This window comes from Janthinobacterium sp. NFX145 (genome assembly GCF_049810325.1).
Classification (GTDB): domain Bacteria; phylum Pseudomonadota; class Gammaproteobacteria; order Burkholderiales; family Burkholderiaceae_D; genus Janthinobacterium; species Janthinobacterium rivuli.
The window spans coordinates 3,875,392-3,986,637 of sequence record NZ_CP187360.1; the positions used below are offsets into that span (position 1 = coordinate 3,875,392).

Annotated in this window: 109 protein-coding genes (2 of these 109 cut by a window edge); 57 read left to right on the top strand and 52 right to left on the bottom strand. The window is 64.4% G+C overall.

What is annotated here, in order from left to right; all coding sequences use genetic code 11:
* On the bottom strand, window positions 1-1,795 hold the 5' portion of the coding sequence (gene tssF, locus ACPJXG_RS17255) for a type VI secretion system baseplate subunit TssF (RefSeq protein ID WP_425251796.1). 47 nt of this gene lie to the left of the window's left edge; only the first 1,795 of its 1,842 coding nucleotides appear in the window; its start codon is at window positions 1,793-1,795; its stop codon lies off the left edge, out of view.
* A gap of 486 nt (window positions 1,796-2,281) precedes the next feature.
* Here tssF and leuA point away from each other — a divergent pair, with 486 nt between their 5' ends.
* Together leuA and ACPJXG_RS17265 are read left to right on the top strand one after the other, a co-directional pair.
* Window positions 2,282-3,988 (top strand): 2-isopropylmalate synthase, encoded by a 1,707-nt coding sequence (leuA, locus tag ACPJXG_RS17260; RefSeq protein ID WP_035817753.1) that lies wholly within the window; start codon window positions 2,282-2,284, stop codon window positions 3,986-3,988.
* A gap of 167 nt (window positions 3,989-4,155) precedes the next feature.
* On the top strand, window positions 4,156-5,748 hold the full coding sequence (locus tag ACPJXG_RS17265; RefSeq protein WP_425251797.1) for a methyl-accepting chemotaxis protein: 1,593 nt from the start codon (window positions 4,156-4,158) through the stop codon (window positions 5,746-5,748).
* A 4-nt stretch (window positions 5,749-5,752) separates the two neighbouring features.
* Here the strand turns inward: ACPJXG_RS17265 and egtB are convergent, their stop codons facing one another.
* On the bottom strand, window positions 5,753-6,985 hold the full coding sequence (egtB, locus tag ACPJXG_RS17270; protein ID WP_425251798.1) for an ergothioneine biosynthesis protein EgtB: 1,233 nt from the start codon (window positions 6,983-6,985) through the stop codon (window positions 5,753-5,755).
* 10 nt (window positions 6,986-6,995) lie between these two features.
* Window positions 6,996-7,988, bottom strand: coding sequence for an L-histidine N(alpha)-methyltransferase (gene egtD, locus ACPJXG_RS17275; RefSeq protein ID WP_425251799.1), 993 nt, complete (start codon window positions 7,986-7,988; stop codon window positions 6,996-6,998).
* A 322-nt stretch (window positions 7,989-8,310) separates the two neighbouring features.
* Between egtD and ACPJXG_RS17280 the strand changes: the two genes are divergently transcribed.
* The 3 genes from ACPJXG_RS17280 to ACPJXG_RS17290 all read left to right on the top strand — a co-directional run bounded on the left by ACPJXG_RS17280 (window position 8,311) and on the right by ACPJXG_RS17290 (window position 15,212).
* Window positions 8,311-9,003 (top strand): ABC transporter ATP-binding protein, encoded by a 693-nt coding sequence (locus ACPJXG_RS17280; RefSeq protein ID WP_034757401.1) that lies wholly within the window; start codon window positions 8,311-8,313, stop codon window positions 9,001-9,003.
* 181 nt (window positions 9,004-9,184) lie between these two features.
* Entirely contained in the window at window positions 9,185-9,472 is a 288-nt protein-coding gene (locus ACPJXG_RS17285) for a hypothetical protein (RefSeq protein ID WP_034757399.1), read from the top strand.
* 271 nt (window positions 9,473-9,743) lie between these two features.
* On the top strand, window positions 9,744-15,212 hold the full coding sequence (locus ACPJXG_RS17290) for a DUF7379 domain-containing protein (protein ID WP_425251800.1): 5,469 nt from the start codon (window positions 9,744-9,746) through the stop codon (window positions 15,210-15,212).
* Here ACPJXG_RS17290 and ACPJXG_RS17295 read toward each other — a convergent pair.
* Entirely contained in the window at window positions 15,145-15,906 is a 762-nt protein-coding gene (locus ACPJXG_RS17295; RefSeq protein WP_034786047.1) for a GNAT family N-acetyltransferase, read from the bottom strand. The genes ACPJXG_RS17290 and ACPJXG_RS17295 overlap by 68 nt on opposite strands.
* A gap of 144 nt (window positions 15,907-16,050) precedes the next feature.
* Here ACPJXG_RS17295 and ACPJXG_RS17300 point away from each other — a divergent pair, with 144 nt between their 5' ends.
* Window positions 16,051-18,360 (top strand): FdhF/YdeP family oxidoreductase, encoded by a 2,310-nt coding sequence (locus ACPJXG_RS17300; protein WP_425251801.1) that lies wholly within the window; start codon window positions 16,051-16,053, stop codon window positions 18,358-18,360.
* On the opposite strand, the gene fdhD is transcribed toward ACPJXG_RS17300, so the two are convergent.
* The 4 genes from fdhD to ACPJXG_RS17320 all read right to left on the bottom strand — a co-directional run bounded on the left by fdhD (window position 18,350) and on the right by ACPJXG_RS17320 (window position 22,836).
* Window positions 18,350-19,168, bottom strand: coding sequence for a formate dehydrogenase accessory sulfurtransferase FdhD (gene fdhD / locus ACPJXG_RS17305; protein ID WP_425251802.1), 819 nt, complete (start codon window positions 19,166-19,168; stop codon window positions 18,350-18,352). The two genes, ACPJXG_RS17300 and fdhD, sit on opposite strands and share 11 nt — an antisense overlap.
* 77 nt (window positions 19,169-19,245) lie before the next feature.
* Window positions 19,246-19,905, bottom strand: coding sequence for a hypothetical protein (locus ACPJXG_RS17310; protein WP_425251803.1), 660 nt, complete (start codon window positions 19,903-19,905; stop codon window positions 19,246-19,248).
* A gap of 101 nt (window positions 19,906-20,006) precedes the next feature.
* Entirely contained in the window at window positions 20,007-21,464 is a 1,458-nt protein-coding gene (locus ACPJXG_RS17315; RefSeq protein WP_176388314.1) for a Ppx/GppA phosphatase family protein, read from the bottom strand.
* A 289-nt stretch (window positions 21,465-21,753) separates the two neighbouring features.
* Window positions 21,754-22,836, bottom strand: a complete 1,083-nt coding sequence (locus tag ACPJXG_RS17320; RefSeq protein ID WP_035817739.1) for a calcium:proton antiporter — start codon at window positions 22,834-22,836, stop codon at window positions 21,754-21,756.
* Between the two features lie 296 nt (window positions 22,837-23,132).
* Between ACPJXG_RS17320 and ACPJXG_RS17325 the strand changes: the two genes are divergently transcribed.
* Entirely contained in the window at window positions 23,133-23,471 is a 339-nt protein-coding gene (locus ACPJXG_RS17325; protein ID WP_152598643.1) for a hypothetical protein, read from the top strand.
* Window positions 23,472-23,492: 21 nt separating this feature from the next.
* On the opposite strand, the gene ACPJXG_RS17330 is transcribed toward ACPJXG_RS17325, so the two are convergent.
* Both ACPJXG_RS17330 and ACPJXG_RS17335 read right to left on the bottom strand, forming a co-directional pair.
* Window positions 23,493-24,644, bottom strand: coding sequence for a diguanylate cyclase (locus ACPJXG_RS17330; RefSeq protein WP_425251804.1), 1,152 nt, complete (start codon window positions 24,642-24,644; stop codon window positions 23,493-23,495).
* A 37-nt stretch (window positions 24,645-24,681) separates the two neighbouring features.
* Complete coding sequence (locus ACPJXG_RS17335) at window positions 24,682-24,957, bottom strand: hypothetical protein (RefSeq protein ID WP_035826809.1); 276 nt, start codon at window positions 24,955-24,957, stop codon at window positions 24,682-24,684.
* Between the two features lie 165 nt (window positions 24,958-25,122).
* Between ACPJXG_RS17335 and ACPJXG_RS17340 the strand changes: the two genes are divergently transcribed.
* Together ACPJXG_RS17340 and ACPJXG_RS17345 are read left to right on the top strand one after the other, a co-directional pair.
* Window positions 25,123-25,899 (top strand): transferase spermidine synthase, encoded by a 777-nt coding sequence (locus ACPJXG_RS17340; RefSeq protein WP_425251805.1) that lies wholly within the window; start codon window positions 25,123-25,125, stop codon window positions 25,897-25,899.
* A gap of 154 nt (window positions 25,900-26,053) precedes the next feature.
* On the top strand, window positions 26,054-28,933 hold the full coding sequence (locus tag ACPJXG_RS17345) for a bifunctional diguanylate cyclase/phosphodiesterase (RefSeq protein ID WP_425251806.1): 2,880 nt from the start codon (window positions 26,054-26,056) through the stop codon (window positions 28,931-28,933).
* Here ACPJXG_RS17345 and ACPJXG_RS17350 read toward each other — a convergent pair.
* From ACPJXG_RS17350 to ACPJXG_RS17370, 5 genes are all read right to left on the bottom strand, one after another.
* Entirely contained in the window at window positions 28,923-29,171 is a 249-nt protein-coding gene (locus ACPJXG_RS17350) for a hypothetical protein (protein WP_425251807.1), read from the bottom strand. The genes ACPJXG_RS17345 and ACPJXG_RS17350 overlap by 11 nt on opposite strands.
* A gap of 8 nt (window positions 29,172-29,179) precedes the next feature.
* Entirely contained in the window at window positions 29,180-30,061 is an 882-nt protein-coding gene (locus ACPJXG_RS17355) for a LysR substrate-binding domain-containing protein (protein WP_425251808.1), read from the bottom strand.
* Window positions 30,062-30,152: 91 nt separating this feature from the next.
* Window positions 30,153-30,770 (bottom strand): PAQR family membrane homeostasis protein TrhA, encoded by a 618-nt coding sequence (trhA, locus tag ACPJXG_RS17360; RefSeq protein ID WP_425251809.1) that lies wholly within the window; start codon window positions 30,768-30,770, stop codon window positions 30,153-30,155.
* A gap of 101 nt (window positions 30,771-30,871) precedes the next feature.
* A complete protein-coding gene (locus ACPJXG_RS17365; RefSeq protein WP_425251810.1) occupies window positions 30,872-32,362 on the bottom strand; it encodes an NYN domain-containing protein in 1,491 nt (496 codons plus the stop codon).
* Window positions 32,363-32,473: 111 nt separating this feature from the next.
* Window positions 32,474-33,604: a dienelactone hydrolase family protein gene (locus ACPJXG_RS17370; protein ID WP_425251811.1), complete on the bottom strand. Its 1,131-nt coding sequence runs from the start codon at window positions 33,602-33,604 to the stop codon at window positions 32,474-32,476.
* 225 nt (window positions 33,605-33,829) lie between these two features.
* Here ACPJXG_RS17370 and ACPJXG_RS17375 point away from each other — a divergent pair, with 225 nt between their 5' ends.
* Window positions 33,830-34,201 carry a flagellar basal body protein gene (locus ACPJXG_RS17375; protein ID WP_035817718.1) on the top strand — a complete coding sequence of 124 codons (372 nt, stop codon included), beginning with the start codon at window positions 33,830-33,832 and terminating at the stop codon, window positions 34,199-34,201.
* 25 nt (window positions 34,202-34,226) lie between these two features.
* Here ACPJXG_RS17375 and ACPJXG_RS17380 read toward each other — a convergent pair whose 3' ends face one another.
* Window positions 34,227-34,826 carry a TetR/AcrR family transcriptional regulator gene (locus ACPJXG_RS17380; protein ID WP_099402527.1) on the bottom strand — a complete coding sequence of 200 codons (600 nt, stop codon included), beginning with the start codon at window positions 34,824-34,826 and terminating at the stop codon, window positions 34,227-34,229.
* Between the two features lie 140 nt (window positions 34,827-34,966).
* Between ACPJXG_RS17380 and ACPJXG_RS17385 the strand changes: the two genes are divergently transcribed.
* The 3 genes from ACPJXG_RS17385 to ACPJXG_RS17395 are packed head-to-tail and all read left to right on the top strand — an operon-like array spanning window position 34,967 to window position 37,822.
* On the top strand, window positions 34,967-36,028 hold the full coding sequence (locus ACPJXG_RS17385; protein WP_425251812.1) for a sugar phosphate isomerase/epimerase family protein: 1,062 nt from the start codon (window positions 34,967-34,969) through the stop codon (window positions 36,026-36,028).
* A 13-nt stretch (window positions 36,029-36,041) separates the two neighbouring features.
* Entirely contained in the window at window positions 36,042-36,896 is an 855-nt protein-coding gene (locus ACPJXG_RS17390; protein ID WP_425251813.1) for an alpha/beta fold hydrolase, read from the top strand.
* The gene (locus tag ACPJXG_RS17395) at window positions 36,893-37,822 is read left to right on the top strand and encodes an alpha/beta hydrolase (protein WP_425251814.1); all 930 of its coding nucleotides are present in this window, start codon (window positions 36,893-36,895) and stop codon (window positions 37,820-37,822) included. The genes ACPJXG_RS17390 and ACPJXG_RS17395 overlap by 4 nt, the downstream gene beginning before the upstream one ends.
* 50 nt (window positions 37,823-37,872) lie before the next feature.
* Here the strand turns inward: ACPJXG_RS17395 and ACPJXG_RS17400 are convergent, their stop codons facing one another.
* Window positions 37,873-38,409, bottom strand: coding sequence for a molybdopterin-dependent oxidoreductase (locus ACPJXG_RS17400; RefSeq protein ID WP_425251815.1), 537 nt, complete (start codon window positions 38,407-38,409; stop codon window positions 37,873-37,875).
* A 30-nt stretch (window positions 38,410-38,439) separates the two neighbouring features.
* Entirely contained in the window at window positions 38,440-40,413 is a 1,974-nt protein-coding gene (locus ACPJXG_RS17405) for a TonB-dependent receptor plug domain-containing protein (RefSeq protein ID WP_425251816.1), read from the bottom strand.
* A gap of 297 nt (window positions 40,414-40,710) precedes the next feature.
* Between ACPJXG_RS17405 and ACPJXG_RS17410 the strand changes: the two genes are divergently transcribed.
* From ACPJXG_RS17410 to ACPJXG_RS17445, 8 genes are all read left to right on the top strand, one after another.
* Window positions 40,711-41,535, top strand: coding sequence for an IclR family transcriptional regulator (locus ACPJXG_RS17410; protein ID WP_035817702.1), 825 nt, complete (start codon window positions 40,711-40,713; stop codon window positions 41,533-41,535).
* Window positions 41,536-41,574: 39 nt separating this feature from the next.
* Window positions 41,575-42,729, top strand: coding sequence for an acyl-CoA dehydrogenase family protein (locus ACPJXG_RS17415; RefSeq protein WP_086146363.1), 1,155 nt, complete (start codon window positions 41,575-41,577; stop codon window positions 42,727-42,729).
* Between the two features lie 11 nt (window positions 42,730-42,740).
* Window positions 42,741-44,279, top strand: a complete 1,539-nt coding sequence (locus ACPJXG_RS17420; protein WP_425251817.1) for a class I adenylate-forming enzyme family protein — start codon at window positions 42,741-42,743, stop codon at window positions 44,277-44,279.
* A 60-nt stretch (window positions 44,280-44,339) separates the two neighbouring features.
* Window positions 44,340-45,506, top strand: coding sequence for an ABC transporter substrate-binding protein (locus tag ACPJXG_RS17425; RefSeq protein ID WP_425251818.1), 1,167 nt, complete (start codon window positions 44,340-44,342; stop codon window positions 45,504-45,506).
* A gap of 106 nt (window positions 45,507-45,612) precedes the next feature.
* Complete coding sequence (locus ACPJXG_RS17430) at window positions 45,613-46,485, top strand: branched-chain amino acid ABC transporter permease (protein ID WP_035817692.1); 873 nt, start codon at window positions 45,613-45,615, stop codon at window positions 46,483-46,485.
* A complete protein-coding gene (locus ACPJXG_RS17435; protein ID WP_425251819.1) occupies window positions 46,482-47,444 on the top strand; it encodes a branched-chain amino acid ABC transporter permease in 963 nt (320 codons plus the stop codon). Before ACPJXG_RS17430 ends, ACPJXG_RS17435 begins: the two co-directional genes overlap by 4 nt.
* On the top strand, window positions 47,437-48,150 hold the full coding sequence (locus tag ACPJXG_RS17440) for an ABC transporter ATP-binding protein (RefSeq protein ID WP_425251820.1): 714 nt from the start codon (window positions 47,437-47,439) through the stop codon (window positions 48,148-48,150). Before ACPJXG_RS17435 ends, ACPJXG_RS17440 begins: the two co-directional genes overlap by 8 nt.
* Window positions 48,143-48,844, top strand: a complete 702-nt coding sequence (locus ACPJXG_RS17445; RefSeq protein WP_425251821.1) for an ABC transporter ATP-binding protein — start codon at window positions 48,143-48,145, stop codon at window positions 48,842-48,844. The genes ACPJXG_RS17440 and ACPJXG_RS17445 overlap by 8 nt, the downstream gene beginning before the upstream one ends.
* A 23-nt stretch (window positions 48,845-48,867) precedes the next feature.
* Here the strand turns inward: ACPJXG_RS17445 and ACPJXG_RS17450 are convergent, their stop codons facing one another.
* Window positions 48,868-49,872, bottom strand: a complete 1,005-nt coding sequence (locus ACPJXG_RS17450) for an HDOD domain-containing protein (protein WP_425251822.1) — start codon at window positions 49,870-49,872, stop codon at window positions 48,868-48,870.
* 160 nt (window positions 49,873-50,032) lie between these two features.
* On the opposite strand from ACPJXG_RS17450, the gene ACPJXG_RS17455 reads away from it, so the two are divergent.
* Window positions 50,033-50,617, top strand: coding sequence for a DinB family protein (locus tag ACPJXG_RS17455; RefSeq protein WP_035817686.1), 585 nt, complete (start codon window positions 50,033-50,035; stop codon window positions 50,615-50,617).
* 1 nt (window position 50,618) lies between these two features.
* Here ACPJXG_RS17455 and ACPJXG_RS17460 read toward each other — a convergent pair whose 3' ends face one another.
* Window positions 50,619-51,011 carry a VOC family protein gene (locus tag ACPJXG_RS17460; protein ID WP_035817684.1) on the bottom strand — a complete coding sequence of 131 codons (393 nt, stop codon included), beginning with the start codon at window positions 51,009-51,011 and terminating at the stop codon, window positions 50,619-50,621.
* Window positions 51,012-51,094: 83 nt separating this feature from the next.
* Between ACPJXG_RS17460 and ACPJXG_RS17465 the strand changes: the two genes are divergently transcribed.
* From ACPJXG_RS17465 to fghA, 6 genes are all read left to right on the top strand, one after another.
* On the top strand, window positions 51,095-51,634 hold the full coding sequence (locus ACPJXG_RS17465; protein WP_425251823.1) for a GNAT family N-acetyltransferase: 540 nt from the start codon (window positions 51,095-51,097) through the stop codon (window positions 51,632-51,634).
* A 132-nt stretch (window positions 51,635-51,766) separates the two neighbouring features.
* Window positions 51,767-52,018: a hypothetical protein gene (locus ACPJXG_RS17470; protein ID WP_035817681.1), complete on the top strand. Its 252-nt coding sequence runs from the start codon at window positions 51,767-51,769 to the stop codon at window positions 52,016-52,018.
* The gene (locus ACPJXG_RS17475; protein ID WP_035817677.1) at window positions 52,015-52,257 is read left to right on the top strand and encodes a hypothetical protein; all 243 of its coding nucleotides are present in this window, start codon (window positions 52,015-52,017) and stop codon (window positions 52,255-52,257) included. Before ACPJXG_RS17470 ends, ACPJXG_RS17475 begins: the two co-directional genes overlap by 4 nt.
* Before the next feature lie 247 nt (window positions 52,258-52,504).
* Window positions 52,505-53,176, top strand: coding sequence for a signal peptidase I (gene lepB, locus ACPJXG_RS17480; protein ID WP_070304325.1), 672 nt, complete (start codon window positions 52,505-52,507; stop codon window positions 53,174-53,176).
* Between the two features lie 48 nt (window positions 53,177-53,224).
* A complete protein-coding gene (locus tag ACPJXG_RS17485) occupies window positions 53,225-54,088 on the top strand; it encodes an NAD-dependent protein deacetylase (RefSeq protein WP_425251824.1) in 864 nt (287 codons plus the stop codon).
* Window positions 54,089-54,144: 56 nt separating this feature from the next.
* Window positions 54,145-55,014 carry an S-formylglutathione hydrolase gene (gene fghA / locus ACPJXG_RS17490; protein ID WP_425251825.1) on the top strand — a complete coding sequence of 290 codons (870 nt, stop codon included), beginning with the start codon at window positions 54,145-54,147 and terminating at the stop codon, window positions 55,012-55,014.
* A gap of 14 nt (window positions 55,015-55,028) precedes the next feature.
* On the opposite strand, the gene ACPJXG_RS17495 is transcribed toward fghA, so the two are convergent.
* The 4 genes from ACPJXG_RS17495 to ACPJXG_RS17510 form a co-directional block, all read right to left on the bottom strand.
* Window positions 55,029-55,694, bottom strand: a complete 666-nt coding sequence (locus tag ACPJXG_RS17495) for a dienelactone hydrolase family protein (protein WP_051958330.1) — start codon at window positions 55,692-55,694, stop codon at window positions 55,029-55,031.
* A gap of 129 nt (window positions 55,695-55,823) precedes the next feature.
* Window positions 55,824-58,142: a molybdopterin cofactor-binding domain-containing protein gene (locus tag ACPJXG_RS17500; RefSeq protein WP_425251826.1), complete on the bottom strand. Its 2,319-nt coding sequence runs from the start codon at window positions 58,140-58,142 to the stop codon at window positions 55,824-55,826.
* Entirely contained in the window at window positions 58,135-58,602 is a 468-nt protein-coding gene (locus ACPJXG_RS17505) for a (2Fe-2S)-binding protein (protein ID WP_425251827.1), read from the bottom strand. Before ACPJXG_RS17505 ends, ACPJXG_RS17500 begins: the two co-directional genes overlap by 8 nt.
* A gap of 29 nt (window positions 58,603-58,631) precedes the next feature.
* Window positions 58,632-59,930: a cytochrome c gene (locus tag ACPJXG_RS17510; RefSeq protein WP_425251828.1), complete on the bottom strand. Its 1,299-nt coding sequence runs from the start codon at window positions 59,928-59,930 to the stop codon at window positions 58,632-58,634.
* A 190-nt stretch (window positions 59,931-60,120) separates the two neighbouring features.
* Here ACPJXG_RS17510 and ACPJXG_RS17515 point away from each other — a divergent pair, with 190 nt between their 5' ends.
* The 9 genes from ACPJXG_RS17515 (at window position 60,121) to ACPJXG_RS17555 (ending at window position 66,961) form a co-directional block, all read left to right on the top strand.
* On the top strand, window positions 60,121-61,773 hold the full coding sequence (locus ACPJXG_RS17515; RefSeq protein WP_425251829.1) for a Na+/H+ antiporter: 1,653 nt from the start codon (window positions 60,121-60,123) through the stop codon (window positions 61,771-61,773).
* 194 nt (window positions 61,774-61,967) lie between these two features.
* Entirely contained in the window at window positions 61,968-62,549 is a 582-nt protein-coding gene (locus tag ACPJXG_RS17520; protein ID WP_425251830.1) for a YfiR family protein, read from the top strand.
* The gene (locus ACPJXG_RS17525) at window positions 62,546-63,817 is read left to right on the top strand and encodes a diguanylate cyclase domain-containing protein (protein WP_425251831.1); all 1,272 of its coding nucleotides are present in this window, start codon (window positions 62,546-62,548) and stop codon (window positions 63,815-63,817) included. The genes ACPJXG_RS17520 and ACPJXG_RS17525 overlap by 4 nt, the downstream gene beginning before the upstream one ends.
* A gap of 16 nt (window positions 63,818-63,833) precedes the next feature.
* A complete protein-coding gene (locus ACPJXG_RS17530) occupies window positions 63,834-64,337 on the top strand; it encodes an OmpA family protein (RefSeq protein WP_035817656.1) in 504 nt (167 codons plus the stop codon).
* 32 nt (window positions 64,338-64,369) lie between these two features.
* Window positions 64,370-64,840 carry a gluconokinase gene (locus ACPJXG_RS17535; protein ID WP_425254759.1) on the top strand — a complete coding sequence of 157 codons (471 nt, stop codon included), beginning with the start codon at window positions 64,370-64,372 and terminating at the stop codon, window positions 64,838-64,840.
* A gap of 70 nt (window positions 64,841-64,910) precedes the next feature.
* Window positions 64,911-65,228, top strand: coding sequence for a DUF3144 domain-containing protein (locus tag ACPJXG_RS17540; RefSeq protein WP_034782889.1), 318 nt, complete (start codon window positions 64,911-64,913; stop codon window positions 65,226-65,228).
* On the top strand, window positions 65,228-66,142 hold the full coding sequence (locus tag ACPJXG_RS17545) for an acyl-CoA desaturase (RefSeq protein WP_425251832.1): 915 nt from the start codon (window positions 65,228-65,230) through the stop codon (window positions 66,140-66,142). Before ACPJXG_RS17540 ends, ACPJXG_RS17545 begins: the two co-directional genes overlap by 1 nt.
* Window positions 66,143-66,224: 82 nt before the next feature.
* The gene (locus ACPJXG_RS17550; RefSeq protein ID WP_099379638.1) at window positions 66,225-66,620 is read left to right on the top strand and encodes a helix-turn-helix domain-containing protein; all 396 of its coding nucleotides are present in this window, start codon (window positions 66,225-66,227) and stop codon (window positions 66,618-66,620) included.
* Entirely contained in the window at window positions 66,602-66,961 is a 360-nt protein-coding gene (locus ACPJXG_RS17555) for a hypothetical protein (protein ID WP_425251833.1), read from the top strand. Before ACPJXG_RS17550 ends, ACPJXG_RS17555 begins: the two co-directional genes overlap by 19 nt.
* A gap of 4 nt (window positions 66,962-66,965) precedes the next feature.
* On the opposite strand, the gene ACPJXG_RS17560 is transcribed toward ACPJXG_RS17555, so the two are convergent.
* The 5 genes from ACPJXG_RS17560 to ACPJXG_RS17580 form a co-directional block, all read right to left on the bottom strand.
* Window positions 66,966-67,505 (bottom strand): gamma carbonic anhydrase family protein, encoded by a 540-nt coding sequence (locus tag ACPJXG_RS17560; protein WP_425251834.1) that lies wholly within the window; start codon window positions 67,503-67,505, stop codon window positions 66,966-66,968.
* Between the two features lie 37 nt (window positions 67,506-67,542).
* Window positions 67,543-68,286, bottom strand: coding sequence for a lysostaphin resistance A-like protein (locus ACPJXG_RS17565; protein ID WP_425251835.1), 744 nt, complete (start codon window positions 68,284-68,286; stop codon window positions 67,543-67,545).
* A gap of 85 nt (window positions 68,287-68,371) precedes the next feature.
* Window positions 68,372-69,550: a benzoate/H(+) symporter BenE family transporter gene (locus ACPJXG_RS17570; RefSeq protein ID WP_425254760.1), complete on the bottom strand. Its 1,179-nt coding sequence runs from the start codon at window positions 69,548-69,550 to the stop codon at window positions 68,372-68,374.
* 124 nt (window positions 69,551-69,674) lie between these two features.
* Window positions 69,675-71,150 (bottom strand): PLP-dependent aminotransferase family protein, encoded by a 1,476-nt coding sequence (locus ACPJXG_RS17575; protein ID WP_425251836.1) that lies wholly within the window; start codon window positions 71,148-71,150, stop codon window positions 69,675-69,677.
* Window positions 71,147-72,106, bottom strand: coding sequence for a hypothetical protein (locus tag ACPJXG_RS17580; RefSeq protein ID WP_425251837.1), 960 nt, complete (start codon window positions 72,104-72,106; stop codon window positions 71,147-71,149). The genes ACPJXG_RS17575 and ACPJXG_RS17580 overlap by 4 nt, the downstream gene beginning before the upstream one ends.
* A gap of 150 nt (window positions 72,107-72,256) precedes the next feature.
* Here ACPJXG_RS17580 and ACPJXG_RS17585 point away from each other — a divergent pair, with 150 nt between their 5' ends.
* Window positions 72,257-72,712 (top strand): META domain-containing protein, encoded by a 456-nt coding sequence (locus tag ACPJXG_RS17585; RefSeq protein WP_425251838.1) that lies wholly within the window; start codon window positions 72,257-72,259, stop codon window positions 72,710-72,712.
* 55 nt (window positions 72,713-72,767) lie between these two features.
* Window positions 72,768-73,478 carry an HAD-IA family hydrolase gene (locus tag ACPJXG_RS17590; protein WP_425251839.1) on the top strand — a complete coding sequence of 237 codons (711 nt, stop codon included), beginning with the start codon at window positions 72,768-72,770 and terminating at the stop codon, window positions 73,476-73,478.
* Here ACPJXG_RS17590 and ACPJXG_RS17595 read toward each other — a convergent pair.
* The 5 genes from ACPJXG_RS17595 to ssuE are packed head-to-tail and all read right to left on the bottom strand — an operon-like array spanning window position 73,435 to window position 77,922.
* A complete protein-coding gene (locus ACPJXG_RS17595; protein ID WP_425251840.1) occupies window positions 73,435-74,265 on the bottom strand; it encodes an ATP-binding cassette domain-containing protein in 831 nt (276 codons plus the stop codon). The genes ACPJXG_RS17590 and ACPJXG_RS17595 overlap by 44 nt on opposite strands.
* Before the next feature lie 25 nt (window positions 74,266-74,290).
* A complete protein-coding gene (gene ssuC, locus ACPJXG_RS17600; RefSeq protein WP_425251841.1) occupies window positions 74,291-75,082 on the bottom strand; it encodes an aliphatic sulfonate ABC transporter permease SsuC in 792 nt (263 codons plus the stop codon).
* A 1-nt stretch (window position 75,083) separates the two neighbouring features.
* Window positions 75,084-76,244 carry an FMNH2-dependent alkanesulfonate monooxygenase gene (gene ssuD / locus ACPJXG_RS17605; protein ID WP_035817636.1) on the bottom strand — a complete coding sequence of 387 codons (1,161 nt, stop codon included), beginning with the start codon at window positions 76,242-76,244 and terminating at the stop codon, window positions 75,084-75,086.
* Between the two features lie 22 nt (window positions 76,245-76,266).
* Window positions 76,267-77,277, bottom strand: a complete 1,011-nt coding sequence (locus tag ACPJXG_RS17610) for a sulfonate ABC transporter substrate-binding protein (RefSeq protein WP_425251842.1) — start codon at window positions 77,275-77,277, stop codon at window positions 76,267-76,269.
* A gap of 24 nt (window positions 77,278-77,301) precedes the next feature.
* Window positions 77,302-77,922 (bottom strand): NADPH-dependent FMN reductase, encoded by a 621-nt coding sequence (gene ssuE / locus ACPJXG_RS17615; protein ID WP_425251843.1) that lies wholly within the window; start codon window positions 77,920-77,922, stop codon window positions 77,302-77,304.
* Window positions 77,923-78,175: 253 nt separating this feature from the next.
* Between ssuE and ACPJXG_RS17620 the strand changes: the two genes are divergently transcribed.
* From ACPJXG_RS17620 to ACPJXG_RS17640, 5 genes are all read left to right on the top strand, one after another.
* Window positions 78,176-79,390: an acyl-CoA dehydrogenase family protein gene (locus ACPJXG_RS17620; RefSeq protein ID WP_425251844.1), complete on the top strand. Its 1,215-nt coding sequence runs from the start codon at window positions 78,176-78,178 to the stop codon at window positions 79,388-79,390.
* Between the two features lie 21 nt (window positions 79,391-79,411).
* Window positions 79,412-80,239 carry a MetQ/NlpA family ABC transporter substrate-binding protein gene (locus tag ACPJXG_RS17625; RefSeq protein WP_425251845.1) on the top strand — a complete coding sequence of 276 codons (828 nt, stop codon included), beginning with the start codon at window positions 79,412-79,414 and terminating at the stop codon, window positions 80,237-80,239.
* 3 nt (window positions 80,240-80,242) lie between these two features.
* Window positions 80,243-81,634: an LLM class flavin-dependent oxidoreductase gene (locus tag ACPJXG_RS17630; RefSeq protein ID WP_425251846.1), complete on the top strand. Its 1,392-nt coding sequence runs from the start codon at window positions 80,243-80,245 to the stop codon at window positions 81,632-81,634.
* Between the two features lie 100 nt (window positions 81,635-81,734).
* On the top strand, window positions 81,735-82,634 hold the full coding sequence (gene bla / locus ACPJXG_RS17635) for a subclass B3 metallo-beta-lactamase (protein ID WP_425251847.1): 900 nt from the start codon (window positions 81,735-81,737) through the stop codon (window positions 82,632-82,634).
* Window positions 82,635-82,706: 72 nt separating this feature from the next.
* Entirely contained in the window at window positions 82,707-83,189 is a 483-nt protein-coding gene (locus ACPJXG_RS17640; RefSeq protein ID WP_425251848.1) for an META domain-containing protein, read from the top strand.
* 82 nt (window positions 83,190-83,271) lie between these two features.
* Here the strand turns inward: ACPJXG_RS17640 and epsC are convergent, their stop codons facing one another.
* The gene (gene epsC, locus ACPJXG_RS17645) at window positions 83,272-84,210 is read right to left on the bottom strand and encodes a serine O-acetyltransferase EpsC (RefSeq protein WP_225240806.1); all 939 of its coding nucleotides are present in this window, start codon (window positions 84,208-84,210) and stop codon (window positions 83,272-83,274) included.
* A 190-nt stretch (window positions 84,211-84,400) separates the two neighbouring features.
* Here epsC and ACPJXG_RS17650 point away from each other — a divergent pair, with 190 nt between their 5' ends.
* A complete protein-coding gene (locus ACPJXG_RS17650) occupies window positions 84,401-85,576 on the top strand; it encodes a multidrug effflux MFS transporter (protein WP_099402444.1) in 1,176 nt (391 codons plus the stop codon).
* 68 nt (window positions 85,577-85,644) lie between these two features.
* Here ACPJXG_RS17650 and ACPJXG_RS17655 read toward each other — a convergent pair whose 3' ends face one another.
* Entirely contained in the window at window positions 85,645-85,941 is a 297-nt protein-coding gene (locus ACPJXG_RS17655; RefSeq protein ID WP_425251849.1) for a hypothetical protein, read from the bottom strand.
* Between the two features lie 80 nt (window positions 85,942-86,021).
* Complete coding sequence (locus ACPJXG_RS17660) at window positions 86,022-86,462, bottom strand: carboxymuconolactone decarboxylase family protein (protein ID WP_035817618.1); 441 nt, start codon at window positions 86,460-86,462, stop codon at window positions 86,022-86,024.
* 104 nt (window positions 86,463-86,566) lie between these two features.
* Between ACPJXG_RS17660 and ACPJXG_RS17665 the strand changes: the two genes are divergently transcribed.
* A complete protein-coding gene (locus ACPJXG_RS17665) occupies window positions 86,567-88,051 on the top strand; it encodes a PLP-dependent aminotransferase family protein (protein WP_425251850.1) in 1,485 nt (494 codons plus the stop codon).
* On the opposite strand, the gene ACPJXG_RS17670 is transcribed toward ACPJXG_RS17665, so the two are convergent.
* The 5 genes from ACPJXG_RS17670 to trxC form a co-directional block, all read right to left on the bottom strand.
* Window positions 88,008-88,610 carry a DUF1287 domain-containing protein gene (locus ACPJXG_RS17670; protein ID WP_425254761.1) on the bottom strand — a complete coding sequence of 201 codons (603 nt, stop codon included), beginning with the start codon at window positions 88,608-88,610 and terminating at the stop codon, window positions 88,008-88,010. The genes ACPJXG_RS17665 and ACPJXG_RS17670 overlap by 44 nt on opposite strands.
* A gap of 62 nt (window positions 88,611-88,672) precedes the next feature.
* Complete coding sequence (locus ACPJXG_RS17675; protein ID WP_099402448.1) at window positions 88,673-89,008, bottom strand: DUF6616 family protein; 336 nt, start codon at window positions 89,006-89,008, stop codon at window positions 88,673-88,675.
* A 24-nt stretch (window positions 89,009-89,032) separates the two neighbouring features.
* Window positions 89,033-89,779 carry a HEAT repeat domain-containing protein gene (locus tag ACPJXG_RS17680; protein ID WP_425251851.1) on the bottom strand — a complete coding sequence of 249 codons (747 nt, stop codon included), beginning with the start codon at window positions 89,777-89,779 and terminating at the stop codon, window positions 89,033-89,035.
* Window positions 89,776-90,285 (bottom strand): MarR family winged helix-turn-helix transcriptional regulator, encoded by a 510-nt coding sequence (locus ACPJXG_RS17685; protein WP_425254762.1) that lies wholly within the window; start codon window positions 90,283-90,285, stop codon window positions 89,776-89,778. The genes ACPJXG_RS17680 and ACPJXG_RS17685 overlap by 4 nt, the downstream gene beginning before the upstream one ends.
* A 70-nt stretch (window positions 90,286-90,355) precedes the next feature.
* Window positions 90,356-90,808 (bottom strand): thioredoxin TrxC, encoded by a 453-nt coding sequence (trxC, locus tag ACPJXG_RS17690; protein WP_402720912.1) that lies wholly within the window; start codon window positions 90,806-90,808, stop codon window positions 90,356-90,358.
* Between the two features lie 147 nt (window positions 90,809-90,955).
* On the opposite strand from trxC, the gene ACPJXG_RS17695 reads away from it, so the two are divergent.
* Complete coding sequence (locus ACPJXG_RS17695) at window positions 90,956-92,386, top strand: coniferyl aldehyde dehydrogenase (RefSeq protein WP_425251852.1); 1,431 nt, start codon at window positions 90,956-90,958, stop codon at window positions 92,384-92,386.
* A gap of 4 nt (window positions 92,387-92,390) precedes the next feature.
* Here ACPJXG_RS17695 and ACPJXG_RS17700 read toward each other — a convergent pair whose 3' ends face one another.
* Window positions 92,391-92,996, bottom strand: a complete 606-nt coding sequence (locus tag ACPJXG_RS17700; protein ID WP_034757131.1) for a LysE/ArgO family amino acid transporter — start codon at window positions 92,994-92,996, stop codon at window positions 92,391-92,393.
* 202 nt (window positions 92,997-93,198) lie between these two features.
* Here ACPJXG_RS17700 and ACPJXG_RS17705 point away from each other — a divergent pair, with 202 nt between their 5' ends.
* Both ACPJXG_RS17705 and ACPJXG_RS17710 read left to right on the top strand, forming a co-directional pair.
* Window positions 93,199-94,089, top strand: coding sequence for a LysR family transcriptional regulator ArgP (locus ACPJXG_RS17705; protein WP_035817600.1), 891 nt, complete (start codon window positions 93,199-93,201; stop codon window positions 94,087-94,089).
* Window positions 94,090-94,194: 105 nt separating this feature from the next.
* Entirely contained in the window at window positions 94,195-95,229 is a 1,035-nt protein-coding gene (locus ACPJXG_RS17710; protein WP_425251853.1) for an alpha/beta hydrolase, read from the top strand.
* A 118-nt stretch (window positions 95,230-95,347) separates the two neighbouring features.
* Here ACPJXG_RS17710 and phaP read toward each other — a convergent pair whose 3' ends face one another.
* The 6 genes from phaP to ACPJXG_RS17740 form a co-directional block, all read right to left on the bottom strand.
* Window positions 95,348-95,986, bottom strand: coding sequence for a TIGR01841 family phasin (gene phaP, locus ACPJXG_RS17715; RefSeq protein ID WP_425251854.1), 639 nt, complete (start codon window positions 95,984-95,986; stop codon window positions 95,348-95,350).
* A gap of 280 nt (window positions 95,987-96,266) precedes the next feature.
* Window positions 96,267-96,602, bottom strand: a complete 336-nt coding sequence (locus tag ACPJXG_RS17720; RefSeq protein WP_035817592.1) for a hypothetical protein — start codon at window positions 96,600-96,602, stop codon at window positions 96,267-96,269.
* 26 nt (window positions 96,603-96,628) lie between these two features.
* Window positions 96,629-97,000, bottom strand: a complete 372-nt coding sequence (locus tag ACPJXG_RS17725; protein ID WP_425251855.1) for a VOC family protein — start codon at window positions 96,998-97,000, stop codon at window positions 96,629-96,631.
* A gap of 115 nt (window positions 97,001-97,115) precedes the next feature.
* Window positions 97,116-98,372: a hypothetical protein gene (locus tag ACPJXG_RS17730; protein WP_425251856.1), complete on the bottom strand. Its 1,257-nt coding sequence runs from the start codon at window positions 98,370-98,372 to the stop codon at window positions 97,116-97,118.
* A 54-nt stretch (window positions 98,373-98,426) separates the two neighbouring features.
* Complete coding sequence (locus ACPJXG_RS17735) at window positions 98,427-99,197, bottom strand: creatininase family protein (RefSeq protein WP_425254763.1); 771 nt, start codon at window positions 99,195-99,197, stop codon at window positions 98,427-98,429.
* A 267-nt stretch (window positions 99,198-99,464) separates the two neighbouring features.
* Complete coding sequence (locus ACPJXG_RS17740) at window positions 99,465-99,929, bottom strand: SRPBCC family protein (RefSeq protein ID WP_425251857.1); 465 nt, start codon at window positions 99,927-99,929, stop codon at window positions 99,465-99,467.
* Between the two features lie 204 nt (window positions 99,930-100,133).
* Between ACPJXG_RS17740 and ACPJXG_RS17745 the strand changes: the two genes are divergently transcribed.
* From ACPJXG_RS17745 to ACPJXG_RS17770, 6 genes are all read left to right on the top strand, one after another.
* Window positions 100,134-100,553, top strand: coding sequence for a hypothetical protein (locus tag ACPJXG_RS17745; RefSeq protein ID WP_425251858.1), 420 nt, complete (start codon window positions 100,134-100,136; stop codon window positions 100,551-100,553).
* 90 nt (window positions 100,554-100,643) lie between these two features.
* Window positions 100,644-101,495, top strand: a complete 852-nt coding sequence (locus tag ACPJXG_RS17750) for a toxin-antitoxin system YwqK family antitoxin (RefSeq protein ID WP_425251859.1) — start codon at window positions 100,644-100,646, stop codon at window positions 101,493-101,495.
* Window positions 101,496-101,788: 293 nt separating this feature from the next.
* The gene (locus ACPJXG_RS17755) at window positions 101,789-102,001 is read left to right on the top strand and encodes a hypothetical protein (RefSeq protein WP_176388258.1); all 213 of its coding nucleotides are present in this window, start codon (window positions 101,789-101,791) and stop codon (window positions 101,999-102,001) included.
* Window positions 102,002-102,044: 43 nt separating this feature from the next.
* Window positions 102,045-102,836: a hypothetical protein gene (locus ACPJXG_RS17760; RefSeq protein ID WP_425251860.1), complete on the top strand. Its 792-nt coding sequence runs from the start codon at window positions 102,045-102,047 to the stop codon at window positions 102,834-102,836.
* A 115-nt stretch (window positions 102,837-102,951) separates the two neighbouring features.
* Window positions 102,952-103,476 carry an HAD family hydrolase gene (locus ACPJXG_RS17765; RefSeq protein WP_161784133.1) on the top strand — a complete coding sequence of 175 codons (525 nt, stop codon included), beginning with the start codon at window positions 102,952-102,954 and terminating at the stop codon, window positions 103,474-103,476.
* A 109-nt stretch (window positions 103,477-103,585) separates the two neighbouring features.
* Window positions 103,586-103,990, top strand: a complete 405-nt coding sequence (locus ACPJXG_RS17770; RefSeq protein ID WP_035817575.1) for a hypothetical protein — start codon at window positions 103,586-103,588, stop codon at window positions 103,988-103,990.
* A 608-nt stretch (window positions 103,991-104,598) separates the two neighbouring features.
* Here the strand turns inward: ACPJXG_RS17770 and ACPJXG_RS17775 are convergent.
* From ACPJXG_RS17775 to ACPJXG_RS17785, 3 genes are all read right to left on the bottom strand, one after another.
* On the bottom strand, window positions 104,599-106,245 hold the full coding sequence (locus ACPJXG_RS17775; protein WP_425251861.1) for a methyl-accepting chemotaxis protein: 1,647 nt from the start codon (window positions 106,243-106,245) through the stop codon (window positions 104,599-104,601).
* An 85-nt stretch (window positions 106,246-106,330) separates the two neighbouring features.
* On the bottom strand, window positions 106,331-107,452 hold the full coding sequence (locus tag ACPJXG_RS17780; RefSeq protein ID WP_425251862.1) for a patatin-like phospholipase family protein: 1,122 nt from the start codon (window positions 107,450-107,452) through the stop codon (window positions 106,331-106,333).
* Between the two features lie 312 nt (window positions 107,453-107,764).
* Window positions 107,765-108,691, bottom strand: coding sequence for a LysR family transcriptional regulator (locus ACPJXG_RS17785; protein WP_425251863.1), 927 nt, complete (start codon window positions 108,689-108,691; stop codon window positions 107,765-107,767).
* A gap of 115 nt (window positions 108,692-108,806) precedes the next feature.
* Between ACPJXG_RS17785 and ACPJXG_RS17790 the strand changes: the two genes are divergently transcribed.
* Entirely contained in the window at window positions 108,807-110,363 is a 1,557-nt protein-coding gene (locus ACPJXG_RS17790; RefSeq protein WP_425251864.1) for an MFS transporter, read from the top strand.
* A 218-nt stretch (window positions 110,364-110,581) separates the two neighbouring features.
* Window positions 110,582-111,246, top strand: partial view of a maltoporin gene (locus ACPJXG_RS17795; RefSeq protein WP_425251865.1) — the 5' portion only. The gene runs 556 nt beyond the window's last position; only the first 665 of its 1,221 coding nucleotides appear in the window; it begins with the start codon at window positions 110,582-110,584; its stop codon lies off the right edge, out of view.

Here is a 111,246-nt window from a genome sequence, read left to right on the forward strand (position 1 = left end):
CCTTCCCACTTTTGTGCGACATCAGGAGCAAGCGGCAATAGCTGTTCACATGCACATACATGCCCAGCACATGGTCGATCACTTGCGCAAAGACATGCAGGCCGCTGCCGACATACGCTTCTTCCTCCACGGTCAGCAAGACGTCGATGCCAAATACCAGCACACCGCCACTGGCGTCGGGCATCCAGGTACTGCTGGCGCGGTGCGTCATGGCCTTGATGCCTTGAATTTGCCGTTGCGACATCAAGGAAGCGGGCAAATCATGCAGCGCCAGCATTTCCTGAAACAAGGCCACACCATCGTCCAGCAAAGATTGATGATTCAAGGACAGCAATGCCAGCAAGCGCGCCTGCGCAGCCAGGTCGGCCTTGAAGCGATACGCCGGACTCGGCTGACGCAACAGGCGCACCGGCAAGGCGCCAGCCGCCCCCTCGTGCCGCAAGTCGCCACCGGGTGCGCCGAATGGCAATGCGCTCGGCAAATCGCGATTGCTGCACGTCAGGTCGACCGATACCGTCGCCATGCCGGCATGCGTATCGTCCTCGTCGCTGTCGACAAACGCCAGGCTGCTTTCGTAACCGGGATGGCTGAGCGCCCGCGCCTCATCGCGCCGCAACACCCAGTAGCGGCGCTTCGCTCCGCCAGCCTGCCCGTGGTGCATGGCATAAAACGGCTGGCAATGCGTGACCGTACTGGCATGCTCGCCCTGCCGCACCAGGCGCACGGCGTCGACACTATGGATGTCATACGCATGCGCATATTTATGTTCGGCGAGCAGCGGATACTCGCTGTGCGTTTGCGTCAGCCTGATCGGCGCTGCTGCCTGCTGGAACAGGTTCATCACCGGCGTGCAGCCAAGCAGAAAATTTGTTGCCGATACGGAGCGCAGCAGACGTGCGGCAGCGCTGCTGGCAGCGATGTCCCGCAGGCCCAGGTGCAAGCTCCAGCGCTCGCATCCAGGCGGCAACAGCGGTGTAATCAAGCCGAGGTCGATATCAAAAAACTGGAACTTTTCAGGGAAAGCAAAGTATTCGGTCAGCAAACAATATGCACGATGCGTGCCTGGCTTGCGCGGCAACAGCGCTTCCTCCGGCAAAAAACCGACGGCGCGCAGCGGCACTTGCGCCAGCGGCAACCGTACGCCGCCGGCCTCGATCCAGGCATGCGCCGCATGCAGAAACAGGGCATCGCGCAAGGTGGCGGTGAGCGATGGCGTGCCGTCGATGAAGACGCGCAAGGCAGGCAAGGTCAATTGCTCCAGCGTGCCGGTGGCCGACGTCGACACGATATCGATGGCGAGCGCGGTCGATATGTCGGGGGGCAGATGGATCGCCGCCGTCGCATCAATGATGGGAAGGAAACGCGCGCCAGCAAGGCTGAGCGGCGCCAGCACCACGTCATAGGCGGTGCGAAACTTGCAGACGACGCCCTGATACTGCGGTGCATGCATCAAGGTTCCACGCGGCAGGGTATCGATGCCGTCGCGCGCCTGGCCCGGTGCGCCACCGGCGTCCACATGGGCAATCGAACACGCTGGAAACGGCCGCAGGTAGTGCGGAAAATTTACTTCCAGCATGGACTCGGTGAAAACACGGCGTGCATCATCGATTTTCTTGGCCGTGCGGGCATTGCACAGGGCATACGCTTCAATCAGGCGTTCAATATGCGGATCCTGGCAGTTGCTGCCCACGATACCCAGTGCGGCAGCGACACCAGGATAGCGAGCGGCAAATTCCTGCTGATGCGTACGCAACATGCCCAGTTCGAGTTCATAGTATTTCAGCAAAGATTCCATGCCGGCGACTCCCAAGCAGGACGGGCGACACACGTCGCCAGACGGAAACTGCATTATTCAACAATGATAAAAAAGTAAGTTGCGCAGGAACAATAAGTCCACCTGCGGCGTGGCAGCGTCATCGTTCCCTGCTGAAATATGCTTGACAGCCCCGCCCGACTTCCCTTACATTGAGTGCATGTCCTCCTTCAAACATTCCTCCCCTTCCCTGCTGTCGCTATCGCGACTACTACCAGCACGCGCATAAGTTTGCCGCATTGCTTCGCCTGGCCACACGCCGGCGTGTTTCAAAAACCCTGGAAGGTTTGATGATGTTTGCACCATCCCCCGCTACACCCGTATTTTCTGACGCGACCGCCGCTGGCGCCGTTGCCGTCCTTTGCCTGCTAAAACTACCGATCGCTTGCCTGGCCTAGTGTTGCGTGGCCGCCCGGCAAGCTTGCGCCACAACCATTGATTTCCCCCTATCTTCAGGAGTACCCGATCATGATGTTGCAGAACCCAGCTTCCAAATACCGCGCCTTTCCTCCAGTTAAATTGACCGACCGTCAATGGCCGAACCAGATCATCAGCAAACCGCCGATCTGGATGAGCACCGACTTGCGCGACGGCAACCAGTCGCTGATCGAGCCCATGAGCGCGGAAAAGAAGCTGCGGTTCTTCGAGATGCTGATCGCCATCGGCCTGAAGGAAATCGAAGTGGGTTTCCCATCGGCATCGCAGACGGACTTCGATTTCGTGCGCAAGCTCGTCGATGAAGGCCGCATCCCGGACGACGTCACCATCATCGTGCTGACACAGTCGCGTGAAGAGCTGATCCGCCGCACGGTGGAATCGGTCGTCGGCGCCAAGCGCGCCATCGTGCACCTGTACAACTCCGTAGCGCCCGTGTTCCGCAAGGTCGTGTTCGGCATGTCGCGCGAGGAAATCACGAACATCGCCACCACCGGCACCACCCTGGTCAAACAGCTGGTGGCCCAGCATCCGCAAACGGAATGGGGCTTTGAATACACGCCGGAATCGTTCTCGACGACGGAACTCGATTTCTCCAAGCATATCTGCGACGCCGTCAGCGCCATCTGGAAGCCGACGCCCGCCAACAAGATGATCATCAACCTGCCATCGACCGTGGAGTGCAGCACGCCCAACGTGTATGCGGACCAGATCGAATGGATGTCGCGCAAGCTGGCGCGCCGCGATTCCATCATCATCAGCGTGCACCCGCATAACGACCGCGGCACAGCCGTCGCCTCGGCCGAGCTGGCCGTGATGGCCGGTGCCGACCGCGTGGAAGGCTGCTTGTTCGGCAATGGTGAGCGCACCGGCAACGTCGACCTGGTGACGTTGGCGATGAACTTGTACACGCAGGGCGTGCATCCGGGCCTGGATTTCTCCGACATCGACAGCGTGCGCAAGTGCGTGGAAGAGTGCAACCAGTTGCCCGTCCACCCGCGCCACCCCTATGCGGGCGACCTGGTCTTCACGGCGTTCTCCGGCTCGCACCAGGATGCGATCAAGAAAGGTTTTGCCAAACAACAACCAGACAGCATCTGGGAAGTGCCGTACTTGCCAATCGACCCGGCCGATCTGGGCCGCAGCTACGACGCCGTGATCCGCGTCAACAGCCAGTCCGGCAAGGGCGGCATGGCGTACTTGCTGGAACAGGAATACGGCCTGGTCTTGCCGCGCCGCCTGCAAATCGAATTCTCGCGCGCCGTGCAAGCCGTGGCCGACGCCACGGGCCGCGAAATCGCCGCGCAGGATATCCATGACATCTTCCAGAAGGAATACCTGGAGCAGACGGCCCCGTACGCCTACGCCTCGCACCGCATGGTGGAAGACACGAGCAGCGATGAATCCGTGCAAATCGACATCAGCCTGTCGCACCGCCAGACGCCGCTGGCCCTGCAAGGCGGCGGCAATGGCCCCATCGACGCCTTCGTCAATGCGCTCGGTCTCGACATCAAACTGATGGATTACCATGAACACTCGATCGGCTCCGGCGCCAACGCGCAAGCGGCTTGCTACGTGGAATTGCGTCTGGACAACGGCCCGACCCTGTTCGGCGCCGCCATCGATAGCAATATCGTCACTGCCTCGTTCAAGGCTGTCTTGTCGGCCGTGAACCGCCGCATCGGGCAGACGGACGCCGAAAAAACAACAGCGGCCGACGTGGCTGCCAGCGCCGCCTGAGTCTTTTCAGCACGCTCCATAGGGAGAAAAAGCGGTACGGCTTGATCGCCGTGCCGCTTTTTCATTTCTATGCGGCAATTAGTAGTGCAAATCATGTATCACCAGCCGTATAATCGTTTCATAACAAGACCACCGGAGACAGATCATTAGCTACCGAGGGAATCAGTATGAAATTGACGGACATGAAGATAGGCGTGCGCCTGGGCGCCGGTTTTGGCGTGGTGCTGCTGCTGATGGCAGTGCTGGTGGGCACGGGCCTGCTGCGCCTGGACAAGATCGGCGCGCTCAGCGAAGCCATCATCGAGAAAGACTGGGCCAAGGCCGACGCCATCGCCACGATCCGCAGCACCACGCGTTCGAACGCGGCACTGGTGCTGGAGCTGTTCATCCATGAAGATCCGGCCCGCGCCAACGCGATCCACGGCGAAATCGACGCCAACAAAGCCACCATCACCGATGCGCTGGCCATACTCGACCGCCTGATCGTGCTGCCTGAAGGCAAGGAACTGCTGGCTACCCTGAAGCAGCAGCGCAAGGCTTATGTCGTGTCGTTCAGCCAGGCCGACAAGCTGCTGGTGGCGGGACAGCGCGCGGAAGCGGCCATGCACGTGCGCGACGATACCCTGCCCGCCCTGAACCAATTGCAACAATCCGTGAACCGCCTGAATGAAATCCAGCGCGGCGTGGTCGTGCATGGCGGCCAGCAGATCAAGCAGAATATTTCCGCGGCGAATGTGCTGATGGCCAGCCTGGGCACGGCCGCGCTGCTGCTGGGCGTGCTCTTTGCCTGGCGGGTCACGCGCTCGATCACCACGCCGATCGCGTATGCCCTGCGCGTGGCGCAAGCCGTGGCCGGAGGCGACCTGAGCAGTAAAATCGTGGCCGACGGCAAGGATGAAGCGGGCCAGTTGCTGCAGGCCCTGCGCGACATGAACACCAACCTGGCCACGCTGGTGGGACAAGTGCGCGGTGGCACGGGCACGATCGCCGTGGCGTCGAGCCAGATCGCCAGCGGCAATGCCGACCTGTCGGCCCGCACGGAAGCGCAAGCCAGCGCGCTGGAAGAGACGGCTTCGTCGATGATCGAACTGACGGGCACCGTGCGCAGCAATAGCGACAATGCGCGCCAGGCCGACAGCCTGGCCCTCTCGGCGTCCGCCATCGCGCAGCGCGGCGGCTCGGCCATGGCGGAAGTGATCGGCACCATGGACGCCATCAATGCCTCGTCGCGCAAGATCGTCGACATCATCGCCGTCATCGACGGCATCGCCTTCCAGACGAATATCCTGGCCCTGAACGCGGCTGTCGAGGCGGCGCGTGCCGGCGAGCAAGGCCGTGGCTTTGCCGTCGTGGCCTCCGAAGTGCGCAACCTGGCGCAACGCTCGGCGGCGGCGGCGAAGGAAATCAAGGAACTGATCGCCGACTCCGTCAGCCGGGTCGATCAGGGCGCGCAACTGGTCAGCCAGGCGGGCGCCACGATGGATGAAGTGGTGGCCAGCGTGGGCCGGGTCAGCGCCATCGTCGGTGAAATCAGCGTCGCCAACCACGAGCAAAGCGAAGGCATCGAGCAAATCAATGCGGCCATCATGCAGATGGATCAGACGACGCAGCAAAATGCGGCCCTCGTCGAGGAAGCCGCCGCGGCGGCGGCAGCCATGCATGAACAGGCGGGCGAACTGGAAACCCTCGTCAGCCAGTTCAAGCTGGAACAGAATGCCGGTGGCAAAGTGCCCTCACCTGCTGTCCTGCGCTTGCACTAAGTTGCTATTCCACCTGGCGCGCCAGGCGGACGCCCGTAAATTGCCAGCGCGCGCCGGCCGGGAAGAAATTGCGGTAGCTGGCGCGCGCATGGCCGGCCGGCGTGGCGCACGACGAGCCGCGCAGCACATACTGATTCAGCATGAACTTGCCGTTGTATTCGCCGAGCGCCCCGGGCGCCGTGCGGTAACCGGGATACGGCGCGTAGCTGCTGCTGGTCCACTGCCAGCAGTGGCCGAACATTTGCCGCAATCCCGTTCCCGGCGCGCCGGCGGCCGGATGCAGCTGGCCCACTTCCACGGCGACGCCTTGCGCCGCCACTTCCCACTCCGCTTCCGTCGGCAGGCGCGCGCCAGCCCAGTGCGCATAAGCGTCCGCCTCGAACAGGGACAGATGCGTGGCCGGCGCCTGCCAGTCCAGCGGACGCAAGCCAAATAAGGTGAATTCCTGCCAGTGGCCGGCGTCATCGCGCTGCCAGTACAGCGGGCATGCCAGCTGCTGACTACGTACCCAGTCCCAGCCTTCGGCCAGCCACAAATGTGCCGTGCGGTAGCCGCCCGCCTCGATGAAAGCGAGATATTCGCCATTCGTCACCAGCGCGCTGGCCAGTTCGAACGGCGCCACGTATTGCGGATGGCGCGGTAATTCATTGTCAAAGCAAAAACCATGGCCCGCATGGCCGATCTGCGCCAGGCCGCCGTCGAAGGCGAGCCAGGCCGTGGACTGCGCAGCTTGCGGCGCGGGCGGAGCGGCGTTGTCAAGATAAGCGGGAAACAGGGCGCTCTGCGCCAGCAGGTGCTTGACGTCCGTCAACAGCAATTCCTGGTGCTGCTGTTCGTGCTCGAGACCCAGCGCCAGCAGCATGGTCAGCCGTTCACGCTCGCCGCGCGCCAGTTCGCCCGCCAGCAGACGCGCGATGCGCGCATCGACGTTGGCCCGGTAGGCGCGCACGACATCCATGCCGGGCCGCGTCAGCAAACCCCGCTGGGCGCGCGGGTGCTTTTCGCCCACGCCGTTGTAATAGGAATTGAACAGCACGCGGAAGGCGGGGTGGAATGGCGCGAACGCCGCTTCCATGCTTTCCAGGATAAACGTTTCGAAAAACCAGGTGGTATGCGCCAGATGCCATTTCACGGGACTGGCGTCCGGCATCGACTGGGCGCCGCAATCCTCGTCGGACAGGGGTTCGGCCAGCAGCAGCGAATGTTGGCGCACCTTGTTGTAATGATCGATCAGCATCTTTTCTTTCTTAATCCCGGATCACTCTGGCGTAAATCACGGCGAACCACTGCTGCGGGTCCGTCCAGACTTGCACGGTGGAAAACCCGGCCTGCTCCAGCAAGCCGACGAAGGTGGCGCGCGTGTATTTGTAGCTGTCTTCCGTATGGATGCGCTCGCCTTTCGCGAAGCGCCGTTGACCACCTTTCCAGTGGACAATTTGTTCACTGCGCGCTTCCAGGTGCATCTCGACGCGGCGCTCGTCGGCGTTGAAAAAGCCGTGGTGCTGCCACGCGCGCACGTCGAAGTCGGCGCCGATCAGCCCGTTCACGTGGCGCAGCATGTTCAGGTTGAAGGCGGCCGTGACGCCCAAGGCGTCGTCATAGGCCGCGTCGAGGATGGCGTCGTCCTTGATCAGGTCGACGCCGATCAGCAGGCCGCCGTCGCCGTCCGCATTCGCGCGCAGGCGGCGCAAAAAGGCGGTTGCTTGCTCTGGCGCAAAATTGCCGATCGACGAGCCGGGATAGAAGAACAATCGCCGCGCCTCGCGCACGCTGTCGGGCAAGTCCAGGCGGCTGGAGAAATCCAGGCCCAGGCCCGTCATTTCGATGTGCGGAAAGCGCTGCTGCAGCCGGCTCAGCGATTCGCTGAGGAAATCGTAGGAAATGTCCACGGCCACGTACTGGGCCGGGTGCAGCAGCGGAAACAGGCTGGCGGCCTTGGCGCAATTGCCCGCGCCCAGGTCGATCAGGGTGCTGCCCGGCCCTACGGCATGGGCGATCTCGGCGCCGTGGCGGGCGAAGATGGCCGCTTCCGTGCGCGTCGGATAGTACTCGGGCAAGGCGCAGATGGCTTCGAACAGTTTCGAACCGAGCGCGTCGTACAGGTACTTGGGCGACGTCCAGGCATCGCGTGCCAGCAGGCCGCTGCTGATCTCGGCTATCGTGGCAGGAGTGGCGCTGGCCGCTTCTGCGTTGCTGGCGGGATACAAATTAAACTGCTGTGGCGCAAGTGGCATGGTCATGGGCTGGCGTCGTCAATGTTAGGTTCACGAAGGGCTTGCACGGTCAGCCACCGGGCGCGCCGCCCCTGCCGTAGCGGTTTGCGGGCGCCTTGCCGATGACTTTTTTCCATCATAACGGAATCCGCGCAAGCCAGCCGTGCGGCAGGTAACTTAAGGTCAAACCGGCAGTGTGAACACAAAAGTGGTATTGCCAAGCAAAAAGCATAAGCCTGTCGTATACTACACATTGCCGGCCAAACAATCCGCGCCCCTTTGCAGTTCCCAGGCCCCCCTCTCCCCCGCGTGCCTCCCTTTACGATAGCCGTTATTAATCAAGATCACCATGCTCGAATTGCGCCATCTGTCGAAGTCCTATGCCAACGCCCGTCCCGTGCTGGCCAACATTTCCTGCCGTTTCAAGGCCGGGGAATTCATCGCCATCATGGGCGACTCGGGCGTGGGCAAGTCGACACTGCTGAACCTGATCGCCGGCCTCGATACGCCCGACGCGGGTGCCGAAGCGCACCCTATCCTGGTGGACGGCATTGCCATGTCCAGCCTCGATGACGCCGCCGCGACCCGGCTGCGTCGCGCCCGCATGGGCTTTATTTTCCAGGCCTTCCACGTCTTGCCGCACCTGACCCTGCTGCAAAACGTGGCCCTGCCGCTGTTGCTCAACGGATTGCCCCAGGAGCGTGCCGCCAGCATGCTCGAGGCGGTCGGCCTGGGCGGACGCGGCGGCGACTTTCCGCAGCAATTGTCCGGCGGCGAAATGCAGCGCGTGGCCATCGCCCGCGCGCTCGTCCACAAGCCGGCGCTGGTGCTGGCCGACGAGCCCACGGGCAACCTCGACCCGGACACGGCGCACAGCATCCTGCAATTGCTGCGCGCCGAAATCAAGGCCAACGGCAGTTGCGCGATCATGGTCACGCATTCGCTGGCCGCCGCCGAAATGGCGGACCGGACCATGATTTTGACGAAAAGCGGATTACAAAATACAACAATCGTCAACCAAATTGATCAAACAATCAGTTAATTTAACTGACCATCTGTCACAATTTTTGTTATCGTAGTATTATTTAAAACACTTGCCTGGTTATCAATGTTGTAACGCGAATGGTGTACTACGTCACCCGGACAGCCGTACTGCGATGACGAACTATAGCCGGGACCGCGTAAAGTGGTCTCGTCCCTTGCATAACCTGAAGGAGGAGTAAATGAACGTTCGGCAAAAGAAGCTGGAAATGATTGAAGCGATGAACCGGGCGCGTGCGCTCGAACCATCGAGTTTTGTGCCCAACAAGCTGCTCGATACCCTGATCGAGAAGCTGAACCTGAAAAATGATGCGGAACTGTGCCGTGTACTGGAGGTCCAGCCCCCCATCATCAGCAAGATTCGGCACGGCAAACTGTCGGTCGGTGCAACGATTTTATTGCGCATGCATGAAAAATCGGACATCACCATCCGCGAACTGAAGGAACTGTCCGCCACGCCAGTCCATTGATATACCCGCTGTTGTAATGCCATGCCAGGCACCCAGGTCCCCGGCGCCATGAACTTTTGCCATACAATTCGCGCAGTTCGCCCACCGCACCACAACCGGGCACGATAGCGAAGAGACCCAGCCCAAACCATGCTGACCGTTTCTCTGCCCTCCCGCTCCAGCACGCCCCCCTCCAGCGTCTCCCCTGCATTTCCACTCAAACTTGATCTGACACAACACGCATAGTCCGCGCAGGCATCAAGGTCAGCTTTTAACCAGCGATCCCAACCGCATGTCCAGCGATCCTCTTGCGCCGCCCGTGCTGCGCCTGACGCTCACGCGCGATCCCCTCGCCCATGCCGGCGACTGCCCCGCCGCGCCCGGCTGGCATGCCGAAACCCACGTGCTGTCCGGCGCGCGCGGCATCGGCAGTTGCCGCATCGCCCTCGATATCGGCGCGGACGACGTGGTGCAACTGCTGCTGTGCGACGGCAGTTCGCTGCTCGCTGGCAGCCTGGACCTGCCACGCTACCTGGGGCCGGCCACCATCGCGCGCGACGGCGCCCCCGCCAGCATCGAAGTGGGGCTGGCCTTGCGTCCGCAGGCGGCGCGCCAGCCTCCCGGCGCCAGCCGCGACGGCCTGGGCGCCTGGATGCTGCGGGCCGTGCGCGTGTACCGCTGCGGCGCCGCCGCCATGACGGCCCTGGCGGCGGCGGGCGCCTTCCAGGACCGCCAGCTGGACCAGCGCCTGGGCCTGTACCGCTGCGGCATCGAGGCGGGCAGCATGACGGCCGTCGCCAGCCTGCCCGCCGGGCCGGAACCGGTGCTGCTGCTGTTGCACGGCACGGCCTCGTCGACCCAGCGCAGCTTTGCCGGCCTGTGGCGCAACGGCCTGGCGCCGCAACTGGCGGCGCAATATGGCAACCGCATCTATGGCTATGAGCACCGCAGCCTCAGCGACAGCCCCATCGAGAATGCGCTGACCCTCGTGCGCCAGTTGCCGCACGGCGCCGTGCTGCACCTGCTGAGCCATTCGCGCGGCGGCCTGGTGGGCGAATTGCTGGCGCGCGCGCAGCGCATCGACAGCCGCGGCGCCGTCGACCTGGCCGGCGACGGCCTGGAGCGGCTGAGCGAAAACACGGTGGGCGGCGAAGCGTTCAACAGCCACGATATCGACCACTTCACGGCGCAGGCGCGGCTGGGCGCACGCGCCGGCCACGACGCGGATGCGGCGCGCCTGCGCGCACTGAGCGTGGAACTGAAAACGCGCGCCATCCGCGTCGCCCGCTTCGTGCGCGTGGCCTGCCCGGCGCGCGGCACCACCCTGATGTCGGGCCGGCTCGACCGCTGGGCCAGCGTGATGTTCAATCTGCTGCTGCACGGCGGCGTACCCGACGGCGCCATGGCTTTCCTGCTGGCCGTGGTGCGGCAGCGCTGCGACGCGCGCATCCTGCCGGGCCTCGAAGCGATGATGCCCGACTCGCCCCTGGTGGCGCTGCTCAACGCGCCCGACGTGCGCGTGGCCAGCCCGCTGCATGTGCTGGCCGGCGCGTGCAGCGGCGATGGCTTGCTGGGCTGGCTGGGCGACTGCCTCGACGACCAGCTGTACGGCGGGCAGAACGACCTGGTGGTCAATTGCGCCTCGATGGCCGGCGGCGCCACGCGCAGCACGCCGGTACGGCAACTGCTGCTGCGCGGGCCGCACGCGCACCACCTGAACTACTTCGAGCGCGCGCCGTCGGGCCAGGCCGCCGTGCAGGCGCTCACCGGCGACGAGACGGCCTACCTGCCGCTGCCCGGCATCGAACACGGCCCGCTGGCGCGCGGCGGCGAAGTGCCGAAACGGCGCGCGCACGCACCGATCGTGCTGCTGCTGCCCGACATCATGGGCAGCCACCTGCAAGTGGGCAGCAACCGCATCTGGTTCGACCCCGTCAACCTGGTCGAAGGGCGCATCGAACGCCTGGCCGTGGGCCAGCCGCACATCGTCAGCGCCGGCTGGATCGAATCTTGCTACGAACCGTTTGCCCGTTTTCTCGCGCAAAGCCAGGAAGTGCGGCCCTTTACCTATGACTGGCGTCTGTCGCTGCAGCACTCCAGCAACGCCTTCCTGCCCGTGCTCGACGACGCCATGCGCGACGCGGAACAGCGCGGACAAGCGTTGCGCATCGTCGCCCACGGCATGGGCGGGCTGGTGGCGCGCCTGGCCCTGAAGGACCGCTGGCAGCGCTTCGGCGCCCTGCCCGGCAGCCGCTTGCTGCAGGTGGGCACGGCCAACCGCGGCACGCAGGCGATGGTGCAAGTGCTGCTGGGACGCGACCGGCTGGTGCAGATGCTGGCCTGCTGGATAGGCTGGAAGCACACGCGGCGCCAGTTCCTCGGCTTCGTGCGCGCCTTTCCCGGCGTGCTGGACATGCTGCCGTGGCCGCAGGCGGGCGGCATCGACTACTTCGATGCCGAGGCCTGGGCGCGGCTGGCCGCCGGCGATGTTAAAGCGGGCCTGCCCGGCGGCTGGCAGGCGCCCGAAGCCCAGGCGCTGGCCGCCGCGCGCGCCACCGTGGCCCTGCTGGAAGCGGCCCCGCTCGACGCGCGCCATTGCAGCTACCTGGCCGGCTGCGCCGCCACGCCGGTGGCGCTGCGCCTGCGCGACGGCGGCATCGAGACGGCCTGGTCACCGGACGGCGATGGCCGCACGCCCTGGCAAGGTGCGGTGCCGGACGGCGTGGCGGCCTGCTACCTGCCGGTGGCGCACGGCGACCTGCTGCTGCAAAAGGACTACTACCCGGCCATCGCGCAGCTGCTCGACAGCGGCCAGGCCGCCGCCCTGCCGCGCCACCCGCCGCACGCGCCCGGCGGCATACCGCCCCGCTTCCATCCATACGCCCCCGACGCCACGCCGCTGTACCCGCAGCCGCAGGAACTGCTCGACGCGGCCATCGGCGCCGCCGGCCCCGCCAGCGCGCCGGAAAGCCGCGCCCCCCAGCTGAGCCTATCCCTCATCCACGGCAGCATGGCCTCGGCCGACGCGCCCGTCATGAGCGGCTGCTACGCCTCCGAATCGCTGCGCGGCAGCATGAGCTTTCTCGACCGCCTGCTGGCCGGCAAGCTGCAGGAAATCCACGCGCTGGGGCGCTTTCCGCAGCGTCCCGACTCCGCCCTCGTGGTGCTGCAGCCCGACGCGGCGCGCCGGCCCGGCGGCGCCATCGTCATCGGCCTGGGCGCGCTGGGCGAACTGACGCCGGGCGAACTGGCGCGCGCCTTTGCCGGCGGCCTGCTCGAATACGCGTGCGTGTGCCTGCAGGTGCGCGCCGCCGGCCATGTGGCCGCGCCGCCGATGGGCGAACACGGCTTGCGCGTGGCCAGCCTGCTGTCCGGATCCGGCTATGGCGGCTTGAGCATCGCCCTGTGCGCGCGCGCCCTGATCGATGGCGCGCGCAGCGCCAACCGGCGCCTGGAAGACGCGGGCATGGCATGCCGCATCGGCCACATCGCCATCTACGAACAGTCCGAGGCGCGCGCCATCGCCGCCGCCGTGGCCATCGAACAGATCATGGCCGAGGCGCGCTACCAGGGCAGCTTCACGTTCGAGCGGCGCATCCGCCACAGCCCGGGCGGCTACCGGCGCATCCTGCCCAGCCTGAGCGGCGACAATGGCTGGCGCCGCGTGCAGATCGTCGCCGCAGACCTCTCCGGCGCCCTGCGCTTCACCGTGCTGACGGACCGCGCCCACAACAGCGTCGACGAAGAGCCGAACCAGCGGCAAGCCGTCGATGGCCTGATCATGGACGCCACCGACAACACCACCGACCAGCCGGGCCTGTCGCGCGCCCTGTACGAACTGATGCTGCCCAATGGCCTGAAGGCGGCCATCCCCGAGATGCGCGGCCTGATCCTGGCCGTCGACCAGAGCGCCGCCATCTATCCGTGGGAGCTGATGCGCGACGAGGCGGGCAGCGAGGAAAGCCCGCTGTCAACGCGCATCGGCATGGTCCGCCAGCTGGCCAGCCTGCGCGAGCAGCCGCCCGCCGTCAGCCCGCCCAGCAACAGCGTGCTGGTGATCGGCGACACCGATTCCGGCCTGCCCGAGCTGCCCGGCGCGCAAGCCGAGGCGCAGGACGTGGCGCGCATGTTCGGCGCGTACGGCTACCAGGTGCGCGAGCTGCTGCGCCCGCAGGCGCAGCGCGTGCTGGTGCACCTGTTCGACGAGCGCTATTTCGCCATCCACCTGGCCGGCCACGGCGAAGTGGCCGGCCCCGGCATCGCCCATACGGGCCTGGTGCTGGGACCGAAGACGCGGCTGACGGCGGCGCAGGTGGGTAAATTGAAGCGCGTGCCGCAATTCGTCTTCATCAATTGCTGCCACCTGGGCGACATGCGCCCGGACGCCATCGCACCGTGGTCGAAACTGGCCGCCAGCCTGGCCACGGCCTTCATCGAAATGGGCTCGCAGGCGGTGATCGCGGCTGGCTGGCGCATCGACGACCAGGCGGCCAGCATCTTCGCGCACAGCTTTTATCACGCCATGCTGAGCGGCGAATACTTCGGCGACGCCGTGCGCCTGGCGCGCGAAGCGGCCTACCTGCAGTTCCCTGCCTCGAACACCTGGGGCGCCTACCAGGCGTATGGCGACGACCGCTACCGCTTTCCGAATACCCAGAGCCGCCCCTGGCAAGCGCCCGACTACCACTACCACGGCCACTTGCTGGCCGACCTGGAAACCCTGCACGCGCGCCTGGCGGGCGCCGATCCTGCGCGCCGCGCGGCCATCGAGGAAAAGCTGGGCAGCATCGAGGAAGCCGTGCGCGCGCGCTTCTTCGGCTGCGCCGACATCCGCGAAAACATGGCCGCCGCGCGCGCCGGCCTCGGTGGCCTGGAGAACACCCTGCGCGCCATCGAACACTATCGGGCGGCGCACAGCGCGGCCGACGGCAAGGTGGGCTTGCGCGCGCTGGCGCACTGGGCGGAACTGGAGATACGCCAGGGCGCGGCCCTGTGCGGGCTCGATGCGGGCGCCGGCATCGAGGTGCCGGCCGTGCCCGATATGGCGCAGGGACGCCAGTTGCTGCAGGATGGAAAACAGCATATCGACCTGCTGGTGGCGCTGGCGCCCACGGCGCAGCGTCTGGCCCTGCTGGGACGCTACTGGGCCTTGCAGGCGCGCCTGGCCTGCACCGAAGGAAGCTCCGGCGCGCCGGCACTGCGCGCCATGACGGATGCCTGCCTGGCCGCGCTGGAAGAAGCGCGGCGGCGCAGCGGCGTGGCCGACTGCGACCTGATTTTCCAGGTGCTGGCGGGCGCCCTGCTGCTGAAAGCCCATGGCGACGGCGGCGCCTGGCGCGCGCTCGATCCGCAGCTGGGCGACTTGCTGCACGACGCCATCGCCTATGCGCGCCAGCGCCACGCGGACGAACACCGCGCCATCGACGCCGGCGCCCCCGTGCGCGCCGCCCTGCTGGCGGCCCTGTGGCAAGTACCGGAAGGCCAGCCCTTCGACGCGCCCGCGCGCGCCGCCTTCCTGGCCCTGTACCACGACGCCGTGCGGCGCCACGGCAGCATCGGCGAACCCGAAACGATCACGGCGCCGCTGCGCTTCCTGCTTGAACTGCTGCCGCACGACAGCGCGGACACCGGCTTGCGCAGCGCCGTGCAGGCCCTGGCCAGCCAGCTGCAGGCCTCACTTCCCGGCGTCGGTCTTAGCCAGGCACCACACCGTAATGGCGCGCATAGCGCTCGTCCAGATTCGCCAGCGGCATCATCATGAACATGTCGGCGCTTTCGAAATCAGGATCCCAGGCCGGTTCGCCGCAAATCCAGGCGCCCGAACGCAGATAGCCCTTGATCAGCGGCGGCACCTGCGGCTTGTGCGCCGCTTCCACCTGGTGGATGGGGAAAGGCAGGTGCGGCGTGACGCGGTATTCGCTTGGGGCCATGTGCTTCTCCGCCAGCGCCTGGTACACGGCGACGGCGTTATGCCCGCCATCGGCCAGGCTGATGCTGGCGCAGCCGACCAGGTAGTCGCAGCGCTCGCGGCGCATGTACTCGGCCAGGCCAGACCACAGCAGCATGATCACGCTGCCGCCCCGGTATTTCGGGTGGATGCAGGCGCGGCCCGCTTCGACCATGCGTCCGCGCAGATTCTTCAGGCGGCTCAGGTCGAACTCGTTTTCCGAATACAGCCGGCCGATCTTGGCCGCCTTGGCCGCGCTCAGCACGCGGTAGGTGCCCACCACTTTCAGGGTATCGGCATCGCGCACGATCAGGTGGTCGCAGTGCGCGTCGAATTCATCGCTGTCGAGGCCATCGGCGTTGGCCAGCGACGTCAAGCCCATGGTTTCGATAAACACCTTGTAGCGCAAACGCTGGACTTCGCGCACTTCCGCCGCGGTAGTGGCCTGGCTCAGCACCAGTTGGACCGGACGGGCCTTGGCTTCGTTTGATGCGATTATGTTCTGCATGGTTTCATCCCTGTGATCAAGACGACTCCAGCGTACTTGTCTAATATGTCAGGAAAATGACAGCCGAATGTCATTTCCGTGACGCAAGTCAATGTCATTCGGGGATCGTGCATAATTACCACACTCGCCCAGCCAAAAGAGCCCATGAAAGACACCGACGCCGTCCACATCACGCCCTACACCAAGCCCGCCGCCGGCTGGGACGCCTTGAAACACGTGGCCATCAGCCTGCGCCAGGAGCGCGTCGCGCCCGAGAACCTGAAGGCGCTGCTGGCGCAAAACCAGCCCGACGGTTTTGACTGTCCCGGCTGCGCCTGGCCCGACCGCAACCACGCTTCCACGTTTGCCTTTTGCGAAAACGGCGCCAAGGCCGTCGCCGCCGAAGCGACCAGCCGCCGCGCCGGCCCGGAACTGTTCGCCAGCCATACCGTCACGCAGCTGCTGGAGCAATCGGACTACGCGCTCGAGCAGCACGGCCGTTTGACGGAACCGATGGTGTACGACGCTGCCAGCGACCGCTACGTGCCGATCTCCTGGGACGACGCCTATGCCCTCGTGGGCCGCCACCTGCGCGCCCTGCCCGACCCGAACCAGGCCGCGTTCTATACGTCGGGCCGCGCCAGCAACGAAGCGGCCTTTCTGTACCAGCTGATGGCGCGCCTGTACGGCACCAATAACTTCCCCGACTGCTCCAACCTGTGCCACGAGGCGACCAGCCGCGGCTTGCCGGCCACTGTCGGCATCGGCAAGGGCACGGTAACCCTGGCCGACTTCGAACTGGCCGACACCATCCTCATCTTTGGCCAGAATCCCGCCACCAACCACCCGCGCATGCTGGGCGAACTGCGCGACTGCGCACGCCGCGGCGGCAGCATCGTCTCCATCAATCCCCTGCGCGAGCGGGGCTTGCAGCGCTTCATGGACCCGCAAAGCGCGCTGGAAATGGCGACCCTGGGCAGCACGCGCCTGGCCGGCCTGTTCGTCCAGCCCACCCTGGGCGGCGACTTCGCCCTGATCAAGGCCGTCGCCAAGAGGGTCGTCGAGCATGACGATGCGGCGCAGGCGGCAGGCAAGCCCGCCGTCATCGACCACGCTTTCATTCTTGAGCACTGCAGCGGCTTCGACGCCTTCCGCGACGACTTGCGCGCAGAGAATTGGCAATTGCTCGTGGCAGAATCGGGCGTGGCGCGCGCGCAGATCGAGGCGCTGACGGACGTTTTTATTCATGGCCAGCGCATCATCGCCACCTGGGGCATGGGCCTGACGCAGCACAAGCACAGCGTGGCGGCCATCCGCATGCTGTCGAACCTGATGATGCTGCGCGGGCAGATCGGCAAGCCCGGTGCAGGGCTGTGCCCCGTGCGCGGCCACTCCAACGTGCAGGGCGACCGCACGGTGGGCATCGAGGAAAAGCCGACGGCGGCCTTCCTCGACCGTCTGGGCCAGGTGTATGGATTCGCGCCACCGCGCGCGCATGGCCACGACGTGGTGGCCACCATCGCAGCGATGCGGCGCGGCGAGGTAAAAGTGTTCATCGCGCTGGGCGGCAATTTCGCCGCCGCCACGCCGGACACGCCGCTGACCTTTGCCGCCCTGCGCCAGTGCGCGCTGACGGTGCAGGTGGCCACCAAGCTCAATCGCAGCCACCTGGTCGTCGGCAAGGCAGCCCTGCTGCTGCCCACCCTGGGGCGCACGGAAATCGACCTGCAGCACGGCGTGGCGCAGGGCGTGACGGTGGAAGACTCGATGAGCATGGTGCATATCTCGTACGGCCGCAATGCGCCCGCTTCGCCGCAGCTGCGCTCGGAAGTGGCCATCGTGGCCGGCATGGCCGAAGCGACGGTGGGCAGCGGCCTGGTCGACTGGCGCGCGTATGCAGCCGACTATGCGCGTATCCGCGACGACATCGAAAAGGTGTTTGACGACTTTTACGACTACAACGCCAGGGTGGCGCAGCCGGGCGGCTTTCATCTGACGGTGGCTTCGCGCGAGCGCGTGTGGAAGACGGCCAGCGGCAAGGCCAGCTTCCTCGTCGCTCCGCTGGACCTCGATACGCCGCTGCACCGCGCCAGAGCGCGCCACGGCGAACGCCTGATGGTGTTGATGAGCACGCGCTCGCACGACCAGTACAACACCACCATCTACGGCATGGATGACCGCTACCGCGGCGTGTACGGCACGCGCAAGGTGGTCTTCGCCAACGCGGAAGATATCGCCATGCTGGGCTTTGCCGATGGCGAGCTGGTGGACCTGATCGGCGCCTGGGACGATGGCGTGGCGCGCCGCGCCGACGGTTTCCGGCTCGTCGCCTACGACATCCCGCGCGGCTCCCTGGGCGCGTATTACCCCGAGACGAACGCGCTGGTGCCGCTGGCCAGCACGGCCGACGGCGCCGGCACGCCCACGTCAAAGTCCGTGCCCGTGCTGCTGCAACGCAGTGAAGTTAAAGCGTGATGGCTGGCGTGTAATCGACGTAGGCATCCTGGCGGCAGAAACCCACCAGCTTCATGCCCGCCTGCGTGGCGATGGAAATGGCCAGTGAACTGGGGGCGGAAATCGTCGCCAGCAGCGGGATCCGCATGCGCGCCGCCTTGCGCGCCAGCTCGTAGCTGCCACGGCTGGACAGGAAGACGAAGCCGCGCCGCATGTCGATATCGTGCAGCGCCAGATGGCCGATCAGTTTATCGAGGCCATTGTGGCGGCCGACATCCTCGAACACGTGCACGATATCGCCGTCGGGCGTGCACCACGCGGCCGCGTGCACGCCGCCCGTTTCCCGCATCAGCGCCTGGTGCTCGCGCAAGCCGCTTGATGCGCGCGCCAATGCGGCCGGCAAGTCGACGCGGATCAGGGACGGCGGCAGCGCTTGCGGCTGCAAGTCGAGCATGTCGATGCTGTCGATGCCGCACACGCCGCAGCCCGTGCGGCCCGTCAGCTGGCGGCGCCGGTCCTTCAGGCGCACAAAATCTTCCTGGGCGATGCTCAACGCCACTTCGGCCGAATCTGCGCGCAGGAACACTTCGCAGTCGAAGATGGCATCGGCGGAAGCGACCACGCCTTCCGTCAGCGCGAAGCCATATGCGAACGCTTCCAGATCGCGCGGGGTGGCCATCATGACGACGTGGGAAATGCCATTGAAGACCAGCGCGACGGGGATTTCCTCGGCGACGTGGTCGATGGCGGGGGTAGCAACGCCCGCCTGGTGGCGGACGATGGCGCGCTCGACGAAGCCGGCGCGTTCGATCTCTGTATCTTCTGACATGGCAACCATGGGGGAACTATCACAGGCCCCATGGTAAACCAGAACGGCCAGGCAGGGGGCGGCCCCTGCCCGCGCCCTCAGTCCTTCTTCGGACGGCCCGTTTTCAGCTGCGGCAAGCCGGCCAGCACGTTTTGCAGGGTGGCCAGGTCGATCTGGCTGATCAGCGCCACGCCGATGCGCAGCAATTCGCTTTTCTTGATCTCGAAACCGGCCTTCAGGCAGGCTTTTTTCACCTGGCCCAGCACTTCATATTCCGCTTCCGGCATGGTGAAGCTGTCGCGCACGAGTTTCGGCTTGCGGGCTTTTTCCTTGACGGCGGCGACCTTGGCGACCGGCGCTTTTTTCGCTGGCGCAGGCTTGGCGGCCGCTTTGGCCACCGGTTTCGCTACCGGTTTGGCGGCGGCTTTCGCTGCAGGCTTGGCGATGGCCTTGGCGGCGGGCTTCGCAACGGCTTTGGCGACGACGGCCTTGGCCGCAGGCTTGGCGGCAGGCGCCTTGGCTGCTACTGGTTTCGCCGCCACAGGCTTGGCGGCGACAGGCTTGACGGCGGCCGGTTTGGCGGCCACCGGCTTGACGGCGGCTTTTGCCACCGGCTTGGCCGCAGGCTTCACGGCTGGCTTGGCTGCCGGCTTGGCGGCTGGCGCGGCCTTGGCCGCTGCCGCATTGATCGAAGCGCTGGTGGGAAACATCGATACGGGTGCGCTGTCGGCTTTTTTCGCTGGGACGGTTTTGGTCATGGATTTTCCAATCTAGTAAATAATATAAACAATATATACTGTTTTTAAAAATATTGCTTGCTGCACATCAAGCCATGCGTACGGCATGGCGCAATGACCCACTATGCGCTGGCGCGGATGGTGAAATCGACTCCCACCTCGTCCCAGAATTCCTGCTCCTTCTCGATCCAGAACGACACGGTAGGATGGTGCGCCACCCAGCCGCGCTTGATATCGAGCTCGATGCGGCTCTTCATGCGCAGGCGCAGTTCGCTGAAATCGGCTTCGATGCGCGCATGCATGAGCAGAATCGACAGGCGCAGGGCCAGCACGGCCTTGGCGAAGTCGGGGTCGGACAGCACTTCGCCGATCTTGCGCAAGTTGCCCTTCTGCGCCAGGATCAAGCGGCTCATGGTCTTCTGTTCGCGCGTGGTAAAACCTGGCAAGTCGGCGTTTTCCACGATGTAGGAGGCGTGCTTGTGGTAGCCCGTCTGCGACACGGCCAGGCCCACTTCGTGCAGCAGGCTGCTCCAGCGCAGGCATTTCACCAGGGCGTCGGAGGTGGGCTTGAGCTGCGCATACATGGCCAGCGCCTGCTCGGCCACCCGGCCGGCGCGCTGCTGGTCAATGTGGAATTTCTCCATGCAGCCCTGCACCGACTGCTCGCGGCGGTCGCGCTTGGTCGAGCGCAGGTACAAATCCCACATCACGCCCATGCGCAAGCCCGCCTCGATCGGCGTCATCGCGGGAATGGCCAGTTCGCGGAACAGGCCGATCAAAATGGCCAGGCCGCCGACGATGGTGCTGGCGCGGTCGGGGCGCAAGCCGGGCATGTCGATGCGGCTGGTGTGACCGAGTTCGATGAAGCGGCGCGCCAGCGCGTCGAGGCTGACGCTCGTAAGCAAGCCGTCACCGAGCTTGTTGCGGGCGATGATGTCGGCGATGGTGCGGATGGTGCCGGAAGAGCCGTAAGCCGTCTTCCAGTGCTGCGGATGATACGGCGGCGCCGCATCCTCGAAGTGGCTGCGCGCCGACAAAATGGCGGCCTCGAACGACGGCGCGTCGATGCGTCCGCCGATGAAGAACGACAGGCTTTGCTTGACCGTGCCCAGGCTGAACGACTCCACCCGCTCGATATCGTTGCCGCGCCCCAGTATCAGTTCCGTCGATCCGCCGCCGATGTCCATCACCAGCCGGCGTTCGCCGGGTATGGCCAGCGCATTGGCCACGCCCATGTAGATCAGGCGCCCCTCTTCCTCGCCCGAGATGATCTCGATCGGATGGCCGATGGCTTGCTCGGCCAGCGGCAGGAAGACGGCGCCGTTGCGCGCCACGCGCATGGCCGACGTGGCCACCACGCGCACGGCATCGAGCTCAAAGCCGGCGAGGATGGCGCGAAAGCGCTGCAGGCAAGCCAGCGCGCCCTGCATGGCCGCTTCGGTCAGGTCGCCATTGGCGTCCAGACCGGCGGCCAGGCGTATCGGGTCGCGCACGCTCTTGACCACGCGGATCGTGTCGCCATCATGCTTGCCGACGTGTAAACGAAAACTGTTGGACCCCAGGTCCACCGCTGCATACATACTGGCCTCTTGTCTTGTCATTGCAATGCCAACTGCAAAAGTTGGCAAACTCAGTTGCTAAACTATATAAATCATTTAAACGATTTAAAAATCCTACCACACTACCCCCATCGTATGACAGCGGCGTGACAGGATTGTGACAAAACGGCGAGCAACGGTAACGCTCAAGAACACCTGACAAAACCGTAGCGAGCGGAAGGAAGTTGTGGTTGAGACGCGCAACTGTACGAAGGTACAGTGAGCATCGCAAACCATAAATTCCGACGCGCAGTAGGTTTTGACAGGTGTTCTACGGCACGATGGTGGTGAACAGATAGACAGCAAAAATCACCAGGTGCACCGTGCCCTGCATGACCGTGGTGCGCCCCGTGCCCAGCGACAGGGTGGCCACCATCAGCGACAGCAGCAACAGCACCGTCGACTTGATGTCGAGTCCCAGGGTAATCGTCAGGCCCGTGGCCAGCGACACCACCACCACGGCGGGTATCGTCAGGCCGATGCTGGCCAGCGCGGAACCGAGCGCCAGGTTCAGGCTCGTTTGCAAACGGTTCGCACGCGCGGCGCGCACGGCGGCCAGGCCTTCGGGCAGCAGCACGATGGCGGCGATGACGATGCCGACCAGGGTTTTCGGCGCGCCCATGGCGGCAATCGCCGTCTCCAGCGCGGGCGCCAGCGACTTGGCCAGCAGCACCACTGCGCCCAGGCACACGAGCAGCGCGCCGGCGCTGACCCAGGCGACCGTGGGCGTGGGCGGCGCCGCATGCACCTCTTCATCACCGACGGCTTCCTTGGGCAGGAAGTAGTCGCGGTGGCGCACCGTCTGCACCAGCACGAAGGTGCCATACAGCACCAGCGAGATCACGGCGATGAAAATCAGCTGGCTGGAATTGTAGAAAGGACCGGCGGCGCTCGAGGTGTAGTTCGGCAGCACCAGGGTCAGAACGGCAATCGCCGCCAGGGTGGCCAGCGACGCGCTCACGCCCAGCAGGCCGAAGGTCTGCTCGCGATGGCGCCCGGCGCCCAGCAACAGGCAGATGCCGACGATGCCGTTCAAAATGATCATGATGGCGGCAAACACGGTGTCGCGCGCCAGGCCCGTCGTTTCCGGTCCGCCGGCCAGCATCAGCGAGACGATCAGCGCCACCTCGATCAGGGTCACGGCCAGCGCCAGCACCAAGGTGCCATACGGTTCGCCGATGCGATGGGCCACCACTTCCGCGTGGTACACGGCGGCCAGCACGCTGCCGATCAGGCCAGCCACCAGCAGTATCTGGTAGGCGCCGCCAAGATTGAAGGTGGAACCGAACAGGAACAGCCAACCGGCAATCGGGGCGGCAAGCGGCCATACAGGCAGGGATTTGAGCATTTTCATTATGGGCCTGGCAAGAGTAAAAAAAGGGGAACTGCGGTGCGAACGGCAAAGGACAGCCTGGCGTGCATGCCATAGCATAACTTGCCTAGCTTAAATTAAAGTTAGGGAATGCACATGCTCGGGTGCCGGCGCCCCGCGCCGCGCTCACCTTTCAATCACCTTGCTGCAGTGCACCTGCTTGCTATCAGTAACTATAGTCCCTTTGGTAACATGCCGTTGCAATTTTCTTGTGTTTTTGCTTCCGGCTGGCGTCATAATGCAGAGCCAGCCCTCGCGGCACCGACCAAGGACAGACCATGATTTCAATAAACAGCACAGCCATGCGCACGCTCATCTTCGCCAGCAGCTTGCTGTGCGCCGCCGCTCATGCGGACACGCCGCCAGCGCCCGAAGCGCAGGTTGACGCGAACTGGGCCACTCCGCCCGCGCCTGCCGCGGAGTCACGCTGGCAAGACAGCCTGCCGCCCGCGCCACCCGTGGCGCCACGCGAAGAAAAGATACTGCCCAAGAGCGAATGGCTGACCGTCGAGCCGATGAAGGCGCCTGACCGGCGCTGCGATCCGGGCCTCGATGCCCTGTTCCTGCCCAAGGAATGCGGCAAAGAACCGAGCTGGCTGGGCTCGCGCAAAAAGTAAGCTGATAAAAAGTAGGCTGACTTATACGTCCAGGGTGCTGGCGCCCTGCGCCTCGACGACCCTGTTGCGGCCCGCCTGCTTGGCCGATTGCAGCGCTTCGTCGGCCCGCTTGAACAGGCTGACGGTGCTGTCTTCGGCGCGGATGGTGGTCACGCCCAGGCTGGCCGTCAGTTGCAGCACGGCGCGCTCCGTCTTGACGGGCAGCACTTCGACGGCGGCGCGGATGCGCTCGGCCACCATCAGCGCATCGGCCAGGGTCGTGCGCGGCAGCTGGATGGCGAACTCGGCGCCGCCCAAGCGGCCCATCAGGTCGCTGTCGCGCAACTGCTGGCGGCAGGTGTCGACGATGGTTTTCAGCACCGCATCGCCGACCGGATGGCCATAGCTGTCGTTGACTCGTTTGAAGTGGTCGATATTGAGCACCACCAGCGCCGTGGGCAAGCCGGGCCGGCGCGCCAGCGCCATCCACGGCGCCAGCGCCTGGTAAAAGCCGCGCCGGTTCGGCACGCCCGTGGCCGCGTCGAGCACTTCCAGGCGCGCCAGCTCGCCGCCCAGTTTTTCACGCGACAGCAGCAAATAGCCGAAGGCGTTCGTCAGCATCATCAGGTACAGGGCGCCGAAGCCGGCCAGCTGCAGCAGCTCCGCGTCAAAAGCCGGGATCGTGGCGGCCAGCACGCCGCGCGCGGCGATCAGCAAGGACAGCAGACCCATGCTGACGACGAGGAAGCGGCGCAGCATGCTCGCCTCGCGCCATTTCAGGCACAGCGCGGCCACACCGGCGAGGAAGAAACCGGCCACGATCAGCGAACCGCCGGCGCTGCGCAGCAGCGGCGCCACGTCGAACAGATAACAGGCGGCAAACAGCCCCACCGACACACCCAGCGCCGGCAAGACATAGCGGCGCCAACCGCTGCGCCCGGCCGCCTGCCACAGCGCGCCCGCGTCCAGCGCCATGCCGGCAAACAGCAGGCTGTTGCCCAGCAAGATGGAGAGGGAATCGGGCAGCACGCCGCGGAAATACAGCAGACACCAGGCCACGGCCTGGCATTGCTTGGCCACCGCCCAGGTGGACATGCTGAGCGACTTCTTGCGCTCGTACTCGAAGAAGAACAGGGCCGCGCACAGGCTCAGGTTGCCGAGCGCCAGGGCCAGTACCAGGGTCTTGATATCCATGGGCTACGCCGTCGCCGCGCAGGCGCGGCACGCCAGCTCAGATTTCGTGCTCGACATTGGTACTGCCGTCGCCGACCTTGCTGGCCCAGGCCTGCACGAAATACTGCTTTTCCACTTCGCTGGGAACTTCGTGCCAGAAGACGATGAGGGTACCCTTGTGGTCGTGGATTTGCGCCACTTTTTCAATGAAACCGACATTGCCGGCCTGGTCGGCCAGCGCCGCCGCGTAGCCGTACACGCGCGTCAACCGCTCGATGCGGTCAGGCTCCGTAAAACTGTTCGTCGCCGTAATGATGGGGTGGTCCAAAAACATGCTTGTCTCCATGGTGCCCGACTGCGCAGCCGTGCCGCCGCGCGCCGTATGCATATACATATACGCATGCTCGGCGCGGATTAATCGGGTATGCTCACGGGAGCTTATCAGATTTCTCTGAATGCAACAAAGCATCTCCCCCAGTCCACTCAGCGAAGTCGTCCCATGCCGGAAAACAGAAGCACCACCCCGCCTGCCCCGCAGGTGCATACCTGTGGCGACCGGCGCCGCCTGGAATTCCAGCCCGGCATGATCCAGAGCGAAATGCTGCTGTCGCGCCCCGACCATCTGCTGCTGCGCTACGCACGCGCCATGATGTGCTTTACCCTGTTCGTGCCGCGCCCGCGGCACATCCTGATGGTGGGCCTGGGCGGCGGCTCGCTGCTGAAATTCTGCCACCGCCACCTGCCCGACACGCGCATCACGGTGCTGGAATTGCGCGCCGACGTGATCGCCCTGCGCGAGCAGTTCATGCTGCCGCCCGACGATGCGCGCCTGCGCGTCATCGAGACGGACGCCGTCAGCTATATCCGCCAGCATCCGGGCTGCGCCGACGTGCTGCTGCTCGACGGCTATGATGAGACGGGTTTGCCGCCGGCGCTGGGCAGCGCGCGCTTCTATGCGGACTGCCTGCGCGCACTGCTGCCCGGCGGCGTGCTGGTGGCCAACCTGTTCAGTTATGACGAGCACTACCCCGCCATGCTGGCGCGCCTGATGCTCACCTTCCGCGGCGCCGTCTGCCACTTCGACGGCATCGCCGGCAATAACCGCATCGTCTTTGCCGCCAAGCCCGAGCCGGGCCAGGACGCCGACGGCCGCGCCATGCGCATGGTGCGCCTGGTGCGCTGGCGCCGGATGGCCGGCCTGTCTTTCCTGAACCGCTGGCTGCCGGCATGGCAGTTATGGCGCCTGCGCCGCCAGTCAGGCGCGGGCAGCGACTGAAAGTCGTCTTCCCCCGTCATAGATGTTGTTGCTTATTAGCAGTGATTTGGTGCAAAATTCGCATGATGGAAGTGGTTTATGACAAACTACGGCCTGCGTGGGGCCGGCAGGCGCCGCCGAACCCATGTGTCCATGAAGTGAGATAGGAAAAACCATGCTGCGTGGCCGCCTGCCATTGTCGATTTCCGCCGCGGCCGCGCTGACCTTTGCCTGCGGTGTCAGCGTGACGGCCGTGCTGTTTGCCGCCATCAGCCAGCTTGAATACGACAAGATGGGCCTGAGCCTGCAGCAGCGCGCCGGCGCCAGGGTGGCCGCCATCGAGCAGGGGCTCGACGACGCGGTCGAGGTGCTGACCACGACGAACCAGCTGTTTGCCGCCGTCGTGCCCGTCACGCGCGAACAGTTCCACGATTTCACCACGCCGCTGCTGCAGCGCCACCCCTTCATCCAGGCCTTCAATTTCCACCGCATCGTGCCGCATGCGCAGCGCCCTGCATTCGAGGCCGAACTGCGGCGCATCGTGCCCGGCTACGCCATGACGGAAATGCGCGATGGCGTCGTCGTGCCCGCCACCACGCGCGCCAGCTACCTGGTGGTCGATTACCTCGAACCCTTGCAGGGCAACGGCCCCGCCTTCGGCCTGAACGTCAGCCCGAGCGGCGTGCTGGCGCGCGCGCTGGAACAGGCGATCATCAGCGGCCAGACCACCGCCACCGGTCTGCTGGCCCTGGCGCAAGGGCCGCAACGGGGCTTCGTCATCGTGCGTCCCGTGTACCGCCACGGCGTGCCCCTGCAAACGATAGCGCAGCGGCGCGCGGCGCTGATCGGCGATACGGCCGTCATCGTGCGCGCCGGGGAACTGGTGCAGAAAATCCTTGCCGGCGCCGACCTGCTGGGCGACTCGCAGCTTGAACTCAGTGTCTACGCCGACGCCGGCGCCGACCCGCGCCAATTGATCTTCCGCCACGGCCAGGCGCCCGTCGACGAGCCGGGCGGCGCCTGGGAGTCCTTGCCCCGCTGGCTGCACTTTGCCTACCACAGCCATTATGACCGGGCCTTCACCTCCGCCGGCCGGCCCTGGCACGTGCGCGTGGTGGCCCATCCGCGCCCCTTCCTGGCCGACCATCTGGGCTCATTGTTTACCCTGATCACGGGCTTGCTGTTCAGCTTGCTGACGGCCGCCTTCGTGCAGTCGCTGACACAGCGCTCGCGCCGCGTGCAACTGCTGGTGGAGCAGCGCACGGCCGACCTCAAGCGCAGCAACGAGCTGCTCAGCGCCGACGTGCGGGCGCGCCAGCGCACGGAGCGCGCCTTGCAGGAAAGCGAAAAGCGCTTCCGCCGCCTGCTGGCCCTGTCCTCGGACTGGTACTGGGAACAGGACGCCCATTTCTGCTTCACCCACATCACCAGCGGTTTCACGGACAAGTCGAACATGCCGCTGGAACGCTTCATCGGCATGACGCGCTGGGACAACAACGCGGAGATGCGCAATTCGCGCTGGGGCAAGCAGCATATCGCCAACCTGGAAGCGCACCTGCCCTTTTCCAACCTCGAATATGCGATGCAGGACCGCGACGGCCAGCTGCGCTGGTTCAGCATCAATGGCGAACCGCTGTTCAACGAGCTCGGTGAATTTCGCGGCTACCGGGGCACGGGTTCCGAAATCACGGAGCGCAAGCTGGCCGAGCAGCAAATCCAGCACATCGCCCACCACGACGTACTGACGGGTTTGCCCAACCGCGCGCTGCTGCGCGACCGCCTGGCGCAGGCGATGGCCCTGTCGCGCCGCAAGAACCGCGCCTTGTGGGTGCTGTTGATCGACCTCGACCGTTTCAAGTTCGTCAACGACAGCCTCGGACACAAGGCCGGCGACCTGCTGCTGAAAACCATCGCCACGCGATTGCAGGCCAGCCTGCGCGAAAGCGATACGGTGGCGCGCCTGTCGGGCGATGAATTCGTCGCCATCCTGTGCGAACAGGCCGACGAAGTGCTTAGCGGCGCCATCGTGCAGCGCGTGATGGATGCCGTGGCCCAGCCCGTGCTATTGGACGGCAAGGAATTTTTCGTCACCTGCAGCATCGGCGTGGCCGTGTACGACATGTCGCGCTACGACGCGCCCGGCGACGTGACCTTGAATGGCGAAACGCAAAACCTGATCGAGCAGGCCGACATCGCCATGTACTGCGCCAAGAAACAGGGCCGCAACAACATCAAGTTCTACACGACGGCCATGAACCAGGCCACCCTGGAGCGCCTGCGCATCGAGACGGCGCTGCGCAACGCGCTCGAACGCGAGCAGTTCGTGCTGCATTACCAGCCGCAGGTGGACCTGGCCAGCGGGCGCATCGTCGGCGTGGAAGCGCTGCTGCGCTGGCAGCATCCTGACCTGGGCATGGTGGCGCCGCAGCGCTTCATCGCGCTGGCCGAAGATACGGGCCTGATCGTGCCGATCGGCGCCTGGGTCATGCGCGAAGCGTGCGCGCAGGTGAAGCGCTGGCATGCGGCGGGACTCGACACCTTGCGCCTGGCCGTGAACCTGTCGGCGCGCCAGTTCAACGAGCCGAACCTGGTGGCCTCGATTGCGGAAGTGCTGCTGGAAACGGGCCTGCCGCCCGCCTGCCTGGAACTGGAACTGACGGAAAGCCTGTTCATGCACGATGTGGCGCTGGCCGTCAGTCAGCTGCACGACATGAAGGCGCTGGGGGTGCAGCTGTCGATCGACGACTTCGGCACCGGCTATTCCAGCTTTGCCTACCTGCGCACCTTCCCCATCGACGTGCTGAAGATCGACCGCAGCTTCGTCGGCGACGTGGCGCGCGACGCGGACGATGCGGCCATCGTCGTCTCCATCATCGCCCTGGCGCACAATCTGAAGCTGCGCGTGGTGGCCGAAGGCGTGGAAACGGCGGAGCAGCTCGATTACCTGCGCCGCCATGGCTGCGACGAGGCACAAGGTTTTTACTTCAGCCGGCCGCTGCCCGCGCACGAGGTGGAAGCGCTGCTGCGGGCGGAAGAAACGCCCGTCACACAGTAGCCGGCGGCGGCACCCTGGCGCCCAGTTGCAGCTCCTGCCAATCGGGCTCAATGCCCGCCTGCGCCAAAAACGACGCCACATCCGATGCGCGGGCCGGATCGATATCCTGTTGCGGATGCGCCCACAACAGATCGCACTCCGAGCAAACGATCACCTGTTGCCCCGTTTTGCGGATGGTCACATGCAGCAGGTCGCCATATTCGCCGCAGGTGGGGCACTCCATGCTCTTCTCCTTCATGCCCGGCCTTACAGCTTCTGCTGCAGGAATTCGAGGAAGCAGCTGATGCGCTGCGCCAGCTGCGTATTGCGGTAGTAGACGGCGTGGATCTGCTGCCGGTAGCCCGTATAGAACGGCTGCAGCACCTGCACCAGGCGGCCGGCGGCGATGTCGTCCTTCGTCATGAAGTCGGACAGGCAGACGATGCCCTGGTCGTGCAGGGCCAGCTGGCGCAGGGTTTCGCCGCTGGACGCGGCCAGCGCGGGCACGATCTGCAGGCTGTTGCCCGCTTCGTGGCGCAGCGGCCAGTTATTCCCCAGTTCATATTGCGCAAAGCCCAGCAGCGCATGGCCGGACAGCGCTTCCGGCGTGGCCGGTTCGCCGTGGCGCGCCAGGTAGGCGGGCGTTGCCAGCACGTGCAGCGGACTGGCACTGAGCGGGCGCGCATGCAGGGTCGAATCGACCAGGACGCCGATGCGGATGGCGATATCGGTGCGGTGCTCGAGCAGGTCGGCGATCTGGTCGTTGCTGGTCAGCTCCAGGCGGATGTCCGGGTACATGGCGCGAAATTCCGCCACGTGCGGCACCACGCAATGGAGCATGAAGGGCGAGGCGGCGTCGACGGACAGGCGTCCGGCCGGTTTCTGGCGGCGGATGCGGATCGATTCCTCCACGTCTTCCATCGACGCGAGAATGGCGCGCGCTTTGTCGAGGAACAGCTGCCCCTCTTCCGTCAGTTCCATGCGACGCGTGGTGCGCGTCAGGAGCGAGGTTGCCAGCTTGTCTTCCAGGCGCGACAGGGCCCGGCTGACGCCCGAGGTGGTTTGCCCCAGATGCACGGCGGCCGCGCTCAGGGTGCCGCTGTCGATGACGGTGACGAAGATTTTCAGGTCGTCCGAATTGATATCCATTGTTGCCTTATTGTTGCCGCATTGTTGCGCTACTTTCACATATCGCGCCATTATAATGGAATAGCGGCAACAGTGAAGGCGGCAGCCAACGTCAGGCAACGTAGAACAAAATGGCGATAAAATGACAGCTACTGCCGGCCAGCACGAACAGGTGCCAGATGCCGTGGCCATGGCGCAGTTTGTGGTCGGTGGCATAGAAAGCGATGCCGCCCGTGTAGCACAGGCCGCCCGCCACCAGCCACAGGAAGCCGTTCCACTCGAGCGCCGCCAAGAGCGGCTCGATGCCGATGACGATCAGCCAGCCCATGGCCACGTATATCACCAGCGACAATATGCGCGCGCCTTTCGCGTACACATACTCCTGCACGATGCCAATGATGGCCAGGCCCCAGACGACGCCGAACAGCGACCAGCCCCACGGCCCGCGCAGGGTCACCAGCATGAACGGTGTGTAGGTTCCCGCGATGAGCAGATAGATGGCGCAGTGGTCGAGCCGCTGCAGCACGGCCTTGGCCTTGCCGCGCACGCTGTGGTACAGGGTGGACGTCAGATACAAGGTCAGCAGCATGGCCGCATACACGCTGCAGCTGACGATTTTCCACGGGTCGCCTGTGCGGGCCGCCACGACGATCAGGATGACGCCGCCGATGGCCGCCAGCGCGGCGCCCACCGTATGGGAAATGCTGTTGAAGCGTTCGCCGTGGTACATGGCTTAAGCCGAACGTACCGGAACGCAGCAGACATCCGGGGTCAGACCCGCCGGGACTCGGCGTCCCCGTCCGACCCCAGCCCTTGCTTTCGGGGCTTCAATCAAGCCGCTTCCGCCTTCTTGCGTGCAGGACGGCGTGCCGGCGTTTTGCGCGGCGCCTTGGCTGGCTTGTCTTCGGCCACGACAGCTACTTCGACCGGAGCAGGCTCGATCACAGGTGCAGCTTCCACTACCGCCTCAGCCGCCTTCTTGGCAGGCTTCTTCGCCGCTGCCGCCTTGCGGGCCGGCGTGCGCGGCTTGGCCTTTGGCTTCGCTTCGGCGACGGCTTCCACGATCGCTTCAACTACCGGTTCAGGCATGGCTTCCACCACCGGCGCCACCTCGACTTCGACGACTTCGGCGCGCGCTTCGCGGGCGCCATCGCCATTCTTGCGGCCGCCGCGGCCATTGCGGCGCGAACCGCGCTTGGCGTTGCCTTCTTCTGCCATTACTTCCACAACCTCGGCTACCTCGTGCTGTACCTCCGGCTGCGGCGCCGGCGCGTACGGCTCGACGACGTCTGTTTCCGCGTCGGCCACCGGCACGAAAGCCTGTGGCGCGGACTCGCCGCGGCGCTGCTCGTTCTGTTTGCGGCCGCCACGGCCATTGCGGCGCGAATCGCGGCGGCTGCCGCCATCGCGCTGATTGCCCTCTTCCGCCGCCATGCCGGACTCGCCGGTGACGATGGCTACGCTGGCGACTTCGCCATTTACTGGCGCGGCGACAGGCACCAGGCCGCTGCTGCGGTAGACGTAGGCGCCCGATTTTTCATCGCGGCCAAATTCCAGCAAGCCGCGCGTCTGCGCTTCTTCCAGCAGGTTGCCGAAGGTGCGGAAACCATAGTACGACTCGCTGAAGTCCGGCTTGCGGCGCTTGATCGCTTCTTTCAGCATCGAGGCCCAGATCTTGCCGCTGTCGCCACGTTCGGACACCAGCGCATCGAAAGTGGCAACGGCCATCTCGATCGCTTCCGTCTTGCGCGACTCGTATTTTTCCTTGCGGCGCACTTCTTCGTCCGGCGAACGCTTGGCCGCCGGAGTTTCGCGCGCATCGCGCTTGGCGGCCGTACGGCGGCTCTCGCGCACCAGGTCATCATAGAAAATGAATTCGTCGCAATTGGCCACCAGCAGGTCGGAGGTCGATTGCTTGACGCCCACGCCGATCACCTGCTTGGCGTTTTCGCGCAGTTTCGACACGAGCGGCGAAAAGTCGGAATCGCCGCTGATGATGACGAAGGTGTTGACGTGGGCCTTGGTGTAGCACAAGTCCAGCGCATCGACCACGAGGCGGATGTCGGCCGAATTCTTGCCGGACTGGCGCACGTGGGGAATTTCGATCAGTTCGAAGTTCGCCTCATGCATGGTGCCCTTGAAACTTTTATAACGGTCCCAGTCGCAATATGCCTTCTTGACAACAATGCTGCCCTTGAGCAGCAAGCGTTCGAGGATGGGCTTGATATCGAATTTTTCGTAATTTGCATCTCGCACGCCGAGCGCGACGTTCTCGAAGTCGCAAAACACGGCCATGCTGAGGTTTTCTGGGGATGACGCCATAAGGGTGAATTCTCGCTGATGATAAGGGCGGACGGGAAGCGCAACGCCTCCCTTTTCGCCTAGTATATTCGCCCATCCCCCGTTTCGGCGACAACTATCGTGCGCGGCAGCCTATTGCGCACCGCCGGCGGCGCTCGCGCTGGCGCCGGCGACGGGCCAAACGACGCTTTCATCGACCGAATACAGCTGGCACGGCAGGCTGCTCCGGCGCTGGCACGAGGCCAGCGCGCGCACGTCGGGACTTTCGCCCTCCTCGGCCCAGCCCCAGGCGCCGCTGGCCGACAGGGCAAAGGCGCGCGGCGCCGTTTTCTCCAGAAAATCGCGGTAAGCGGCGCGGCCCTGCTCTTCCAGGTAGGGCACGGCGGCGATGTCGTCCTGCGGCGCAAAATGCGTGGCGGCCGGCGATGGCGCATCGGCCACGCGGTAGACCTGGCGCACCGGCATGCCGATTTTCTGCAGGAAGCGCTCGGTGGCGGGCAGCCACACGGCCACCCCATCGCGGCTGCCCAGGGTCAGGTGGGCGTCGCGCTTGAACGGGCCATAGGCGACCAGCTGCGCCTGCCCGCCGGATCCCGTAAACGAGCGAAACAGGCGCCGCGCCAGGGCTGGTCCGAAATACGAGTCGTTGGCGCCATACAGCCACAGGCTGGGAATGTGGTTGTAAGCGCCCATCGTGGCAAAGGACTTGGCCAGCGCCGCTTGCCAGTCGCAGCCCGGCATGTCAACGCGCAGCCCGCCGGAAAAATTGAGCACGCCGCGCACGCCGGGCACCACCCGGGTGGCCAGCGCCAGCGCCGCCATGCCGCCATACGACTGGCCCGCGACGACGATGCGCTGCGGGTCGACCCAGCTCTGGCGGCGCGCGTACGCGAGCGCGGCGAGCATGTCGCGCGCCTGGCCCTGGGCGTTGCCCAGCATGTCGCAGCCGAAATCGCGGTAGGCGCCCGTGGAACGGGCAAAGCCGGCGCGCATGGGCAGCATCACGGCATAGCCGCGGCGCACGAATTCGGTGGCCATATAGATAAAGCGCTCGCGCTGCTGCAGCCTGGCCGGCCCGGCCTGCTTGCCGTGATTCATCAGCAGCAGGGGAAACGGGCCGGGGCCGGCGGGACGGAACACCGTCGTTTCCAGCGTCTCGCGCAAGCCGTCGCCGGCCGGCAGCATGATGACTTGCTCGTTCAGGCGCGCATCAAGCGGCAACGGCGTGGGAACAAGCTGGGCTTTCAGGGGCAGGCAAAGCAAACTGAGCAGCAAACCCGGGAAAAGAGGGCGAAGCAGGTGAAAAATGGCGGACTCCGTGGATGACTTCCCTGCCAGTCTAGACAGTGAAATGCCACAGAACAATATAAAAAAATTACGTGACGCACATATTTTTTGCGGCAACCACCTGTGGGGAAAATTGTTGCCTTGCACCAACCACTTTTTCCGATGGCGGGAGTAAACTGGAAGCCTACTGAAGGAGTTGCCATGTCCATATCCGCCCTCACCACCGGCACCTCGGGGCTGACCGCCAACCAGCGCGCGCTGGATGTGGCCGCCAACAATATCGCCAATGCGAATACGCCGGGTTTCCAGCCGCAGCAAGCCCAGTTCCAGGAGTCCAGCCCGGCCGGCACGGGCGTCACCCTCTCCGTCGAAGGGCGCAAGCTGGCCGCCAGCGAAAGCGTCAGCGGCGCCAACGCGAATGCGGCCAAGGCGGCCGAAAGCCGGCCGAACGGCGTGGGCCTCGCGTCCGAACTGACGGATAACCTCGTCTACAAGGCCGGCTTTAATTTGTCGGCGAATGTCGTCAAGGCGGCCGACCAGGCCCTGGGCAGCCTGATCGACGTCAAGACTTAAGCGCGGCGACTATCGACAAGATAGTTTAATTTTTCATTTCCAGCGCCAACGGCGCCAGCGCCGGTTGAATCAGCGCCAGCAGCCGTTCGGCCGGAATGCCGTCGCGCGCCTGCACCGACAGGCCATGCAGCAAGGCCGCATAATAGTCGCCCAGCGCCTGCACGTCCGCCTCCCCTTTCAATTCCCCCGCCAGCTGTGCCGCGCGCAAACGCTCGATGACGGCTTGCGTGCGCGCGCGGCGGTGCTGCGCCAGCCAGTCGGCGATGCCCGCGTTGTCCGCGCTCGTATTCGTGGCGGCCGTCACCACCATGCAGCCTTGCGGCTGGCCGCTGCGCGTGTACAGCAGCACGGCTTCTTCCAGCATGCGCGCCACGGCGTCGCGCACATTCAGGCTGGCGGCCAGCGCGTGCACGGCAAACGCGCCTTCGCCCGTTTCATACAATTCCACGGCTTCGCGGAACAGCTGCTCCTTCGAGCCGAACGCCGCATAGATGCGCGCCGAGGCGATGCCCAGCGCCGCCACCAGGTCGGCCATCGACACGCCTTCGTAGCCGCGCGTCCAGAACGCATCGCGCGCTTTTGCCAGCGCCAGCGCGCGGTCAAATTCCCTCGGTCTTCCTGCCATTTTCATCCTCTGCTTACGAACTGGCGGCCAGTATAACGCCTGGCGCCCGCCGCGCATTCGCGATTTATTTTGCATGACCGCCTTGACCGAACAGAAAATTTCGCCTATTCTTTGTCGATCGACAAACAATAGGAGCCGATATGAAAACCATCCAAGGACCGAGCCTGCACCTGGCCCAATTCGCCGCCGACACGGCGCCCTTCAACACCCTGCCCGCCATCGCCGAGTGGGCGGCCGGCATGGGCTTCAAGGCCCTGCAGATTCCCGCCTGGGATGCGCGCCTGTTCGACGTGGCGCAGGCCGCGCGCAGCCAGCAATATTGCGACGATCTGGTCGCGATGCTGGCCAGCCATGGCCTCGTCATCAGCGAACTGACGACGCACATCCTCGGCCAGCTGGTGGCCGTGCACCCGGCCTACGACGCGCTGTGCGACAGCTTCGCGCCGGAACACCTGCACGGCCAGCCGGAAGCGCGCACGGCGTGGGCCATCGAGCAGGTCAAGCTGGCGGCCATGGCCTCGAAGCGCCTGGGCCTGACCGACATGGGCACGTTTTCCGGCTCGTTCGCCTGGCCCTACCTGTTCCCGTTCCCCCAGCGCCCGCCCGGCCTGATCGAGACGGCCTTCGACGAACTGGCGCGCCGCTGGCTGCCCATCCTCGACGTGTGCGAGGAACAAGGCGTCAACCTGTGCTACGAAATCCACCCGAGCGAAGACCTGCATGACGGCATCAGCTTCGAGATGTTTTATGAGCGCGTGGGCCGCCATCCGCGCTGCAAGATGCTGTTCGACCCCAGCCACTTCGTGCTGCAGCAGCTGAACTACCTGGAATTCATCGACATCTACAAGGACCACATCCGCATGTTCCATGTGAAGGATGCGGAGTTCAATCCGACGGGGCGGCAAGGCATTTACGGCGGCTACCAGTCGTGGGAAAACCGCGCCGGGCGTTTCCGTTCACTCGGCGATGGCCAGGTCGACTTCAAGGCGATTTTTTCCAAGATGGCGCAGAACGACTACGCGGGCTGGGCGACGCTGGAATGGGAGTGCTGCCTGAAGGACCAGGAAACGGGCGCGCGCGAAGGCGTGGCCTTCATCAACGCCCACATCATTCCCGTCACGGACAAGATCTTCGACGACTTCGCCGGCGCCCCCGTCAGCGCAGAGCAGATCCATACCCTGCTGGGCATCCAGCACAACTAATCAAGGAAACCATATGAACGACTTCATTCACGACTACGTCCGCATCGACGGCCAGCGCCTGCATTGCGTCATCGCTGGCGAAGGCAAACCGGTACTGCTGATCCCCGGCTGGCCGCAAACCTGGTATGCGTGGCGCCACGTGATGGCGGCGCTGGCCGCCAACGGCTATCAGGCGATCGCCATCGACCCGCCGGGCAGCGGCCATTCCGACCGCCCGGCCGGCGGCTACGACACGGGCGGCGTGGCAACTACCCTGCACCGCACCATGCTGGCCCTGGGCCACGCGCAGTACGACGTGGTCGGCCACGACATCGGCATGTGGGTCGGCTACGCGCTGGCCAGCGATTTCCCGCAAGCCGTGACGAAACTGGCGCTGACGGAAGCCGTCATTCCCGGCCTGGCGCCCGCGCCGCCCATTTTTGTCGCGCCGTCCGACAACATCTTCCTGTGGCACTTCATGTTCAACCAGGTGCTGGACTTGCCGGAAATGCTCACGGCGGGCAAGGAGCGCGAGTACATCCGCTTCATCTTCGACCGCTGGTCGTACCGCCGCGACAAGGTGGCCGTCGACGTGTATGCGGACGCCTACGCCACGCCGGGCGCCCTGCGCGCCGGTTTCGCCTACTATCGGGCCATCCCCGAAACCATCAAGCAAAACCTGGAGCGCGCGAACAAGAGCCTGGCCATGCCCGTGCTGGCCATCGGCGCCGACCATGCGACGAATGACGCGCCCCTGCTGACCATGCAGGGCAAGGCTGACAATTTGCAAGGCGCCATCGTCGCCGAGTGCGGCCACTTCATCATGGAAGAACAGCCGGAAGCATTCATCGCCCACCTGCTGCCGTTCCTGGCCGGAGAACCAGCGTGAGCCTCGATCCGCTGATCGCCGCCTGGCTGGAACAAACAAAAGACGCGCCGCCGCCCGCCTCGCTGGCAGACTTGCGCGCATCCACGGAAACGGGCTTGCGCCAGTTGCATGGGCCACTGGAAGACGTCGCGGCCATCAAGGACTACGTGCTGCCCGGCGAGCATGCACTGGCCGTGCGCGCCTATGTGCCGGCCGGCGCGGACACGGGCCAGCCCTTGCCCGCCATCGTCTTTGCGCATGGGGGCGGATGGTGTCTGTGCTCGCTGGACCTGTACGACAACCCGTGCCGCGCGCTGGCCAACGCCACCGGCTGCGTGATCTTTTCCGTCGACTACCGGCTGGCGCCCGAGCACAAGTTCCCCATGCCGCTCGACGATTTTTACACGGCGCTGTGCTGGGTTGCCGAGCATGCGGCGGCGCTGGGCATCGACGCGCGGCGGCTGGCCGTGGGAGGCGACAGCGCGGGCGGCAACCTGGCGGCGGCCGCCGCCCTGATGGCGCGCGACCAGGCCGGCCCCGCGCTGGCGCACCAGCTGCTGCTGTACCCGGCGCTTGATTTTGCCTTCGACACTGCTTCCTACCAGCGCTATGCGGACGGCCATTCGCTGACGCGGGAAGCCATGCGTTTTTGCTGGTCGGCCTACCTGAATGAACCGGCCGACGGCGCGCAACCCTATGCGGCGCCATTGCGGGCAAGTACGCTGAAGGACTTGCCGCCGGCAACCGTGCTGGTATGCGAGTACGACCCGCTGCATGACGAGGGGGTAACGTACGCACAGCGGCTGCGCGACGATGGCGTGGCGGCAGAGTGCGTGCAGCTTGACGGCATGATCCATGCGGCTATGCACATGCTGGGCTTGACGCCAGCGGCGCGGGGATTGTTCGACGTGGCGGGCCAGGCGATGAAAAAAGCACTGGCAAGGTAAGAAAATCGGCCGCCGGGGATGGCTCCACGGCGGCCGATCTTGTCACTTCCTTATTCCACCAGCTTGCGCACCTCGATACCGTTCAGCCACTTCACATGGCGCGGCCCCGTACGGATATCCTTGGCCGAGATCAGCGCGATCTCGCCATCGTTCTCGTCGAGCGCCTTGCCGTTTTTTTCGTAGTAGACGATCACGCCCTCGCCGGCCGGAGAGTTATACAGCTCGCCCCAGGAAAACACCACCGCGTAGCCATCCGTGGCGGTGGCAATGATGGCGAGCTTCTTGACGTCGTTGTGGCCCGGTGCGTCGAGCACCGCCTTGTCGAGAATGTCGCGCAGGCGCACGCCTTTGTAACTGGTGATGGTTTCGGCCTTGTCGCCATTGTGGCGCGTGACGGCGATGTCCCCGCCGTTGGCCGGCGGCAGCTGGCGCAGGTCGGCCACCTTCAGGGTCAAGGGCGTTTCCACCATGCCCGTGACGGTCAGCGCGTGGCTCATGTTGTCGCGTGCCGGTGCCGCGGCGGCCCACGCGGGCGCCGCCGCCAGCAACGAGGCCGAAGCAAAACCGGCGAATATTTTCTTCAACATGCTGTGTCCTTTCATGGAACGATCAAAAAATCAGAACTGGTATTGCGCATTGGCCAGCCACGTGCGGCCCGCACTGGGGAAACCGTCGGCCAGCGCGTAATTGCGGTCGCCCATATTTGCCACGCCCGCCTCCAGGGTCAAGGCTGGCAAGGGGCGGACCACGGCCTTCAGGTTCAGCGTCGCAAAACCACCGAGTTCCAGGGTGTTCGAGACCCAGCGCCCGCTGTTCGATTCCGCGATGGCCACCACGTCGATCTGGCGCGCCGCGTGCAGCACGGCGTGCGCCGTCAGCTTGTGGCGCGGCACATCGGTCAGGCTCATGGCGCGGTCGCTGACGTTCTTCATGTCCGTGTAGGTGTAGTTGCCGCCCCAGTCCAGCCATGCACCGGCGCGCCCGCGCAAGCCCAGTTCCACGCCGCTGATGTGCGCCCTGCCCGCGTTGCGCATCTGCGCGCGCACGCCCACGACATTCGCCACGCTCTGGATCTTGTCCTTCACGTCGCTGTAGAACAGCGCCGCTTCCAGGCTGGCCCCCTCCACGTTTCCTTGATATCCCAGCTCATAGTTGATCGCCTGTTCCGCGCGCAAGGCCGGATTTTCGATATACGTGCCCAGGCGCTGCGAGTAACGGTCCTTCAGTGTCGGCAGGCGCGACTTGCGCGCCACGGTGGCATATACCTTCGCCTCGGGATGCAATTGATGGAACACGCCCGCCTGCAGGTCGGTGGCCGACTGATTCTCCGGCAAGGTATAGGCGTTGCCGGCGCTGTAGACGGTGTCCGGGCGCAGTGCATTGCGCGACACGCCCAGCGACAGTTCCGTCGCCGCATTGAGGGCGATGCGGTCTTCCGCGCCCAGGGTCCACAAGGCATCCTTGTACCAGGTGGTGCGCACGCCTTTGCCATCGCGTTCCTGGTGTTCATCGGCCTTGTAGCTGGCCACAAAACGCAGGCTGTGCGCGGCCAGGCGGAACGATTCGAGTTCCACCGCGCCGCCGTTCGTGCGGTCGTTATAGATGCTGCGCCCACCGCTCACGCTGCCCTGGCCGCTGCTCTTGAGGGTGCCGTAGCTGCCGTTCGTGTAGGACGTGATTTCATTGTCGTAGCTGTCGTGGTACAGGCGCAGTATCAGGCGTTCCACGTCGCCCAGACGCGTCTGCGAGACGAAATACACGCTTTCCTTGTTCCAGTACGGCCATTGCCAGTAGCGCGCGCCGACGGGATTCGTCGATGGCGGCTGGCCCTTTTCGCCATGCTGCTTGTAGTAACTAAGAGCGTATTCATCACCGCCCGTGGGCGTGTAGCCCACCTTGAACGACAGCTTGTGGTCCTTGCGGTAGGCGTTGTTGCGCGTGCCGCCGTCTTCCGTGGCCGTCGGGCGGAAATCGGACGACATCGGAAAGCCGTCGCTGTCGATATACGACACGCCCGCCTGCAGATACCACAGGCCCTGGTTCGTGCCCACGTTGGCCGACACCTGGCGTTCGCTGCCCGAGCCGAAACCCACGGACACATCGCCTTCCGTCAACGCCGTCGGCTTGCGCGACACCAGGTTGATGGCGCCGCCCAGGGTATTGGCGCCGTACGCCACGGAGCTGAACCCTTTCGCCACCTGGATGGCCGCCAGGTCGCTCGTCGTGAAGCGGTTGAAATCGACGTAGCCGTCGTACGGCACGTAGACGGGAATACCGTCGATGTACAGCGGCACCTGGCGCGCATCAAAGCCGCGGATGGCGATGGTTTTTTCGTTGCGCGTATTCGTCGACAGCGACACGCCGGACAGCAGATTCAAGGCGTCGCCCACGTTATCGCGGTTAAAGCGGCGCATCTGGGCGCGGCTCACTTGCGATCCCACCTGCTGTTCCATCTGCCCCGCCTGCTCGCGCTGGCCGACCACCGTTACCGTGCCCAGCACGAACGGCGCCGCCGCATCCGCGTCTTCCTTGCCGGCGGCCTGCTGCGCCAGCGCCAGCATCACGGCGCCTGCCATTACCTGTTTCAACATCGTCGTTAATCTTTCTTTCTCGTTATATATCGCTTTATATAGCGATATGCAAAAAAATACAAAATCGGCCACGCATGCGGCGGCCGCCATCCAACAGCGCAATATACAGACGTATATAACGATGCTCAAGCGACAAGGCCACAAACCGCTGCGCAGGTCAATTTTCCGGGAAAAATTCATGCACAATTTCATGCACCGCACCATTTCGCTGTGCGAACGAATGTTTCACAAAACGATTGACACGTCCCATTTGACTAGGCAAACTGATTTCCAGGGAGCCTGAAAATGAATGCAAATATGACAAATATTCAGACCGCGGCAGATCCGGAACTCATCGTCTTTGGCGATGACGAGGAAGGCAAGGACCGCCAGTTCGTCAACGCGCTGGCGCGCGGGCTGGAAGTGCTGCGTTGCTTCCGTCCCGGCGAAGTCTATCTGTCGAACGCGGACATGGCCAAGCGCACGGGCATCCCGAAACCGACGATTTCACGCCTCACCTACACGCTCACCAAACTCGGCTACCTCAATTACTCGGACAGCCTGGGCAAATACCAGCTGGGCGCCGGCGTGCTGGCCCTCGGCTACCGCATGCTGTCGAACCTCGACGTGCGCAAGATGGCGCGCCCGCTGATGGAGGAACTGGCCGAACATGCGCAAGCGTCCGTGTCGCTGGGCACGCGCGACCGCCTCAGCATGGTCTACGTGGAGACGTGCCGCAGCAGCGCCAACGTCACCCTGCGCCTCGATGTCGGCTCGCGCATCCCCTTGATGACGACGGCCATGGGCAAGGCCCTGCTGTGCATCCTGCCGCAGGCCGAACGCGACTACCTGATGGACCACGCCAGGGTGCATGAGACGGAACGCTGGCCCCGTATCAAGGCCGGTATCGAACAAGGTTTCAAGGATTACCAGGACCGGGGCTTTTGCATTTCGGCCGGCGAGTGGCAGAACGACGTGCATGCCGTGGGCGTGCCCATGCTGGGAGCGGACGGCGAACAGGTGATGGCCTTCAATTGCGGCGGCCCCGCCTTTTTGCTGTCGCGTGAAAAGCTCGAATCGGACCTGGGACCGCGCCTGGTGGCCCTCGTCAAGACAGTGGAAAAAAACCTGGGCCGCGGTTAGACTGCGCGCCCCCTCTCAACATCGCCTACGAGGACCCTGATGATACGCGACGAAGAAACCCTGAACATCCTGCTCGACAGCATCGCCCGTTTCGTGCGCGAAGTGCTGGTGCCGAACGAGGCGCTGGTGGCTGAAACGGACACGATCCCGCCCGCCATCGTGGCGCAGATGCGCGAACTGGGCCTGTTCGGCCTGTCGATTCCGGAAGCCTATGGCGGCCTGGAACTGAGCATGGAAGAGGAAGTGCGCGTCGCGTTTGAAATTGCCCGCACTTCGCCCGCTTTCCGCTCGCTGATCGGCACCAACAATGGCATCGGCTCGCAAGGCATCGTGATCGATGGCACGGAAGCGCAAAAACAATACTACCTGCCCAAGCTGGCCGCCGGCGAGATCATCGGCTCCTTCGCCCTGACGGAAGCGGGATCGGGGTCGGATGCGGCCTCGCTGCGCACGACGGCCGTGCGCGATGGCGATTTTTATATCCTCAACGGCAGCAAGCGCTACATCACCAACGCGCCCGAAGCCAGCATTTTTACCGTCATGGCGCGCACGGACCCCGTCAAGCGGGGCGCCTCGGCCATTTCCGCCTTCATCGTGGAAAAGGATACGCCGGGCCTTTCACTGGGCAAGATCGACAAGAAAATGGGCCAGCAAGGTGCGCATACCTGTGACGTGATCTTTGAAAATTGCAAGGTCCCCGCCGCGAACATCATCGGCGGCAAGGAAGGCGTGGGTTTTAAAACGGCCATGAAAGTGCTCGACAAGGGACGCCTGCACATCGCCGCCGTCTGCGTGGGCGCGGCCGAACGCATGCTGGCCGACGCGCTGGCCTACGCCATGGAGCGCCAGCAGTTCGGCCAGCCCATCGCCGAATTCCAGCTGATCCAGGCCATGCTGGCCGACAGCAAGGCGGAGATTTATGCGGCGCGCAGCATGGTGCTCGACGCGGCGCGCCGGCGCGACAACAAGGAAGACATTTCGACGGAAGCGTCGTGCTGCAAGCTGTTCGCCTCCGAAATGTGCGGCAGGGTCGCTGACCGCTCCGTGCAGATCCACGGCGGCGCCGGCTACATCAGCGAATACGCGGCCGAGCGCTTCTACCGCGACGTGCGCCTGTTCCGCATTTATGAGGGCACGACGCAGATCCAGCAAATCGTCATCGCCCGCAACATGATCAAGGCAGCGCAAAAGTGAAGGAGGCCGCGATGGACATCCCTTCCCTGCTGGCCGGCTTGCCGGCGCGCCTGTCGGCCATCCCCGCCTACTGGGCCGCGCGCGCGCCCGACGCGCCGGCGCTGCATGAAGGTGGCCGCCACTGGACCTATGCCCAGTTGCAGCACGGTGTGGAAAACGCAGCGCAGCTGCTGCGCCAGCTGGATGTGCGCGCCGGCGACCGCCTGATGGTGGTGGGCGAGAACGGCGCGCTGCAGGTGGCGCTGATTTTTGCTGCCGCCAGCATCGATGCGTGGATCGTCAACGTCAATGCACGGCTGTCGGCGCGCGAGATCGACACCATCGCCACGCACAGTTCCGCGCGGCGCGTGCTGTTCCTGGCCGGCGCCTCGCCGGAAGCGGCCGCTCACGCGGCGCGGCGCGGCGCCAGCCCCGTCACCGTCGATGGCATGGGCGAGCTGCTGGCGGGTGAATTGAACGAGCTGGCCATCGCGGAAGACACGGTCCCCGGCAACGAACAGGTGGCCGCGCTGATCTACACGACGGGCACCACGGGACAATCGAAAGGCGTGATGCTCACGCACCGCAACCTGCTGTTCATCGCCGCCGTCTCCAGCACCCTGCGTGGCCTGACCAGCACCGACCGCGCCTACGGCGTGCTGCCGATTTCGCACGTGTACGGCCTGGCCTCGGTGGCCCTGGGCACCTTGTATGCGGGCGCCGCGCTGTACCTGGTGCCGCGTTTTTCCGTCGACGGCCTGCTCTCGGCGCTGAAGAACGATGAGTTGACCATCGTGCAGGGCGTGCCCGCCATGTACGCCAAGCTGCTGCAAACCTTGGGCGGCGCGGAGACTCCTTTGCCCACGCGGCTGCGCTTTGCGTATGCGGGCGGCTCGCCGCTGGCGCCGTCGCTCAAGCACGAGGTGGAAAAGCTGCTGGGCACCGCGCTGCACAATGGCTACGGCATGACGGAAAGCGCGCCCACCATCAGCCAGACGCGCCTGGAAACGCCGCGCCGCGACGATTCCGTCGGCATGCCGATACCTGGCGTGGATGTGCGCGTGGTGGACCTCGCCGGCCTTGACGTGACGCCGGGCGAGCCGGGAGAATTGTGGATACGCGGGCCGAACATCATGGCAGGCTATTACCACGAGCCGGCCATGACGGCGGCCACCATGCGCGACGGCGGCTGGCTGAACACGGGCGACATGGCGCGCCAGGACCCGGACGGGGCGCTGTTCATCGTGGGCCGCACCAAGGAACTGATCATCCGCTCCGGCTTCAATGTGTATCCGCTGGAAGTGGAAACGGCCCTGAACGCCCACCCGTCCGTGGTGCAGTCGGCCGTGGTGGGACGCACTGTGGACGATGGCAACGAGGACGTCATCGCCTATGTGGAGCTGGATCCGCGCCAGCCCGCCAGCGTGGCACAATTGCAGGCCTGGCTGGCGCAGACCCTGTCGCCGTACAAATGCCCGTCCGCCATCATCGTCATGGAAGCGCTGCCGGCCGCCGCCACGGGCAAGATTTTAAAGGGGCAGCTGCGGCAAATGGCGCAGAATGCACGATAAGTTGACCATGTAGTACCAGACCCGACAATAAAACCAAGCCACATCACCGGAGGAGACACGATGAAACGCACCTACACACGCATCGCCATGGCAGCGCTGGTTGCCAGCGCCTGGATGACGCAGGCCAGCGCCGACGAATTCCTGGTCGGCGCGGAAATCCCGCTGACGGGCAACCTGGCGCGCGTCGGCGCCGGCATGCAGGAAGGGATCATGGTCGCGGCCGAAGTCTTCAACAAGACCAACGGCAAGCACACGATCAAGATCATCACCGTCGACGACGAATCGGCGCCCGCCAAGGCCATCGCCGCCGTGGAAAAGCTGGCCAGCCAGGGCGTGGTGGCCATCACGGGCGGCTATGGTTCGAACAATATCTCGCCCGCCTCGGACACGGCGAATAAACTGGGCCTCGTCTACATCACCTCGGGCGGCGTGGACGACAGCCTGGTGACCAGCGGGCGCAAGAATTTTTTCCGCATCAATAACACGGCCGGCTACGAAAAAGCCATGCTGGGACTGCTTGCCGACGTGGGCGCCAAGTCCGTCTCCATCGTGTATTCGACCAAGGACGCGACCACAGGCCTGGCGAAAGACGTGGAAAAAGCCCTGGCCGCCAAGGGCGTGAAAGTGACGACGCACTCGTTCGACCCGGCCATTACGGACTTCAAGCCCATCATCAACAAGATCAAGCTGCAGGATAAATCGGAAGTCGTCGCCATGGTCGGCTACGAAAACGATTACGTGGGCATCATTCGCGCCGCCCGCGTCCTGAAACCGAAGATCAAGGCCATGGTGGGCGTGTGGTCGCTGGCCACGCCGAAAATGGCGGCCGACTTCCCCGACCTGATGCCGAACGTGTTCGGCACGGCCCTGCTGCCCTTCCCCACGGAATTCAAGACAGCCGACGGCAAGGCCTTCAGCGACGCCTACAAGCAGCTGTACAAGAAGGAGCCGGACTACCTGGGCCAGTTCGGCTATGTGCAGTCGATGCTGCTGTTCGAAGCGATCGCGCGCGCGGCCGACAAGGGCACGCTCAAGAAAGGCGGCGTGGCCGAGGAAATGCGCAAGACGGACCGCGAAACCCTGATCGGCCGGGTGCAGTTCGCCGCCAACGGCGACAACCAGAACTTCGTGCACCGCATGGCGCAGCACCAGGACAAGAAAGTGGTGATCGTCTGGCCGAAGGAACACGCGACGGGCAAGCTGGCCTATCCCGCCCTGCCCTGGTAACAGCAGCCTCCCGCTGCACACGCGCGCGCCTGCCGGGCGCGCACCGATGAACGGCAGTCCTGGCGCAGCTTCGCGGTGCGCCAGGGAGGCCTGACGGGATGACGACATGACAGAATTAATCTTGCAAGCCCTGTATTCGGGCTTGCTGCAGGGCGGCTCCTACGCCCTGATCGCACTGGGACTGGCGCTGGTCTTCGGCACCATGAAAGTGATCAACCTGGCGCACGGCGAACTGGTGCTGCTGGCCGCCTACATCGCCTACAGCGTGGAGTCCGGCCTGGGCCTGGGCCCCATGTTCGCCATTCCCATCGCGCTGGTGATCGTCAGCCTCACGTCCGTGGGCGTGTACCTGATCGTCAGCCGCATCAAGAAAGACCGCGAAATCAATTCGCTGATCCTCACCTATGGTATCGGCGTGATCCTCACCAATTTCATCCTGCTCGTATGGAAGGCCGACATCCGTTCGACGTCGTCGAGCTGGCTGCAGGAAGGGTTTGAAATCGGTCCGTTTTTCAGCATGCGCAGCGAAGTGATTTTCTTTGGCGTCAGCCTGGTGCTGATGGCGGCCCTGTGGCGCTGGTTGTCGACCAGCTGGTATGGCCGCGCCGTGCGCGCCGTGTCCAGCAACCGCGATGCGGCCAAGCTGATGGGCATCGACCCGGGCCGCACGGAACTGGTGTCCTTTTTAGTCGCCGGCATCCTGGCTGCGTTTGCCGGCGTGGCCCTGTTCAGTTATGGCGTGATCCAGCCCGCCTATGGCGGCGCGCTGACGGTGAAAGCCTTCATCATCACGGTATTGGCCGGCATCGGCTCGATCCCCGGCGTGCTGCTGGCCGCCGTGCTGCTGGGCGTGGCCGAAGCCTTGACCGTTACCCTGGCCAGCTCCGCGCTGCAGGAATTGTCCGGCATGGTGCTGTTCCTGCTGGTGCTGTTCATCATGCCGAACGGCTTGTTCGGCGCACAACGGAGGCGCGGATGAAGCGCTCGACACTGATCTCCACGGCGGGCCTGCTGCTGGCCGCCTACGTCGCCGTGCCGCTGGCCCTGGGCGCCAACCAGTATGTGATGAGCATGGTGGTGGCGGCCCTGATCATCGGCGGCGTGGCCATGTCCTGGGCTCTGCTGGGCAATTTGGGCGGCATGGTCAGCTTCGGCCATGCGGCCTTCTTCGGCGTGGGCGCGTATGTCTCCGCGCTGGCCACGGTGAAACTGGGCTTGCCCGTGTTTGCCGCCATGCTGCTGGGCGGCGCGGGGGCGGCCATCGCCGCCGTCATCATGCTGCCCGTGCTGCGCCTGCGCGGGCCGTATTTTGCGCTGGCCATCCTCGCCTACGCGCACATCTTCCGCATCCTGGCCACGGAATGGAGCTCGGTGACGGGCGGCGCCGGCGGCATCAACAATATTCCCACCTTGCCCACCGTCTTGGGCTTCGATCTGGCCAGCAAGACGGGTGCCTACCTGGTGGTCTTGACCCTGGTGGTGTGCTGCGCCTTTGCCTACAGCCGCATCCGCGCCAGCCATTACGGCATCGCCCTGCGCGCCATGCACGACAGCGAAGACGCCACGCGCGTCGTCGGCGTCAACAGCACCTTGCTGAAAGGCGCCATGCTGCTCGTGTCGGCCTTCATGGCGGGCCTGTTCGGCGCCTTCAACGCCCACTACATCAACTTCCTGGAACCGGACTACGCCTTCAACAGCCTGTGGGTCACGTTACCGATCGTGGCGGCCATCTTCGGCGGCTACCGCACGATACTCGGCCCCGTGCTGGGCGCCGTGGTGGTCTACCTGGTTGACCAGCTGATCTTCAAGTCGCTGATCCCCACTGGCCACCAGCTGGTGCTGGGCGTGCTGCTGGTGGCGATGATCGTCTTCAGTCCGAACGGCTTGCTGCCGCTGCTCCGCAAACTGTTCAACGCGAAGGAGAAAGCACATGCTTGAACTCGATAATGTGTCCGTGCGCTTCGGCGGCCTGACGGCCATCGACAGCGTCACGTTAAAGGTGGGCAGCCACGACGTGATCGGCCTGGTGGGCGCGAACGGCGCCGGCAAGACCACCCTGTTCAACGCCATTTCCGGCCTGGTGCGCCCCACCAGCGGCGGCATCCGCTTCGAGGGACGCGACATCATGGCCACGCCCATGTACCAGCGCGCGCGCCTGGGGCTGGGGCGCACTTTCCAGATTCCGCAGCCCATGCATGAATTGACGGTGCGCGAAAACCTCGTCGTGGCGCAGCGCTTCGGCACCGGCAAGGTAGACCAGCGCAAGATCGATGAAATCCTCGACTTTACGAGCCTGGCGGACAAGGCCGGGCGCGACGCGGCCAGCGAACTGGCGCTGACGGAATTGAAAGCGCTGGAAGTGGCCAAGGCGCTGGCGACCAACCCGAAGCTGCTGCTGCTCGACGAAGTGCTGGCCGGCCTGGAAACGAACGGCAAGCGTCGCTTCATGGGCATGCTGAAGGACTTGCACACCGCCTTTGGCGTAGGCATCGTCATGATCGAACACGATATTGAGACCATCAGCAATCTGTGCCAGCGCGTGGCCGTGCTCAATTTTGGCCAGCTGATCGCCGATGGCACGCCCGAAGCCGTGTTCCGCGATCCGGCCGTCATCGAAAGTTATACGGGGGCAGCCCATGCTTGAAATAGAGAATCTGCGCGCCGGCTATGGCGCCATCAATGTGCTGTGGGATGTGTCGCTGTCCATCCAGAAGGGCAAGCTGACCACCATCATCGGTCCGAACGGCGCCGGCAAGACGACCCTGCTGCGCGCCATCATGGGCCTGCTGCCCGTGGACGCGGGCAGCATCGCGCTCGACGGCGTGGCCATCAACGGCACGCCCACCTGGAAGATGAGCGACGCGCGGGTCACCATGATCCCCGAGGGGCGCATGACGTTTCGCGACATGAGCGTGGAAGAAAACCTGATCATGGGCGCCTTCCCGAAAGAGCACCGCAGCCACATGCCGGCGCGCCTGGCCGAAGCCTACTCCATGTTCCCGCGCCTGCACGAGCGGCGCCGCCAACTGGCCGGGTCACTGTCCGGCGGCGAGGCGCAGATGCTGGCCATGGCGCGCGGCCTGATGTCGGACCCGTCGCTGCTCATCATCGACGAGCCTTCGCTGGGCTTGGCGCCGCTGGTGGTCAACGAACTGTTCGAGATCCTCGCGCGCCTGAACGACGGCAAGCGCACCATCATCCTCGTCGAACAAAACACGGCGAGGGCCGTCGGCGTGGCCGACCACGTCTACCTGATGCAAAGCGGCAAGGTGGCGCTGTCGCAAAAAGCCGATGAGGTCGACCTCGAGCACCTGCACGAACTGTATTTTGCGCGCTGAGTGATATCCGCTGCCTGCGGCTATTACTCGTCCTCGTCTTCGTCCTCGTCGGCCAGCTTGTCGAACACCAGCAGCTCACTCTTGCCCATTCCGGTCATCACGAAGGGATCGTCGGCAGGAAAGCGGCCCGTATCGACCAGCATGCGCAGCTTGCTCAAGCGCTCGCCCAGCGCCAGCGCTCGGGCCTGCGGATCGGCATCGTCGTGGACATCGACGCCCGCATGCCCGATCGCGCGGGTCACCGACTCGGGAAACTCCCATAATTCGGCGATACGGACCGACAGGATGCGCGCTTGCGCAAACACCTGGGCAATGAAGGCGTCCGATTGCGGGAAGGCGTCGGGCGCATGCATCTGGTCGATCAGGCGGAACGCCACCACCAGGCCCACATTGGCCATCAGTCCCGCCAGATAGGCGTCGAAGGCGTTGGCCTGCATGGCCGGTGCGACCAGATTGGCCGCCAGCGCGCATTTTTCGGACTGGCGCCAGATCAGCGGCGCCGTGCGTATGGTCAGTCCGCCGCTTTGCATGCTGACGATGGGGCGGAAGGCGACGCGGGCCAGCAGCATGCGCATGCCGTTTTGCCCGAGCAGCATGATGGCGCCTTCCATGTTGTTGATCGACGGGCTGGCGTTGTAGCGCGAATGGTAGCGGGGCCGGTTCGCCTCGCGGTAGACTTCGGCCACCAGCAGCACGTCCTGGGCCAGCTGGCGCGACAGCTCGGCCGCGCTCATGTTTTCATTTTGCAAGGTCCGCATCAACTGCGGAATGATGGCCGGAATGCGCGGTATCAGCGCGGCGCCAGCGATCGGCTCACTGGCCAGGCGCGTCAATTCGTCCAGAATCTGCTGCTCCGCCTGCTTTGTCGCCTGCGCCGAACCGGCGGCCGCCAGCCAGCGGTAGTAGGTGGCATCGATTTCGGTGATGCTGGCCGGCTGCCGTGCCATCTCGGGCGCCGCCGCTGCCGTGAGGGGCGCAAGTTTGTTTTTTTCGTCGCCGCCGTTCAGTAATTTTCCTATCCAACCCATTTTATTCTTCTAGTCCTATCTGCATCACTATCGCGACATCCGCCCCGCGATTTTACTTGATGACAGCCGTGCCGGTGCGGCGGGCGTGACCGGCGTTGTTCATCTGCCGCAAAGTGCTACAGTGGCGCTCTCGCAGCTTCCCTGCTTTGCAAGGTAAATCATGAGCAATATGCTTGCCCAGTACGTCACCGCTCAGGCCTGCAACAACGCCTGGGCCAACCACCGCCTGCTGAAGGCTTGCGGACAGCTGAGCCAGGCCGAGTTCCAGGCCACGCGCGTCAGCTTTTTCCCCACCATCCAGTCCACCCTGAACCACATCCTCACATGCGACTGGTTTTACCTCGATGCGCTCGAACGCGAGCTGCGCGGCGAAGCGCCGCATGCCGACTGCTATGTCTTCTTTGAAAAGGACGAGCCATTTACCGACTGCGCGGCCCTTCACGCGGCGCAGCGCGCGTCGGACCTGCGCCTGATCGCCCATTGCCGCAGCCTGTGCGATGCGGACCTGGCGCGGCCCGTGACGATATTGCGCGACACGCCGCAAGTCGACACGCGACTGCGCATGCTGGCGCATCTGTTCCAGCACCAGATCCACCACCGGGGGCAAGTACACGCCATGCTGGCCGGCACGCGCATCGCGCCGCCGCAGCTCGACGAATTCTATTGCGCCGGCGAGGCGGACGAGCGGGCGCAGGATTTTGCGGAACTGGGCTGGACGGAAGACGCCGTCTGGGGCCAGCGCTGAGTCATTCCCCGGCGTGGCAGCAGACGCACAGCTTGTTGCCATCGAGGTCGCGGAAGTAGGCGCCATAGTAATGGGCGTGGTAATCGGGACGCAGTCCTGGCGGCCCTTCGCACGCGGCGCCCAGCGCCAGCACGGCCTGGTAGCAGCGGTTCACCTGGGCGCGGCTGGCCGCCAGCAAGGCCGTCATCTGTCCATTGCCGGGCGCGGCCGGCAAGCCGTCATGCGGCACCGTCAGCACCAACAGGGGGCGCGGCGCCTCGTTCGCCATCCAGCCGGCCCAGGGTTTGGCCGGGTCGTGGAATTTCTCGATCAAGCCGAGTTCTCCCAGCAGGGTCGTGTAGAAGACGTAGGCGCGTGGAAAGTCGTTGGTGCCGAGGCAAATATGGGACAGCATGCTGCTCCTTGATGAATTCAGGCAGGTGTGCGGCGAAATGCGCCAGCTGATTATAATGGCGCATCGCTTTTTGACACGCTCCCATGCCAGACCTCGACCGCCTTCAGCTACACCCGCCGGCCAGCAGCGACCTTCCCGCCTTGCTGGCCTTTGAACTCGAAAACCGCGCGTATTTTGAAAACTGGGTCACGGCGCGCGCGCCATCCTACTATCACCAGGAAGCCATCGCCGCCGCCATCGAGCAGGCTCAGCGCGAGCGCCAGCAAGACCTCGCCTACCAGTACCTGGCAAAACTGGACGGACAAATCATCGGCCGGGTCAACCTGACGGCCCTTACCCGTCCCTATTTCAATAAAGCAACGCTCGGTTACCGCATCGGCGAACGCTTCGGCGGACGCGGCTACGCCACCCGCGTGGTGGCCCTGCTGCTGGAAGAGGCTTTCGGCCCACTGGAACTGTGGCGCCTGGAAGCGACGGCGCGGCCGCAAAACCTGGGCTCGGTCGCCGTCATGCAGCGCAACGGCTTTCACCAGTATGGCCGCTCGGAAAAAGCCATGCGCTTCCAGGATGCTTGGTCGGATTTGCTGTATTTTGAACGGCGCAACACACAAACCATGGCCTGAGATGCCGGATTTTTTCCGGCAGCAACGCGACTTTGATACTATCAGGGGCGACTTTGTGCAAACGCAAAGCCGCACCATGATGGACTGATAACTTCAAGGCTCGGGAATCTTCCCAACCTTGCCAAGTCCAACATGAAACTGCGGCTACGCCTGTTCGAACACGTGCTGGTGGTGCTGGCATTGGCCGTCGTCATCTTTGCCGCCGCCATCGTGCTGGCACGGATGACACAGTGGGCGGAAGCGCGGGAACTGCCCGCCTATCTTGTACAAGGCATGCATCTGGTGGGCAAGGTACTGTTTTTCCTGGACGGCTGCATCGTCATTGCCGTCAGCAGCATCCTGGCCGCCCGGCTGTTCCGCATGCTCACCAAGGAGGATTTATGAACGACTTTCACTACCTGCTGACCCTGCGGCATCCGCGCCGCTTCTGGTGCAGCGCCATCGTCATCGCCGTGGTCTCGGCCATCGTGCTGGGGCCCTGGCTCGACAGCAATCCATGGCTGGTGGCGATCCCCTTCGTGGGCGGCGGCTTGCTGGTGGCGCTCGGCGAGCTGTGGGATGACATGCACGGCAAGCGCCTGCAGAACGGCGACGACACGCATACACCGTGCCAGCCTCGCTGAAACCGGCGTAGTGATGCGTGCACGCAACAGCGGCACGCCGTCGCGCGCCCTTGCCGGCCCCATACCGGCCTATTACCGGCCCTTTACCGTCCATTTACCTGCGCATTGGCCGCCGTTTTAGCACCATTTAAGACTGGCTTAGCACCATTTAAGACTGGCTTCAGCCTCGCCGTGCATCGTGAATATATCGCCAGCAGCCATGGCGCCCCCTTCACCATCACGGGTACAGCCCAGCGAAAGAGCCAACATGAGCACATGGATGCGCGCCAACAAAGGTTTTTTGATGTTTCTCCTGCTGTTCGGCGTGTTCCGCACGGCCGTGGCGGACTGGAATCCCATACCGTCGGCGTCGATGCGCCCCAACCTGCTCGAAGGAGACGTGGTCTTCGTCAACCGCCTGGCCTTCAACCTGAAAGTGCCGCTCACCGATATCGTGCTGCAGCGCCTGGGCGAACCGCAGCGGGGCGACATCGTCACCTTTTCTTCGCCGAAAGACGGCACGCGCTTGATCAAGCGCATCATCGCCCTGCCCGGCGACACAGTCGAGATGCGCAATGAACAGCTGGTCATCAATGGCCAGCCCGCCCAGTACACGGCACTCGACACGGCGCCGGAGACCATCGCCCACGTGGGCCAACTGACGGCACAGCGCATCAGCGAACGCAACCAGACCGAGCAGCACCGCATCCAGGTCTTGCCGCAAATCGCGGGTGCGGCCCGCAGCTTTGCGCCCGTGACCGTGCCAGCCGACCATTTCCTCATGCTGGGCGATAATCGCGACAACAGCGCCGACTCGCGCTACTTCGGCTTCGTGCCCCGCGCACTGCTGATCGGCAAGGCCGAACGCATCCTCGTCTCGGCCAATATCCAGGAGCATTGGCAGCCGCGGCTGCAGCGTTTCGGCATGAAGCTCGAATAAACAACGCCCTTGCAACGGCGCCGTGCTTTTCGGTTAGCATGGCGCATCATGCAAAATTTTTCCTCAGCCAGCCAGCAGTCCGCCAGCGACGATCTTGCCCTTGAGCAGCTGGCGCAGTTTCTGCAGCGCCATCCCGACGTGCTGCTGCTGACGGGCGCCGGCATCAGCACGGCGTCCGGCATACCCGACTACCGCGATACAGAAGGCGTGCGGCGCGGCAATGCGCCCGTGCAAGGCCCCGATTTTCGCCGCCAGGAAGCCGTGCGCCGCCGCTACTGGGCACGCAGCATGGTGGGCTGGCCGACCCTGGCGCGCGCCACGCCCAATCCTGGCCACCTGGCCATCGCCCAACTGGCCCAGCGCCAGAGAATAGGCGGCCTGGTCACGCAAAACGTGGATGGCCTGCATCAGCAAGCCGGCAGCACCGCCGTCACGGAGTTGCACGGCAGCATACATGGCGTCGTGTGCCTCGATTGCCAAAGCCGCCATACGCGCCGCCTGATCCAGGACCAGCTCGAACGCGACAATCCGCAGCTGCTGGGCGCCACGGCCACGCCGGCGCCCGATGGCGACGCCTTGCTGGAGCCGTCGCAGCTGGCCACCTTCCACGTGCCCGTCTGTCCCCGCTGCGGCGGCACCCTGCAGCCCGACGTGGTGTTTTTCGGCGACGGCGTGCCCGCCGCCTGCGCGGCCGAAGCCGAAAGCAAGATGCACACGGCCAGCGCCCTGCTGGTGGTGGGCTCGTCCGTCATGGTGTATTCGAGCTTTCGCCTGTGCCGCATGGCGGCCGAAACGGGCAAGCCCGTGGCCGCCATCAACCTGGGCAAGACGCGCGCCGACCATTTGCTGGCCTTCAAGACCGAAGCGCCGGCACAAGACATCTTGCCTGCATTAGCGGCCATGCTTGGCTGATCCGATGCCGGCCCTGCGCCGCTCTGGCTATACTGTGGCATTAACGAGGAGAATTCATGCTGGAACTGTTGAGTGAACACGCCTGTTTTGGCGGCGTACAACGCTTTTATCGCCACGACGCGCAAGCCATCGGCTTGCCCATGCGTTTCTCGGCCTTCATTCCCGACACGGCGCCAGGCGCCACGGTCAGCACCAAGCGCCCCGCCCTGTTTTACCTGGCGGGCCTGACCTGCACGGAAGAAACGTTCATGATCAAGGGCGGCGCCCAGCGCGTGGCGGCCGAGGAAGGCTTGATCCTGATCGCGCCCGACACCAGCCCCCGTGGCGCGAACATCGCGGGCGAAACGGATGCCTGGGATTTCGGCGCGGGCGCCGGTTTTTACGTCGACGCCACCGAAGCGCCATGGCGCAGCCATTATCGGATGTACAGCTACATCCTGGAACTGCGCGCCTTGCTGGAACAGGAACTGGCGATCGATGCGCAGCGCACGGGCATTTTCGGCCACTCGATGGGCGGTCACGGCGCGCTGGTGCTGGCCTTGCGCAATCCTGAGCTGTTCCGTTCCGTGTCCGCCTTCGCCCCCATCGCCGCACCGAGCCAGTGTCCATGGGGCAAGAAGGCGTTTTCGGGCTACCTGGGCAGCGATGAGTCCAGCTGGCAGCAGTACGACGCCAGCGCGCTGATGCGCGGCCTGCAGGGCCAGCCGCCGCTGTTCCCCGAAGGCATCCTGATCGACCAGGGCCTGGCCGACAAATTCCTGCCCGAGCAACTGCACCCCGACATCTTCGAAGCGGCATGCCGCGACGCCGGCCAGCCACTACGGCTGCGCCGCCATGCCGGCTACGACCACGGCTATTACTTCATCGCCAGCTTCATGGAAGAGCATGTGCGCTTCCATGCGAGGAATCTGCGCGCCCTTGCCTGATCTATTGATCTACTCTACTGCGCCGTACTGGTATGCCCGTTGAAATGGCGCGTATACCAGTCCGTTGCCAGCAGGGCGGCCTGGTGGCGCGTGTCGGGGCCGCCGGGGGCGGCGATCTGTTCCAGTTGTTTGTCGCAGCGCAAGGTGGCGAACGCCATGCGGTTCAGGCCAGCCACGTCGGGGTCGCGCCCGCCCACGATCAGCAGCGACGGTACGCGCACGTTTTCCAGTGCCGCCTTGCCGGCCATTTCCACCTGGCCATCGCAGACGGCCAGCGCGGCAATCTCCGCGCTGCGCCAGGCCGCCAGTTGCATCACGACGGCCGCGCTGGTGCCATAGCCGTACAGGCCGCAGGGCAAGCGCCGCGTGGACGGGTCCACTTGCAGCCAGCCCAGGGCTTTTTCCAGTTGGCGCGCCAGCAGCACGATATCGCTGCGCACGAAATACGCATGGCCATTGCTGCCGCCGCCAGGCCCGACACCGGCCTGGTCGAAGCGCAGGGTGGCGATGCCCGCTCGCAAGAAATCCTGGGAAGTGGCGTGGCTGGAGGCGCCCAGGTAGTCGCTGTCGGCGCCTGCGCCGTGGGCAAACAGGACGATGCCCACGGGCCGCTCGGGCATGTCGAGCACGCCATCCATTTGAAGTTCATCGGCCGTAATGCTGACAAATTGTTCTTGCATGGTTGCCTCCGCAATCGAGCTGGGATCTTGCCGGGCCGGGCACAGCCTGCATGCCCAGGGTGCTGACCTCAGTGTAGCAGCCTGCGCCCGTTCACGCGCGGCGCACGTCAAATTCGCCGCGCGCCCGCATCAGACGGCGCCGTGCCGGTCCAGCCCCTTCAGCACGGCTTCCGGGCGGATCGGCAAATGCCGCACGCGCGACGCCACGGCGGCAAAGATGGCGTTGCCTATCGCCGGCGCCACGGCCGTCGTGGGCGGCTCGCCCATGCCCGTCGAAGTTTGCGTACTGGCAACAAATTCGATGTCGAGCTCGGGCACATCGGCCATGCGCAGCGGCGTGTAGGTATTCAGGTTGGTATCCTTCACTTCGCCGTTGAGGAAAGCCGTGCCTTCATGCAAGGCCATGCTCACGCCCCACAGGGCACCCCCTTCCGCCTGCGCCAGCGCGCCATCGGGGTCGACGATGCTGCCCGCGTCGATCACCATGAACAGCTTTTCGACTTTCACCATGCAAGTGCTGCGGTCCACTTTCACTCTAGCAACGCACGCCGTCCAGGTGGGCATATCGCGTTCCTGGCCGAACGTGGCGGCAATGCCCAGGCCCGTGTCGGGCGGCATGGCCGTACCCCAGCCCGCCTTGTCCGCCACGCGCCGCAGCACGTGGGCCAGGCGCGCGGCGCCGCCGACGGCGTTCGGCGCGCTGCCCGCATTGCGCCCGGTGGCCTGCAACAGCGACAAACGGAACGCCAGCGGATCGACCTTGGCCGCCTGCGCCGCCTCGTCCATGAAACTTTCCACAGCCCAATTCGTCCAGCCCGGACCCACGGAGCGCAGCCAGCCGGGGCGGAAACTGCTGTTGGCCAGGTCATTCGACACGGCCCGCACGCGCTGCGCGCCCACCGTGTACCAGTGGTCGGCGCCGGCGATGGCAAACGGGTCATACGGATGGCCTTGCTTATCCTTGGCCAGGAAGGCGGGAATCATCGCCTGCGTGGGCCAGCCCGCGCTCGCTTCGTGCACCATCGCCGACACCTTGCCGGCGCCGTCGAACGCCATGCGCACATGCTGCACGGAGGGCGAACGGGGCGAATCGAAACGGGCGTCGTCGGATCGCGTGCAAATCATCTTGACGGGGCGTCCCACGGCTTGCGCCGCCAGCGCGGCCGGCACGCAATAATCGCCATTCAGGCGCCGCCCGAAGCCGCCACCGAGCAGATAGGTGTGCAGCATGACATTGCTCTCCGGCACCTTCAACGCTTGCGCCAGCACGGGCAGAATCAGCGATTGCCACTGATTACCCGCATGAATGTGCCAGACGCCGTCGATTTCCTGCGCCACGGCATTCACGGGTTCCAGCTGGAAATGCAACACGGTGCTGGTCGTGTAGTGGCGTTCCAGTTGCAGGCTGGCATCGTTGAACGCTTGCTCCACGCCATCATCATCGACCACGCGGGCACCCAGGCTCGCATCGGCCAGCTGCCTGGTGGCATAGTTGAGGATATCCTGTTCCGCCACGTGGGCCGCCGCGCCGGCCCGCCATTTCACTTGCACCAGGTCGGCCGCGCGCATGGCGGCCGCATAGGTTTCGGCCACCACCATGACCCAGCCGGGCACCGTGCCGCTGGGGTCTTGCAGGGCGAACGAACGCAGGTAGCCCTGCACCTTCCTGGCCGCCGAGTCATCGATGGACACGACTTTTGAGCCGTAGCGCGTGGGCGGGATCTTCGGGCGCGCAAACAGCATGCCCTCGACTTCCGCATCGATGCCGTACACGGCCGTGCCATTGATTTTCGCGGGAATGTCGAGCGCCTGCACGTTCTGGCCGATCAGGCTGCGCTGCTGCGGCGTTTTCAGCACGATGGCTTTCAGTTGCTCGGGCGTGTACTGGCGCGCCAGCTTGCCACGGCGCACGATGTCGCCATAGCTGATCGACCGCCCACGGCCATGCACGACACCGAGCCGGGCGTGGCAGGCGGACACGGGCACGCGCAGCAGGCGCGCGCCCTCCTCGACCAGCGCCAGGCGCCCGGCCGCGCCGGCACGGCTGAGCGGGTCGAAATTCTGCCAGACGGACCAGCTGCCGCCCGTCACCATCAGCCCCCATTTCGGGTCCGTGTCCACGTAATGCAGGCGCACCTTGCTCCAGTCCGCTTCCAGCTCTTCGGCCACGATGCGCGCCAGCGCCGTGCCGATGTGCTGGCCCATTTCCGCCTTGGCGATGTTGACGGTGACGATGCCGTCGCGGCCGATCTGGAACCAGATGCTGGGATCGAACACGGGCGCAACGGTTTGTTTCGACGGCACGGATGCCGCCTTGCCGGCGGCCAGGGAACTGTCGGCGCGCAAGAAGGCCAGGGTAAAACCCGCGCCGGCGGCGGCGATCAGGAAACCGCGCCGCTCCAGCGCGCTGGGACGGGCACTGGTAGTTTCTTTTGGCAACTTAAACACCGGGCGCCTCCTGCATGCCGGCCGCCATTTTAATGGCCTTGCGGATGCGCACATACGCCATGCAGCGGCACAGGTTGCCGCTCATGACGGCATCGATATTCGCATCCGTCGGCTGCGGATAATCTTTCAACAAGGTAGCCGCCTGCATGATCTGGCCCGACTGGCAATAGCCGCACTGGGGCGCCTGCGTGGCGAGCCATGCCCGCTGCAAGGGGTGCGTGCCATCGGGCGAGAGGCCTTCGATGGTGGTGATGGCGCAGCCGGCCACGGCGGCAATCGGCGTGATGCACGAACGCATGGCGCGGCCATCCACGTGCACGGTGCAGGCGCCGCACATGCCGATGCCGCAGCCAAACTTCGTGCCTTTTAATTTAACTTCGTCGCGCAGCACCCACAGCAGGGGCGTCTCGGCGTCGGTCTCGGTGCCGAAGGGCTGGCCATTGACAATAAGGTTATACATAAGTGTTATACATAAAAAACTTTCAAGAATTACTTGCCGGCGCGCGCGCGTGCCACGGCCGCTTCCAGATTCGTCCAGGCCGGCTGGTGGCTGCGGCTGCGGCGCAAATAGGCGGCCAGCTGGGCCACGTCGTTATCCGTCAGCGAGGCGGCAAAGCCGGGCATCAGCACGCCGGGCATGGCCTCGTCCTTGCTGATGCCGCGCAGTATCACCTGGATCAGGTTGGCGGGATCGGGCGCGCTGACGGCGCTATTCAGGCTCAGCTCCGGCCGCAGGGTCGCGGGCTTGCCGTCGCTGTTTGAATGGCACGCCGCGCAGGCGGCCACATACAGGCTGGCGCCACGATCATTGTCGACCAGGCTGACGCGCTGCGAGCGGGCGATGCCGGCTTTGACCACGGTATCGGTATCGATCTGGCGCTGCTCCGCCCCGGCCACGCCGGCAAAATACGTTGCCAGCGCACGGATATCGCTATCGGGCGAAGCGCCCATGCCTTCGTGCACGACGGCCGACATGGGCCCGGCCGCCACGCCGTGCAGGGCCGTCGCGCCCGTGCGCAAAAAGGCGTACAGCTCGTCCTGCGTCCACGGCAAAGGCGCCGTATTGGCGCTGGTCAAGGCCGGCGCATACCAGTGGTCGATGGACGCGCCCAGATAGGACGAACCGGCAAGTTCGGCGCCCAGCGCATTGCGCGGCGTGTGGCAGGCGGCGCAATGGGCCAGGCCTTCGGCCAGGTAGCGGCCCCGGTTCCAGTCCAGGCCTTGCGCGGGGTTCAGTTGAAAGCTGGCAGGCTTGAAAAACAGCAGCTTCCAGCCTGCCTGCAGCGGCCGCAAGTTCAGGGGGAACGGCACGCTGTTGGCGGGCGCCACCGCATACACGGGTGGGCGCGTCATGACATACGCGTACAGGGCCGTCAGGTCGGCATCCGAGACAAGATTAAAATGGGTGTACGGAAAGACGGGATACAAATGGGCGCCATCGCGCCCCACGCCTTCGCGCATGGCACGCTGGAAGGCGGCCTGCGACCAGCGGCCGATGCCTGTTTGCCGGTCGGGCGTGATATTCGTCGCGTAAATCGTGCCGAACGGCGTGGCCAGGCCGTGGCCGCCCGCATACTCGGCGCCGCCCTTGGCCGTATGGCAGGCGGCGCAATTGCCCATGCCCGCCAGGATGCGCCCCCGCTCCACCACTTGCGGGGAAAATGCCGTGGCCGCAGGCGGATCGATGGGCGCCAGCGCGGGGCGCCAGTAATACAGGTACGCGGCCAGGGCCGCCACGATGAGCAATGCCAGCGACAGCAGCAAGCCGGTGAAGATTTTCTTGAGCAAAACAGGAGTCCGGTAAGAGGCCAGGCACGCGCCTGCCGCGCACGGACGGCGGCAGCAGGGCAGATTGTGGCAATGAATGGGAGAATCTTACCGCGATTGTGACTTGTTGTATGTACGCAATGACACGCAGGTGCTGCCCGCAGGCGGGCTGCGCCTTATAATCAGCGTTTCAGCACGCCGCCGCTCCTTCATGCATACCGTTACCATCATCCTCATCCTCGTGTTGACCGTCGTCCTGTGCGGCTTTCTCGCCCGCTCGCGCTGGGTCAAGCTACCGCTGCCCCTGATCCAGATCGCCGGCGGCACGGGATTGGCCGTGTTTGGCGTGCAAGTGCCGCTCGATCCCGACATTTTCTTCCTGCTCTTCATTCCGCCGCTGCTGTTTCTCGATGGCTGGCGCATTCCCAAGGGCGCCTTCTTTTCCGACGCGCGCTCGATCCTGATGCTGGCCATCGGCCTCGTGCTGTTTACCGTGCTGGGCATGGGATTTTTCATCGACTGGCTGATTCCCAGCGTGCCGCTGGCCGTCGCCTTCGCGCTGGGCGCCATCCTGTCGCCGACGGACCCCGTGGCCGTCTCGGCGATTGCCGCCGGCAACCCGATCCCCCCGCGCCTGATGCACATCCTCGAAGGCGAATCCCTGCTCAACGACGCGTCGGGCCTCGTCTGCTTCACGTTTGCCGTGGGCGCCATGATGACGGGTGGCTTTTCCATCGGCGCCGCCTCGCTGAGCTTCCTGCAGGAAGCGGGCGGCGGCATCATCATCGGCCTGGCCATCTCCTGGGGCGTGGGCCTGGCGAATAAATGGCTGGTGAGCAAGGTCGGCGAAGAACCGGGCCTGCAAATTCTCATCAGCATCCTGATCCCGTTCGCCGCCTACCTGGGCGCCGAGCAAATCCACGGTTCCGGCATCCTGGCCGCCGCCACGGCGGGCGTGTCCATGCATTACGCCGACCTGATCGGCCGCCCGCTGGCCGCCACGCGCACCCAGCGCAAGGCCGTGTGGGATACCGTACAACTGGTCTTGAATGGCGTGATCTTCGTCATGCTGGGCGCGCAACTGCCCACCACCGTTGCCGGCTTGCCGGCCGCCTCCGCCGAAATCGGCGCCGGCAGCGCCTGGAAACTGCCCCTGTTCGTCATCGCCATCACGGTGGGGCTGACCTTCATGCGCTTCCTGTGGGTCTTCATTTCCATGAAGCTGACCCTGTTCAAGCACCACAAAAAGGTGGCGGGCGAACCGAAGGATGCGGCGCTGCTGGCCCGTCCCAGCCTGCGCTTGCTGCTGGTGGCATCGTTCGCGGGCGTGCGCGGCGCGCTGACCCTGGCCGGCATCCTGACCCTGCCCTTGTTCTTGCCCGACGGCACGCGCTTTCCCGCGCGCGACCTCGTCATCTTCCTCGCCATGGGCGTGATTTTATTGTCTCTGCTGCTGGCCAGCGTCACCCTGCCCTTGCTGACCAAGGGCCTGGTGTTCGCGCCGCCCGCGCGCCGCTCCACGGAAGAGCGCAATGCGCGCGCCGCCGCCGCCGAAGCGGCCATCTCCAGGCTGGAAAAAGTGTGCGAAGGCATCGACAAGAATGACAAGCAGCAAGTCGTCACGGAGGCGGCCAACCGCCTGATCGAAGCCTACCGGCGCCGCCTGGCGTATGGCGAAAGCAGCAACGACGAGGCGATGCGGCTGCAGGAACTGGCCAAGGCCGAGCGGGCGCTGCGCCTGGAAGCGCTCAATGCGGAGCGGGACGAACTGTTCCGCCGCCGCATCTCGGGCGAACTGGACGACACCATCCATTTGCGCCTGCTGCGCGAAATCGACTTGCTGGAAGCGACATTGGAAGAATAGCAACACTCTGAGGCGGCATGGCAGTGTTGATAAGTAATTCTCATGGCAAAGAATGCAAGTTTTAACATTCGTGTTTATAATGCAAGGTTTATGGCGTAGCGCCGTGATTTACTTTCAACTGGGACTTCCGTAGAGTCTGTGTTGCTGCGTAACTATTTGAATAGCCACCCGACCTGCATAAAGACACCGACGCCGTGCCCTCCTCTTCCCGCCACCGGCAGCGCCCAGCGCCGCCCGTCCTGCTCGCTGCCGTGCTGCTCGCCTCGCTGCTCGCCTGCGCTGTGCTGGCGCCGCGCGCCGCGTGGGCGCAATCGGGCGTGGCGCTGGACGCCAGGCGTCCCGCCGAAGTGGCCCAGGTCCTGTTTGGCATCATCAGTTATGTGCGCTGGCCCGTGGCGCGCCAGGAAGTGCGCGTCTGCATGCTCGGTGCGCCCCGCTACGGCGCGGCCATCGTCGACAAGCCCGCTTCCAGCCTGGGCCAGCGCATCCGCGTGAAAATCCCGGCGGTGGCCAGCACGGCCGGCGAATGCGACGTCGTCTACATGGGCAGCCTGCCCGAGGGCGAACGCGAGCATCTGCTGGCGCAGATCATCGGCAAGCCGATCTTGTCGGTCGCCGAACCGGGCACCTCCTGCACCGTGGGCACCATGTTCTGCCTGCGCCTGAACGAGGCGCAGATCGGTTTTGACGTCAACCTAGACGCCATCGCCCGCAGCGGCCTGCGCGTGCATCCGAACGCCTTGCAAATTGCACGTCGCAAGGGACCGCCGCCATGAGCGCCCGCCTGAGCAACAAGCCAGCCCGCCAGCCCCGCCCCACGCTCGACAGCGTGCTGCGGCGCGCCCACCTGAGCGTGTCGCTGATCGCCGTGCTGGCGGCCGGCCTGACCCTGACGGCCGTGGCGCTGCTGGCCCTGCGCGTGTATTCGGACCAGAACCTGCGCCTGGTGGCCCGCTCGATGAGCTACACGGTGGAAGGGGCCGTCGTCTTTGGCGACTCCATGGCCGCCAGGGAAGCGCTGGCCCTGATCGGCGTCAACGAAGATATCGACCAGGCGCAGGTGAGCGACATGGCCGGCAAGGTGCTGGCCCGCTGGGAACGGGGCGAACACGGCACGCGCTACTACATCGAACGCGCGCTGACGGGCTGGATGCTGCCCGATTCGCTGACGTTCCCCATCACGCGCAATGAACAGGCCATCGGCAGCATCAAGCTGGTGCCGCACAGCCGCAGCCTGCTGCCCTTCCTGCTCAGCGGCCTGTCCTGCCTGCTCGCCTGCCTGGTACTGAGTCTGATCGTCGCCGTGCGCCTGTCGCGCCGCATGGAAACGGAAATCACGTCGCCGCTGCGCCACCTGGCGGAAACGGCGCACCGCGTGCGGCGCGACCGCTCGTTCGAACTGCGCGTGCCGCCGGCCAATATCGCCGAACTGAACCAGATCAATGACGACTTCAACGCCCTGCTCGACGAACTGGAAGCATGGCAAAGCCATCTGCAGAAGGAACACGCCTCGCTGTCGCACCGCGCCAACCACGACAGCCTGACGGGCCTGTCGAACCGCGCCTTCATGGAAGCGGAACTGGAACGCGCCATCCTCGACGCGCGGGTCGGCAATGGCAAGGTGGCCGTGCTGTTCCTCGACAGCGACCGTTTCAAATACATCAACGATACCTTCGGCCACGCCTCGGGCGACCGGGTGCTGGTGACGATCGCCGCGCGCATCAAGCAGCAATTGCGCGAAGGCGACCTGGTGGCCCGCCTGGGCGGCGACGAATTCGCCATCGTGCTCAAGCCGCTGCGCAACAGCAGCGACGCCATGCACATCGCCGACAACATCATCGCCGCCATGGCGCAAGCCATTGAACTGCCTACAGGCAACAGCATCGTCAGCTCGCTGACCATCGGCGTGGCCGTCTTCCCCGATCACGCCGTCGACGCCGTCTCGCTGGTGGGCGCGGCGGACGAAGCCATGTACCGCGCCAAGCAGGCGCAACGCGGCACGCGCCAGGTGGCGCGCCTGCCGCAACCCCATATTCACCCCTGAACCAAGGAGCAACACCATGCAATCCATCTACACGCAATTACGCCGCGGCTTCCTCGGCTTGTTCATGCTGGGCCTGCTGGCCGCCTGCCAGAGCACGCCAGAGACCAAACCCGTGTTCAACGCCGAGCAAGTCGCCACCCTGAAGGAACAAGGCTTCAACCAGACGGACGAAGGCTGGGAACTGAGCTTTACCGACAAGCTGCTGTTCGAGTTCGACGCCGCCAAGCTGATCCCGCCCAGCCGCGTCGCCATCCAGAAAATCAGCGCCGCCCTGCTGAAAGTGGGCATCACCCACATGCGCGTGGAAGGCCATACGGATAACGAAGGCACGGAAGCGTACAACAACAAGCTGTCGCTGGCGCGCGCCAACGTGGTGGCCGACGCCATGAGCGCCTCGGGCATTCCACGCGACAACATCACCGTCAAGGGCCTGGGCATGAGTAAACCCGTGGCCTCGAACGCCAGCAAGACGGGCAAGGCGGAAAACCGCCGCGTCACCGTCATCGTGTCGGCGCCTTGAGCCTGGGCGTGCCCGCCGTGCGCTGGGTCGTGATGGGCGTGTCCGGCTGCGGCAAGAGCGCCGTCGGCAGCCTGCTGGCCGACGCCTTGCACGTGCCCTACGTGGAAGGCGACGATGTGCATACGCCGGAAAACGTCGCCAAGATGGCGGCCGGCATTGCGCTCGACGATGCCGACCGGGCCGGCTGGCTGGCCGCCCTGCGCGAGCGCATCGCCACGGCCCGCGCGCAAGGCAGCGGTCTCGTCGTCTCCTGCTCGGCCCTGAAGCGCGCCTACCGCGACGTGCTGCGCGCAGGCGACCCGGCCCTGCGCTTTGTCCACCTGGACGGCCCGCGCGCCGTGCTGGAAAGCCGCTTGCAGCGGCCCGGCCATTTCATGCCGGCCAGCCTGCTCGACAGCCAGCTGGCCACCCTGCAGCCCCTGCAGGCGGACGAAGCCGGCATCGTGCTCGATATCCGCCAGCCGCTGGCCGTGCTGGTCGAACAGATCCTGCAAGCGCCCTGAGCGGCGGCCGCGCGGCTGGACAGCCCGCGCCCCCCTGTGTAGACTGGCGCGCACTTTCATGAGGGATTTTATGAGCACACCAACGACAAAACCAGCACCGGGCCCGGAATTCTGGGAACGCGCCGACCAGGTCATCGCCCTGGCCAATGAGCAATGCATGCATAGCGGCGGCAACGAAGTGGCCACCTCGCTGCTGTACGCGGCCGCCCGCTTCAACGCCTTCCTCGTCGCCAGCAAGAGCAACGATGTGGCCAAGATGCAGGAAGAAAAGGAAGGCGCCGTGGCCTTCTTCACGGAACAGTACAAGCGCATGCTGACCGACAACTTCAACGACTACATCACCAACTTCGACAAGTACACGCAACCATCGTCGGCCCCCAAGGGTTGATGACGGCGGCCAGCCTGGATGGCCACCGCGCCCGCGCCAGCCACGCCAACAGCGTGCTGGACGGCACGGTGCGCTTTGCGCCGTTGCCATCGCTATGGCTGGCGGCCATGCTGGCTGGCGCCGTGACGGGCACCCTGTTCTTTTTCAGCTGGACGGGCCTGCTGCTGTTTGCGGCCGGCACGGCCATCGTCCTGCTGTTCGGCCATTCGCTGGGCAGCCACCGCAAACTGATCCACGACAGCTTTGCATGCCCGCAGTGGCTGGAATACCTGCTCGTGTACCTGGGCATGCTGGTGGGCCTGAGCGGCCCGCTGGCCTTGCTGCGCCAGCATGAGCTGCGCGACTATGCCCAGCGCCTGCCCGCTTGCCACCCCTATCTGCGCCACGGCGCCGGCTTCTGGCGCGATGCCTGGTGGCAATTATTCTGCCGTCTCGACCTTGACCACCCGCCGCACATCGCCATCGAAGCGCGCATCGCGCACGACCGCTTTTACCGTTTTCTGGAAAGAAGCTGGATGCTGCAGCAATTGCCGTGGGCCGTGCTGTTCTACGTCTGGGGCGGCTGGGGCCTGGTCTGCTGGGGCGTCTGCGCGCGGGTCAGCGCCGGCGTGCTCGGTCACTGGCTGATCGGCTACTTTGCCCACAACCATGGGCAAATGCACTTTCATGTCGACGGCGCCGCCGTGCAAGGCAGGAATATCCGCCTGACGTCGCTGCTGACCATGGGAGAATGCTGGCACAACAACCATCACGCGTATCCGGGCTCAGCCAGGCTGGGCCTGCTGCCGGGCGAATGGGACCCGGGCTGGTGGATCCTGCTGCTGTTGCGGCGCCTGGGCCTCGTGTCCGGCCTGCGCCTGCCGCAAGACCTGGCGCCGCGGCCGGAACTGCGCGAAACGACTGTCCGCAGATAGTTGTTGACCAATCGTTCACCAATACCTATAGTGGTGGCAGACACGGGGCATCCCGCCCCGCCGCACACTTTGCACCGCTACCATGGCCAGACCGCGCAACTTTGACGAAGCCACCGTGACCAGCCAGGCCGCCGCCGTCTTTGGCAGCCTGGGCTACAACGCCGCGTCGATCGATGACCTGGTCAAGGCGACGGGTTTGCTGCGCGGCAGCCTGTACAAGGCTTTCGGTTCCAAGCGCCATCTGTTTGAGCGCGTGCTGACGCAAGCACTGCAGCCTGGCTGGCCAGCGCGGGAAGAAGCCGTCGATTTGCTGATCATCGCCCTGAAGGAACTGGCGCCCTCTGACGCCGCGATCACGGCGCTGTGCCGTGCAGCCGTGCTGGACACAGGCGCCGATACGTCCCGCCTGCTGGGCGAACGCCTGTTAAGCCATCTGGATCAACCACCGAAGGAGACACCATGCCCAGCCTCGAATTGAACGACGATGCACTGACCATCCGCCTGGCCCTGTGGGAAAAGCTGGCGTCCTTCCACGGCAATGTGCGCATTCCCCTGCGGCATGTACGTGGCGCCACCGACGATGACGGTTTCCGCGGCGCGGCCCTGGGCTTGCGCGCACCGGGCACCAACTTGCCGGGATTCATTTCGGCGGGTACTTACCACAAGGGCGGCGACCGCCAGTTCGTCTTCATGACGCGCGGCATGCAGCCACTGGTCATCGAATTGCAAGGCGAAAAATGGGCGCGCCTGGTACTAGGCGTGCCTGATGCGCGCGCCATGGCGGCGCGCATCAATGCGCTGGCCACGGCGCCAGCCTGACGCATCAACCCGGTTCGCCCGCCAGGTAGTTGTTCTTCACGCGCACATAATGCTCGGCTGAATAGCGCAGGTAGGCGATCTCGGCGTCCGTCAGTGCGCGCACCTTGGCGGCGGGACGGCCCACGTACAGGTGCCCGCTTTCCAGCACCTTGCCCGGCGACACCAGGCTGCCCGCGCCCAGCATCACGTGTTTTTCCACCACCACGTCATCCATGACGATGCTGCCCATGCCGATCAGGCACTCGTCGCCGATGGTGCAGCCGTGCAGGATCACGGAATGGCCGATGGTCACGTACTTGCCGATGGTCAAGGGTGAACCGTCGGGCTTGGCCGCATTTTTGTGCGACACATGGCCCATGGAAAAGTCCTGGATATTGCTGCCTTCGCCGATGACGATGCGGTTGACGTCGCCGCGCAGCACGCTGTTGCACCAGATGGAGCAGTCGTCGCCGATCTGCACGTCGCCAATCACTTGCGCCGTGTCATGCAGGTAGACGCGCTCGCCCACGACGGGACGGGTATTCAGGTAGGAACTGACAGGCATCGCTTTCTCACTCTTCATTAAATTGAAACAACAGGATTCACACCCAGCCAGCGGCCAGCGCAAAAATCGCCAGGCCATGGGCAAGGGACGCGCCCAGCAAGCCGGCACGGCAATATACCAGCCCCGCCACCACACCTTCGATCACGGTGAACACGACGATGGGCGCACCCACCTGCGTGACGGTGGTGGCAAGAAAAGCGTGGCACAGGCCAAACAGCAGGCCCGACACGAGCGCCGCGCGCCAGGCCGGCAGCCAGGCGCGCAATTGCTGCTGCAGCAAGCCGCGAAACAGCAATTCTTCATAACAGTTGGCGGCCAGCGCAAAACCCAGCAGCAAGGGCAGCAGCGATGGCGCGACGGGCGGCAGGGACGGCAAGGCAAACAAGGCTTTCAAGCCCATGGCCAGCGCAACGATCAGGCAAGCGCCCGCCACGCCCAGCAGCACGGACAGGGCCGGGCGCATGCCCAGCCAGTGGATCTGGCGGCGCGCCTCGCTTTCCAGCCAGCAGGTGCTTGCCACCAGTCCCAGCGACATGGCGCCCAGCGCCAGCAAGACCAGCGGCGGCGCCGTGAAGCGCAAGCCGCCCGCCGCCACTTGCCAGTAGCCGTGCGCCGTCATCGCGTCGCGCGCCAGCACGAAAAACAGGATGTGCACGAGCACGCGCAGCAGCGGCACCGAATGTGGCACAGTACGTGGAGTTGCCAACAGCAAGGCGGCGCAGACGAGGAAGGCGGGCGTGATTGCCAGCAGATACTGCGCCAGGGAAGTCAGGTCGGCCATCGCTCACATCGGGAAAAGGACGGTGCCAACGGGCACGGGCGCAGCAATTGTATGCGGCGGCGGGCAACATGGGCAACCTGTCTTGCTATGCCGCCTTGCGCCAGCCATGCATCAGCCCGTGCGCCGCCAGTCCCGCCGCCAGCCCCCACAGGGCGCCGCCCACACCCAGCAGGGTCACGTTCGCGGCCGTCGCCAGGAAAGTAATCAGGGCCGTTTCGCGCATGCGCACGTCCGCCATCGCCTGCGCCAGGCTATTGCCGATGGCACCCAGCAGGGCCAGGCCCGCCAGCGCCGTGATGAAGGGGCGCGGCAAAACCATGAACAGGCTGGCCAGGGTCACGCCGAAGACACCCACCAGAATGTACAGCACGCCGCACGCCAGCCCGGCGACATAGCGTTTCGACGGGTCCGCATGTGCATCCTTGCCCGTGCAGATGGCGGCCGTGATGGCGGCCACGTTGAAGGCATGCGCGCCGAACGGCGCCATGAGCAGCGAGCCGAGGCCCGTCACCGTCAGAATGGGATTGGCGCTGACCTGGTAACCGTCATTGCGCAGCACCAGCATGCCGGGCATGTATTGGCCCGTCAGGGTGATCAGGAACAGGGGCAGCGCCACGCCCAAGAGCGACGACACGGAAAAGCGCGGCATCTCGAACACGGGTGCGGCCAGGGCCAGTGCTATGCCTTGCGCATCGATGCGCCCCTGCGCCAGCAGCAGGGCCAGGCCGATCAGCATGATGCCCACGACGGCAAAGCGTGCCGTGAAACGGCGCAGCACGGCGTATGACAGCAGCAATACCACGACCAGCAGCGGGTCGGCGCTGGCGCCGCCGAATGCATTTACGCCAAACTGCAGCAGGATACCAGCCAGCAAGCCGGCCGCGATGCCGCCCGGTATCAGGCGCACGAGGCGCTCGAAGGCGCCGGACATGCCCAACAAAATGAAGGCGATGGCGGACACGATGTAGGCGCCGATCACCTCGGCATACGGCGTGTGCGGCATGACCGTGGCCAGGAAAGCCACGCCGGGCGTGGACCAGGCCGTGATGATGGGCGCGCGGTAGCGGTAGCTGAGCCAGATGCCCGTCACGCCCACGCCGATGCTCAGCGACCAGACCCAGGACGCCGTCTGCGCCGCGCTCAGCTGGGCCAGCTGGGCCGCCTGGAACACCAGCACGAAGGTGCCGCCATAGTTGACGAGGACGGAAATGAAGGCGGCCGTGGCGGGGGACGCCAGGTCGCGCCAGCGCGCCCGGCCGGCCATGGCGGCGCTTGTTGTGGTGGTTGTCATGTATATGCCTCTGCCATTGAAAGCGAGCATATTAATGGTTACATGGACTGCTCAAGCAGGCCAATTCAAGCACATACAACAGACCATTTTGACAGCATCAGCCCAGCGCGTGGGCCAGGCGGACGATGCCGCTGTCGATCTCGTGCGGGGTCAAGGCCGCAAAGCCCAGCAGCCAGCCGCCCCGCGCCGGCGGCGTCGCGTACAAGCGGCTCAGGCCGGGCAGCACGATGCCAGCCTGCGCCGCCAGGCGTATCGTGTCCAGCTCCTCCCTGCCCTCGTGCAGCAGACAGGGCATCTGCAAGCCGCCCGGCGGCAGCTGCGCCGTGACCACGTGCGGCAAGTGCCGCTGCACGGCCTGCGCCATCGCATCGCGGCGCACGGCATAGACCTTGCGCATGGCGCGTACATGGGCCGCGAAATGGCCATCGGCGATGAAACGGGCAAGTGTCAATTGATCGAGTTGCGGCGTGTGGCCATCGAGGATGCTGCGCGCGTACGTCATCGGTTTGACCAGCGCGGGCGGCAGCACCATGTAGCCGATGCGCAGGCCCGGATACAGCGACTTGGCGAAAGTGCCCAGGTAAATCGTGCGCTGCTGCGTGTCGAGCCCCTGCACGCACGCCGTCGGCAAGCCCGCATAGTGAAACTGGCTGTCGTAATCGTCCTCGATGATCCAGCCCTGGCGCTCGGCCGCCCAGGCAGTCAGGGCCAGGCGGCGCTCGAGCGCCAGGGTGGCGCCCGTCGGATATTGATGCGACGGCGTGACGTACACCGTGTTCGCGCCGCTGCGATCCGCCCGCAGGTGCTCGATGGACAAGCCATCCGCATCGACGGGCACGGGCACGACTCGTAATTGCGCCATCTCGAACGCCTTGCGCGCGCCGAAATAGCCGGGGTCTTCCATCAGGATGGGGCCATGCGCATCGGCCAGCACTTGCGCGCACAGGTACAGGGCCTGGCGCGTGCTGCTCAGCACCAGCACCTGGCTGGCCGTGGCCCGCGCGCCCCGCTCCAGATTCACATAATCGGCGATGGCCTGGCGCAAAGGCTCGGCCCCTTGCGGGTCGCCGTGCAGCAGTATGCCGGAACGGTGTTCGCCGGCTGCCTGGCGCCGCAAGCGCTCCCACACGTCGAGCGGAAAGGCCCGCGTTTCCGGCAAACCCGTGGCGAAAGCTTTGACGCTCTGCTGGTCGGCCACGCCGCCGCTGGCGAGAATCTGCGCGCCGCGCGCGCTGAGGGCCACCGGCTGCGCTGGCATGGACAACGGCGCTACCGCCGGCTTGCCCAGCAAGTTCGCGCCTATCGTCGGCGACACAAAACTGCCCGATCCCGCTTGCCGCCGCAGATAGCCATCGAGGCGCAGCTGCGCATACGCCATTTCCACCGTGTCGCGCGATACACCCAGCGACTGCGCCAGCGCGCGCGTGGCCGGCAGGCGCAGGCCGGGCGCCAGCACGCCATCGAGTATCAGCTGGCGCAGCGCGCGCTGCACGCGCACGCGCAAATCGAGCGCCGCCAGTTCGGGCGCGGCGATGCGCATTTTCAGGGTATCGAGTTCGAACTGCGGTGTCATACGGCCTTGGCGCGGGTGGCAGCAACGGCAGCCACGGCCGCCATGCTGCTGGCCAGGGAAAAGCCGTGCTGCTGCAGCACGGCTACCAGCTGTTCGCCGGCGCAGCCCAAACGCAGGTTTTCCGCCACCCAGTCCAGCCACTCGCGGCTGATGTCCGGCATGGCTTCCTCTTCCAGCGCAAGACCCAGTATGCACTTGGCCAGTAGACCATTGATGCGCTTCGTGTCGATCAGGTGCTGCACCACGGCGTGGCCCGACTGGGGAAACGGATGCAAGGTAGAGCGGCCGAAGGCGGCCAGGCGCTGCGCGTGCATGGCGTCGAGGTTGACCGATTCGCTGGCGCTGGCGCCCACGCTGGCCACGTCGGGCCGGGCCGCGTCAGGCCGAGTGCCGAACACCAGATGCAGCTGCGTAGCGTCCGTCGCCCTGGCGCGGCACAGGGCCGCCAGGTCGTAGTAGCCGGACGCCGGCGGATCTTGCGCCAGCGACTCCATCACGGGCAGCCAGCGCAGCTCGTGGTACAAGCGCGCCTGCTGCACGTCGAGGAAGGACAATGGCCCGAAGGCGACGATCTGCTGCGCGTCCAGCAGCAAGCCATACATGACGGCCGCGTACGCACCCATGGACTGGCCGACGGTGGTGACCTGGCTGGGCGAGATGCGGCGCACCAGTTCGCGCAAGGCTTGCGCCGTCTCGTCGACATGGCTGCCAAGGCCCGCGATGCGGCGGTGGTACCAGGCATTGCCCGAATCGCGCACGAGGATTTTGTTCAGGTGCTGGCCGCTGGCCTGCTCCAGCTTTCTCAGGCGCCCGTAAAAATCGAAGGCGGGACGCGTGGTCCACGAAACGAAGCCAAAGGCGATCACCAGCGGCGCGCCGGGCACGATGCGGTCGACCAGCACGTCGTCGGCAGCGGTGGCCACCAGTCGATTATCCAGCGCTTGCGCTTGCAGCATCGGCCCGGCTCCCCGATCAAGGTTGAACAATAGAAAGCATGAGTTTAATGCCAGGACTGGCAAAATGGAAACAATTGCGGCTGCGGAACGCGAGCATGCCCGGCAAAGCTGCTAGTCTGGCGGCTATTCCCCCATGAACAGGAGCCTTCCATGCTGCATCGCCTGAAATACCTTCCCCTTGCCGCCGCCATCGCCATGGCCGGCGGTTGCGCCGCCACCGGCGACAGCGCCAAGACAAACGCCAGCCTGGCCCCGCAGGCCAGCCTGACGAATACCTACTGGAAGCTGACGCAGCTCGATGGGGCCGCCGTGACGATGGCCCCGCAGCAGGAGCGCGAAGTGCGCATCACCCTGGCCGGCGATGGCAAGGTCACCGGTTTCACGGGCTGCAACCGCGTCATGGGCGGCTATACGCTGGCCGGCACGGCCCTGCGCTTCACGCAACTGGCCGGCACGCGCATGGCCTGCCCTCCCCCGTTGATGCAGCTGGAGAGCGCCGTGCTGGCCAATTTGAACAGCGTGACGGGCTACCGGCTCGAAGGCGAGCAGCTGATCCTGCTCAAGGATGGTGCGCCCGTGGCCAGGTTTGAATCGGTCTACCTGTGAAATAAAAATCGACTGCCGTTACAATGGCTTCCAGCCCATCATCAGGAAGGAAGCCATGTCCGCACTGCCCTCGCCGTCTTCATCCCCGCTACCATCGGCCGCCGGCCGCTACCGCGCTTTTCTGTTCGACATGGACGGCACCGTCATCAATTCCATCGCCGCCGCCGAACGCATCTGGGGCACGTGGGCGCGGCGCCAGGGCCTCGACGTGGCGGCCTTTTTGCCCACCATCCACGGCGCGCGCTCGGTCGACACCATCGCCAAACTGCGCTTGCCCGGCGTCGACGCGCAGCGCGAGTCGCAAGGCATCACGGATGCGGAAATCATCGATGTGGAAGGAATTATTGAAATCGCCGGTGCGCTGCGCTTTTTGCAATCGCTGCCGCCCGCGCAATGGGCCATCGTCACCTCGGCGCCGCGTGCGCTGGCCACTGCCCGCCTGAAGGCGGCCGGCATGCCGATCCCGGCCATCATGGTGACGGCAGAAGACGTCAAGGCGGGCAAACCAAAACCCGATTGCTACCTGCTGGCAGCGCAAAAACTGGGCGTGGCGCCCATGGATTGCCTGGTCTTCGAGGATGCCTCGGTCGGCATCGAGGCGGGCGAAGCGGCTGGCGCGAAAGTCATCGTCGTCACCGCCACGCACGCGCACCCGCTGGCCACGCGCCACCCTGCCATCGACAATTATGAAGCCATCGTGGCAAGCGTCGATGGCGACGGTTTCATCGTGCTGGCCGAGACGGCTGCAGCACCCGCGACAAGATAGCCTGCTCCAGCGCGGCGAAAGTCGCATGGCCGCGCTGTCGCGGGCGCGGCAAGTCCACCGGCACGTCCATGGTGATCTGGCCATCCTCGATCAGCAGCACCCGGTCGGCCAGGGCCACGGCTTCGGCCACGTCGTGCGTCACCAGCACGGCCGTGAAACCGCGCGCCTGCCACAGCGACTCGATCAGCTGCTGCATCTCGATGCGCGTCAGGGCGTCGAGCGCGCCCAGGGGTTCGTCGAGCAGCAGCAGTTGTGGTTCGTGCACGAGGGCGCGTGCCAGCGCCACGCGCTGCTTCTGCCCGCCCGACAGGGCCGACGGCCAGTCGTCCGCCCGTTCGGCCAGGCCCACCGTCCACAGCGAAGCGGCCGCCGCGCCGACGCAGCGGGGTAGCCCCAGGGCCACGTTGTCGAGCACCGTCTTCCACGGCAGCAGACGCGATTCCTGGAACATAATGCGGATGTCGGGCGCGCCCACGCCGCTGCCGATGGCGATGCTACCGTCATCGACGCTTTCCAGCCCCGCGATCGAGCGCAGCAAGGTGCTCTTGCCGCAGCCGCTGCGCCCGACGATGGCGACAAATTCTCCCGCTTCCAGCTGCAGGTCGACGTTTTTCAACACCGGACGTTCGCCATAGGCCTTGCTCAATTGCGTCAGTTCCAAAGGCACGCCGCGGCGCGCCAAAGGAGCTTGCGGCGCGGCCTTCGCCTGCGGCGGCGCGCTGGCCGGGTCGTACTGCACGAAGTGCGACAAAAAATCCGTTTCGATCTGGATGGGGGCAAGCAGCATGGTAGTTTCTTTCCTCATTTCGTCACTATCGGTAAGCGGGATTCCAGCGCAGGCAGTGGCGTTCCAGCCGGCGCGAGAACAGATCGGCCAGCTTGCCCAGCAAGGCGTACAGCAAAATCCCCACCAGCACCACGTCCGTTTGCAGGAATTCGCGGGCATTCATGGTCATGTAGCCGATGCCGGCCTGCGCCGAGATGGTTTCGGCGACGATCAGCAGCACCCACACGAGGCCCAGCGAAAAGCGCACGCCGACCAGAATGGACGGCATGGCGGCCGGCAGGATCACGTCGCGGTACAAGGGCCAGCCGGACAAGCCATAGCTTTTCGCCATTTCGATCAAGCCCTGATCGGCCGAGCGGATGCCGTGGAAGGTGTTCAGGTAGACGGGAAAGAAGACGCCGACGGCCAGCAGGAACAGCTTGGCCGTTTCATCGATGCCGAACCACAGGATCACCAGCGGGATCAGGGCCAGCGCGGGGATGTTGCGCACCATTTGCAGGGTCGTGTCGAGCAGGGTTTCCGCGTGGCGGAAGCTGCCCGTCAATAAGCCCAGCAGCAAGCCCAGTCCCGCGCCGATAACGAAACCGACCGTGGCGCGCCACAAGCTCGTTTTCAGGTGCAGCCACAGTTCGCCCGACACGGCCAGGTGCCAGAAGGCTTTCGCCACGGCCCACGGCTCGGGCAGGATGCGGCTTGACAGCCAGCCCCACTGCGCCGCCAATTGCCAGGCCAGCAGCAGCGCCACGGGCAAGGCCCATGGCGCCAGCGAATCACGCCACGGCTCGGCGCCTGCCCGTCGTATGGAGCCGGCCGCCATCTCAGGCCGCCTTTTTCTGTGGCGCAGCAGGCACGATATTGCTGGCCATGACTTCGCCGAAGGGGCCGCTCAAGGACTGCTCACCCACGGCCTTGCCCTTGCCCAGTAGCGGAAATACCAGTTCGGCAAAGCGGTACGATTCTTCCAGGTGCGGGTAGCCCGAGAAAATGAAGGTGTCGATACCCAGGTCGGCATACTCCTGCATGCGCGCCACCACGGTCGGGCCGTCGCCGACGAGGGCCGTGCCCGCGCCGCCGCGCACCAGGCCCACGCCGGCCCACAGGTTGGGCGACACTTCGAGCTTGTCGCGCCGTCCGCCATGCAGGGCCGCCATGCGCTGCTGGCCCACGGAATCCATCTTGCCGAAGGCCGCCTGTGCCTTGGCGATGATGTCGTCGTCCAGATGGCTGATCAGTTCATCGGCCGCGCGCCAGGCCGCCTCGTTCGTTTCGCGCACGATCACGTGCAATCGGATGCCAAACCGCACTGTGCGGCCTTTTTTTGCCGCGCGCGCGCGGATGTCGGCAATCTTTTCCGCGACGGCGGCCGGCGGCTCGCCCCACGTCAGGTACACGTCCATCTGCTCGGCCGCCAGTTCATGCGCGGGCTCGGACGAGCCGCCGAAATACAGCGGCGGATATGGTTTCTGCACGGGCGGATACAGGGTTTTCGCGCCTTTGACCTGGATATGCTTGCCCTCGAAATCGTAGCCGGCCGCGCCGCCCTCGCCCGCCAAGGTGGCGCGCCACACCTTGATGAATTCATCGGAGATTTCATAGCGCTTGGCGTGGTCGGCAAACAGACCGTCCGCCTCCAGCTCGCCCTGGTCGCCGCCCGTGACGACGTTGATCAACAGGCGCCCGTTCGACAGGCGGTCGAACGTGGACGCCATGCGCACGGCCAGGCCGGGCGTGGACAGGCCGGGGCGGATGGCGACGAGGAATTTGAGCTTTTGCGTCACGCTGATCAGCGACGAGGCCACCACCCATGCATCTTCGCAGGAGCGGCCCGTCGGCAGCAGCACGCCGTCGTAGCCGAGCGTGTCGGCGGCCACGGCCACCTGGCGCAAATAATCGGCATCGACGGGACGCGCGCCCTGCGACGTGCCCAGGTAACGGCTGTCGCCGTGCGTAGGAATGAACCAGAATATATTCAATGACATGGTGTTTTCTATCTCTCTTTGTTTATTTGATGGCGACTTGCTTGACGGGCAACAGCGCGTCCTTGACAACGATCGGTTTCGGAATCAGCTTCAGGCTGGAAAACGCGTCCGCCACCCTTTGCTGCGACGCGATGACGTCGACCGACACGGGTTTGACGCCATACGCATAGCGCGAGGCGGCCAGCGCCACCACATCCTTGCCCAGCCCCGTCTGTGCCGACAGGATCGTCGCCACTTCTTCCGGGTTGTTGCGGCCCCAGTCGTCGACCTTGGCCACTTCATCGAGCACGATGCGCAGGATCTCGGGATGCTTTTCCGCATACGTGCGCGAGGCCAGATAAAACTGGTAGTTCGCCACCAGGCCCTTGCCATCGGCCAGCACGCGGGCGCCCAGTTGCTTCTCGGCGGCCGCCAGGAACGGGTCCCAGATGGCCCACGCATCCACGCTGCCCCGTTCAAAAGCGGCGCGCGCATCGGCCGGCGGCAGGAACACGGGCTGGATGTCGGCGTACGCGACGCCGGCCTTTTCCAGCGCTTTCAATAACAGGTAGTGCACGTTCGAGCCCTTGTTCAGGGCGATTTTCTTGCCCTTCAAGTCGGCCAGGGTGCGCAGGCCGGAACCCTTGGGCACGACGATGGCTTCGCTGGCCGGCGACGCCGGCTCATTGCCGACGTAGACCAGGTTGGCGCCGGCCGCCTGGGCAAAGATCGGCGGCGCCTCGCCCACGGTGCCGAAATCGATGCTACCCACGTTCAAGCCTTCCAGCAGCACGGGGCCGGCCGGGAACTCCGTCCATTTCACGCCCACGCCCTGTTCGGCCAGGCGTTTTTCCAGCGTGCCGCGCCCCTTCAACAAGGTCAGGGTGCCGTATTTCTGGTAGCCGATACGCACCTGCACCTGCACCTGGACCTCCCCTTTGGCCTGCGCCTGCGCCGCGATCGGCATGCCGGCCGCCATCACGCCGGCGGCGGCGGCAAACAGCAGGCCCAAAGTGGTACGGCGCGAAAGGCGTTGTGCGTGGCGGTGTGTCATGGCGGTTCCTTGGTCGGTAAATAATCAGGCGGCTTGATATTGCGGAGCGTAAGGCTGGTCTTGCAGCGTACGCACGGGGTGCGAGACCTCGGCTGGCGCGGTCGGACGGCGGCCCTGCAGCACGAACAGGCCGGTGGAGAGTTCCTCGATGCCGGCCTGCACGCGGTCGGCAATCGGCGCATCCAGGCTCAGGCCCCTTTCTTCGTGCCACGCCAGCTGCTGCGCATTGGCATAAATGCTGGTGAAGACTTGCTTGGCGCCCAGCGCATGCAGCACGGGACGCAGCGCATAGTCGAGCGCCAGGGTGTGGGCATGGCCGCCGCCCGTGGCCAGCGGCAGCACCAGCTTGCCGGCCAGGCCATCTTGCGGCAGCAAGTCGAGGAAGGCTTTCAGCAGCCCGGTATAGGAGGCCTTGTAGATGGGCGTGGCGATCACGATGGCGTCGGCATCGGCCACGGCGCGCACGGCGCGGGCAATCGCCGCGTCGTCGTAGTCGGCCAGCAGCAAGGCGCGCGCCGGCAAGTCGCGCACATGCAGCTTGGCGTAGCTGTGGCCCTGCAGCGCCAGCTGTTCGCCGATATGCAGCAGCAGGCGGCTGGAACTCGATGGGAGTTGCGGGCTACCGCCCAATAACAAAATGCTCATGTGATGCCCGTCCCTGTACGTTGTCGGATTGGAGTTGCTCGGATGCTTGCAGCCTATCGCCATCAGCAGCCGTGTAAAACGAATGCTTTCGCGCTTCGATATGCGTTTTTTGACTATCCGGGCCTGACGCCCGGCAAGCGAAGTCGCCGCTCCTTGCACGGCTTTTTTCGCATATCCATGCGCGGTTTTCTTCGTGTACGGCGCGTGCCTGAAGGTGCAATATCGGCGTCATCGTCTTTCTGGAATGTCACTCATGTCTAGCGTTTTTCTCCATGCCGCCCGTCCCCAGCCGCCTGTACCGGAACCCCTGCAGGACGCCATCAACATCGCAACAAAGCTGGCCGCTCGCTTGGCTGAAACGGCCAATGCCCGCGACCAGGCCGGCGGCCATGCGGCGCAGGAACGCGAATGGCTGCGCGAGTCGGGCTTGCTGACCCTGTCGATCCCCGTGGAATTCGGCGGCCAGGGCGCATCGTGGCCCCTCGTGTACCAGGTGATCCGCATCCTGGCGCGGGCCGACAGCGCGCTGGCGCATGTCTTCGGCTTCCACCATTTGCAGCTGGCCGGCCTGCAGCTGTATGGCAGCGCGCAGCAACAGCGCCGCCTGCTCACCCTGACCGTTGACGAGCGCCTGTTCTGGGGCAATGCCTTGAACCCGCTCGACAAACGGGTCACGGCTACCGACAGCGACGACGGCTATATCCTCGACGGCATCAAGAGCTTTTCCTCCGGCTCGGTCGGTTCCGACTGGCTGACCGTCTCCGCCTGGCACGCGCCCACGCAAACGGCGCTGATTGCCGCCCTGCCCACGCGCCAGGATGGCGTGACCGTGCAGGCGGACTGGGACGCCTTCGGCCAGCGCCAGACGGACAGCGGCAACGTGCATTTCCAAAGTGTCGCCCTGCCGCGCGAGCTGGTGCTGCAGGCGCCCGCGCAGGCCGCCACGCCGCAAGCGACCGTGCGCTCGCAGATCGCGCAGCTGATCATGGCCAACCTGTACCTGGGCATCGCCGAAGGCGCGTTCGAGGCGGCGCGCCAGTACACGGACGAACAGGCAAAAGCCTGGTTTGCCTCGGGCGTGGACAAGGCAACGGACGACCCATTGGTGCAGCACCGCTACGGCCAGCTGTGGCTCTTGCTGCGCCCCGCGCAGGTGCTGGCCGACGCGGCGGCGCAGGAACTGGAAAAGGTGTTCCGCAAGGGCGCGCTGGTGACGGCGCGCGAACGTGGCTTGCTGGCAGTGGCCGTGGCCGAAGCCAAGTGCCTGGCGCACAAGGCGGGGCTGGACATCAGCAGCCAGATGTTCGAACTGACGGGTGCCCGTTCCACCTCGGCCCAGTATGGATACGACCGCTACTGGCGCAACGTGCGCGTGCATACGCTGCACGACCCCATCGACTACAAGCTGCGCGACCTGGGACGCTTTGCCTTGAATGGCACGGTGCCCGAGCCGACGGCGTATTCCTGACTCACCCACCAAGGAGCTACCATGACCATCGCCCGCCGCAGCATCCTCCTCACCGCCCTGTCACTCGCCCTGGCCGGCGGCTTCGCCCACGCCAAGGATCCGAAAGACATCACCATCGGCACCAGCGCGGGGCCGTACGCGGACCAGATCAAGCTGGGCATCAAGCCTATCCTGGAAAAGCAGGGCTACAAGGTCAAGCTGGTGGAATTCAATGACTACATCCAGCCGAACTTCGCGCTGGCCGAAGGTTCGCTGGACGCCAACGTCTTCCAGCACATCGTCTACCTGAAGAAATTCGCGCTGGAGCACAAGCTGGCCCTGACGGACCTGATCACGATCCCCACGGCGCCGATTGCCATCTATAGCAAGAAGCACAAGACCCTGGACGATGTGAAGGAAGGCACGACGGTGGGCTTGCCGAACGATCCGACCAACCAGGCGCGCGCGCTGGTGCTGCTCGACCAGCTGGGATGGATCAAGCTGCGCGCCAGCTTCGACCCCGTGCGCGCGTCGGAAAAGGATATCGCCGTCAACACGAAGAAAATCAGGCTGCTGCCGCTGGAAGCGGCGCAGCTGCCACGTTCGCTGGGCGACACCGACTACTCCTTCATCAACGGCAATTACGCGCTGGCGTCGGGGCTGAAGCTGACGGAGGCGCTGGTGGCCGAGAAAATCTCGCCCAACTACATCAACCTGGTGGCCATCCGCACGGCGGACAAGGACAAGCAGTTCGCCAAGGATCTGGCGGCCGCCTACCGCTCGCGCGAATTCCTCGACATCACGAATAAACACTTTGCCGGCTATTCGAAACCCGACTACCAGCAAGCCTTGCAGACGGCGGCAAAATAAGCCATGGCAAAGACGATACGCTTCAACGCCTTCCAGATGAACACTGTGGGCCACCAGTCGCCGGGCCTGTGGACGCATGCGCGCGACCGCAGCCACCGTTACACGGATCCCGCGCACTGGACGGAACTGGCGCAGCTGCTGGAAGCGGGCCTGTTCGACGCGGTGTTCCTGGCCGACGTGCTGGGCGTGTATGACGTGTACCGGGACAGTCTCGACGCGGCCCTGGAACACGGCGTGCAGGTGCCGCTGAACGACCCGCTGGCCCTCGTGCCCATCATGGCGCAAGCGACCACGCACCTGGGTTTCGGCGTCACCTGCGCCCTCACCTACGAACATCCGTACACGTTCGCGCGGCGCATCTCCACGCTCGACCACCTGACGGGTGGGCGCATCGGCTGGAATATCGTCACCGGCTACCTCGATAGCGCGGCGCGCAACCTGGGCCTGCAACAGCAGCTGGGCCACGACGAACGCTATGACCTGGCCGACGAATACCTCGACGTCGTCTACAAGCTGTGGGAAAAAAGCTGGGACGACGACGCCGTCGTCAACGACAAGGCGCGCGGCATCTACGCCGATCCCGCCAGAATCCATCCGATCAACCATGCCGGGCGCCACTACCAGGTGCCCGGCATCCATTTGTGCGAGCCGTCGCCCCAGCGCACGCCGCTGCTGTACCAGGCGGGCACCTCGCCGCGCGGCACGCGCTTCGCGGCGCGCCACGCGGAAGCCACCTTTGTCAGTGGCCCCAGCAAGACGGTGGTGAAACGCTATGCGGACGACTTGCGCGCCGCCGTGCGGCAAAGCGGGCGCGATGGCGACGCGCTGCTGATCTACGCGCAGGCGCTGGTCATCACGGGCGCTACCGAGGAAGAAGCGCGCGCCAAGCATGCCGACTACCTGCGCCATGTGAATATCGAGGCGGCGCTGGTGCTGCTGTCCGGCTGGACGGGCGTCGATTTCAGCCGCTACCCGCTCGACGCCACCATCGACTACATCGATTCCCCGGCCGGCCGCTCGGCGCTGGCCTCGTTCAGCCAGGCCGACCCGGACCGCACGTGGACGGTACGCGAAGCGGCCGAATACATCGGCCTGGGCGGACGCGGCCCGGTACTGGTGGGCGATGCGCGCCAGGTGGCCGACCAGCTGGAAAGCTGGCTCGATGAAACGGGTATCGACGGTTTCAATCTCGCCTTCGCCGTGGCCCACGACAGCATGGCCGACGTGGTGACCCACATCGTGCCGGAACTGCAGCGGCGCGGCCGCTACCGCACCCATTACGAAGATGGCAGCTTGCGCCACAAGGTCTTCGGCCAAGGCCCGCGCCTGCCTGCCGGTCATGCGGGTCGGCAGGTCAGCATCGCACCAGCCAGCGCCATCCTGGTTGCGGCCTGAAAACCCGCTTCGCCGGCAGCTATCCATGCAAGGATGCGTTTGCGTCCAGCTCCGTTCCATGTCAGCATACGCCACCTTGGCAACACGGATAAGGAACGCAATGCCCCCCACTCTTACACGCGCGCTGGCACTGGTGCTGCTGGCAGGCCATGCTTCCCTGGCATGGGCGCAGGCGCCAGTCACGGCGCCGACGCCGGGCTGCGACGTCTGCGCCACCTGGAACGCGGACCAGACACCGTTCCGCATCTTCGGCAATACCTATTATGTGGGCGTGAAAGGCCTCAGTTCCGTGCTGGTGACGTCGCCGCAGGGCCACGCGCTGATCGACGGTGGCTTGCCGGAATCGGCGCCCAAGATCGTCGACAATATCGCCACCCTGGGTTTTCGCATCGAGGACGTCAAGCTGATACTCAATTCGCATGGCCATATCGACCATGCGGGCGGCCTGGCCGAACTGCAGCGGCGCAGCAATGCGCTGGTGGCCGCCAGCCCGTCGGCCGCGCTGGACCTGGCGTCGGGCGAAGTGGGCCCGGACGACCCGCAATACCACGCGCTGCCCAAGTACCCGCCCGTCAAGGACATGCGCCTGGCGCGCGACGGCGGCCAGTTCAACGTCGGCCCCGTCAACCTGACGGCGCATGCCACGCCGGGGCACACGCCCGGAGGCCTGAGCTGGACGTGGCAATCGTGCGACGGTCCCCGCTGCCTGAACATGGTCTACGCGGACAGTGTCAACGCCGTCTCGCGTCCAGGCTTCAAGTTCAGCGCCAGCAGCGAGTATCCGAACGCGGTGGCGGACTTGCGCCACAGCTTCGAGACCCTGGAAAAACTGCCTTGCGACGTGCTGATCTCGGCCCACCCGGAGGCGTCGCAATTATGGGAGCGTCTGGAGGCCAGCGCCACGGTCGGCAGCGAGGCGTTCATCGACCCGCAGGCTTGCCGCGCCTACGTGGCGGCGGCGCGCAACGTGCTCGAGGCGCGCCTGGAGCAGGAGCGGTAGGCCTGTCAACCGTGCACGCTGGCGTGGCGCCAATCTGCTACGCTGGCGCCATTCATTTAAAGAAGGATTGCCATGTTTAAACTCGCCAGACTGATTCCCCTCGCCGCCATCGTCGCCATCACGGCCGGCTGCGCGCAAACGCCCGTACGCAGCGACGCAGCCGCCGCCGCCGCGCCAGGCGCCACATCGCCCGCCAAGCCGGCGCCGAAGCTGACGGGCACGCAGTGGAAGCTGAAGGAATTGAAGGGCAAGCAAGTGGTGCGCAAGGCGCCCGAACAGCGCGAAGTGACCCTGCAGCTGGCTGATGGCCGTGCCAGCGGCAACAGCGGCTGCAACCAGATGATGGGCGGCTACACCAGCGATGGCGTCAGCACCTTGAACTTTGGACAGATGGCCGGCACCATGATGATGTGCCAGCCGCAGGACATGGACCTCGAGCGCCTGCTCTTGAGCACCCTGGGCGAAGTCAATGGCTACCGCTACGCCGACCAGGAATTGCTGCTGCTGAAAGATGGCGTGCCCGTGGCACGGTATGAAGTGCTGACGGTGAAGTAAACCCAACCGCAAATACCGGGGTCGTACCCTGAGGGTACGACCCCAGTTTCTGCGCTGGGGTTCGTTTTCCCTTCCATTCTTCTCAATCGTTGCGCATCTGCGCCTGCGATACATTGCTATTCGCCGGCACGCTCTGCGTCAGCCACACATTCCCCCCGATAGTCGATCCCGCGCCGATGGTGATGCGCCCCAGCACGGTTGCGCCCGCGTAGATGACCACGTCGTCCTCGACGATGGGGTGGCGCGGCGTGCCCTTGATCAGCGCACCGCTTGCGTCAGCCGGGAAGCGCTTCGCGCCCAATGTCACGGCCTGGTACAGGCGCACGCGCTGGCCGATGATGGCCGTCTCGCCGATCACCACGCCCGTGCCATGGTCGATGAAGAAGGACGCGCCGATGTGCGCGCCCGGATGGATGTCGATGCCCGTCAGGGTATGCGCGATGTCGGCGATCAGGCGCGCCAGGAACGGCGCACCCAGCGCATGCAGGCGGTGTGCCAGGCGGTGGTACAGGATGGCGATGGTGCCCGGGTAGCACAGCATGATCTCGGCCACCGAGGTGGCGGCCGGGTCGCCCGCATACGCGGCCTGCACGTCCGACACCAGCAGGGCGCGGATGTCGGGCAGGCTGGCGGCAAATGCACGGGTGATGTCGCGCGCCTGCTGCGCCAAGGCCGCATCGTCACTGGCGCCATCCTGCTCCTCGCCGGCAGGCACGGAGAACAGCAAGCCGCGCCGCACCTGTTCGCTGAGGCGGTTCAGGGTGGTGTTGAGGGTATCGCCGACAAAATAATCGATGCTTTCGTCCGTCAGGTTGGGCCGCCCGTAATGCGTGGGGAACAGGGCCGCCGACAAGCCGTTGACGATGGTGGTGAGCGCTTCGCGCGACGGCAATTCACGCACCCTGCCGTTATGGCGGATCTTGTGCTTGTCTTCGCGCGAGCTGCGCAAGGCCTGGATCACGGGCCCCAGGTTCCACTGGGCCGTGTCGTCGGCGGGCGCCGCGGGGTAAATGCTGTGCATGGCGTATCACTTCCAGAAAACGGCGAACAGGCCGGGTCGCCCCAGCTTAAAGGCGGCACATGACAAAGCAAACGAAGAATTCCAAACATCCATATGCAAAAAACGTATATGCCTGACTAAGAGAGGTGGCCGGCAAACCCGATTGCTTCCACTAGCGTAAAATGACGGGCTAACAAAAACACTGTTCAACATGACTAAATTATTAACATGGATTTTGGCGGGCCTGGCGATGGTCGGACCGCTTGCAATTGACACCTATCTGCCGTCTTTCCCCGCCATCGTGCAAGATTTCAATGCCAGCCCCCTGCTGGTGCAGCAGACCCTGAGCTTTTTCCTGTTCACGTTCGCCTTCATGATGCTGTTCTACGGCACCCTGTCCGACTCGTTCGGCCGCCGTCCCGTGATTCTCGTCTCGCTGGTGCTGTATGTGATCGCTTCCGTGGGCGCCGCGCTGGCGCCGTCGCTGGGCTGGCTGCTGGCCTGGCGCGTGCTGCAGGGATTGTCGGCGGGCGCCGGCTCCGTGATCGGCCGCGCCATCGTGCAAGACCGTTATTCGGGCGCCGCCGCGCAAAAAATCCTCTCGCACATCATGATGGTGTTCGCGCTGGCGCCGGCCATCGCGCCCGTGCTGGGCGGCTGGCTGCAGGTGGGCCTGGGCTGGCGCTGGATCTTCTGGTTCCTGACGGCCTTCGGCGTGCTGATGTTCGTCGTCGTCTGGCGCGCGCTGCCGGAGAGCTTGCCGAAGGAGCAGCGCCACGCCTTCCACCTGGGCGACATCGCCGTCAATTACTGGAAAGTGCTGTGCCACCGTCAGTTCCTGCTGCTGTCGACGGCCATCGGCGCCGCCTTTGGCGGCTTCGCCCTGTACATCGGTTCGGCCGCCTACTTCATCATCAACATCCTGCACCTGCCGGAAACGGCATTTGCCTGGCTGTTCATTCCCCTGATCAGCGGCATGGTGTTCGGTTCGGCCCTGTCGGCGAAAATCGCCCACCGCTACAGCCAGCGCCAGATGATCTGGGCCGGCTTCATCCTGATGCTGGTGGCGGCCGCCGCCAACATCGGCTACAACTATGTCTTTGCCGCCGAAGTGCCATGGGCCGTGCTGCCGCTGTTCTTCTACTCGTTCGCCCTGTCGATCGCCATGCCGCCGATGACCCTGATGGCCCTGAACCACTTTCCCAACAACAGCGGCCTGGCGTCGTCGATGCAATCATTCATCCAGATGCTGCTGTTCGCGCTGGTCTCGGGCCTGGTGGCGCCGCTGCTGTTCGACAGCGCCCTGAATCTGGCGTATGGCGTGATGGCGGGGCTGCTGGTAAGTTTGGTTTGCTGGGTGTTTGCGCAGGGTAAAAGCGACGCGTAGGTCGGATTAGCGCGCAAGCGCGTAATCCGACAACATTGTTGGCGGGTGACGTCGGATTACGGTCAAGGTTACGGCCATGGCGCTGGCGTCACATCAACATATTGCGCCCCGCCCTGCTCCGGTTCCGCTTCATTTTGCTGCGCTGGCTGGTTCAACGACCCAGCCGGCGAACGCAAGCTCAATATCTCCTTGCGCGATTCGACAAAGTCGGCGGAACTGAGCGGGTGTTGCTGGTCCGGCCAATGGCTGACGGCCCATTCCTGCAACGCTTCAAAGCGCCGCCACAGTTCGGCGATGAATTCGCGGCGCGCTTCTTCGTGCTGCTCCAACGTCTTGTCGGCGCCTTCCTCAATAGGTACTTGCATGGCTGCTCCCTGGCTGATCAATCGTCCAGCCAGCCTACGCAGCAGCAAACCATACGTCTGTTCGCGAACGAACACAGGACTTATTCAGGCATCTTGCGAAAGCCCACGGCCAGGCGGTTCCAGGTGTTGATGGAGCCGATGGCCAGGGTCACGTTGACCATTTCCGCCGGCGTCAATTGTTCCGCCAGCGCCGCATACACGTCATCCGGTGCCTGACTTTGCGGCAGCAGGGTCAACGCTTCCGTCCAGGCCAGCACGGCCCGCTCGCGCGGCGTGAAGAACGGCGTTTCGCGCCAGACGGACACGGCATACAGGCGGCGCTCCGTTTCGCCGGCCTTGCGCGCGTCGCTCGTGTGCATGTCCACGCAAAAGGCGCAGCCGTTGATTTGCGAGGCGCGCAGGCGGATCAGTTCGAGCAGCGAGTGTTCCACGCCCAGCCTGGCGATCGCCGCTTCCAGCGCGTACATGGCCTTGACGGCGTCCGGCGAAGCTTGTGTGAAGTCGAGTCGTTGCTGTGTCATGATGGCATTCCTTGTAAAGTAGAGATGCATCATTGTAAAAGCGCAGGCAGTACGCGCGGCAGGCCAATCCCCCCGAAAACCGGCAGACCACCAGCAGACACACCATGGAATTACATATCCTGATCGACGGCACGCGCGACCTGGGCGGCCAGCTGTACCGCCAGCTCAGCGAGGCCATCCGCTCGGGCCGGCTGACGGACGGCCAGCAATTGCCGCCATCGCGCCTGCTGGCCAGCCAGCTGGGCCTGTCGCGCAAGACGGTATCCGACGTGTATGACAGGCTCGGTTATGAAAAGCTGCTGGTCGGCAAAGTGGGCGTGGGCAGCTTCGTGCAGACGCCGCACGCCTCGCCGCAGCGCCGCCACGCCAGCACGCCGCTGGCCAGCGCGCAGCGCATCGCCCGCTGGGAAGCGACGCCCACGCCCCTGCGCCGCGCCAGCCAGGAAACGCCGGCGCGCTACGCCTTCATCGGCGGACGCGCCACGCCCGCGCACTTCCCGCAGGATGAATGGCGCGCCTGCATGCTGCACGCGCTGCGCCAGGGTGGCCAGGCGCGCGGCCGTTATGGCCCTGTCGCCGGTTTGCCGGCCTTGCGCGCGGCGATTGCCGGCCATGCCGCCTTCAGCCGCGGCATCCATTGCACCGAGGAACAAGTGCTCGTCACCAGCGGCGCGCAGCAAGCCTTGCACCTGCTGGCGCTGACCCTGCTGGAAGCGGGCGACACGGTTGCCGTGGAAGAACCTGGCTACCCGGTGGCGCGCGCCGTGTTCGCCAGCCAGGGCGCCCGAGTGGTGGGCGTCGAAGTGGATGAGGATGGCCTCATCGTCGGGCAAATCCCGGACGGCACGCGGCTGATCTATGTCACGCCCGCGCATCAATTTCCGCTGGGTATGCCGATGAGCATGGCGCGCCGCCATGCCTTGCTGGAGCGGGCGCATCAGCTGGGCGCCATCATCATCGAGGACGATTACGACAGCGCCTTCCGCTACGAAGGTCGGCCCGAGGATTCCCTGCAAAGCATGGACCGCTACGGCATCGTCGCCCACGTGGGCAGCTTTTCGAAAATCATGCTGCCGGAATTGCGGCTCGGCTATGCGGTGCTGCCGCAAGCCATCGTGGCTGCCGTGGAAACGGTGAAATACCTGAGCGATTGCCATACGGCCAGCCTGGGCCAGCATGCGCTGGCCAAGTTCATCGGCGACGGCCATTTGCTGCGCCACATACGCCGCTGCCACGATATTTATGCGGGGCGGCGCGAGCGGCTGCAGCACTGGTTCAACGGTCCGCTGGCGCCGTGGTTCCGACTGGTGCCAGCCAGCGCCGGCTTCCACGTGGCGGCTCTGGCGCAGGCGCCGCTCGATATCGCCGAATTGCTGCGCCGCGCACGCCAGGCCGACGTCAGCCTGTATGCGCTATCGGGCTTTTATCACGGAGAGGCGCGCCATGCCGGCCTGTTCCTCGGCTATGGCGCCATCGACAAACTCGATATCGACACGGCGCTTGCACTCGTGCTGGCGATCCTGCAGGAAATAGCGCCGCTCCCCGTCAACGTGGCTGCCAGCCGGGTTGCCAACGATAGTGCCCCGTGATCGGATAGCTGAACAGAATATTTTCCTCGCGCGCGCCCTCGCCGATGTTGTGGATGATGAGCGGCACGCCGCCCCACGACTGCTTGTCGCTGACGATGCCGATATGCGTGAGGTTGCGCGGCAGGCGCCAGGTGACGATGTCGCCCGCGCGGTAAGCGTTCGCTTCCTTGCTTGGCGGCAGGCTGGTGCCATGGCGGGCAAAGTAGGTGCCCAGGTTCGGCACGCGGCGGTGGTCGATATTGCGGTCCGGCCCCTTCATTTGCCAGCGTCCCTGCTGCTGGTACACCTGCCACGCCTTGCGCATGTCTTCGTGCACCAGCACCTGCAAATCCTGCCCCAGCTGGCGGTAGGCACGCACGACCACATCCGTGCACACGCCCCGCTCGAGCGGCACGTCGCCGCCCGGATAGGCGAGCCGTTCATAGCGCGGATCGTACTGCACGGTCACGCCCACCTGCTTGCGGGCGGCGGCGACGAGGGCTTGCGGGGTGGCAGGGATTGCCGACGCCAGCATGGGCGCCAGGGCAAGCATCAGTGCGGAAAGCAGTTTAATTGGCATCAACGTCAGTGTTCAGATGGAAATGCCAACTTTACCTCAGTGGCAAGGAAAATGGCGGACGCTTAAACGCCGGCCAGCTGCGCCAGGTGGGCGGGGAAATCCACGGCCGGGCCAGCCGCATTGATGGTGTCAAAATAATCATGCCAGCCCGTGGCGGCGATGCCAGCCAGCAAGGTGTCCAGTGCGGCCTCGTCCGGGAAGCGCCAGACGGCATAGAATTGCTGGGCAGCCGCATGCAGCTTGCCGCCATCGATGGCGCCCATGGCCAGCGCTTCGGCGCCCGTGCCGGACAAGGCCGCCATGCCGGCGCCCACCGTGTCGAAATACGCCTGGCGCGCGGCGCCGTCGAGGGCCAGCCAGGCCGGTTTCGGGCTGTACAGTTCTAACAGGTAATGCATGCTTTCTCCTTGGGTAATCAATCGTCAGGCCAGCGAGCGCTGGGCACGCTTGCAGATGCGCTGGGTGGCGGCATTGTCACTTTCCAGCAGCCATTGCGCGCACAGACTGCGCACCCAGTCAGGCTGGCTCTTGGCTGCATCGTTGAGCCAGTTGGCCACGGAATCCTGCACATAAACGGCCGGGTCGGCACGCAAGGCTTGCAGCATGGGCAAGGCCAGCTGCGGCTGCTCTTTTAAGCGGGCGATATGCGCGCACCAGACGCCGCGCGGGCGCAGCGCTTCGCAGGCGAAACGGCGCACTCTTTCCGACGGGTCCGCCGTCCACGGCGCCAGCAAGGCAATCGCCTCGTCAAGCTGCGCCGCCAGATGGGGCCGCAGCGCCAGCCAGGCCCATTCCCGCACGCCGAAGTGGCCATCGTCGGCCAGCGGCCGCATGGCGGCCAGCTGCTGCGGCAAGGTCCAGCCAGCCTGCGCGGCAATGGCAAAGCAGGCCCAGCCTCGTACCGTGTCGGAGGCATGTGCTTGCAGCAGCGCCAGGTCGGTGTTGGCTTCCAACAGCAATTGCGCCGCCAGCGCCATGCGTCTGGTGATGCCGGCTGCGGCCTGCGCGCGCAGTTGCTCCAGGCGGGCGGCGCCGACAGCGGGCACGGCCGCGGCCAGCAGCTGGGCGAAATCGATGGCCAGGCCTTCCGTCAGGGTGGTGCTGGCCACGCTGCCCCCGTTCAGCAGGGCCAGGCGCGCGGGAGCGATGTCGGCGACGCCACGGCTCATGCGGCACCTCGATCCGTCTTGCGCCAGGCTTTTTCCAGCAGCGCGCTCAACAACTGCATCTCCTCGGCCGTGAAATCGGCAAACAGGCTGGCGATCCATTGCGCGTGTTCATCGACCAGGGTCGCGGCGGCCATGTCTCCCTTGGGACTCAGGCGCACCAGCAGCTTGCGCCGGTCGACCTGATCCGCATGGCGCGCCAGGAAACCGTCGCGTTCAAGCCCGTCGAGCAAGCCCGTGATGGTGCCGCGCGTCACGCCTGCCCGTTCGGCCAGTTCATGCGGCGACAGCCCGCCCGGCACGTCGCGCAACAGGGACAGCAAGACAAATTTTCCTTCCGACAAGCCATGCCGGCCCAGGCGCGCGGCGCAATCGCCATCGATGGCGGACGCCAGGCCCAGCACTTCAAAGCACAGGCGCAACTGTCCGATGGAGCGCGTCATGTCGAGACCACTGGCGCGGCGCTGCACATCACCGAGCAAGACCGTGTATTTCTGTTCGAGCTTTATCATATGGCGCAATATAATATGGCGCCATACTAAATGTCAAATGGAAAACCGCGATGGTTTTCCTCTCGCCTCAAAAGCGGGCTTTATCCCTTGCCCAGGCGATGATGGCATTCGCATCGATGGCGCCCGGCTGGCGCGCCACTTCCACGCCCTTGTGGAACAGGGCCAAGGTGGGAATGCTGCGGATATTGAAACGGCTGCCCAGGTCCGGCGACGCTTCCGTATTCACCTTGACGACGCGGAACGCCGGCTCCAGGGTCTTGGCGGCTTGCACATAGAATGGCGCCATGCTGCGGCACGGCCCGCACCACGGCGCCCAGAAGTCGACCAGCACGGGAATGTCGCTGCGTTCGATATGCTTGAGGAAGCGGGCGCTGGCCAGGTCCACGGGCTGGCCCGTAAATAAATCCTTCTGGCACTTGCCGCAAGTGGGCTGCTCAATCAGGCGGGCGGCCGGCAGGCGGTTGACGGCGTCGCAATGGGGGCACACGATGTGCAGGGAGTCTGGCGTGGTCGGGGTCATGGCATTCCTGGAAAGGGTAGCGTACAGTTGCCGGACATTTTACGGCGTATCGTGCAAGGCCGTCGGCACGCTGGCGGCGACTATCTGAATACTCGACTATAGTGTGCCGGAACGGCGCGCGCATTGCCGAGCCAGCCAAGGAAAACAATGCCTGATGTCGCAGAAAACAGGGAATTGAAGAACGCCGAGCTGGCTGCCGCCCTGGCCTTGCAGCGTGCCGCCTGCCTGGCCCACCCCGTGCCGACCCTGGCCGAGCGCAAACGCGACCTGCAAACCTTGCAGCGCTTCATCCGCGAGCACAAAGACGCGCTCTGCGAAGCGATCAGCGCCGATTATGGCAACCGTTCACGCCACGAAACCTTGCTGGCGGAGATCTTTCCCGCCATTGACGGCATCACCCATGTATTAAAACACTTGAAAAAATGGATGCGGCCGCAGCGCCGTGGCGTCGACTGGCGCACCTTCCCTGGCGCCCGCAACCGCGTGATGCCGCAGCCGCTGGGCGTGGTGGGCGTCATCGTGCCGTGGAATTTTCCCGTGAACCTGAGCCTGGTGCCCTTGACCTATATCTTCGCCGCCGGCAACCGCGCCATGGTCAAGATGAGCGAAAACTCGCGCCACCTGGCACGGCTGCTGATCGCCACCATGCCCGCCTACTTTCCGCCTGAAAAACTGCAGTTCTTTGACGAGACGGGCGGCGTGGGCATTGACTTCTCGCAACTGCCGTTCGACCATCTGCTGTTTACGGGCTCCGGCCAGACGGGACGCGCCGTCATGGCGGCGGCCGCGCAGAACCTGTGCCCCGTCACCCTGGAGCTGGGCGGCAAGGCGCCGGCCATCGTCTGCGCCGATTTCGACGTGCGCACGGCAGCCGAGCGCATCCTGTTCGTCAAGTACCTGAACGCGGGACAAATCTGCACCAGCGTCGACCACGCCTGGCTGCCCGAAGCCAGCATCGCCGCCTTCGTCGACCATGCACGCCAGATCATGCCGGCCCGCTATGCCGGGCTGAATACGCCAGACTACACGTCCATCATCGACGCGGCTGCCTTTGAACGGCTGCTGCAGGCGCTCGACGAGGCGCGCGCACGGGGCGCGCAAGTGATTTCGCTGCTGCCGGGCCCAAGCCACGACCGGGCCACGCGCAAGATCGCGCCGCACATCGTGCTCGATGCACCCGAAGACAGCCTGCTGCTGACGCGGGAAATCTTCGGCCCCATCCTGCCGCTGCGCGGCTACACGAATCTGGAAAGCGTCATCGACAGCATCAACGCGGGGCCGCGCCCGCTGGCCATCTATCCGTTCAGCAATGATGCCCGTACGGTGCAGTTGCTGATCGACCGGGTGATGTCGGGCGGCGTGTCCGTCAACGACGCCCTGTACCACGTGGGCCAGCACGACCTGCCCTTCGGCGGCGTGGGCGAATCCGGCATGGGCCACTACCATGGCGTGGAAGGTTTCCACACCTTCAGCAAGCTGCGGCCCGTGTTTTACCAGGCCCGCTACAGCGCTTTGAAACTGCTGTGGCCGCCGTATGGCAAGCTGGCCAGCCGCGTGCTGGCCTTCCTGACGCGCTGATGCTTTACAGGAACAACGAGGCGGCGATGGCCCACATGACGAGGGCGATGATGCCGTCGAGCACGCGCCAGGCCATGGGCTTGGCAAACACGGGCGCCAGGTAGCGGGCGCCAAAGCCCAGCAGGAAGAACCACAGGGCCGAAGCCATGATGGCGCCGCCGGCAAAGTAAAAGCGTCCCACGCCTTCATGCTGGCCGCCGATCGAGCCGAGCAAGATGACCGTATCGAGGAAGGCGTGCGGGTTCAGCAGGCTGAACGCCAGCGCCGCGCCGATCACGGCCCAGTAGCCTTCCGGCGACTTGGCGGCCGACACCGTCAGTGCTGTTGGACGCCAGGCGGACTTGGCCGCGCGCAAGCCATACGCGATCAGGAAGGTGGCGCCGCCAGCCTTGGCCCACAGCAGGAAATTAGGATTGTCGGCAATGAAGGTGCCCATGCCGGCCACGCCGGCCGTGATCAACATCGCGTCGCACACGAGGCAGACGAGGATGCAGGTGAGCACGTAATGGCGCTTCAAGCCCTGCTTGAGCAAAAAAGCGTTTTGCGTGCCGATGGCCACGATCAGGCTCGCTCCGAGCCCCATGCCTTTCAAGAAGATTGCGCTGTCCATATCGATTCCTTTATTGCTTTCCATCACGCGCACGGCCGCCCACGCTCTGCCGGCGACGGCAAAGTCATCAAAGGTAGGTGGAGGGTGTAGCGGTACCAGCAGGACCGCGCGGGAGAGTGGAGTTGTTACCCTATTTCAACAGTGTAAAGAAAAAGTAAATATAAGTATAATGAATGATTCTAACCATATATAAGAGAAACTTATGCGCGTCGTCGATTACCGTGGATTGGCCGCCCTCGACGCCGTGATCGGCCTGGGCAGCTTTGAAAAGGCCGCGCAAGCGCTGGCGATCAGCCAGCCGGCCGTGTCGCAACGCATCCGCACCCTGGAAAACCTGGAAGGCACCTTGCTGATCATCCGCAGCCACCCGCCCCTGCCGACGGAAGCGGGCCAGCGCCTGATCGCCCACTACCGGCAAGTCAAGCTGCTCGAAGCGGCGCTCGACGCCCAGCCCGGCCCGACCACGCAATTGCCGGCACTGGCCATCGCCGTCAACGCCGACAGCGCCGCCACGTGGATTCCGGAAGCGCTGGGGCCGCTGCTGTCGCCGCCGTCCTGCCTGCTCGATATCCGCCTCGACGACCAGGACCACACCCTGAGCCAATTGCGCGAAGGGCGCGTGTTTGCCTGCGTCACCAGCGCCAACGACCTGGTGGCCGGCACCACGGCCACGCCGCTGGGCGGCATGCGCTATCTGTGCGTGGCCTCGCCCGCATTCGCGCAGCAATGGTTTCCCCATGGTTTTACGGTGGAAGCCGTCAGCCAGGCGCCCGCCATCACGTTTGGCAGCAAGGATGCGCTGCACGAGCGCTATCTGCAGCACCGCCTCGGCTACACGGGCCGCTATCCGCACCATGTGCTCGGTTCGGCGCGCGACTTCGTGCGCTTCATCGAAGCGGGCTATGCTTATGGCATGGTGCCCTTGCTGCAGGCGGAAACGGCGCTGGCCGCCGGCAGGCTGGTCGACGTGGCGGCCGGTCAGGCGCTTGACGTGCCCCTGACATGGCATGCCTGGGATATCCAGACGCCCCTCACGCGCACCCTGTCGGACGCCGTCATCGCCACGGCGCGCAAATGGCTGTTACAGGATTGATTGACGCATGCAACATTTTTCTATGCTATACAGCAACTTCCCCGTGTGCGCCCTGCCCGGCCTGGCCTACACTGCAAGCATCAACCATCACCATCAGGAGCAAGCATGACGATCCTGCGCACCACCCTGCTCGGCGTGCTGGGCGCCATCCCGCTGGCTGCCGGCCTGGCCGCCTGCTCACCCTTGATTGCCATCAATGCCTTGTCGTCCGGCAGCGCCTCGCAAGTGACGCGCGGCCTGGCCTACGGCCCCTTGCCGCGGCAAAAGCTCGATGTCTACGCTCCAAAAGTGCGCACGGGACCGGTGCCCGTGGTGGTGTTCTTTTATGGCGGCAACTGGACGACGGGCGAGCGCGCCGACTATGCCTTCGTTGGCCACGCGCTCGCCGCGCGCGGCTACCTGGCCGTGATCGCCGACTACCGGCTGTATCCGGACGTGCATTACCCCGAGATTTTGCAGGATGCGGCCCGCGCCGTGGCCTGGGCCGCGATGGAGTCCAGCCGCCATGGCGGCGACCCGGCGCGTCTGTTCGTCATGGGTCATAGCGCCGGCGCCTACAATGCGGCGATGGTGGCGCTCGACGCCAGCCTGCTGGCGCGCCACGGCATGCGCCCGCACGACTTGCGGGGCTGGATAGGCCTGGCCGGCCCCTATGATTTTTTACCCATCGAAAACACCACCACGCGGCCCGTTTTCTTTTACCCGGATACCCCCGCCGCTTCGCAACCCATCCATCACGTGACGGCCGAGGCCCCGCCCGCCCTGCTGATCGCCCCCTTGCCCGGACAGGATAAACTGGTCGATCCGCAACGCAACACGGGCGGCCTGGCCCAGGCCTTGCGCGCGCTTTCCAGGCCCGTGACGGAAACCTACTTCGACCACGTGGGCCACGCCACCCTGGTTGCCACGCTGGCCGCACCGTTGCGCAGGCTGGCGCCCACCCTGGACGCCGTCAGCGCTTTTATCGATGCCAACAGCGGCACCGGTGACGCGGTCTCGTCCGCGGCCCTGTCCGCAGATTTGTCCGCAGACGTGCCAGCCAAGGCCTTGCCAGCAAGCATAGCCTTGCCGTCCCGCTCAGCGGGCACGGCCAAGCCAGCCCCTGAACTGCACGCATACGACAAAACGCCCGCCCCGTGAAGGGCGGGCGCTCTGCCCAGACCAATACGCACGATATTGCGTGCCAGCTGGCCGCATGGCTAGCCGCATATCAAGGCTCGGCCCTTGCGATGCGGCTTAGCTGCAAGCAGCCTCGTGCTTACTCTTTACGGCTGGCGCTGCTGCTTTTGTTTTGTGCGGAGCCCGCTTGCGAGGCGCTGCCGCTGGCCGAGCTTTCGCTGCCGGCCGACTGCTGGCTGCCCTGATGGCTGGCGCTTTGCAGGCTTTGGCCATCACGGCTTTGCACACCACGCTGCTGGTCGCGGCTGGCGCCGTTTTGCTGATAGGCCTGGAACGGTTCGGCCATGCGCTGCATCGCTTCCTGCTGCTTGCGCACGTTTTTCTCCGTTTCTTCCGAAGCAGTACGGGCGACTTCTTCGGCCAGGGCCTTGGCGGTACGGCTCGTTTCATTCACATGACGCTCTGCCACGTTGGCCAGTTCGACCTGCGTATCGGCTGCCAGACGCGACACCTGTTGCTGGTACTTGCGCAGTTGCTCGGCGGCTGGCTGGCCCGAGGCGGCAGCCACCTGGAACGCATCTTCAGCACGCTCGACCGTCAGCAGGTTCTGGCTGGTGACCGTGGTTTCTTCCAGCAAACCTTGCGCCAGTTGCATGTTCAGGTCGCTGAAGTGCTGCACCGACTGAAACAAGGACTTCGACAGGCCATTGAAGAAAGCCAGTTGCGCTTCCAGGTGGTTTTTGGCGGCGGGGGTAACACTACGGGAATATGGATACATGGAGTTCCTCATTAAATAGCGGTTGGGTGGACATAAACAGATGGCGACACCACCGGCAGTCAAACGGTGAGGCAGACGGCCGGGCTACGCCACGAAACGCGAAAAAACATATCCGGTTGGTGGGAAGATGCTTTGCAACGCGAGTCCCAAGGCTACGTGAGCACCGCAGGTGAGGGATGATCTGGATCAAAGGTGCGCTCGGCTGCGCAGAAAGTTTTGGCTGGACGGCTTGCCCTTGGCAAACGTCAGTGACGGGGAAGAAAATCTGTGCCAGGCACGCTCAAGCAGCGGCGCCCGCGCCCGGCACGACGGGCTTGTAGCCATGGCTGCGCAACGACGCTTCCAGCCAGCGGTTGCCATACCAGCCACGCGCCAGCAGGTAACTGAGCTCCGCGGCGGCCATCAGCAGCATCATCGGGCCGATGCGCAGTTCGGTGGCCAGATGGCTGCCAAACCACAGGCAGGCATCCATCGCCAGCATGAGCAGCAACAGCCACCAGCGGCGCTTGGCGACGGCCCAGAACGAACCCAGGAACAGGGCCGGCCAGGAAAAACCCGCTTTCACGTAGGCATAGCGGCCGGCATCGTCGGCAAACAGGGTGGCGCTGTGCTTCATGCTGCTCTCTTCAGAAAATAACGGTGTCAGGGTTCGGGACGGTGGCAGACGGCTTCGACATTGTGACCATCGGGCCCCAGCACGAAAGCGCCATAGTAATTCGGATGGTACAGGGCGCGGATGCCTGGCGCGCCGTTATCCTTGCCGCCCGCTTCCAGCGCTGCCTGGTAAAACGCATCCACCTGGGCACGGTTGTCCGCCGTGAAGGCCAGATGCATGCCGGCATGCGGGGTGCCGCCCACGCCGAACCAGAAATCGGGCTTGCCATCCTTCCCCAGGCCGACCCAGCCCTGCTCTTCCATCACCACCGACACGCCCAAGGGCGCCAGGGCGGCCGAAAAGAAGGCCTTGCTGGCCTGTGCATCGCTGACATTCAAACCAATGTGATCAAGAATCATGATGGTGCTCCCTGGAGGTAGTGGAATGGAAAATATAGTATGCGCCAATATTGCCTTTTAGGCAAGCATAACTGCAGATCCCGCACCGTTGCTCCAGAGAGCGCCAGGCGCCCGCCTAGCGCAGATTGCCCGTGTGACCAAGCGAATAGCGGCCCGGCTGCGGCCACACGGTCAGGCCGTGCGGTTCCTGGCCAACTTTCACCTTGGCAACGTCGCCGCTGGCCGTATCGATGCGATAGACCACGTCGTCGAAACGGCCGGACAGCCACAGATACTTGCCGTCGGCGGACACATTGCCCATGTCGGGACTGCCGCCGCCGGGAATTGGCCAGTTCGACACGACTTTTTCCGTGGCGAAATCGATCACGCTGACGCTGCCCTTGCCATTGCGCTTGCCGTGGATGCGGTGCGTGCCGCGGTTGGCCACGTACAATTTTTTGCCGTCACGGCTAGGATACAGGCCGTGCGCGCCCACGCCCGTCTGGATGAAGCCGATTTCCTTCAGGGTGGCGCCATCGACGATGTGCACGCCGTCGGCGTCCATGTCGGCGATAAAGAATTTCTTGCCGTCAGGCGAGATGCGTATGTCTTGCGGCATGCCTTTCTTGACGCTGCAGATTTCATTCGCCGGGCCGCCCACGGGACCGGACTCGGCAAAGCGCTTGGCCGGCATCTGCAATTTCAGGTAGCCGTCGACCTTGCGGCCCACGAGGTCGATCTTGGCGATGGTGCCGTCGAACTCGCAGGTGAACATGGCGTAGCGGCCGTCATTCGAAAAATCCGCATGGTTGATGCCGCCGCACTGGGGCGTGTCGATCGAATACTGCACGGCCATGGTCTTCGGATCGCGGAAATCGAGGCGGTGGCGCGCTTCGGCCACGACGATGGCCGACTTGCCGTCCGGCGTGTAATACATATTGTAGGGATCGTCCACGGGCACTTCCTTGCCCGGCTTGCCCGTCAAGGGGTCGATCGGCGTCAAACTGCCCTTGTCCGTGCGCTCGGCATTGTTCGCCACCCACAGGGTGCGCAGATCCCACGACGGCACGACGTGCTGCGGGCCGCTGCCGACCTTGAACTTGTCGACCACTTTCAGGCTGTCCTGATCGATCACATACACATCGTTCGAGCGCAGGTTGGGCACGTAGACCCGGCGCAAATGATCCTTGACGACGGGGCTCATATTGCTGCTGGCGATGCTGCCATACACGTTTTTCGGATCCACCAGCGGCGGCATGCCCGGCAGCGACGAATAGGCGGCGGCCGGAGCCGCTGTGCTGGCGCCGATGACCTGGCTGGCCACGCCCAGGCCAGCCAGTGCGGCAGCCAGGGCGGACAAGGTGACGATGGTGCGTCGTTGGAGTTTTTTCATGTGATTTCGCGTCGTTTCGTTGCAAAAGCCGGAAGTTCAGCACTTCCAGCGGAGTTATTTAGTACGTTGCAGCAGCTGCCTGATGGCGGCCACCGAAGTGTCCACCTGCAGCTTGATACCGATCTGGCCCAGCTCCGCCGTGGCACGGGTCGCGTCGCCGCGCACGCCGTCCGCCACGCCCGGTTTCGGGCCGTGCGCCATGGCCTCGCTGCGTACCAGCGACGGATCCGTCGCCAGCATCAGCGCCGCGTCCGCCAAACCAGCGTGCAGGCCGATCTCGGTGCTGCTGTGGCCGCGTTTCTGCAACTCGGCGATATAGGCCGATTGCGTGATGTCATAGTAGTCGAGCAAGGCGTACGCGCGCGCATCCTTGGCGGCGGCAGCCTTGCCCCAGGCCCGATTGAGCTTGTTGGCCACGTTCTGCTCGTTCTTTTGATAGCCGCCATGGTCGCCGAGGAAGATGATGTCGCGGAAACCATGCTGGCGCAGGCTGGCGGCCGCCCCTTCCAGCACGGCTTCAAAGGCGGCTGGCGGTATCGAGATCGTGCCGGCAAAACGCATGTGGCCGGTTGGCGGAGCAATCGCGCCTTCGGGCACGTAGGAAACGACAGGCGCGACGATGGTATTGCCCAGCTTTTGCGCAATCTGCCGCGCCAGCAGCCCGGCGCGCACATTGTGCTTGCCCAGCGCGATATACGGCCCGCTCTGCTCGACGCCGCCTATCGGCACCAGCACGGTGGTGGCGCCATGATCGATACGGCTGCGCAACTCCGTGCTGGTCAGCTCTTCCAGCATGACGCTGCTGCTGGCGGGCGCGGCCGCCATGACGGACGCGGCTGAAATCAGGCAGAACAGGGTCAGGGCAAACAGGGAGCCGAGTGGCTGGGACAGGCTGGATGGCGCGCAAGGCGCCGTTCGCTGGGGGAACTGCAGAGTCATAAGCCAACATCTTTCCGAGGTCATAGCGTGACGCCGTGCCCGGCCTTGCCAGGCAAGCTGGCTGCCACGCAGGAATTGTATTCCATCATGACAGGAAGGGCACGTTAATTTGACGCGGTGCTTTGCAAGGAATTGACGAGGGGAAACTATCTATCAGGCTGTCGTCGCGTTTGCCCCATTCACCTCGCCATCATGGAGAGCCGCGTGGCGTTTCTCGGCATAGGCCTTGAGCGAGCGCATCGTCTTGGGTAGCCCTTGCCGCACTTGTTTGGCAACGCCTGGCCCGAACAGAAAAGCAAGCGCTCCCGTGAACCACACGCGGTGAACGACTTGCGATCCGCCATCTGAGGCAACCACCGTGTGCTCGAAGTGGATGCGGAACAAAGGGATGTAGCCCTCGACGGTGAACGAGCGCCCTGCAGTGCGCTCGGTGACCACCATCGGAATACCCATCCCCTTGTTCGGGACTATCCTGCCCTGTGTTCCCACCGCAAATGGCCCATTGAGCCGGGCTTGCTTGGTGTCCGGATCCCACAGCTGCCATCGGTCGACCTCGCTCCAGATTTGATCAATGACCGTGGGCGGGACCGCAACTTGAATGCTTTCTTCAATTTGCATCAATCGGGTTCTCCCTACTATTATCAATATAATTGCATTCCGGCTGTACTGGCCGGGCCATGAAGAGCGCCTTGTCTATAGCCAGGCTCAAGCGCTATGCCATTGAGCAGGCGCGCTTGACAAGGCCAGTGACCAGGCATGTAGTCACACCTGAGCACGATGCTACCTTAGAAACGCTGCCCAGGGCACCTTGGATGTTGAAAGATGATAAACGAAACACATTGGCGGGTTAAGGAGCTAAAACATCACTCGGCCGATATCGTCTGGCTTGATGCCGAGGGTGCTCGCCGTGCCTATGATTTGGTGGGTCTGCATGATTCGAAGGCGCATCTCGGCTTGAACATTAACACCGTTGATTCCATCGAGCGGTTCGCCTTCGGAGACGACGTGGCCATCGCAACCAGCTGGTTACGGGAGCGCGTACCAGGAATTCAGCAGGTCGTGGTGGTGTTTGGCGAAGACGAATGCTTCGCATGCAGCAGTGTGTTCCTGGTCGAGAACTGGTCGGATATTTTTGTACCGTCACGTGACGACGCGATGATCTATTCGAACGACACGCCGTTCATCCTGTTTTATTGCCATGAAAATGCATTCGAGATGGGGCAGCGAATTGTCTTTGATTAAAGGCCGAGTTCGGCCAGGAGCGGACATTGGAAAGCACTCATCGGTTCCCCCCAACCATTATTATTAGAGGCGTATTGTTTAGAGATGTGCTTGATCAATCAGAAAATGAAATACCTGGCGTTAAGTGCCATGCTCCTTTGGCCAATAGCTGCGAAGGCCGATATTATTCAACGGCATGTGTTTACGGCTATTTCTAGCGGGAAGGACAGCGAAGGTGCCGAGGTACTCACCGTGGCGGAAACGACTGCATGTGGTGGCAATCAGCTGCGCATGAAGGAGGGGATGCTCGAGAACAAAGACGAATATGCGGACCTCAGATCCGGACTCGTCCAACGGATCCACGATAAGACGCCAATGGCCGTGACCTTGTTTGGCTGCCCTGTAGGGAAAACTGGCGAGGAGGCGGTACCGTTTGCACGCATGATTGCCGGTTGCGGCCCCAGTTCCTGTTTCGACGATAAGGCGCGCTTGTACTTGGACGAAGAACTCATGCCGCAGGTCAAGGAGCGCTCGCCTTATCTGCTGGTGTTGCCCTTGCCGAAAGCAGCGCTTCCCGGTACTTGGAAGGTGGAGATCTTCGATACGATAAGACGCGACGTGGTGCGAATCTCCGGACAGACCGATGCGGCTGATTTTGTTTCAGGCAAGATGGTAGGTGATTACAGGGATTATGATAGCGATGGCAATATCGGATCACAGGTAGGGCTCGATGCAAATGGGCGCAAACATGGAGTCGGGACTACATATTTTGACGACGGCAAGCTGGAGTCGTTGGGGCAATGGCGCAATGGTCTGCCCGTAGGTGTGCAAAACAGTTACCACCGTAACGGCAAGCTATACATTCGGCTAGTTTACAATGAGAAAGGCGAGCTCCTGAGTACTGAGCAGTTCAACGAGCAAGGCGTACTGGTGCATTCAGATGGTCAAATGTCGAAAAAATGAACTGATGCAGTGTGCCAGGCGCCAGAAGTATGTAGAGAGATGTAGCAACCATGCAAGGCGCCGTAGAGTGTAGGATAGTTTTTCTATTAAGTGAGGTTGACTGAAAGCGGCCATAAGCAGACAAAAAAACACGGGAAAGCCCATGAAGATCAAACTCTTTCCTATGAAATCCTTGTTTTTGGCGCCGCTGTCGGGTATCCCGGCAGTCACATAGGCAGGTATCGCCGGCTCCCAAGCGCGCATCCACGCGACGGCAGCGGTACGCGGCGGTGCCATCGAGGCATTGAGTTTTTTTGGAAGAGGACGGCTATTTCATTTTGCCGGTGAAAAAAGACGAGGAGCGTCTATCGCTCATCCTTCGGCTGATCGCGTTGCGCTCCGTATTCTTCGCCGGCTGGGGCTGGAATGCGGCCGAGGTGGTAACGTACTACAGGGATCAAGGCCATATCAACGGCCCGTCCAGGATCATCGCCTGGACCGGCCCCGGGCAGTACACGGCCACGTAGCGTCAGGCTTGACGGCCTGTCGTCCATCGCTTAAGTTAATGCAATGGAAAAACACACTGAAACGACACCACTCGATCTGCGTTCTGCCGCTTGGGCAAGTCTGACGGATGGTTACGGCGGCGCTGAAAAAATTCCCGCGATGCTGCAAGACCTGCGGCGAGGAGACGCCGAGGCCCTGGACGATTTGTATGGCCATATTTGTCACCAGGGATCGATTTATCCGGCGTCGGTCGCCACATTCCCGCACTTGGTTTCCCTGGCGGCGGCGGTGACATCGCCGGACCTGCGCGCCGGCGTGCTGTCGCTGGCGGCGTCGATTCATGAAAGCGCCGGCCTCGACGAGGAATTGAAGGCATCCCCTTATGTCGCGGCTTTTCATGCCGCAGTCCCGGCCGCGCTCGCCATGGCAAGCTCCGACCTGCGGCAGGTCGAGGACACGGTGACTGGCATCTACATGCTTAAGGCCGCCGCTTCATTCGCTGGATTTGCCGGCGTGGCGCGAGTGCTGAGCGGCTTTACCAACGAGGAGTTCTGCCTGGCATGTCCTGCCTGCGGCGCAGAGCTCTATGTCTGGCCGGTAGCGCAAGGGCTGTCGGTCGCCGCCGAGGATCCCGTCTTTACGCCAGCAGCGAAAACGCTGCTGGTGATTGCCGGCCCTGCCGACAATTCACCCCACCTTGCCGCCTTTGCCTGGTTGCAAGCGCAAACGGACGCTTTGCCATTGCTGGATGACATCGCGTTTCGCTTACCTTTCCTGTTTGGCAGCGCATGTTGCGCCGGATGCGGTCACGTTTTTTCCCTGATGGATGCGCTGCTCAGCGATGCAGTGGATTAATCCGGCTGCCTCACTGGAGCGCGCCTTGAAGTCAGGCACAAAACAATAATGTTTGGCACAGGAGGCCGAGGTAGACATGCTCTCGGGGAGTTCCGCTTTCGGCCAAAAGCAGACAATGAAAGACAGGAATATGGCGCAAGTTCGACTGATCGTTTTTGACTTAGACGAAACTCTGGTGCACGCAACCGAGGTCGTTTTACCTTGCCCTCACGCTTTTCAAATTGGGCCGTACTTTGTCTACGTACGGCCGTTTGCAGCCGAACTGATCAGGTTTTGCGCATCGCACTTCGAGATCGCGGTCTGGTCCTCATCAAGTGAACGTTACGTCGAGACGGTCACAAGCCAGCTGTTCGGCACTTCGTTTCCGGTTGCATTTTCATGGGCGATTTCGAAGTGTGTTCAGAAGGTCGATGCAAAAAGTAACGGTTATGTGTACATCAAGGACCTGCGCAAAGCGTTGAAGTACGGGTATGCGGCAGACGAGATCATTATGATCGACGACAGCCCCGAAAAGATTCAACGGCAGCCGACGCGACATCTCTGCCTGCCCGCTTTCACAGGCGATCCGCTTGATAATGAGCTTCTTGGCGTTATCGAACGCGTCAAGGCAATGGCGGGAATCCAGTCAGCTACCGCTTAATGGGAATGTCCGCAATGGGGCGCAACCTGCCAACGACGGCAAACGGCCAGGAGCGGACATTTAGCGTTAATGCAGTCGTCACCTAACAAACTTATTTCGGCACGGATAAATGGCGACCTTACTTGAGAACGGCGGGACAGTTGATCTGTGGGGCGGCTGGGTCGTAAGGCTACCGCCTGCATACCATGAGCGGAATGACAATGGCTTGTGGTCTGCATGGGGCGCCGACTGGACAGTCGATGTGCACATCATGGAGGTTGGGGGACAAGCAAACGGCCAGCCTGCGTCACCTGAGGAAATGCTTGGCAAAGAGCGTACAGTCAACGTAAGCGGAAATGGCTGGGTAGGCAGTCGCGAGGTCTTGCATGAGGCCGACAACGGGCGCGAAGTATATCGGCTTGCAGCAAATCTAGCGGCGACAAATACCGTGATGTCTTTCTGGGTTTCGTATTTCGAAGCACACCGGAAGCCTTTCGCCGAAGAACTCATGCTTAACGTTGCGCACAGCGATTAAGGGCAAGGTAAGCAACGGCGCGGAAGTTGCCAATGACTGTAACCGGCCAAAAGCGGCCCTTCATTCCAGTCCGTGTGAAACGTAAGGTCAACAATGAAACGAATTTCAGGCATATCGATAGCGCCGAAGGAATTGGACGAGCTGCAGGCGATCGCCCGAGTGGCGACTCGTACTGCGCTCGACGGATACGAACCAATGCCCGAGGAGTGGGCAAAAAATCTAACGCTTGGAACGGTTTTCGATGGTGACGACCGAATTTTTGAGCTATACATCGCCGCAGAAAAGCCAGCTGACGCTGTGGTAATCAGTACTGCACGGGTCAACCGAAAATCGAGAAATGTCGTGGTCACAATCTCAAATCTCACGGAGCGAAAGCGAAGCTAGTCTCTTAGTTGCTGAGGAATGGCTACTATGGGGCGAAAGCGGACTCACGCGCCCGACAATGAAGCAGACATCCTGACTGGCGAGAAGCCGAGCGGTGCCCCTCCCTCCGCCCCGCCAGCCCGAACAACTTTACTGCCACTCGCCATAGCTGCAAAACTCAACGCCCCCATCCGACGACGCCAGCACCAAAGAAAAACCCCGGCGTACCGGGGCAGTCACAAGGTTTAAGCGCGGGCGCTGCGACCCGGCAACGCCAGGCGCCGGCTGGCGGCGGTTGTTGCCGGGGCCGGCAAGCCGCCCGCCACTTTCAACGCTTTCCCTTGGGTATCGCCGCGCAGGCGGAACACGGCCACCACGTCGACCAGCTCGATGGCGCGGTCTTGCAGCGAGGAGGCTGCCGCGGCCGCCTCTTCCACCAGGGCCGCGTTTTGCTGGGTGACCTGGTCCATTTGCGAAATGGCCTGGTTCACTTGCTCGATGCCGGCGCTTTGTTCGTGGCTGGCGTTGGCGATGTCGCCCATGATGTCTGTCACGCGCAAGATGCTGGCGACGATTTCTTCCATCGTCGCGCCAGCCTGGTCGACCAGCACGCTGCCCGTGTTGACTTTATCGACGGAATCCTCGATCAAGCCCTTGATTTCCTTGGCGGCCGCCGCCGAGCGCTGCGCCAGGTTGCGCACTTCGGTGGCGACCACGGCGAAGCCCCTGCCCTGCTCGCCTGCGCGGGCCGCTTCGACGGCCGCATTCAACGCCAAAATGTTGGTTTGGAAGGCAATGCCGTCGATCACGCCGATAATGTCGGCGATCTTCTTCGCCGATTCGTTGATCGAACCCATCGTGCCCACCACTTGCGCCACCACGGCGCCGCCTTTGCGGGCCACGTCCGAGGCCGACACGGCCAGCGCGTTCGCTTGGCGCGCATTGTCCGTGTTCTGGCGCACGGCCGAGGTCAGCTCTTCCAGGCTCGACGCCGTTTCTTCCAGCGACGACGCCTGCTGCTCGGTGCGCACGGACAAGTCCGCATTGCCGGCAGAAATCTGCGCGGCCGCCACGCTGACCGTATCGGCCGAGGTGCGCACGGTGGCGATCACGCCGACGATGCGTTCCAGGAATTTGTTGAAGGCCGTGGCCGTGCGGCCCACTTCATCCATGCGTTCGACGGGCATGGCGGCGGACAGGTCCAGCGAGGCGCTGACGCGCTCCAGCGTGTGTTCGATATTGCCCAGGCCGCCGCTGATGGTGCGGTAGATATGCCAGGCCAGCGCACCCGTCAGCAGCACGGCCACGCCCAGCACGGCCAGCATGGTGTTGAACGCCGTGTCGTAGGCGGCCAGGCTTTCGGCCTTCACGTCATCGACCAGCTTGTTGTTGTAGGCGATATGGTCATCCATGCTTTTCTTGGCGGCGGCGGCCGTGATGGCCAGCGGCGTGCCGGCCAGCAAGGTGGCGCGCACGCCATCCATATCGCCCGCGTAGGCGGCGGCAAAGAATGGCGCCAGCGCGCGGCGGTAGGCTTCCATGGCGGCCTGGTCGGCGTCGAGCATCTTGCTGTCTGTCGCGTCGTACAGGCGCTCGGCGCGGTAGGTGGCGATGACCTTGTCGAAATTCGTGTTGGCGTCGGCCACGGCCTTGTCCAGCGCCGTCTTGTCAGACAGGTTAGAGAACACGGACAGGCGGTAGCCGGCCAGACGCGAATCGGCCAGGAAACCCTTGGCCGCATTCAAGCCCTGGATACTGGGAATGATGCGGTTTTGCACGGTGTCAAAACGCTCCTGGGCGCGCTGCAGCTGGATGGCGCCGCCGGCGCCCAGCAATAGCAGGGCCAGCAAGGCGATGGTGAGGGTCAGAATTAATTGCTTGGTGATATTCATGGTGTGTCACAGTAAAAAGTGTGGCCTGGCAAGGCCAGGCGGGATAAGAGCTGCCGATCAGGTGGCCGGGATCGCTTGCAGGCGGCTAGGCCGCCAGCGGTGCGGCGTCGGGCGCGCGGCGCAGCAAGTCGCCATGCTGGCGGCAAAACGCCAGGCCCGCCTTGTGGCCTACGTCGAACAGCAGCTGCATGTTCGAGCTCGACCAGTCCAGGGTGTCGGGCCAGTGCTGCTCCGGGATGCCGCCCATCAGGTCGAGCTTCAGCAAACGTCGCTTGGGCTGGCCCGTGCGCGCATCCGTGTTGTGCTCGAGTTCGAACAGGCGCAGCTCGCTTTTGGAAATTTTCACCAGCGGCGTGATGATGGAGCGCACCCAGGCGTCGTACAGGTTGCGCGGCTTGCGCAGCAAGCGCTCGTCGCCGAGGATGTCGAGGATGACCAGGGTGTCGGCGTCATGGTGCTCGCCCTTGCCTTCGATAAATGGGTCGAAATTGAGCGTGTCGAGGGCCGCGCCTTCGATGTAATCGTCGCCCGCGATGGTCGTCGGTGCATACAGGAAGGGAAACGACAGCGCGGCGCGCACGTGGATCGGCTCGATCTCGTGCTTGCCCCAGATTTGCATGCGGTGCTCGCTGAGGTTGTAGGCATTGATGTAAAAATCGGGGCGCATGCGCGCCACGCCCGAAAAATCCACGGCTTTTTCCAGGAAGGGCAAGTGCGCGCACAGGCCCAGGCTTTTCGCCGACAGGTCCGATGGCGACAGCGATGACACCATCAATTTCCCCCAGTCCGACCAGGCTGTGGGCACGCCCGCAAACGTTTGCTGAAATGCCTGAAAAAAAGGATTGTTGGCCGGCGGCTGGAAGGCGTCGCGGAAAGTGCTCGCATGCATGCCCGGCTTCTGGAAGACCTTGTAGTTGATCGGAATCATCTTGTAGATGCTGTCGGCCACGCCCGTATCGGCCCAGCTTTGCAAGGCCTGGCGCGGCGTGGCTTCATGCGGCGTCGTGTAAAGCAAACCCATCAACACACCGGCGCCCGAGGCGGAAATGACGTCGAACTCGATGCCTTCGTCGAGGAACGCGGCCAGGGCGCCGGCGATCAAAGTGGAATTTGGTGCGCCGCCACCCAGCAGCAGACCCGTTTTGCGGGCCGGTTTCGCTGGCGCGGCTGGCGCCGCATCCGGCGGCGTCGTCGTGGCTGTCTTCATGCACACTCCCTGAACGGAATGGGGTGATTACCCCTAATTGTTGGTTACTACACGCTTATGGCGCCTAATCCTGCTCATGTCCCCGCAAGCGGCGAGCCGATGCAATGTTGCGGAAACAGATATGAAATTAACATAAATAAATTCCTTATGGCAATTTCCATAACGAATGACCGGTATTCAGAAAGGGCATAAGTTGATGCCGTGCGGCATGGCTTGATGCGGCGCAGCAAATATAAATTCGGCGCTGCTAGGAATAATCGCGTTGGGGTAGGAATATTCCCCAAGCAGCCGCCAGCGCGGCGGCCAGGGGCATCAGAGGGATGATGCAGGGATGGAAGGTGCCGAGGAGAAATGCAGGTGGGTACACAAATGGTCAACAAAGACGCGAATCTTGGGCGACAGGTGGCGGCTTGACGGCCACAGCACCCAGAACTTGCTCGAGTACGACAAATAGTCGGCCAGCACGGCTTGCAGCTCACCCCGTCCGATGGCGTCGCGCACGATAAAGTCAGGTAAATAAGCAAGGCCCACGCCCTGCGTGGCGGCGCCGATCAAGGCTTCAATATTGTTGCAGGTCAAGGCGGTCGGCAAGCGCAACTCGCCGCCGTTGTCGCCCCCGGCGCGCTGCAACGCCCATTCCTGCAGCTTGCCCGTGGTGGGAAATTTATAGCGCACGCAAGCGTGCCCTTCCAGCGCGCGCGGCGTGGCCGGCACGCCATGGCGGGCGAAATACGCGGGCGAGCCGACGATGGCAAAGGCAAACGGTCCTAGTTCGCGCGCCATCAGCCGCGAATCGGTGAGCGTACCGCTGCGCACGGCCACGTCGACGCCTTCGGCCACCACGTCGACCAGGCGGTCGTTGAAATCAAGGTCGAGCTCGATCTCCGGATACAGACGGGTAAACTCGGCCAGCAGGGGCAGGATGATGCGGTAGCCGATCACGGGCAGGCTGACCTTGAGCTTGCCGCGCGGCGCCTCGGCCAGGTGCGATAGTTCCGCCTCGGCATCACCGAGGTCGGCCAGGATGCGCTGGCAGCGCTCGTAAAACAGCGCGCCCTCGTTGCTTAGGCTGATGCGCCGCGTGCTGCGGTTGAGCAGGCGCACGCCCAGCTTTTCTTCCAACCGCGCCACGCTCTTGCCCACGGCCGAGGCCGACACCCCGAGCAGCCGGCCGGCCGCCACATAACTGGAAGTTTCCGCCGCGCGCACGAAGGCAGCAATGCCGTTCAGATTACCCATGCCGTCTCGCCATCTTGATTAAGGAATATTTGTCCGTTATGAGTGGATTTTCAGCCACTTTTTCATGGATTGCGTCCATATTATCATCAGATTCCCTCTTTCTGGAATCATCCCCATGGATACGAATCTTTCCGCGCAAGCCCCGGAACCAGCGGCAGCACGACGCACGCTGGTGCTGGCCGCCGTCAGCCTGGCTGCGCTATGCATGCCGCTCAGTTTTACGGGACCGGCCATCGCCATTCCCGCCATCGCCGCCGACCTGCACGGCACGCCGCTGGCGCTGGCGTGGATCACGAATGCCTTCATGCTCAGCTTTGGCGGCTGCCTGATGGTGGCCGGCGCGCTGGCCGACCGCTATGGCCGCAAGCGCGTGTTCTTGCTGGGCATGGCCGTGTTTTCCGCCGCCGCGCTGGCGCTGGCGGCCGCGCCCGGCATTGTGTGGCTCGACGTGCTGCGCGCCGTCCAGGGCCTCGGTTGCGCCATGGCCCTGTCGAGCGGACTGGCGGCCCTGGCACAGGAATTCGACGGCCCTGCCCGCGCGCGCGCCTTCAGCCTGATCGGCACGGCCTTCGGCGTGGGCCTGGCCTTCGGCCCCTTCCTGGCAGGCACCTTGATCACCCGCACGGGCTGGCGCGCCATTTTTATCGCCACGGCCGCAGCCGGCCTGGCCGCCCTGCTGGCCGCCACGCACGCCATGCGCGAAACGCGCGACCCGCAGGCGCAAGGCGTCGACTGGCCCGGCGCCCTGACGTTTACCGGTGCGCTGTCCCTGTTTACCTATGGCTTGCTGCAGGCGCCCGACAGTGGCTGGGGCAGCGCCGCCAGCCTGGCGCTGCTCGGTGGCGCGGCCTTGCTGCTGGCCGTTTTCATCCGCGTGGAGCGGCGCGCGGCGCGGCCCATGCTGGACTTGACCCTGTTCCGCCTGCCCGCCTTTGCCGGCGTGCAACTGCTGGCCGCCGCGCCCGCGTTTTCCTTCGTCGTGCTGCTGGTGCTGCTGCCGGCCCGCTTCATCGGCATCGAAGGCTACAGTGCGCTGGAGGCGGGACGCATGATGATCGCCCTGTCCGCGCCCATGCTGGTGCTGCCGGTACTGGCCGGCATGGCGGCGCAACGCATCGCCGCCGCGCACATTTGCGCCAGCGGCCTGCTGCTGGCGGCGGGCGGCTTGCTGTGGCTATCGACCTGCGCGCCGGGCCAGCCGCCCGCCACCTTGATCGGGCCGCTGCTGCTGATCGGCTGCGGCATCAGCCTCCCGTGGGGCTTGATGGATGGTCTGGCCATCAGCGTCGTGCCCGTCGAGCGGGCCGGCATGGCGGCCGGCATCTTCAATACGACGCGCGTGGCGGGCGAAGGCCTGGCGCTGGCCATCGTCAGCGCGCTGCTGGGCACGTTCACCGTCGCGGCGCTGGGCGGTACCGGCATCGGCGCGGAACAGGCGGCGCACGCCGGCCCCTTCCTGGCACTGGGCGAGCTGCACCATGCAGCTACCCTGTTGCCGCAGGCCGGCGCCGGCGAACTGGCGCAAGCGTATGGTGCCGCCTTCCGCCATTTGCTGTATGTGCTGGCCAGCATCACGACGGCGTCGGCACTGCTGATCCTGACATTCCTGCGTCATCCGGCCGGTGCTACCGAACATATTGCCACCGCGTCCGCCAGCAAGACGACAAACTGACCCGCTAGCATCTCCCCTGCAAGACCGGGCGGCTCACGTGCCGCCCTTCCTCCCCTGATGTTTCTCCGCAACACCTCAAAAGTTTCAAGGAATAAAACTAGTTTACTGATCAAAGCGCTTTGAACTATACTCAAAGCGCTTTGAAACATAACTAAAGCGCTTTGGTTGTGCGAAGTTATGCGCACCGATCCCACACCTATAAAAACACTGGAGACGCAATGAACAAACATTTCTTGAAAACTTTGCCTGCCGCCGTGGCGTTGGCCTTGAGCGCTTCGGCCGCCCAGGCCGCCCTGCCGATCGATTTCGGCGGCTACATCCGCTCGGGCTTCGGCACCAGCAGCGAAGGCGGCAAGGAAGCGTGTTTCGGCCTGGCCGGCGCCTCGTCCAAGTATCGTCTGGGCAATGAGTGCGAAACCTACGGCGAGCTGAAATTCGGCGGCGAAGCCTTCAAGGCGGCCAACGGCACCACTTTCCGCATCAATACCCTGGTGGCCTTCTCCGTCAACCAGAACCAGGACTGGGAACAATCGGACCCGTCGTGGCGCGAAATGAACGTCGTCGCCGACAAGATCGGCACGGGCGCCTTCGCCGAAGCGCGCGCCTGGGTCGGCAAGCGCTACTACGACCGCCAGGACGTGCACATCACCGATTACTACTTCTGGAATAATAGCGGCCCTGGCGCCGGCCTGGAAAACATCGACCTGGGCGCCGCCAAACTGGCCTACGCCATCGTGCGCACGGCCGACGACGGCGACAGCAATCGCATGGGCCTGTCCCACGACCTGCGCTTCTCCGGCATCAAGGTTAACCCGGACGGCGAACTGACCCTGGGCCTGCAATTCAACCAGAAACGCAACGCGCAAGGCGCGGCCCCCATCGC

What these genes read in the sequence shown, in the direction of transcription:
- leuA (WP_035817753.1), top strand. Translation starts at nt 2,282, where the DNA reads ATGATGTTGCAGAACCCAGCTTCCAAATACCGCGCCTTTCCTCCAGTT.
- ACPJXG_RS17265 (WP_425251797.1), top strand. Translation starts at nt 4,156, where the DNA reads ATGAAATTGACGGACATGAAGATAGGCGTGCGCCTGGGCGCCGGTTTT.
- egtB (WP_425251798.1), bottom strand. Translation starts at nt 6,985, where the DNA reads ATGCTGATCGATCATTACAACAAGGTGCGCCAACATTCGCTGCTGCTG.
- egtD (WP_425251799.1), bottom strand. Translation starts at nt 7,988, where the DNA reads ATGACCATGCCACTTGCGCCACAGCAGTTTAATTTGTATCCCGCCAGC.
- ACPJXG_RS17280 (WP_034757401.1), top strand. Translation starts at nt 8,311, where the DNA reads ATGCTCGAATTGCGCCATCTGTCGAAGTCCTATGCCAACGCCCGTCCC.
- ACPJXG_RS17285 (WP_034757399.1), top strand. Translation starts at nt 9,185, where the DNA reads ATGAACGTTCGGCAAAAGAAGCTGGAAATGATTGAAGCGATGAACCGG.
- ACPJXG_RS17290 (WP_425251800.1), top strand. Translation starts at nt 9,744, where the DNA reads ATGTCCAGCGATCCTCTTGCGCCGCCCGTGCTGCGCCTGACGCTCACG.
- ACPJXG_RS17295 (WP_034786047.1), bottom strand. Translation starts at nt 15,906, where the DNA reads ATGCAGAACATAATCGCATCAAACGAAGCCAAGGCCCGTCCGGTCCAA.
- ACPJXG_RS17300 (WP_425251801.1), top strand. Translation starts at nt 16,051, where the DNA reads ATGAAAGACACCGACGCCGTCCACATCACGCCCTACACCAAGCCCGCC.
- fdhD (WP_425251802.1), bottom strand. Translation starts at nt 19,168, where the DNA reads ATGTCAGAAGATACAGAGATCGAACGCGCCGGCTTCGTCGAGCGCGCC.
- ACPJXG_RS17310 (WP_425251803.1), bottom strand. Translation starts at nt 19,905, where the DNA reads ATGACCAAAACCGTCCCAGCGAAAAAAGCCGACAGCGCACCCGTATCG.
- ACPJXG_RS17315 (WP_176388314.1), bottom strand. Translation starts at nt 21,464, where the DNA reads ATGTATGCAGCGGTGGACCTGGGGTCCAACAGTTTTCGTTTACACGTC.
- ACPJXG_RS17320 (WP_035817739.1), bottom strand. Translation starts at nt 22,836, where the DNA reads ATGAAAATGCTCAAATCCCTGCCTGTATGGCCGCTTGCCGCCCCGATT.
- ACPJXG_RS17325 (WP_152598643.1), top strand. Translation starts at nt 23,133, where the DNA reads ATGATTTCAATAAACAGCACAGCCATGCGCACGCTCATCTTCGCCAGC.
- ACPJXG_RS17330 (WP_425251804.1), bottom strand. Translation starts at nt 24,644, where the DNA reads ATGGATATCAAGACCCTGGTACTGGCCCTGGCGCTCGGCAACCTGAGC.
- ACPJXG_RS17335 (WP_035826809.1), bottom strand. Translation starts at nt 24,957, where the DNA reads ATGTTTTTGGACCACCCCATCATTACGGCGACGAACAGTTTTACGGAG.
- ACPJXG_RS17340 (WP_425251805.1), top strand. Translation starts at nt 25,123, where the DNA reads ATGCCGGAAAACAGAAGCACCACCCCGCCTGCCCCGCAGGTGCATACC.
- ACPJXG_RS17345 (WP_425251806.1), top strand. Translation starts at nt 26,054, where the DNA reads ATGCTGCGTGGCCGCCTGCCATTGTCGATTTCCGCCGCGGCCGCGCTG.
- ACPJXG_RS17350 (WP_425251807.1), bottom strand. Translation starts at nt 29,171, where the DNA reads ATGAAGGAGAAGAGCATGGAGTGCCCCACCTGCGGCGAATATGGCGAC.
- ACPJXG_RS17355 (WP_425251808.1), bottom strand. Translation starts at nt 30,061, where the DNA reads ATGGATATCAATTCGGACGACCTGAAAATCTTCGTCACCGTCATCGAC.
- trhA (WP_425251809.1), bottom strand. Translation starts at nt 30,770, where the DNA reads ATGTACCACGGCGAACGCTTCAACAGCATTTCCCATACGGTGGGCGCC.
- ACPJXG_RS17365 (WP_425251810.1), bottom strand. Translation starts at nt 32,362, where the DNA reads ATGGCGTCATCCCCAGAAAACCTCAGCATGGCCGTGTTTTGCGACTTC.
- ACPJXG_RS17375 (WP_035817718.1), top strand. Translation starts at nt 33,830, where the DNA reads ATGTCCATATCCGCCCTCACCACCGGCACCTCGGGGCTGACCGCCAAC.
- ACPJXG_RS17380 (WP_099402527.1), bottom strand. Translation starts at nt 34,826, where the DNA reads ATGGCAGGAAGACCGAGGGAATTTGACCGCGCGCTGGCGCTGGCAAAA.
- ACPJXG_RS17385 (WP_425251812.1), top strand. Translation starts at nt 34,967, where the DNA reads ATGAAAACCATCCAAGGACCGAGCCTGCACCTGGCCCAATTCGCCGCC.
- ACPJXG_RS17390 (WP_425251813.1), top strand. Translation starts at nt 36,042, where the DNA reads ATGAACGACTTCATTCACGACTACGTCCGCATCGACGGCCAGCGCCTG.
- ACPJXG_RS17400 (WP_425251815.1), bottom strand. Translation starts at nt 38,409, where the DNA reads ATGTTGAAGAAAATATTCGCCGGTTTTGCTTCGGCCTCGTTGCTGGCG.
- ACPJXG_RS17405 (WP_425251816.1), bottom strand. Translation starts at nt 40,413, where the DNA reads ATGTTGAAACAGGTAATGGCAGGCGCCGTGATGCTGGCGCTGGCGCAG.
- ACPJXG_RS17410 (WP_035817702.1), top strand. Translation starts at nt 40,711, where the DNA reads ATGACAAATATTCAGACCGCGGCAGATCCGGAACTCATCGTCTTTGGC.
- ACPJXG_RS17415 (WP_086146363.1), top strand. Translation starts at nt 41,575, where the DNA reads ATGATACGCGACGAAGAAACCCTGAACATCCTGCTCGACAGCATCGCC.
- ACPJXG_RS17420 (WP_425251817.1), top strand. Translation starts at nt 42,741, where the DNA reads ATGGACATCCCTTCCCTGCTGGCCGGCTTGCCGGCGCGCCTGTCGGCC.
- ACPJXG_RS17425 (WP_425251818.1), top strand. Translation starts at nt 44,340, where the DNA reads ATGAAACGCACCTACACACGCATCGCCATGGCAGCGCTGGTTGCCAGC.
- ACPJXG_RS17430 (WP_035817692.1), top strand. Translation starts at nt 45,613, where the DNA reads ATGACAGAATTAATCTTGCAAGCCCTGTATTCGGGCTTGCTGCAGGGC.
- ACPJXG_RS17435 (WP_425251819.1), top strand. Translation starts at nt 46,482, where the DNA reads ATGAAGCGCTCGACACTGATCTCCACGGCGGGCCTGCTGCTGGCCGCC.
- ACPJXG_RS17440 (WP_425251820.1), top strand. Translation starts at nt 47,437, where the DNA reads ATGCTTGAACTCGATAATGTGTCCGTGCGCTTCGGCGGCCTGACGGCC.
- ACPJXG_RS17445 (WP_425251821.1), top strand. Translation starts at nt 48,143, where the DNA reads ATGCTTGAAATAGAGAATCTGCGCGCCGGCTATGGCGCCATCAATGTG.
- ACPJXG_RS17450 (WP_425251822.1), bottom strand. Translation starts at nt 49,872, where the DNA reads ATGGGTTGGATAGGAAAATTACTGAACGGCGGCGACGAAAAAAACAAA.
- ACPJXG_RS17455 (WP_035817686.1), top strand. Translation starts at nt 50,033, where the DNA reads ATGAGCAATATGCTTGCCCAGTACGTCACCGCTCAGGCCTGCAACAAC.
- ACPJXG_RS17460 (WP_035817684.1), bottom strand. Translation starts at nt 51,011, where the DNA reads ATGCTGTCCCATATTTGCCTCGGCACCAACGACTTTCCACGCGCCTAC.
- ACPJXG_RS17465 (WP_425251823.1), top strand. Translation starts at nt 51,095, where the DNA reads ATGCCAGACCTCGACCGCCTTCAGCTACACCCGCCGGCCAGCAGCGAC.
- ACPJXG_RS17470 (WP_035817681.1), top strand. Translation starts at nt 51,767, where the DNA reads ATGAAACTGCGGCTACGCCTGTTCGAACACGTGCTGGTGGTGCTGGCA.
- ACPJXG_RS17475 (WP_035817677.1), top strand. Translation starts at nt 52,015, where the DNA reads ATGAACGACTTTCACTACCTGCTGACCCTGCGGCATCCGCGCCGCTTC.
- lepB (WP_070304325.1), top strand. Translation starts at nt 52,505, where the DNA reads ATGAGCACATGGATGCGCGCCAACAAAGGTTTTTTGATGTTTCTCCTG.
- ACPJXG_RS17485 (WP_425251824.1), top strand. Translation starts at nt 53,225, where the DNA reads ATGCAAAATTTTTCCTCAGCCAGCCAGCAGTCCGCCAGCGACGATCTT.
- fghA (WP_425251825.1), top strand. Translation starts at nt 54,145, where the DNA reads ATGCTGGAACTGTTGAGTGAACACGCCTGTTTTGGCGGCGTACAACGC.
- ACPJXG_RS17495 (WP_051958330.1), bottom strand. Translation starts at nt 55,694, where the DNA reads ATGCAAGAACAATTTGTCAGCATTACGGCCGATGAACTTCAAATGGAT.
- ACPJXG_RS17505 (WP_425251827.1), bottom strand. Translation starts at nt 58,602, where the DNA reads ATGTATAACCTTATTGTCAATGGCCAGCCCTTCGGCACCGAGACCGAC.
- ACPJXG_RS17515 (WP_425251829.1), top strand. Translation starts at nt 60,121, where the DNA reads ATGCATACCGTTACCATCATCCTCATCCTCGTGTTGACCGTCGTCCTG.
- ACPJXG_RS17525 (WP_425251831.1), top strand. Translation starts at nt 62,546, where the DNA reads ATGAGCGCCCGCCTGAGCAACAAGCCAGCCCGCCAGCCCCGCCCCACG.
- ACPJXG_RS17530 (WP_035817656.1), top strand. Translation starts at nt 63,834, where the DNA reads ATGCAATCCATCTACACGCAATTACGCCGCGGCTTCCTCGGCTTGTTC.
- ACPJXG_RS17535 (WP_425254759.1), top strand. Translation starts at nt 64,370, where the DNA reads ATGGGCGTGTCCGGCTGCGGCAAGAGCGCCGTCGGCAGCCTGCTGGCC.
- ACPJXG_RS17540 (WP_034782889.1), top strand. Translation starts at nt 64,911, where the DNA reads ATGAGCACACCAACGACAAAACCAGCACCGGGCCCGGAATTCTGGGAA.
- ACPJXG_RS17545 (WP_425251832.1), top strand. Translation starts at nt 65,228, where the DNA reads ATGACGGCGGCCAGCCTGGATGGCCACCGCGCCCGCGCCAGCCACGCC.
- ACPJXG_RS17550 (WP_099379638.1), top strand. Translation starts at nt 66,225, where the DNA reads ATGGCCAGACCGCGCAACTTTGACGAAGCCACCGTGACCAGCCAGGCC.
- ACPJXG_RS17555 (WP_425251833.1), top strand. Translation starts at nt 66,602, where the DNA reads ATGCCCAGCCTCGAATTGAACGACGATGCACTGACCATCCGCCTGGCC.
- ACPJXG_RS17560 (WP_425251834.1), bottom strand. Translation starts at nt 67,505, where the DNA reads ATGCCTGTCAGTTCCTACCTGAATACCCGTCCCGTCGTGGGCGAGCGC.
- ACPJXG_RS17565 (WP_425251835.1), bottom strand. Translation starts at nt 68,286, where the DNA reads ATGGCCGACCTGACTTCCCTGGCGCAGTATCTGCTGGCAATCACGCCC.
- ACPJXG_RS17570 (WP_425254760.1), bottom strand. Translation starts at nt 69,550, where the DNA reads ATGGCCGGCCGGGCGCGCTGGCGCGACCTGGCGTCCCCCGCCACGGCC.
- ACPJXG_RS17575 (WP_425251836.1), bottom strand. Translation starts at nt 71,150, where the DNA reads ATGACACCGCAGTTCGAACTCGATACCCTGAAAATGCGCATCGCCGCG.
- ACPJXG_RS17580 (WP_425251837.1), bottom strand. Translation starts at nt 72,106, where the DNA reads ATGCTGCAAGCGCAAGCGCTGGATAATCGACTGGTGGCCACCGCTGCC.
- ACPJXG_RS17585 (WP_425251838.1), top strand. Translation starts at nt 72,257, where the DNA reads ATGCTGCATCGCCTGAAATACCTTCCCCTTGCCGCCGCCATCGCCATG.
- ACPJXG_RS17590 (WP_425251839.1), top strand. Translation starts at nt 72,768, where the DNA reads ATGTCCGCACTGCCCTCGCCGTCTTCATCCCCGCTACCATCGGCCGCC.
- ACPJXG_RS17595 (WP_425251840.1), bottom strand. Translation starts at nt 74,265, where the DNA reads ATGCTGCTTGCCCCCATCCAGATCGAAACGGATTTTTTGTCGCACTTC.
- ssuC (WP_425251841.1), bottom strand. Translation starts at nt 75,082, where the DNA reads ATGGCGGCCGGCTCCATACGACGGGCAGGCGCCGAGCCGTGGCGTGAT.
- ssuD (WP_035817636.1), bottom strand. Translation starts at nt 76,244, where the DNA reads ATGTCATTGAATATATTCTGGTTCATTCCTACGCACGGCGACAGCCGT.
- ACPJXG_RS17610 (WP_425251842.1), bottom strand. Translation starts at nt 77,277, where the DNA reads ATGACACACCGCCACGCACAACGCCTTTCGCGCCGTACCACTTTGGGC.
- ssuE (WP_425251843.1), bottom strand. Translation starts at nt 77,922, where the DNA reads ATGAGCATTTTGTTATTGGGCGGTAGCCCGCAACTCCCATCGAGTTCC.
- ACPJXG_RS17620 (WP_425251844.1), top strand. Translation starts at nt 78,176, where the DNA reads ATGTCTAGCGTTTTTCTCCATGCCGCCCGTCCCCAGCCGCCTGTACCG.
- ACPJXG_RS17625 (WP_425251845.1), top strand. Translation starts at nt 79,412, where the DNA reads ATGACCATCGCCCGCCGCAGCATCCTCCTCACCGCCCTGTCACTCGCC.
- ACPJXG_RS17630 (WP_425251846.1), top strand. Translation starts at nt 80,243, where the DNA reads ATGGCAAAGACGATACGCTTCAACGCCTTCCAGATGAACACTGTGGGC.
- bla (WP_425251847.1), top strand. Translation starts at nt 81,735, where the DNA reads ATGCCCCCCACTCTTACACGCGCGCTGGCACTGGTGCTGCTGGCAGGC.
- ACPJXG_RS17640 (WP_425251848.1), top strand. Translation starts at nt 82,707, where the DNA reads ATGTTTAAACTCGCCAGACTGATTCCCCTCGCCGCCATCGTCGCCATC.
- epsC (WP_225240806.1), bottom strand. Translation starts at nt 84,210, where the DNA reads ATGCACAGCATTTACCCCGCGGCGCCCGCCGACGACACGGCCCAGTGG.
- ACPJXG_RS17650 (WP_099402444.1), top strand. Translation starts at nt 84,401, where the DNA reads ATGACTAAATTATTAACATGGATTTTGGCGGGCCTGGCGATGGTCGGA.
- ACPJXG_RS17655 (WP_425251849.1), bottom strand. Translation starts at nt 85,941, where the DNA reads ATGCAAGTACCTATTGAGGAAGGCGCCGACAAGACGTTGGAGCAGCAC.
- ACPJXG_RS17660 (WP_035817618.1), bottom strand. Translation starts at nt 86,462, where the DNA reads ATGACACAGCAACGACTCGACTTCACACAAGCTTCGCCGGACGCCGTC.
- ACPJXG_RS17665 (WP_425251850.1), top strand. Translation starts at nt 86,567, where the DNA reads ATGGAATTACATATCCTGATCGACGGCACGCGCGACCTGGGCGGCCAG.
- ACPJXG_RS17670 (WP_425254761.1), bottom strand. Translation starts at nt 88,610, where the DNA reads ATGCCAATTAAACTGCTTTCCGCACTGATGCTTGCCCTGGCGCCCATG.
- ACPJXG_RS17675 (WP_099402448.1), bottom strand. Translation starts at nt 89,008, where the DNA reads ATGCATTACCTGTTAGAACTGTACAGCCCGAAACCGGCCTGGCTGGCC.
- ACPJXG_RS17680 (WP_425251851.1), bottom strand. Translation starts at nt 89,779, where the DNA reads ATGAGCCGTGGCGTCGCCGACATCGCTCCCGCGCGCCTGGCCCTGCTG.
- trxC (WP_402720912.1), bottom strand. Translation starts at nt 90,808, where the DNA reads ATGACCCCGACCACGCCAGACTCCCTGCACATCGTGTGCCCCCATTGC.
- ACPJXG_RS17695 (WP_425251852.1), top strand. Translation starts at nt 90,956, where the DNA reads ATGCCTGATGTCGCAGAAAACAGGGAATTGAAGAACGCCGAGCTGGCT.
- ACPJXG_RS17700 (WP_034757131.1), bottom strand. Translation starts at nt 92,996, where the DNA reads ATGGACAGCGCAATCTTCTTGAAAGGCATGGGGCTCGGAGCGAGCCTG.
- ACPJXG_RS17705 (WP_035817600.1), top strand. Translation starts at nt 93,199, where the DNA reads ATGCGCGTCGTCGATTACCGTGGATTGGCCGCCCTCGACGCCGTGATC.
- ACPJXG_RS17710 (WP_425251853.1), top strand. Translation starts at nt 94,195, where the DNA reads ATGACGATCCTGCGCACCACCCTGCTCGGCGTGCTGGGCGCCATCCCG.
- phaP (WP_425251854.1), bottom strand. Translation starts at nt 95,986, where the DNA reads ATGTATCCATATTCCCGTAGTGTTACCCCCGCCGCCAAAAACCACCTG.
- ACPJXG_RS17720 (WP_035817592.1), bottom strand. Translation starts at nt 96,602, where the DNA reads ATGAAGCACAGCGCCACCCTGTTTGCCGACGATGCCGGCCGCTATGCC.
- ACPJXG_RS17725 (WP_425251855.1), bottom strand. Translation starts at nt 97,000, where the DNA reads ATGATTCTTGATCACATTGGTTTGAATGTCAGCGATGCACAGGCCAGC.
- ACPJXG_RS17730 (WP_425251856.1), bottom strand. Translation starts at nt 98,372, where the DNA reads ATGAAAAAACTCCAACGACGCACCATCGTCACCTTGTCCGCCCTGGCT.
- ACPJXG_RS17735 (WP_425254763.1), bottom strand. Translation starts at nt 99,197, where the DNA reads ATGGCGGCCGCGCCCGCCAGCAGCAGCGTCATGCTGGAAGAGCTGACC.
- ACPJXG_RS17740 (WP_425251857.1), bottom strand. Translation starts at nt 99,929, where the DNA reads ATGCAAATTGAAGAAAGCATTCAAGTTGCGGTCCCGCCCACGGTCATT.
- ACPJXG_RS17745 (WP_425251858.1), top strand. Translation starts at nt 100,134, where the DNA reads ATGATAAACGAAACACATTGGCGGGTTAAGGAGCTAAAACATCACTCG.
- ACPJXG_RS17760 (WP_425251860.1), top strand. Translation starts at nt 102,045, where the DNA reads ATGGAAAAACACACTGAAACGACACCACTCGATCTGCGTTCTGCCGCT.
- ACPJXG_RS17765 (WP_161784133.1), top strand. Translation starts at nt 102,952, where the DNA reads ATGAAAGACAGGAATATGGCGCAAGTTCGACTGATCGTTTTTGACTTA.
- ACPJXG_RS17770 (WP_035817575.1), top strand. Translation starts at nt 103,586, where the DNA reads ATGGCGACCTTACTTGAGAACGGCGGGACAGTTGATCTGTGGGGCGGC.
- ACPJXG_RS17775 (WP_425251861.1), bottom strand. Translation starts at nt 106,245, where the DNA reads ATGAATATCACCAAGCAATTAATTCTGACCCTCACCATCGCCTTGCTG.
- ACPJXG_RS17780 (WP_425251862.1), bottom strand. Translation starts at nt 107,452, where the DNA reads ATGAAGACAGCCACGACGACGCCGCCGGATGCGGCGCCAGCCGCGCCA.
- ACPJXG_RS17785 (WP_425251863.1), bottom strand. Translation starts at nt 108,691, where the DNA reads ATGGGTAATCTGAACGGCATTGCTGCCTTCGTGCGCGCGGCGGAAACT.
- ACPJXG_RS17790 (WP_425251864.1), top strand. Translation starts at nt 108,807, where the DNA reads ATGGATACGAATCTTTCCGCGCAAGCCCCGGAACCAGCGGCAGCACGA.